Below are 82,346 nucleotides of genomic sequence, written 5' to 3' on the forward strand. Positions count from 1 at the left end.
TCGTACTCGGCGGCCTCGGCGAGTTTCCGAATGTCTCCGGGGTCGGATGTCACGATGGCGGCGCCCGTCTCGATGGCGGCGATGACGACCGCGGCATCCACGATGTCGGCTTGCCCGGAGCGGCCGAGCAGCACACCGATCCGCTTGGCTGTCGGTTCTTCGAGAGGAACGATCTCACAGGCGTTGACCAGGCGGGAGAGGCCCGCCTGCCTCGGCCCGCCGCGCCATGTCTGAGCAAGGACACCGATCGGCAGTAGTGGGCGGCGCCCTTCGGAGACCCCGGCCTGGCACAGCGCCCAGACCTTCCCCCGGGGGGTCCTCTCCGCATGGCAAAGGGCTCCTGCGTCCAACACCAGGCGCCGACTCCGCAGGACCCTCACGTGTCGTCCTCCAACGCCAGGCGGTCGAGACGCTGCAGAGCCTCGCGCCGAGCGCTGACACTGTCCGCCGGTTCAGCATGTCCCACGCCTGCGGCGTCGAGCTGGTCGCGAGCCCACGCCCGGTCTTCCGCTGACGGCTCGCCGTGGTCGGAGAACTGCTTATGAAGCGCTGATTCCGCACGCTGAAGCTCGGCGGCCCGCTCGGCGGCCCGCCCCAACCAGGTGGACAGAGGGAGCCCGCACTGTGCGGCTGCCTCTCTGACCTTGTCGTAGACCTCTTTGTCCAATGAGACCGACAGCTTCTCAACACCCATGCGCCCAGCATAGCCGGGTGGTAGTACCAGCGGTAGTACTTTTGTGTTTTCTCGGATACTGAGAAATGAATATCAAAATATGATACATCGGTGTTACGGTGCGGGCATGCCGAACCAGACCTGGGACGCAGAGTTGTACGACACCCGCCATGCGTTCGTCGCCTCGCTCGGAGCCGATCTCATCGACCTGCTGGCGCTGGCCGCCAGCGAGCGTGTGCTCGACGCCGGGTGCGGGACCGGGGACCATGCCGCCGCCGTCGCCGAGCGCGGGGCCGAGGTCGTCGGCGTCGACGCCTCCCCCGAGATGGTCGAACGGGCCGCCGAGCGCTTCCCCGGCCTGGACGTGCGCGTGGGAGACCTGCGGGACCTGGGGCTGAGCGGCTTCGACGCCGTGCTCAGCAACGCCGTCCTGCACTGGGTCCCCGAGGCCGACGCGGCGGCCGCCTCGCTCGCGGCGGCGCTGCGCCCCGGCGGCCGTCTGGTCGCCGAGTTCGGGGGCCGGGGCAACATCGCCGCCATCGACTCCTCGGCCCGTGCCGTGCGCGCCGAGGCGGGGCTGCCCGACGCGGCCTCCCCCTGGTACTTCCCCGGCATCGCCGAATATGCGGGGGTTCTGGAGCGGGCCGGGTTCGAGGTGACCGCGGCCTGGTTGTTCGACCGCCCGACGCGTCTGGAGGGGGATGACGGCGTGGCGGTGTGGCTGCGGATGTTCGGCTCCCACCTGCTGGAAGGGGTCGCCGACACCGGGGCGTTCCTGGCCGACGCCCAGGAGCGCACCCGCGACCGGTTGTACCGCGACGGCGCCTGGTGGGCCGACTACCGGCGCCTGCGGGTGACGGCCGTCAAGCACTGACGCTCTCGAGGGGACGCTCCGGTTCGGCCTCGGCGGCCGGGGACGTCCGCCCCTGCCCCGCTGCCGTCCCGCCCTTCGCGCGCCTGCGGAGCACCGCGGCCCCTGCCCAGGACCCCACGACGACGGCGCCCATCACGATGCGCGATGTCATCAGGTGCTCGCGCGGGTAGAGGGTGCCGGTCAGGTAGTGGTCGATGAAGCCGTTCTCCATGACCGGGCGGCCGCCCGTGGCGCGCGCCCAGTTCTCCAGCTCGGTCAGCACGCAGGGCCAGTCGACGATGACGATCCCGAGGGCGTAGGCGGCCACGGCCAGGTGGACCCGGATGGCCCTGGGCCGCTTCCAGGCCAGGAAGCCGCCGAAGACGACGTAGCCGAGGAAGGCGAAGTGCAGGAGCGCCGCGGTGGTGCCGATGACCAGGTAACCCATGCCGTGAACCTACGGCCGCGGGCGGGGGCGCCACATCGGCTCCGCTGCTCAAGGCGGCTGAGTAGGGCTACCTAGAAGCAGGGGCGGACCCGGCCCGGGCCCGCCCCCGCACGTCGCGTCGCCGCCTCACCGGCTCTTGGAAGCCGCGTCCAGCGGGCTGCCTTCCCGTGTGCCGCCGGGTGCGGTCTGTGCGGCCGGGGCGGCCCTCCTGCGGGCCGCGCGCTGGGTCACGGCGATGCACGCCAGCACCACCAGGGCCGTCACCGGCGCCCAGGCGCTGACGGCCTCCCCCAGGACCAGGAGCGCCCACACCAGGGTCAGCAGCGGCTGGGCGAGCTGGAACTGGCTCGCGCGGGCGACCCCGATCAGCGCCATGCCCCGGTACCAGGCGGCGAACCCGCCGAACTGCGAGATCAGCGCCAGGTAGGCCAGTCCCGCGATCGGGACCGGGGCCAGGGCGACGGGCTCCAGGGCCAGCGCCACCGCCGCGGTGGGCACCATCACCGGCAGCGAGAGCACCAGCGCCCAGGCGATCACCTGCCAGCCGGGCATGTGGGCCGAAAGACGGCCGCCCGCCGCGTACCCGGCGGCGCACAGCACCAGGGCGGCGAACAGGTAGAGGTCGCCCGGGCCCGGGGCGCCGCCCGTCCGGACGGCGGTGAAGCCCGCGACGGCCGCGGCCCCGACCGCCGCCGCGGCCCAGAACACCCCCGGCGGCCAGGAGCGCGACCACAGCGAGGAGACGACGGCGGTGCTCATCGGCAGCAGCCCGATGATCACGGCGGCGTTGCCGGTGGAGGTGGTCTGCAGCGCCAGCGACGTCAGCAGCGGGAACGCCACGACGCAGCCCAGGGCCACCACGAGCAGCCCCGGGATGTGCCTTTTGCCGGGGAGGTGGGCCCCGGTGCCCTTGAGCACCGCGGCGGCGACCAGCCCGGCCAGGGCGCACCGCAGTGCGGTGGTCGTCCAGGGGCCGAAGCCCTCCAGCGCCCAGGAGGTCGCGGGGAAGGTGAAGGAGAACGAGGCGACGCCCAGGGCCGCCAGTACGGCGCCGCGCCGGGCCGCTACCCGCTCCGGGGCGATAGCGCTATCATCAGCTCTCATGAAAGAGAGTAGCAGTGTGGGGGAACTGGCCGCATCCCTGCGGCAGGAGGTCAACCGCTACTCACCCGGTGAGAAGCTCCCGCCGAGCAGGCGGCTGGTGGAGCGCTACGGCGTGAGCCCGGTGACCGTCTCGCGCGCGGTCGCGGTGCTGGCCGCCGAGGGGCTGGTCGTCACCCGTCCGGGCGCGGGCGCCTTCCGCGCCCCCACCGCCGCGGGCGCCCGCGCCCGGGGCGACACCTCCTGGCAGGAGGTGTCGCTGAGCACCGAGCCGACCCTCGGCGGCGCCGAGCCGGTGCCGCGCACCGTCGACGACGCCGGGATCCTGGCCACCCTGTCCTCCCCTCCCCCGGGCACGATCGCCTTCAACGGCGGCTACCTGCACCCGGGGCTGCAGCCGGAGCGGGCGCTGGCCACCGCCCTGGCCCGGGCCGGGCGCCGCCCGGAGGCCTGGGAGCGCCCGCCGGTGGAGGGGGTACCGGAGCTGCGCGGCTGGTTCGCCCGCGAGATCGGCGGGCACGACGGCGTACTCGACCTCTCGGACGTGCTGGTGACCGCGGGCGGGCAGAGCGCGCTCACCGCGGGGCTGCGCGCCCTGGCCCCGCCCGGCGCGCCGGTGCTGGTGGAGTCGCCGACCTACCCGGGCATGCTGGCGGCGGCCCGCGCCTCGGGCGTGCGGCCGCTGCCCGTCCCGCTGGACCGGGACGGGATCCGCCCCGAGCTGCTGGAGGAGGCGCTGCGCTCCTCGGGGGCGCGGGTGGTGGTGTGCCAGCCGCTGTTCCAGAACCCGACGGGGGCGGTGCTCTCCTCCGAGCGGCGCCGCGCGGTCCTGGAGATCGCCCGCGCGGCGGGGGCGTTCGTGCTGGAGGACGACTTCGCCCGGCACCTGGGGCACGCCGACGCGCCGCTGCAGCCGCCGCCGCTGGCGGCCGAGGACGAGCACGGCTGCGTGGTGCACGTGCGGTCGCTGACCAAGGTGACCTCCCCCAACCTGCGGGTGGGGGCGCTGGCGGCGCGGGGGCCGGTGATGCGCAGGCTGCGGGCCATCCAGGTGGTGGACAGCTTCTTCGTGCCGCGCCCGCTGCAGGAGGCGGCGCTGGAGCTGGTGGGCTCGCCGGTGTGGGGGCGCCACCTGCGCGCGGTCGCCGGGGGCCTGTCCGAGCGCCGGCGGGAGATGGCCGCCGCGCTGATGCACGAGCTGCCGGGCCTGCCCCCGCTGGAGCCGCCCCTGGGGGGACTGCACCTGTGGCTGCGCCTGCCGGAGGGGACCGACGAGCAGGCGCTGGAGGCCTCGGCCCTGCGGGCGGGTGTGGCGGTGGCCCCGGGCCACCACTACTTCCCCGCCGAACCGACCGCCCCGCACCTGCGCCTGAGCTTCGGAGGAACGGGCGGTGCCCCGGAGATCGGCGAAGGCGTGCGCCGCCTGCGCACGGCCTTCACCGAGTGCGGGGTGGCGTGACGGGCTCTCCGAGCCCGGCCGCGCCCCTGGCGGTTCAGCGATGGGGTCCGCGGAACCTTCGGCGGCCGTGGCCGCCCTGGACGGCCGGTCTTCGGCCGCCCGCCGACAGGTGGGGGGCGCCGGTCACGGCACCGACACTGGGGCGGGCCGCCCCAATGCCGCGACGCCCGCGCCGACCTGGTCGGACGGAGGTGACACACTCCAGCGGACGTGACCGGTTCAGCCGGGCGCCTCGTTCGCCGGGGTGATGTGCGTGTGCACGCAGACCCAGCGGCCCCGGCGCCGGACGAAGATGTCGGTGGTCCATTCGTCGGCGTCGTGGCGGGTCCCCCGGTAGTAGGCCGTGTTGACCACTCGGGCGGTGGAGACCGCCGTGCCGCCCGCCAGCAGGATGCGCGGCTCGCCCACCGGGGCCATGGCCGAGTGGGTCAGGTCCCCGGAGGCGACGTGCGCGAGGAAGTCGTCCTTGGCGGTGACCCCGGTCCCGGACACGATGGTCCACTCGTCGGCCATGTACACCGCGATCCGCTCGGCGTCGTTGGACACGATCGCCTCCGCCCAGGCCTCGGCGGTGCGCAGGACACCGGCGCGGGCCGCGGCCTCTTCGGCGGGGGTCGGCGGCGCGTTCTCGTCCTCCATGCCGGACCATTCCCCCGTCCGTTGCCCGATGACACCGGCGCCGGGAAAACGGTCGACGCCTTCGCTCCGGACCGCGGACCCCGGGGCAGCGGCATCCGGCGGGCCCGACCGGGGTCAGGGGGTTCCGGTCGGCCCCGGCCGCTGTGGCGGGACGTCCACCATGGCCTCGCCCAGGGGCTTGCGCCGCAGGTCGGGGACGTGCGCATCGGGTGCCGGGTAGCCGACCGGAAAAAGGATGTAGGGCCTTTCGCTGGATGGGCGCTCGCAGATCTCGGTGAGGAAGACCATCGGGTTGGGCGTGTGCGTGAGCGTGCTCAGGCCCATGGTGTGCAGGGCGGTGATGAACATGCCGCAGGCGATGCCCACGCTCTCGTTCACGTAGTAATGCTTTTGCCGTGTACCGTCCGGCCGCACGCCGTACTTCTGGGCGAAGCACACCACCAGCCACGGCGCCGTTTCCAGGTAGGGCTTGTCGGAGCCGGTGCCCAGCGGCGCGAGCGCGGCGCGCCAGTCCGGCGGCAGTCGGCCGCCCTCGTAGTTGATCCGCTCCTCGGCCTCGGCGGCCTCGCGGATGCGCTTCTTGGTCTGCGGGTCGCCCACGACGACGAAGGTCCAGGGCTGCTGGTGGGCGCCCGAGGGGGCCGTGTTGGCGGCGCGCACGGCCAGGTCGATGCACTCGCGCGGGACCGGGTCGCCGCTGAACGCGCGCACGCTGCGCCGCTGGTCGAGCAGTTCGGCGAACTCCCGGCCGCGGCGGATCATCTCCGGCTGGGGCAGGCGCGCAGGCCTGTAGGGGACGAAGGGGTGGGCGGGCTCGGCGGCCATGGGCGCTCCGTGGGGTGCTCTGGCCCTGCGCGTCCGGGCCGACCCGGGCCGCGGGGGCGGGCGTCCGTTCCGGAAGGTCTCCTTACCGTTGGTGCGGGGCGCAAACCGTCGGCGGAGCCGCCCCAGGAACGGCCTGGGACGCTCTTCGTCCCGCGCCCGCTCCAGGGCGGGAGTCCTGCGGCCGCTGGGCGAGATGCGGCCTCGGCGCCGATCGCTCCGCCCCGTATCCGCTTGCCCCTCGACACGGGCGGCAGGGAAACTGGCGCGCATGTGCCGACGCGCCCGCAACCCCGGTTCCCATCATGTGTGCCTGTCCTGCCGATTGGACTTCAAGATTCCCAGCCTCCCCGATCAGCAGCGGGTCTGCCCCAACTGCGCAGGTGGACTGATCGATGCGGGCCATGATCTGGAGGTGCCCCGCCGCGACGACGCGGCCGGGTGGTTCGTGCTGGACGTCCTGCTCCGCGCCGGGGTCACCTTCCACTCCTCGTGCTGCGACGGGCCCGGCTGGCGGCCGCGCACCGTGCGCCAGGTCAAAGAGCGGCTCCAGGCCGCCGAGCGAACCGGAACGCCCCTCGCCCAGGCGCTGACCACCCGCGACCCCGACGAGATCGGTCGAGGCGTCACGCGTGCCCCGTCCGGCTGAGGTGGGCCAGGTACTCCGTCCGGTCCAGGGGGTTGCCGTCGGTGCGCTCCCGCCGCGGCGGCGGCCCCTCGACCAGGCGGTCCCCGCCCGGCCGCGTGGACCAGGTGGCCTCTCCGCCCGTGAGCCCCGGCAGCCGCGCCGCCAGGGCGTGCACCTGGCGTGAGGGGACCTCGCCGGTGATCTGCCAAGAGCCGCGCCCGGTGTCGGCCTCCTCGATGTGCGCGCGGGCCGCCGACAGCGCCGCCAGTACCTCCCCGAGCGCCTCGGAGGGCCCCTCCACCTCGAAGGCCTGCAACGGCTCGTACACGCGCGTGCCCGCCCGCGCCAGCGCGCGCATCAGCACCAGCGGGGTCAGGCCCCGGAAATCGGCCGCCACGCTCGCCGGGGCCAAGAAGCCGTTGCGGACCAGCGTCACCGCGCAGTCGGGCACCGGCCACCCGTACAGGCCCTGCCCGAGCGCGGAGCGCACGGTCTCCTCGATCGCCCGGTCATAGGCCGCCGGGATGGCACCGACCTCCACCTCGCGCCGGAACCGCACCCCGCTGCCCTTGGCGCCCGGCTCGACACGCAGGCCGACCGTCGCCCAGAACTCGTCCGCGCCCGGCCCCATCTCCTCCACGGCCTCGCCGGTGCCCGCGAGCCGCTCGGTGTAGACCGTCGCGCTCTCCTCGAACACCGCCTCGACGCCGAACTCCTCGGCGAGGGTGGAGGCGATGACCTCCTTCTGGACCTCCCCGAACAGCAGCACCGAGACCGCGCCGCCGGGCAGTACGCGGGTGCGGATCAGCGGGTCCTGTTCGGCCAGTGCGGACAGCGCGGCGTGCAGCCGCCCCGCCTGGGCGGGGTCCGACGGGCGGACGGCGGACTCCAGGGACGGGCGGGCGAAGCGCGGGGCGGGGGCGCCGGGCCGCGGCGGTCCGAGGCGGTCGCCGACCCGTAAGCCGGGCAGGCCCCGCATGCGCGCGATCCCGCCCGCTTCGAGCGCGCGGGGACGGCCGGCCCCGGCGGTGACCACCTCCAGAGCGGTGATGCGCCCGGCGTGCCCCTCCTCCCCCGGGTCCGCGCGGACGAAGGAGACCTGGTCGCGGGGTTCCAGGCGCCCGGCGAACAGGCGCAGGTAGCCGGACGTGTCGCCGGAGGGCGACCGGTCGACGGCGAACACGGTGCCCGCCGGGCCGTCCGGTTCGGCCCCGGGCCAAGGGCGCGGCGCGAACAGGCGGGTGAGGGCGCGGGTGAGCTCGGCGACGCCCGCCCCGGTGATCGCCGAGCCGAACAGGACCGGCTGCACCCGGCCCGCGGCCACCTGCGCGCGCAGCCGCACGTGCAGGTCGGGGCCGGGCGGCGGCGGCCGGTCGTCGACCAGGGCGGCGAGCAGTTCATCGTCGTCGTCGGCCAGCGCCTCGGCCAGCCGGGTGCGGAAAGCGGCGTCGTCCTCCTCAGCCGCCCGGGTGCGCGCCTGCCGGGTGCCCGCCCCTTCGACGCGGTTCAGGGGCAGGAGCCGGGCGGGCGAGCGGCGGCGCAGCTCGTCGAGGACGCCGTCGGGGCGGGCGCCGCGCCGGTCGGCCTTGTTCACGAAGACGAGGACGGGCAGGCCGGCCTCGCGCAGGTGGCGCATGAGCAGGCGGGTGTGCGCCTGGACGCCTTCGACGGCCGACACGACGAGGACGGCCGCGTCCAGGACGGCCAGGGCGCGCTCGACCTCGGCCACGAAGTCGGCGTGGCCGGGGGTGTCGACGATGGTCACCTGGCGGCCGTGCGCGCTGAAGCAGGTGACCGCCGTGCGGACGGTGATGCCGCGCTCGCGCTCGATCCGGCCGGTGTCGGTGACGGTGTCGCCGGTGTCGACGCCGCCCATGCGGCCGATGGCGCCGGTGTCGTAGAGCAGGCGCTCGGTCAGGCTGGTCTTACCAGCGTCGACGTGGGCGACGATGCCGATCGTCAGAGGTGTCGGAGGCGAAGGAGGGGTCATCGGTGGCGACTTCCTGAGGATCCCGTGTCCGGAAGGTGGGCTCGAAGAATCCGCAGAGTCGCCGCATTCGGTCTCTCCCTCACGCTCGGTCGTGGTCGGCCACCGCATGCTCGCGCGGGAGTACCGCGATGCGCAACGGAATTTCGGGGAGGACGGGGCCGGTCGGCGAGGGCCGACCCGGCCGGGCTATGGCGTCCGCGCTGCGAAGCCGCGTCAGGCCCACACCAGTGCCGTGACCACCGTGTCGGCCTGGTCGGGACGGGTGGCCCGCACTCCGCCTCGGCCCCTCCTGCGGTGACCACACGCGTTCACCGGCTTGTTAGCCTCCCGGCATGACAACACAGGATCTGGAGGCCATCGTCGATGACCTCCTCGCTCTTCCCTTCCCGCGGGAGCAGGAGTGGGAAGGGGACCGGCGCGGCGGACCGGGCTACCACGTGCGCGTTCTACGGACCGGCCAGGACTTCTGGGAGGACGGTGGGGAGGAGGCCGTCGGGGCGGCCGAGGAGGAGGTCGACATCGCTTTCCAGGGGCTGGTGGAGGCGCTGACGACGCGCTGGGGTGAGCCCGAACCGGTCGATCTGACGCCGTACCTGGACAGGGAACCGGTCGAGCAACCGTTCATCGATCCGTTCGGTCTGCGGACGCCCCGTGCGGAGGATCCTGTTCCCGAGCCGATCAGCCAGTTGTGCATGCTCACGAGCACGATGCTCCTGTGGCGGCCGCCGGAATCGGGGCGATGGGTCTCCCTCGCCGTGGGGCAGAACGATCGGGAGTTCCCCATCGAGCTGCTGGCCGCGGCCGGCGATGCGCCGATCCCCCAGCGCGAGGATCGGAGCCGTCCGCTGTGATGTGGTCGGGCCGCCTTGAGCGCGGGCGGGCCGAATGCGTCACCGGACTCGGCGAATGTACGCGGCCATCGCACTAGCCGGGTTCGATCGGCAGGGTCAGGCCCGACTTGACCGCGCCGGACGACGGGAAGGTCTCGTACCGCCTGACCCCGAAGTCGCTGACGAACAGGCGCCGCGACAGCTCCCTGTTCTCGGCGATGTCCCGTGTCACCAGGAGCACCGCGTAGTCCCACTGGCCGACGATGGCGTAGCACTGCTGCACGCACGCCTCCGCGCGCATGCGCGCCCGGAAGGCCGCGTGGTGCTCGGGGTCGTCGTCGGCCAGCGCCACCAGCACGAGCGAGGTGAGCTCGGCCCCCACCGCCTCGGGCGCGACCACCGCCACCTCGGCGCGGATCGCCCCTGTGCGGCGCAGCCGCGTCAATCGGCGCTGCACCGCGCTGGGCGACAGGCCCACCTCGTCGCCCAGCTCGTGCAGCGGGCGCCGGGCGTCCTGCTGCACCAAGGCGAGCAGCAGGCGGTCCAGGTCGTCGAGGGGGTGCCGGTCGCGCATGCAAAAATCTTGCACGCATCGGCGGAAACGGGCAATCGCCGCCACCGCCGCCCTGCCTAATGTTGCGGCCATCCGGCCCCGCCCATCCGATGACGAGGAGTCCGCCGTGGCCCGCACGCGCACCGCCCCCCATCCGACCGGCGCCCCGCAGGGCGCCGACGACCTGGACCTGGACCGCATCGCCGCGGCCCGCGAGTACATCGACCCCGTCTTCCTCGACACCCCCCAGTACCGGGACGCGATGCTGGACGCCGCGCTCGGCCGCCCCGCCCTGGTCAAGGTCGAGACGCTCAACCCGCTGCGCAGTTTCAAGGGGCGGGGCGCCCTGCACCTGGCGGCGCACCTGCCCGCGGCGACCGGGCTGGTGTGCGCCTCCGGCGGCGGCAACTTCGGGCAGGCGGTGGCCTATGCGGCGCGCAGCCGCGGCATCACCGCCGACGTGTTCGTGCCCGAGCACACCAGTGAGGTCAAGACCGCCCGCATGGCCTCGTTCGGGGCGCGGGTCCACCGGGTCGGCGCCCACCTGGAGGAGGCCGAGGCGTTCGCGGCCGCCGACGCGGGCCGGGTGATGGCCGTGGACGGGCGCGACGCCGCCATCGCCGAGGGGGCCGGGACCATCGGCGTCGAGCTGGCGCGGACCGGCGGCTTCGACACGGTGGTCCTGCCGCTGGGCGACGGCGCCCTGATCACCGGCGTGGCCCGGTGGCTGCGCGCGCACGCGCCGGGGGTGCGGGTGGTGGGGGCCGGTGCGGCCGCGGCCCCGGCGATGGAGCGGGCCTGGCGGACCGGGCGGGCCGAGGCGGTGGCGCCGTCGTCGTCCTTCGCGGCGGGGATCTCCATCGCCGCCCCGCACCCGGAGGCGGTGCGGCGGGTGCGGGCGCTGGTGGACGATGTGGTGCTGGTGGACGAGGAGGAGATGGCGGCGGCGATGCGCTTGGCCGCGCGCACGCTGGGGGTGCTGCCCGAACCGGCGGGCGCGGCGGGGCTGGCGGCGATCGCCCGCGGCCGGGAGGCGGTTCCGGGCGAGTCCGTGGCCACGGTGATCACCGGGGCCAACGCGGACCCGGCGGCGGACGGGGGCCTGGCCGCGCTCTGACGGCCGGGGCCGGGGGTGCTCCGCCCTCGTCGCCCCGGTGCGTCCGAGGGCGGACTTGAGGAGGGGCGGGACCGGTCCGCGCCGGGGCACCGGGTGCGGTGCGTGCACAGGCTTCTGCCCGCCGCCTCCGGATTCCGGGCGGTCACGCCGCCCGTCGGCGGTCGGCGCCCCCGTGCCCCGGCCGCCGCCGTGTCCCGCCCCTTCAGTGAGGGGGCGGGGGTCAGGAGCCGCCTCGGGGGCGCACGGGAAGCGACACCAGGTGCCGGGAGCCCGGCTGGTCGAAGCGCTCCAGGTCCTCGGGGGCCGTCGCGAGCGCCAGGTCCGGGTACCGCTCCATGAGCAGCTCCAGCGCGATCTCGCCCTCCGTGCGCGCCAGCGCCGCCCCCAGGCAGTAGTGCGGCCCGTGTCCGAAGGACACGTGCGTCTCCCGGCGCCCCTCGGGCTCGCGGGTGATGTCCAGCCGCTCCGGCTCGGCGAACGCGCCCGGGTCGCGGTTGGCCCCGGACAGTGCGCACACCACCGCGTCCCCGCGCGGGATGCGCACCCCGTGCACCTCCACGTCCTCCTTGGCGTGGGCGACGCCCGCCAGCGGCGCCGGGCCGTGCAGCCGCAGCAGCTCGTGCACGGCCCGGGGCATCAGCCCGGGGTCCTCGCGCAGCACCGCCGCCTGGTCGGGGTTCCGCTGCAGCGCCAGTACCGAGTTGGCCACGAAGTGGGCGGTGGTGTGGTGCCCGCCCTGCACGATGATGAGCACCATGGCGACCAGCTCGTCCTCGCCGAGGCGGCCGCCGTCCTCGTCGCGGGCGTGGATGAGCGCGGTGAGCAGGTCGTCGGGGGCCTGGCCGCGGGCCGCGAGCGCGCGCCGGTCGGCGATGGTGTCCAGGACCGCGTCGACCATCTGCACGAAGGAGTCGTTGTACCGCTCCGGCGCGCCCTCGGCGATGGTGTGCATCCACGCGCGCCACCGGGGGCGCTCGGACTCCTCGATGCCGACCAGCTCGCAGATGACGTTGCCGGAGACGGGGAAGCCGTAGTCCCACAGCACGTCGAACTCCTCGCGCCCCTCCAGGGCGTCCAGCGCCTGCTCGGCGATCGCGCGGATGCGGGGGCGCAGGCCGTTGACGCGCCGCACGGTGAAGGCGCGCGAGACCAGTTTGCGCAGCCGCGCGTGGTCCTCGCCGTCGGCGGTGAGCAGGCCGCGCATGTAGCGCTTGTACTCGTCTGTGACGCCGAAGGCCTGCACGAGCTGGTCGATGATGCCCGCGCCCTCCAGGCCGGGGACCCGGGTGGCGTCACGCAGGAAGCGCGGGTCGTTGAGCACGTCGCGTACGACGTCGTAGCGGGTGGCCATCCAGGTCGTGTAGTCCACGCCGGGGAAGGCGATGCGCACCAGGGGGGCGCCGTCGCGCATGCGCGCGTAGCCGCCCGGGATGTCGTCCATGAACTCGGGGGAGCCCAGGTCGAAGACGGTGTCGGATGCGGTCATGGTCGGCCTCGCTTGCCAGAGCGGTGGTGGTCCGTCGCCGCACACGCTATCCGGTCTTCAGTAATTTCTGAAGACTCGAAAAGGTGGTGATGTGTTAAGGAATCGCAGTGCCCCTTGGCCTGTGCCCGGTCCGCCTCCGGGTCGGTGTGCGGCCGGTGTCGGCCCCCTCGGCCCCGTCGGCCCCGCCGCCGGGCCGGCCGCCCCACCTGCGCGGACGCGCGGCGTCACCGCCCGGTCACCGATGAGGGGGCAACGTTCATCGCGTGATTGTTGGGACGTCCTACCTCGCATGTCCTGATAGACCTCGGTCCGGTCCGCCCCACCCCCAAGGGACGGATACCCGACGAGTCCGAGGAGACGTGCATGTCGGACACCCCCCTGAACACATCCCCCTCCTCCCCCGCCCCCCGCGCGGCCGGACGCGGCGCCACCCGTCGCGGCGTGCTGCTCGGCGCCGCCGTCGGGGCCGCGGCCTTCGGCGCCGTGGGCCCCGCGCCCGCACACGCGGCGCCCCGACGGCTGCCCGACCCCTTCGGCCTCGGCGTGGCCTCCGGCGACCCGCTGCCCGACAGCATCGTCCTGTGGACCCGCCTGGCCCCCGAGCCGCTGGCCGACAACGGCCTGGGCGGCATGCCCGAGCACATGTACAAGGTGCAGTGGCAGGTCGCCGAGGACGAGCGGTTCCGGCGCATCGTCGCCTCCGGCGAGACCCGCGCCGTCCCTGATTCGGCCCACTCGGTGCACGTCGAGGTCTCCGGGCTGCGCCCCGCGGCCGACTACTACTACCGGTTCCGGGTCCAGGGCCACCTCAGCCCGGTCGGCCGCACCCGCACCGCGCCCGCGCGCGGGGCGAGCCCCGAGGCCTTCTCCTTCGCCTTCGCGAGCTGCCAGAGCTACACCAACGGCCACTACACCGCCCAGGCCCACCTGGCCCGGGAGGACCTCGACCTGGTCGTGTTCCTCGGCGACTACATCTACGAGTACGGCGACACCGGCGCGATCGGCCGCCCGCACGTCCCCTCCTGGGAGACCGTCTCGCTCACGGACTACCGGATCCGCCACGCCCAGTACAAGACCGACCCCGACCTCCAGGCCGCCCACGCCGCCTTCCCCTGGGCGGTGGTCTTCGACGACCACGAGGTGGAGAACAACTGGGCCGACGACACCCCCGAGGACGGAGGCGACCCGGAGGAGTTCCTGCGCCGCCGCGCGCGGGCGTTCCAGGCCTACTACGAGAACATGCCGCTGCGCGCCGCCCAGCGGCCCGACGGCCCGAACGTGCAGATGTTCCGCCGCCTGGCCTTCGGCGACCTGATGGACCTGCACCTGCTGGACACCCGCCAGTACCGCAGCGACCAGGTGGGCGACGGGCAGCATGACGACCCCGACCGCACCCTGCTCGGCGACCGCCAGCGCCGCTGGCTGACCGCCGGGCTCACCGGCAGCGGGGCGCGCTGGAACGTGCTGGGCCAGCAGGTGTTCTTCAGCCAGCGCGACTTCGTCGCCGGCGAGGGCACCAACTTCAGCAACGACGCCTGGGACGGCTACCGGTACGAGCGCGACGCCGTGCGCGACGTGCTGGCCACCGGCCCGTCCAACCCTGTGGTCATCACCGGGGACGTGCACGCCAACTACGTGGTCGACGTCAAGGCCGACTTCGACGACCCCGAGTCGGCCACCGTGGCCACCGAGCTGGTCGGCACCTCCTTCACCAGCGGCGGCGACGGCGCCGACAACGGCCCCGGCGACGGGGTGCAGCTGCAGGAGAACCCGCACATCAAGATGATCAACCGGCGCCGCGGGTACGTGCGCAACAGGGTCACCCCGACCGAGTGGACCGCCGACTACCGCGTGGTCGACCGCGTCAGCGAGCCGGGCGCCCCCATCCGCGACCTGGCCCGCTACACCATCGAGGACGGCCGCCCCGGCGCGATCGGCCCCGACTCCCGAGCCTGAGGCCCGGGCGCGCGGGCCTCAGGCGCCCGCGCGCCCCGTCGGGGCCCGGTCCGCGTCCCGCCCGGGGTCGGCCCCCGGCGCGGTCCTTCGACCCGAGAACAGGTTCCACCCGGGGTGCTAGTTTCCCCTCATGCGTGTGGACGAGTACCTGGAACACGATGCCGTCGGGCTGGCCGGGCTGATCCGGGACGGCCAGGTGGGGGCCGCCGAGGCCCTGGACGCCGCGGTCGCCCGGTGTGAGCAGGTCAACCCCCTGCTCAATGCGGTCGTCCGTCCGATGTACGACGAGGCGCGGCGGCGCGCGGCGCGCCCGCTGAGCGGCCCCCTGGCCGGGGTCCCCTTCCTGCTGAAGGACCTGTTCCACGACTACGAGGGGGTCCCGACCTCGGCCGGGTGCCGTGCGCTGCGCGATGTGCCCGCGCCCCGGCACGCCGAAGTGGTGCGCCGCTGGCTGGAGGCGGGCCTGGTGCCCTTCGGCAAGACCAACCTGCCCGAGTTCGGCGCCAAGGGCGTCACCGAGCCCGAGGTGTTCGGCCCCGCCCGCAACCCGTGGAACCCGGGGCACACGCCCGGAGGGTCCTCCGGCGGGTCGGCAGCCGCGGTGGCCGCCGGGATCGTCCCGGCCGCCAGCGCCAACGACGGGGGCGGGTCGATCCGCATCCCGGCCGCCTGCTGCGGCCTGTTCGGGCTGAAGCCGGGCCGCGGCCGGGTGCCGTTCGGACCGGGCCGCAGCGAGCCCATGCACGGGGCGGCGGTCAACGGCACCGTCACCCGCACCGTGCGCGACAGCGCCGCACTGCTCGACGCGGTCGCCGGTCCCGAGCCCGTCTCGCCGTTCCCCATCGCCCCGCCCGAGCGGCCCTACGCCGAGGAGGTCGGCCGGGGGCCGGGCCGGCTGCGCATCGGCTTCACCGAGCGGTCGCCGCTGGGCACGCCGGTGCACCCGGAGGCCGTGGCGGCGGTGCGGTCGGCGGCGGCGCTGCTGGAGGAGCTGGGCCACGACGTGGCCGAGGCCGAGCCGGAGCTGGACGGCCGCCGCCTCACCGAGGACTTCCTGACGCTGTGGTACGGGTCGATGGCGGCCCTGGTGGACGGCATCAAGGCCGAGACCGGGTGCGGCGACGCGGGCTTCGAGGCGGACACGCTGATGCTGGCCGCCATGGGCCGGGCGATGAGCGCCGCCGACTACGTGCGCGGCGCCGACCGGTGGAACACGCACACCGCGGCGCTGGCCGACTTCCACTCCCGCTACGACCTGCTGCTGACGCCGACCATCGCCGGCCCCCCGGTGGCCATCGGGCGGCTGGACCCGCCGCGGTGGCTGCGCGCGGCCGAGCGGCTGCTGGTGCGCACCGGCACCGAGCGCGTGGTGGCGGCGACCGGGCTGGTGACCGAGGAGGCGGTGACCAACCTGACGGCGACCCCCTTCACTCTGACCGCCAACCTGACCGGGACCCCGGCGATGTCGGTCCCCCTCCACTGGACGCACAAGGGGCTGCCGCTCGGGGTGCAGTTCATCGCCGCGGCCGGGGGCGAGTCGATGCTGTTCCGGCTGGCCGCCCAACTGGAGGAGGCCCGCCCGTGGTCCCACCGCCGCCCGGGGGCGGTGCCCTTCCCCGAGCACGAGAAGGCGCAGGAGCCCCAGGCCGCGGGGTGACCGGGGGCGGTCGGCGGTGGGACCAGGGGGCGGCCCGTACGGCAGTACCGTCGGCCACCCGGCCGGGCCCATGAGCGGGGCACCGGATCGAGCCGAGCTCCCGGGCCGCGAGGGGCCCGGCGGACGGTGGGCGCGGGCGGGGAACCGCCCGGCCGTAGCCGTCGCCGCCCCCTCCGGTGACCGCGCACACTCCGTGCAACCGTCAGCGCCGCGGGAAGGGCCGCCGACTGTCCCGTTTCGGGTTCATCGGAGCCCCGGAAGCAGCGCCCCAGTCTCGGCTGAGGCCTGTTTCCGCTGGTAGAAGTCTGGGTCGACCTCGGTCCTGGTGACCGGTCGCGCGGCGTTCCGGGGTGGCGCCCAGCCGGGACCCGGCCGCGTGGCCCGGGATGCGATCGCGCGGCTCATCGGGGCACTTCCTCGGCGTCGGCATGCTCCCCTTCCCAAGGGGGGAGAGCCTCCGCCACACCCGGCACGAAACAGACCTTCGTCGTCACCGCCGTCCCCTCGTGCCCCGGTGGCCCGCCGCCCGGCCGGGACCCGTCAGCTCGTACCCGCCTTGCCTGCCGCGCCCGAGGTGGACGGCAGGGCAGCCGCAGGGTCGGCACCGGACAGGTGCAGGGCGGCGGCGAAGCCCGCGACCTCCTCCAACTGGCGGGAACGGGACAGCGGCCCGAGGACGGCGGGCACACCGCCCGCATCGCGGACCAGGACTCCGGCGGTGTCCAGTGCCCCGGGATCGTCGCCGCACATGGCGACCACCGGAGGCGCCGACGGGGAAGGGCGCTCCCACAGCGCGGCCGGGAAGAGGTGGAAGGCCTTCACCACGTGCGCGCCGGGCGCGAGCTCGGCGATCCGCTGGGCCGCCGACCCCCCGCCGTCCACCTGCACCACCCCGACGCCGTGGTCGACGGCGTTGACGGGGTCGACCACCACGCGGCCGCGCATCGACCCGGCTCCCGCCCCCGCCCTGGCCAGGACGTCTTCGACGGCTTCCCAGGGCACGGCCAAAAACACCGCGTCCCGCCCTTCGGAGATCTCCTCCGGGGCGACCGACCCGGCCCCGCCGCCCAACCGGTCGGCCAGCGCGCGTGCCCTGTCCGGCGAGCGCCCCGCCACATTGACCTCGTGGCCGGCCCGTACCCAGGCGGCTCCCAGCACGCGGGCCATGCTTCCTGTTCCGAGCACACCGATCTTCATCGTCACCGCTCCCATCAGCGCTTGTGCAGTGCGACCGGAACACTAGGCGCCCCGTCGCGCACCGATCGGTGCGCGACGGGGCTGCGAGGATGGGGCCATGGCGGAGGAGACCGGCCGGTGCTATGACTACGTCGCCGACTGCCGCCTGCGCGCGGCGTTCGACCTGTTCGGCCACACATGGGACCCGATCGTGCTGGCGGCGTTGCACGAGGGGCCGCTACGGCGCGGGCGGCTGCGCTCGTCGATCGGAGGCGTCAGCGACAAGGCCCTCACCGAGGCTCTGACACGCCTGCTGGGCAGCGGCCTCGTCGAGCGGCACCGCTTCCGTGAGGCGCCGCCGCGTGTGGAGTACGGGTTGACTCCCCTCGGCGCGAGCCTGGTCGAGGGCCCTATACGCGCCCTGGCCGCGTGGACCGACGAGCATGCCGACGAGCTCGCCGCCGTCGACGACACGGAGGGGCCGTCCCCGTGACGCAGCCGTGCGCCGGTCAGCGCGGCCGCCCCGGAGCGTTCGCCCGCCCATTCAGACGTCGATGCTCAAAGGGTCCCCTTGGAGGAAAAGGACTTCGAGGCGGACATGCGTGAACCGCCACCCGTCCCCGGTCCGCAGGGCGTCGGCGTAGATTTTTCCGCCGCCGTCCTCGTGCCTCTCCGGCTCCGCCGTTTTCGGGATGTGGTAGGCGACGACATAGGAAACGAGATTCGCCTCGTCCCCGTCGATGCCGATGTGGGTCTGCCCCATGTGGTGGTAGGTCGCCTCGGAGTTGGCTTCGAGGAAACGCCTGGGGGCCTCGATGACCTCCTGTCGGCCGCGGTGAACCGTCCCGCCGAGCTCGATCGCGCCGTCCTCGGTGTACAGCGCGGGCAGGGAATCGAAATCCCTTTCATCGAGCGCCCGCGTGAGCGCCTTGACGAGGTTCTGCAATTCCGACTCGTCGATCAGGCGCTGCAATGCCGCTTCATTCATCGTGTCCCCCCGGGGCGCGGTTCCCGTTTCTTGGCGTGACACTACTCCTGATCTCGCGAGAACGGGCGTGTAGCGTTGATCATGAAAATCGGCCTTGACGGCGGCGGGACGCCTGTGTGCAAACCGGGCCCCCGCGCCCCGGTTCCCGAGGGGCGGCTCAGTCCTCGCCCGTCAGCGCGGTGCCCAGCGGTGTCCTGGCATAGAGCACCTTCCGGCCGACCCTCCACGACTCCAGTAGCCCCACCGCCCGCAGCGCCGTGAGGTGCCCCGAGACGCTGCCCGTGCTCATCCCCATGCGCGCGGCCAGGCCGGTGGTCGTGTCGGGCTCGGCCAACGCCAGCAGCAGCGCCGCCCGGGTCCGGCCCAGCGCTCCCGCCAGCGCCTCGGGCGGCCGCCGCGCGGGCGGGGACCACAGGCCGCCCACCCCACGCGCTGGGTAGACCAGAGTGGGCTGCCACGGCTCGTCGCTGATGAGGATCAGCTCCGGCCAGATGAAGACGCTGGGCATCAGCACCAGCCCGCGCCCCTCCAGGTGCAGCTCCTCAGGGGCCGACGGCCCGTGGACCGCCAGCGCGCGCCCGTCCCACCGCAGACGCGCGTCGAGACCGCCCATCAGCCGCTCCAGTCCGCCCTCCGACAACCGGCGCGCCCGCTCGGCGATGTCCGCGTCCAGCAGCGCGCGCATCCGGGGCCAGTGCGGCCGCACCAGGTGGCGCCAGAAGACCTCCAGCAGGTCGGCCAGAGCGTCGCGGGTGGCCGCCGGGTCGCGCAGCAGGCCGTCGACGGCCTCGCGGGGCAGTCGGCGGCGCGGGTCGAGCAGGCACTGGCGCAGCTCGGCCTCCACCCGGCCGGGCGGGGTGGCGCGCACCCGCGCCAGCTCGTCCTCGATCGAGGTCAGCGGCCCCTCGGGGGCGGGCGTCAGAAAGTCGGGCACGTAGCCGGGCCGGGGCACCAGCAGGCGGAACCCCGCCAGGTCGGTGCCCTCGGGCAGGCGGGCCCGGCGCACCCAGGGCAGGTGGTGCCCGTGGCGGTCCGGTTCGAGCAGCGTGTGCGCGGCCGCGAAGGACTCCCACAGCGGCGAGACCGCGAACCGGCAGCGCATGAGGTCCTCGTGCGCGAAGTACACCCGCCCGCCCACGGGCGCCCCCCCCGATGGCGTGCGCCGGGGCGGCGCGGCTCCTCGGCGCCCCCGGCGGCGCCGCGCCGACGGCCGCTCCCCGCCCGCCCCTTCTTCGATTCGACCATAGCCGAATCCATTGAGGAGGCGGGGCGGCGGGCGGCACGGTCGGGGCATGCCGACCGCCTCCCCCGCGGCCCCCGAAGGCCGCGCCACCTACCTGCGCGTTCTCGCCGTCGGCGAGTTCCGCGCCCTGCTCGCCGCCGAGGTGCTGTCCGTCCTCGCGCTGGTCGCCGTCCAGATCACCCTGTCGGTGCTGGTGTTCGACCGGACCGGGTCGCCGCTGCTGTCCGCGCTGGCGTTCGCCCTGGGGTTCGCTCCGCAGCTGGTGGGCGCGGCGCTGCTGTCGGCGGTGACCGACCGCTACCCGGCGTGCTCGCTGATGAGCGGCGCACAGGCCGTTAACGCGCTGCTGGTCGCCGCCATGGCGCTGCCCGGCGCCCCCGTCCCGGTGATGCTGGGGCTGCTGGCGGTGACCGGCCTGGTCGCGCCGGTGTACCAGGGGTGCCGCTCGGCCGCGGTCGCCGACGTGCTGGCGGGCGACGGCTTCCCGCTGGGGCGGTCGCTGCTGCGGATGGCCGCCCAGACCGCGCAGATCGCCGGGTTCGCGTTCGGCGGGACCCTGCTCCTGGTGCTGCGGCCGCAGGCGGTGCTGGCGGTGGCGGCGGCGATGATGGCGGCCGCGGGGCTGCTGGTCCTGGTGGGCACGGCGGCCCGCCCCGCCCGGCAGGGCCCCGGCGGCCGCGTGGTGGGGGCCTCGCTGGCGGGGGTCGGCAGGGCCCTGCGGGTCCCGCGCCTGCGCGCGGTCCTGCTGCTGATGTGGCTGCCCCCGGCGCTGATGGTCTGGCCCGAGGCGCTGGCCGCCCCGCTGGCCGACGGCATGGGCGGCGGGCCGGTCCTGGTGGGGCTGCTGCTGTCGGCCGGTCCGGTGGGCACGGTCGCGGGCGAGCTGCTGGCCGGGACGGTGCTCGACGCCGGACGGCGGCGGCGCTGGATGGTGCCGCTGGCGGTGGCGGCGTTCCTGCCGTTCCCGGTGTTCGCGGCGGGGCCGGGCCCGGCGGTGGCCGTCGTGCTGCTGGGGGCGGGGGCGCTGGGGTTCGGGTACACGCTGGCCTTGGACGCCCTGTTGCTGGAGGAGGCGCCGGAGGAGATGCGCGGACGCGTGTTCACCCTGGCCTCGGCGGGCCTGATGATCACCCAGGGCGTGGGGTTCGCGGCGGCGGGGGCGGTGGCCGAGGCGGTCCCGCCGCACACGGCGGTCGCCGTGGCGGGCGTGTGCGGGATCGCGGTGGTCCTGGTGGCCGGGCGGCCCTTCTATCGGCCCGCGTGAGGGCACATGGCCGAAGGCCCAGGACGGCGCGCCCCACGGGCCCTCCTCCGCAGTCGCCGCTCTCCGGGGGCATCGTGCAGCCCCGAGGACCGATCCGCCACCCACGCCCTCTCAGATCGTTGATGGGATATGTGTGCCCCGACCAGTGGTCGCAGGCCACCGGCGGCCGCTCGACCGGGGCGCCGACCAGCCGGACGTGCCGGATCGGGGCGCAGAGCGCGCGGCCCCTCCGGCACGCCCCGGCCCCAACGGCCCCTTCAATGCCCGGACCACCGGCCCGGTCCTCTGGCGCACCCGGCCCGCACACACCGGCCGCGGGTGCCCCTCGCCGTGCCCTCAGCAGGTTCAGAGATCTCCCATCAACGATCTCAGCCCCTCACCCGACGGCCACCGACACCGCCAGGCACGCCGCCCCCGCCGCCGACAGGACCGTCCGCACCGCGTTCCACCGGACCCAGGGGGCCTCGAAGGCCCTCCGGGCCGCCTCCGCCTCGGTGCCCTCCACCGGTCCCGCCGCCTCCAGCGCGTCGTTCAGCGGAATGTTCAGCGCGACCGTCACCACGAATACCGCCGCCACCAGCGCGAACGCCGCCCATGCGGCCACGGCCGCCACGCCGCCCGCCCCGGTGGCCGACACGGCCGTGACCAGCGCCAGCACGGGCGCCCCCAGGAACACGACCAGGAACACCGGATTCACGATCGCCCGGTTGATGCTCTGCATCGCCCCCACGAACACCTGGGCCCCCACGCCCCGCAGCCCCGGCATCACCCCCACCGTGAACGCGAAGAACAGGCCCGCGTACACCCCTGTGGCGAGCAGCGCCGCCACCGCAACCGCGAGCTGCCAGAACTCCGCCATCGCAGGCCTCCCCGTCCCTCTGGACCCCGCCCGGCCCTGTGCGGCCGGTGCACCCCAGTCAACAGCCCCGCCCCGACCCCCGCCATCGCTCAGACGCTCGCGCGCATAAGCGCGCGTCCCCGCGGTGCGACACTCCTGTCATGGACGAACTGGCCGGGCTGCTGGACGGCCCCCGCGCGCGTGGCGCCTTCCTCCTGCGCGTGCTGCTCGCCTCGCCCTGGTCGCTGCGCATCGAGGACGAGGCCCCGCTGACCCTCGTCCTCGCCGTTCGGGGCGCCGCGCACGTGCTCTCCGAGGGGGCCAAGCCCGTGCGCCTGTCGGCCGGGGATGCCGCCGTGGTGCTCGGCCCCGCCCGCTACACCGTCGCGGACCCGCCCGACACCCCCGCCCGCATCGTCATCGGGCCCGACCAGCGGTGCACCACCCTCCACGGCCGCCCCCTGCGCGAGACCCTCGCCCGGGGCGTGCGCACCTGGGGCGACGAGGCCGAGCTCAGCACCACCGAGATGCTCGTGGGCACCTACCGCGGCGGCGGCGAGGTCGGGCGGCGCCTGCTGGGCGCCCTGCCCGCCGTCGCCGCCCTGCGCGCACCCGGCGGAGGCCCCGACCACGGCCCGGACGGTTCGGCGGAGCCCGTCGCCGCCCTCACCGCCCTGCTGCGCACCGAGATCGACCGCGACGCCCCGGGCCAGGAGGTCGTCCTCGACCGCCTGCTCGACCTGCTGCTCATCGCGGTGCTGCGCGCCTGGATGGCCCGCCGGGGCGCCGACGCCCCCGGCTGGTTCCGCGCCCGCGCCGACCCCGTGGCCGGCCGGGCGCTGAGCCTGCTGCACGGCGGCCCGGGACGTCCGTGGACGGTGGCCGCCCTGGCCGCCGAGTGCGGCTGTTCCCGGTCGGTGCTGGCGCGCCGCTTCACCGACCTGGTGGGCGAGCCGCCGATGGCCTACCTGACCGGGCTGCGCCTGGCCATGGCCGCCGACCTGCTGCGCGAGGGCGGCGCGACGCTGGAGGCCGTCGCCCGCACGGTCGGCTACGGCTCCCCGTTCGCGCTGAGCACCGCCTTCAAGCGGGCCTACGGCCTCAGCCCGGCCGAGTACCGGCGGGGGGGGGGGGCGGCCCNAGCACCGTCGTGCCGCCGCAGTCCAGCCCCCAGGAGGAGGCGAACGCGGGCCGCCGGGCGGCGTCCACGACCTCGATGCGCGCCCCGACCGAGTCCAGGCGGTGGTAGGCGAACGGGCGCCCGTAGGGGCACCCGGAGAAGTCCAGGGGCGCCCCCGCCGCCACCAGCCGTTCGCTCTCCCGCCCAAGGTCGGCGGCCCAGTACCCGAGGTGGTCGAAGCGCGCCCGGCCCCCGCAGTCCCACGGGCTGCCGGGCGGCCCCTCGATGAGCTCGATGAAGGGCGCCTCCCCGCGGGAGAACACGATGCGGAACCCCCAGTCCCCCATCGTCTCGGTGCGGGGCGCACCCCAGGCCGCCCCGGCGGCCGCCGTCAGGTCCCCCATGGCCCGCTCGATGTCGGGCACGGCGAAGCACACGTGGTAGAAATCCGCCATCGGCCGCCTTCCGTCGCCGTTCGGCCGCGCCGCGGACCGGCGCGGACCGGGCGACCCTACGGCCGCGCGCCCCCGCGCACCAATCACGGGCCCGATGGCCGCCATCGGCGCGCCGATGGCGGCCGGGCGCCGGGACCGGCGGCGCGGGCCCGGGTCACAGGCGGCTCAGCGGGTCCGCGGCCTCCTCCTCCAGGTCGGCGGCGAGCATCTGCGAGTAGGTGGCGGTCAGGTGGTGGCTGTCCCGGTACACCAGGACGTTGCCCACCACGGCCGGGCAGCTGTCCTCGGTGCACAGGCGGTCGTTGAGGTCGACCACCTCGGCCCCGGCGCCGTCCATGTCGGCCGCCATGAGCTGCGGGTCCTCCTCCCCCAGCGCCTCGTCGCGCTCCTTGGCGCACACCGACGGGTCGCCGGGGTTGAGTTCCACGCACTCGGGGACCCGCGCCCGCTGGGTGGGGGTGTCGGCGATGGCGACCACCGAGCCGCCGACCTCCTCCACGGCCTCCCACTGCTCGGCCATGCCCTCGGCGATGCGGCGCTTGCCCTCCTCGCCGCCGCCCGCCCGCGCGCTCTCGGCGCTGCTGCGCGCGCTGGTGAAGACCAGGTCGGGGGCGAGGCCGCCGGTCAGCTGGTCCACCACGTCGTCGTTCCAGTCCGCGCACTCCTCGTAGGGCCGGTCGTCGTCGCCGGCGCGCGTCACCGTCTCGGTGGTGAAGGGGCAGGAGGACTTGGTGAAGGTGGAGACCCGCCACCCGTGCTCCTCGGCGACCTCGCGCACGGCCGGCACCCAGTGCGCGGCGTGCGAGTCGCCCACCACGGCCACCTGCACGTCGGCGTCCTCGGGCCCGTAGACGCACGGGTCGGCGCTGCGGTCGGCGGGCATCGCCTGGCAGTCGTCGTCGTAGACGCTGGGCAGGTCGTCCAGGGCGTCCAGGGGCGAGGGGTAGATGTCGGCGGCGGTGTCGCCCTCGGGGGCGGGGCCGGACAGCGCCTGGGGGCCGACGTGCACCGCGGGGTCGAAGGGCACGTTGCGCTTGGCCTGCACGTGCCCGTACTGCACCGCGCTGACGGTGGCGGCGGCGAGCACCGCCGCCACCGCGAAGGCCAGGGCGGAGCGGCCGGTCTTCAGCAGCCCGCCGGTGCGCACCGGGTCCTCCACGGCGATCTTGGTGGCCCAGGCGAGCAGGACCGACCCTGCGGCCACCGCGAGCCCCCCGGCCGGGCCGAGCGAGTGGGAGTCGGTGGCGGCCAGGGTGAACACGATGAGCGGCCAGTGCCACAGGTAGAGGGCGTAGGAGATGTCGCCGACGAAGCGGGCGGGCGCCGCGCTCAGCAGGCGGTAGGTCGACAGCGGCCCTGTGGTGTGCCCTGCGGCGATGACGGCGGCCGTGCCCAGCACGGGCAGCGCCGCCGCCCAGCCGGGGAAGGCGACCGCGTCGTCGTAGGCGGCGGCCGAGGCGACGATGGCCAGCAGGCCCGCCCAGCCCAGCCCGGCGCGCACCCGCTCGGGGAGGCGGCGGTAGGTGAGCACGATCGCCAGCACACCGCCCACGGCCAGCTCCCACATGCGGGTCTGCGGCAGGAAGTAGGCGGGGCTGGGGTCGGTCGAGGTGATCCACACCGACAGGGCGAAGGACACCGCGATGACGCCGCCCCCGCCCAGCAGCAGCGCGCGGGCGCGGCGCAGGTGCGCGGGCAGGGCCGTCCAGCCGATGAACAGCAGCGGCCACACCAGGTAGAACTGCTCCTCCACGGCCAGCGACCAGAAGTGCTGCACGGGGCTCTCGGCCGAGCCCGCGGCCAGGTAGTCCACCGACTCCCGGGCCAGCAGGAGGTTCTGCACGTAGGCGGCCGAGGCGAGGATCTGCTTGGCGGTGTCGAGCAGCTGCGCCGAGGGCAGCAGCAGGACGGCCGCGGCGCCGGTGACGGCCAGCACGGCGGTGGCGGCGGGCAGGATGCGCCTCACCCGCCGGATGTAGAAGCCAGACAGGGAGACCCGCCCCTGCTCCCGCGCCTCGCGCAGGAGCAGCGTGGTGATGAGGAACCCGGAGATGACGAAGAAGACGTCGACGCCGATGTAGCCGCCGGGCAGCAGGTCCTTGTCGATGTGGTAGGCGACCACGAGCCCGACGGCCAGCGCGCGCAGGCCTTGCACTTCGGGGAAGAAGCGGCGCGGCGCGGGGGCGGTCGGTGCGGTGGTCGGGGGCGCGGGCTGGGATTGCGTCGTCACGGAGGTCCTTGCCTGCGTATCGGGGCCGTCACCTGACGGCGGGCGCGGCGCCCGGTACCGCTGCCGCGCGTCGCGCTCCGCCGACTTTCCTGGGAATTCTCTCAGGGATGTGGATTCTCTCAGGAAAGTGCAACCGTGTGTAGCCGGACAGGCGGATCGGGCGACGATCGAACCGATTGTTCGCCCCGACGTGGTCGTCGGGCCATCGGATCGTTGCGCCGGTCCCCGGGGAGGGACCGGATCGCTTCGTGCCGCGACCGTGTCCCCCCCGCCGGGCGCGGGCGGGGCGCGCACCGAAGTGATCGCTATGCTTCCGGGTAAACGGTCAAACGAACATCGGGGGTGGGCATGCGCGAGCCGGTGGGCGAGCGGCGCCGGAGGATCCTGGCCGCCGTCCGGGCGCGGGGCGAGGTGCGGGTGGCGGACCTGGCCTCCGAACTGGAGGTCTCGGTGGTCACGGTCCGCCGCGATGTGGAGGTGCTGGCCCAGGAGGGCAGGCTGCGGCGGGGCCACGGCAGCGCCCGCTCCCTGGTCCCCGCCGAGCGCCCCTCCGCGCCGCCGCCGGGTGGGCCCGGCGCCGTGGCCCTGGTCGTGCCCGAGCGGCACGCCTACCTCAACGAGGTCATGTACGGCGCGCGAACCGCGCTGGAGGCGGCCGGGATGCGCGTGGTGCTGCACATCGCCCCCCAGGTGGAGGGCGCCGAGCGCCCCATCGTCGAGCGCATCCCCCAGGAGGGCGCGCGGGGCCTGCTCATCGCGCCGCGCTGGCGCTCGGCCGCCGAGGAGGAGGCCGACCAGGGGTGGCTGGCCCGGGTGGAGCGGCCCACCGTGCTGATGGAGCGCAGGCCCCGGCCGGGCGGCCCGCTGCACACCATGGACGCGGTGTGCAGCGACCACGGGTATGGGGTCCGGCTCGCCGTGGACCACCTGGTCGGCCTGGGGCACCGGCGGATCGTGCTGGCCGCCCGTGCCGACAGCCCGACCGCGCGCGCGGTCCGCGCCGCCTTCGGCGAGGTCGCTTCGGCAGACCCGCGCGTGGAGGACTGGGCGGCCGTGCTCAGCGCCGAGGGCGCCGACGCCGACGGTGACGCCGGCCCGGAGCCGGACTTCGACGATCCCGGCTGGCTCGCGGCGCTGCTGCGCCGCCGCGGGGCCACGGCCGCGCTGCTGCACGGCGACGTCGACGCCCTGATGCTGGTCCAGCGGCTCGCCGAGGCGGGGGTGCGGGTGCCGGAGGACTGCTCGGTGGTGGCCTACGACGACGTGGTCGCGGCGCTGGGCGCGATCCCGCTGACCGCGGTGGCCCCGCCCAAGGCCGAGGTCGGCAGGGTTGCGGCGGAGCTGATGCGGGACCGCCTGGCCGCCGAGGCGGCGGGGACGCCGTGGAGCCCGCGCCGGGTGGAGGTGCTCCCGCGCCTGGAGGTACGCGAGTCGACCCGGGGCGCGCCCACCCCCTGACCGCGGCGGAGGGGCGGGCGGAGCGCACGTGCCGCGCCGTCCCGGCCCCGTTGCCCCGGCCGAACGGCGATGCCGCTGCTCCGAGGGGCGGCCGTGTCCATGCCCGACAGCCGCCCGCTTGCGCCTGTTCGGTTCTGTTCACGAGTCCTGGCGGCGTTCGTCGATCCCGCCTCGACGGCACCTGCCGCGGCGGTAGGACCGTGTCGGTGGGTCACGTCCGGTTCAGTGGTGTCGTCTTCATCTGGCCGGTGCAGCGCGGCCGGTACGGCTCCAGGGCGGGTCCGGCCCACCCTGAAGGCCCTGACCGGCGCCCCGCCCGTCGACAGACGGCCGAGGACCGTGCGCTGACTGCGGCCACGGCCGCCGGGAATGACACCGCTCCAGCGGATGTCATCGAGGCGCGGCAATCGGCGGCCGCACTCGGCGACGAGGAAGGCCATGGAGCCGTCGGCCCCCCTCGACATCGCGTCGCACCGAGGCTCGCGTCTGCTGGAGTGGTGCAACTTCCGCCGACCAGGCCGGTTCGGTCGTCGCGGTGTCGGCGCGGCCCTTCCCCAGTGTCGGCGCCCCGATCGGCGTCCTGCATTTCGGCGGGTCGCCTGCCGTTTCCCGCCCATGGCGGCCGCAACCGCCGAAGGCTTCGCCGTCCCGGCCGCCGCCGAGGCAGGGGCGCTCGGCCCGCCTACCCACCGGGCGCGCGTGATCATTTGATCGAATTTTACTTTTGAATGAACTATTGACCGCTATCCGTTCATATGGCGAGAATCACGGTGTCCCCCCTGGACTACAGGAGCAGGAGGCACTGATGAGCGGTGCTCCGAGCCGCCGCGGCGTCCTGGCCGCGGGGCTGGCCCTGCCCGCGATCGGCGCACTCGCCGGGTGCGCCCCCGACCGCCCCCGCCCCTCCGGAGGGCGCGGCCCCACCCGCATCACCTTCTGGTCCGCCATCCGCGGAAGCCAGGAGGTGGTCGACGCCTTCAACGCCGCCCACGACCGCATCCAGGTCGACTTCGAGCAGATCCCCTCCGGCACCCAGGGCGGCTACGCCAAGCTCAGCAACGCCGCCCGCGCCGGGAACGCCCCCGACGTCGCCACCCTCGAATACCCCCAGCTCCCCGGCTTCGCCATCGACGGCGTGGCCACCGACCTGACCGGCCTGGTCAGCGACCGCACCCGGGACCTGCTGCTCCCCCAGGCCCTGGAGCGCGCCACCTTCGACGGCCGCATCTACGCCCTGCCCCTCGACATCGAGCCCATGGTCATGCACTACCGCCGGGACGTGTTCGACGAGCACGGCTTCGAGGTCCCCCGCACCTGGGAGGACTTCGCCGACCTGGGCCGCGCCGTGCGCGACCGGCTCCCCGGCAGCCGCATCACCGTCTTCCCCACCGACGGCGGCACCCAGTTCGCCTCCTACGCCTGCCAGGCCGGGGCCCAATGGTTCGACACCGACGGCGACACCTGGACCGTCTCCCTGACCGACGCCCCGACCCGCCGGGTGGCCGAGTACTGGCAGGGCCTCATCGACGACGACATCGTCTTCGCCAACTCCGTGGGCGGGCCGCGGTACCCCGCCCAAGTGGGCGACGGAACCGTCCTCGTCCGGCTCAGCGGCGCCTGGGACGCCGGTGCGCAGATGTCCTCCCACCCCGGCCAGAAGGGCCTGTGGACCGTCGCCCCGCTCCCCGAGTGGGAGCCCGGCGCCGGGGTGCTCGGCGACCACGGCGGCTCGACCTTCACCGTCACCCGCGACAGCCGCCACCCCGAGGCCGCCATGCAGTTCATCGAATGGCAGGTCTCCCACCCCGACGCCATGCGCGCCCGGCTGTCGGCGGGCACCAGCTCGGCCTTCCCCGTGGTCGATGAGCTCGTGGAGGCGGGCCGCCAGGCCCTGGACCCCGAGTACTACGGCGGCCAGGACATCTACGGCCTCTTCGCCCGGGAGGCGGTCAAGGTCCGCGACGACTGGGTCTGGGGGCCGCGGATGACCTCGACCCTCAACCTCATGCACGACAACTTCGCCCGCGCCGGCGCCGGACGGGGCACGCTCCTGGACGCGATGCGCGCGGCCCAGGACGGCACCACCCCGGACCTGAGGGCGCTGGGCCTGTCCATCAGTGAGCAGGGCGGCTGACCCCGGCCCGCCCCCGCACAGAGGAGGCCACCCCCATGGGCACGGGCGCACCCCCGCCAGCCGGCCCGACGACCCCGGACACCGCCACCGCCCCCACCCCCTCCCCCGAACCCGGTTCCGTGCGGCGCGCACGGCCCGCCCCCTCCGGCCGCCGATCGGCCCGGCGGCGCGAGCTCTTCGCCTGCGGCGTGCTCATGACGCCGTTCTTCGCCCTGCTCACCGCCGTGTTCCTGGTGCCCGTCGGCACCGCCGTGTGGCTGAGCCTGTTCGCCGACGACCGCACGGGGCTGGGCTTCGGCCCGCCGAACCCGTCCTTCGTCGGACTGCGCAGCTATCTCGCCGTGCTCGCCGACCCCACCTTCACCGCCGGGCTGGGCCGCATGCTGCTGTTCTGCCTGATCTACATCCCGCTGCTGGTGGCGGGCTCGCTGCTGCTGGCCCTGCTGCTGGACTCGGGGGCGGTGCGGCTGCGCGCCTGGGCGCAGCTGGGGCTGTACCTGCCGCACACGGTGCCCGGCCTCATCGCCGCGGTCATCTGGCTCTACCTGTACACCCCCGGCATCAGCCCGGTCCTCGACCTGCTGGCCCGGGGCGGCCTGGGCGTCGACCTCCTCGGGGTGGACACCGTCCTGCCCTCGCTGGTCAACGTCGTGCTGTGGAGCAACCTGGGCTACAACACGGTCATCCTGTTCACCGCCCTGCGGGCCCTGCCCCGCGAGGTCGTCGAGGCGTCGGTGGTCGACGGGGCGGGCCCGGTCCGCACCGCGCTGCTGGTCAAGACGCCCCAGATCCGCTCGGCGGTGGTCACCGTGGCGCTGTTCAGCCTGATCTTCACGCTCCAGCTGTTCACCGAGCCCATGCTGCTCAGCCAGTCCACGTCGATGATCGACTCGCGCTTCTCGCCGAGCATGTACATCTTCGACGCCGCCTTCAACCGCAACAGCTACGGGCTCGCCGCGGCCGCCTCCGTGGTCCTGCTGGCCTGCACCATCGCCCTGTCGTACGCCATCACGCGGTGGACGAACCGCGCCACAGGCCCCGAGGAGGAGCGATGAGCGCTTCCGCCGCCACCCGGCTCACCGGCAGGGCGGCCACCAACACCGTGGTCGCCGTGTTCGTCCTGTACACCCTGCTCCCGGTGGCCTGGCTGGTGCTGGCCGCCGCCAAGGACGCCGACGCCCTGTTCTCCAGCCGGCTGCTCTCCCTGGAGGGCTTCACCCCGGTGTCCAACATCGGCGACCTGTTCGCCACCGACGGCGGCATCTACGGCCGCTGGTACCTCAACACCCTGGTCTACGCCGTGGGCGGCGCCGCACTCAGCGCGCTGGTCAGCACCGCCTGCGGCTACGCCTTCTCCACCTACCGCTTCCGGCACAAGGAGAAGCTGTTCGGCCTGGTCCTGGCCGCGGTCATGGTGCCGCAGACGGTCCTGGCCCTGCCCCTGTACCTGCTCGCCTCCAGCCTCGGAGTCGTCAACACGTTCTGGGCGGTGTTCATCCCCTTGCTGTTCAACCCCTTCGGCGTCTACCTGGGCCGGATCTTCAGCGACGGCTACGTCCCGCGGGAGGTCCTGGAGGCCGCCCGGATGGACGGCACCGGTGAGCTGTCCCTGTACTTCCGGGTGGCGTTCGGCATGCTGCTGCCCGGCGCCGTCACCGTGTTCCTGTTCCAGCTCACCGCGATCTGGAACAACTTCTTCCTGCCCATGGTGATGCTGTCCGACCAGGAGCTCTACCCGGTGACGCTGGGCCTGTACAACTGGAACAGCGCCGCCACCACCTCGCCCGAGTACTACCCGGTGGTGATCACCGGGTCGCTGCTGGCGGTGCTGCCCCTGATCGTCGCGTTCCTGATGCTGCAGCGGTTCTGGAGGTCGGGCCTGACCGCGGGGGCGGTCAAGTGACCCGGCGCCCGAAGGCCGCCCTGGCGATGTCCCCCCAGGCGGCCGAGGCCGTTCTGGACGGGCGCGCCATGGCGGCCCTGGACAAGGTGTGCGACCTGGCTCCCGGCCCGGTGCTGGACGACTTCGCCGAACCCCGGGCGCGCGCGGTCCTGGCCGGGGCCGAGGTGCTGGTGACCGGCTGGGGCTGCCCCCTGCTCGACGAGGACGCACTGGCCGCCGCGCCGCGGCTGCGCGCCGTCGTGCACACCGCCGGGTCGGTGCGCGGCCACCTCTCCCCGGCCTGCTGGGAGCGGGGCATCGCCGTCTCGTCGGCGGCCGCGGCCAACGCCGTCCCGGTGGCCGAGTACACCGTGGGGATGATCCTGCTCACCGGCAAGCGGGTGCTGGAGCGCGCCCGCGACTACCGGGCCGGGCGCCGCCGCGAGGACATGCTGTGCACGCCGCGCGGCGTGGGCAACCACGAGCGCACCGTCGGCATCCTGTCGGCGTCGCTGGTGGGGCGGCGGGTGATCGAGCTGCTGCGCCCGCACGACCTGAGGATCCTGCTGCACGACCCCTACGTCACCGCCGGGGAGGCGCACGCCCTGGGCGCCGAGCCGGTCGCCCTGGACGAGCTGTTCGCCCGCAGCGACACCGTCAGCGTGCACACCCCGCTCCTGCCCACCACCCGCAACCTGGTCGACCGGAAGCTGATCGGGGCGATGCGCCCCGACGCCGTGCTGATCAACACCGCGCGCGGCGCCGTGGTCGACCAGGACGCCCTGGCCGAGGCGGCCCTGGCCGGGCGGGTGCGCGCGGTGCTCGATGTCACCGACCCCGAGGTGCTGCCCGCCGACCATCCCCTGTGGAGCTGCGAGGACGTGCTGATCACCCCGCACCTGGCCGGTTCCCAGGGCAACGAGTGGACGCGCCTGGCCGAGCACGCCGCGGCCGAGCTCGCCCGCTGGGCCTCCGGCGCCGGGTTCGCCCACCCCGTCCACCGCGAACACCTGGAGCGCAGCGCATGAACGCACCGGCACCCCCCGCCCTGGCCCTGCCCGAAGAGGACCGTGAACGCAGCCCCCGCACCGGCTACACCCGCGCCCATTGGGAGGGGGGCGCCNCGGCCTGCTGGCCGCCGCCTGGCGGCACGCGAGCCCGGCCGGGGCGCGCCTGGACCTGCCCGGGCGGCCCTCCCGGTCCGGGGCGCGCTCGGACGGGCTGGAGGGCTACGCCCGCACCTTCCTCGCCGCGGCGTTCCGCACCGCCGGGGCCGACGGCGCCGACCCACACGGGTGGCTGGAACGCTACGCCGACGGGCTCGCCGCGGGCACCCGCGCCCCGGGCGCCGCCGACCACGAGTCCTGGCCGCTCGTCCTCGACTACGACGTGCAGGGCCAGCCCATGGTGGAGGCCGCCTCGGTCGCCCTGGGGCTGCGCCTGACCCGGCCCTGGCTGTGGGACCGGCTCGACGCCGGCGTCCGGGACCGGGCCGAGGAGTGGCTGCGCGGAGCCCTGCGCTCCCTGCCCGCGCCGTGCAACTGGTACCTGTTCCCCTACAGCGTGGCCGGGTTCCTGGAATCGGTGGGGCGCGGCGACGCCGAGACCGCGCGCGCCCGGGCGCGCGCTCTGGAGCTGCTGGAGGAGTGGTACCGCGGGCAGGGGTGGTACGCCGACGGCGACGGCCGGGCCTTCGACCACTACAACGGGTGGGCGATGCACCTGTACCCGGTCCTCGACGACCACCTGTCCGGCGCCTCCACCGGGTTCGGGGACCGCCTGCGCGAGCACCTGGAGGGCTATGCCCTGTTCTTCGGCGGCGACGGCGCTCCGCTGCACATGGGCCGTTCGCTGACCTACCGGTTCGCCGCGGCGGCGCCGGTGGCGCTCGGAGCGGTCACCGGGAACACGCCGCTGTCCCCGGGGACGTCGCGGCGGCTGATGAGCGGCTGCCTGCGCTACTTCCTCGACCGCGGGGCCGTGGGCGGCGACGGGCTGCTCACCCTGGGCTGGCACGGCCCGCACGCGGCGACGCTGCAGCCCTATTCCGGGCCCGCCTCGCCCTACTGGGCCTCCAAGGCCTTCGCGGGGCTGCTCGCCCCCGCGGACCACCCGCTGTGGACCGAGACCGAGCAGGCCGCTCCGAGCGAGGGCGCCGACCGGGCGCTGGCCCTTCCGGCGCCCGGCCTGCTGGTGCAGGCGACCGGCGCCGACGGGATCGTGCGCGTGCACAACCACGGCAGTTCCCACCTGCGGCCCTTCGAGGAGGAGAGGGCGCCCGAGGACCCGCATTACGACCGGCTGGCCTACTCCACCCGCACCGGCCCCACCTCGGGCGCGGATCCCGCGGACAACCGTTTCACCGTGCTGTGGCGGGGCCTTCCGGGCGCGCGCCGCCGCATCCGGCCCTTGGGCGCGGGCCAGGGGCCGGGGTGGTCGTGGGCGGTCTCCTGGCACCGGCCGGTGTTCGAGGGCGGCGTCCCGGCCCTGCCCGCGCTGCGGGTGCAGGCCGCCACGGTGGTGCGGGGCGCCTACGAGCTGCGGGTGCACCGGGTGGTGGGTGCGCCGGAGGGGTGCGCCGCCGAGCTGACCGGGTGGGCGGTCGGCGCGGACGAGCCGGTGGAGTCGGTGCTGGTCCCCCTGCACGGGTGGGCCGGGCGGGACCGCGTCGCCGCCCCGTCGGGGACCGCCTTCACGCCTTCGGCGCGGCTGCCCCGGCTCAGCGGGACCGTGTCGGGCACGGCCCTGTTCGCGGCGCTGGCCCTGCTGGAGGGCGCGCCTCCGGCCCGGGGCGGCGGGGAGGCGGCCGAGAGGGTGGAGGGGGCCGTCGCCTCCGCCGCCGAGGACGGCGGCGCCCTGGTGGTCGACTGGGCCGACGGGGCGCGCACCCGGGTGGGGTTCGCGCCGGTGCGGGTCGAGCACGAGGAGGAGCGGTGAGCTGGAGGTTCGCGTTCAGCACGCTGGGCATGCCCGGCGCGGAGGTCGCCGAGGCCGTCCGCACCGCCGAGGCCCACGGCTGCGACGGCATCGAGCTGCGGGCCCACCCGGACGAGGCGGTGCACCCGGGGATGCCGCAGCGGCGGGAGGGCGAGGTGCGCGCGCGAATCGGCGGCGCCGGGCTGGAGGTGTCCTGCCTGGCGGGCTACGCGCGGGTGTGCGCGCCCGGTCCGGACGGCCCGGTGGTGGAGGAGCTGCGCGCGCTGATCGGCCTGGCCGCGCGCCTGGGGGCGCCGTCGGTGCGGGTCTTTCCGGGCGGGCCGGAGGACGGCGCGGCCCATGAGCGGATCGGCGCCGTCCTGCCCGACCTGCGCGACCACGGGGTGCGCCTGCTCGTGGAGACGCACGACTCCCATCCGACGGGGGTGTCCGCGCTGCGCCTGGTGGAGCCGTTCGACCCCGGCGAGCCGGTCGCCGTGCTGTGGGACGCGCTGCACCCGTGGCGCAAGGGGGAGGCACCGTCGCACACGCGCCTGGCCCTGGGCGAGCGGCTGGGGTACTTCCAGGTCAAGGATGCCGTGGCGGCGGACGGCGGCTGGAAGCCGGTGCCCCCGGGACAGGGCGCGGTCCCGATCGAGTGGTGCGCCAGCGTCCTGCGGGGCTGGTCGGGGTGGGTGTCCCTGGAGTGGGAACGCGCCTGGCACCCGGAGATCCCCCCGCTCCCGGTGGCCTTGGAGGGCGCCACGGAGTGGTTCGCCCGCTGGCGCCCCGTCGGGGTCTGATCCTCTGTCCCGGCCCCACGTGCGCCCGTACGGCGAGGTGGACCTCGACATGGGCGCCCGCCTGAACCTCACCGCGGCCTCCGTTCCCGGTCCTCGTCCCCCGGAGGACCGGGAACGGTCCGGAGCGCGCGCGGGTGCGTGGGCCCGGCCGAGGAGCGCCCGACTGGTCAGGGACTCCGGTCGGGGGCCTCAAGGGAGTCCAGCCAGTGGAGGAGGCGGGCGCCCTCGCGGGTCATGATGTCGGGGTCGCGCAGGGCGCTGGCCAGAAGCGACATGCCCTGGTAAGCGGAGACGAGGGTGACGGCGAGGTCGTCCGGGTCGGGCAGACCCAATGCGCGGAACTGCTGTCCGGCCCAGTCGAGCAGCCGCCGGATCACGACGGCGGCCTCCGCGTCGAGGGTGCCGTCGGCGCGCTTGTCCAGTTCGACGGCCAGGGTGCCGGTGGGGCAGCCGTAGCGGGCGGCGGTGTCGCGCTGCCCGACCCAGGCTTCGACCAGCGCCTTGAGGCGTTCGCGCGGGTCGGGCAACCGGTCCAGGGAACCGGTGAGTTCGTCCAAGTGCGTGCCGTGCTCGGATAATGCGGCGCTGACCAGCTCGTCTTTGGTCTTGAAGTAGTAGTAGACGTTTCCGACGGGGACGTCGGCCGCGTGTGCGATGTCGGCGAGGGTGGTGCGCTCGACGCCCTGTTTGTGCAGGACCTGCGCTGCCGCGGCGGAGAGCCGTCGGCGCTTGTCGGCCGCCCGCGTCCTGGGCTTCGCTGAGTCGGTCACCTGACCGATTGTAGATCTCCACCAGGGCGTGCTACCGTCCAACTTAGTCAGTCAACTAACTTACATAGGGGCCTCATGATTGTCGTGACGGGAGCCACCGGGAACGTCGGCCGCGAACTGGTCCGCATCCTCGACGAGGCGGGCGAGGCGGTGACCGCGGTCTCGCGCGGCGAGGCGCGCGGCCTTCCCGACGGCGTGCGCCATGTGCGGGCCGACCTCGCCGACGCCGATGGTCTGCGCCCTGCGTTCGACGGCGCCGACGCGCTGTTCCTGTTGGCGGCCGGGGACGATCCGCAGGGCGTCCTCACCGCCGCGAAGGCGGGCGGCGTCCGCCGGGTCGTGCTGGTCTCCTCCCTCGGCGTCGTCACCCGCCCGGACGCCTACCGCCACCCCGCCGCCTTCGAGGCCGCGCTTCTCGGCTCCGGCCTCGACTGGACCGTGCTGCGCTGCGGCGGGTTGGACTCCAACGCTTTCGCCTGGGCCGAGTCGATCCGCGCCGAGCGGGTGGCCGCCGCCCCGTTCGGCGACGTCGGCCTGCCGATGGTCGACCCGGCGGACGTCGCCGAGGTCGCCGCCGCCGCGCTGCTGCAGCCCGGCCACGCCGGCTCCGTGTACGAGCTCACCGGACCCGCCCCGACCACCCCGCGCCAGCGGGCTGCGGCGATCGGCGCCGCGCTCGGCGAGCCGGTCCGATTCGTCGAGCAGGCCCGCCAGGAGGCCCGAGACCAGATGCTCGCGTTCATGCCTGAGCCGGTGGTGGAAGGCACCCTCGCCATCCTCGGAGAACCGCTTCCCGCCGAGCGCCGGGTGAGCCCCGACGTCGAACGGGTCCTGGGCCGTGCGCCGCGCCCCTTCACCGACTGGGCCGCCCGCAGCGCCGCCGCCTTCCGCTGATCCGGTGGGGCGCCGCGCCCCTCGACGCACTTTTGGGAGAACCCGTATGCCGACCACCCCCGTCCTCGACTCGACGATCGTCCACCGCGAGCGCGGCACAGGCGCCCCGATCGTATTCCTGCACGGCAACCCCACCTCCTCGTATCTATGGAGGAACGTCCTGCCGGCCGTCGGTCGGGGGCGCCTGCTCGCTCCCGACCTGATCGGCATGGGCGACTCCGGCAAACCCGACATCGACTACGCCTTCGATGACCACGCCCGCTACCTCGACGCCTGGTTCGACGCGCTCGACCTCGACGGCGCCGTCCTGGTCGGCCACGACTGGGGCGGCGCGCTCGCCTTCGACTTCGCCGCCCGCCACCCTGGCCGGGTCCGCGGCATCGCCTTCACCGAGACCATCGTCAAACCGATGGCCTGGGAGGAGTTCCCCGAGGGCGGCCGCGAGCTGTTCCGCGCCATCAAGACCGAGGGGGTGGGGGAGGCCATGATCCTCGACGACAACATCATGCTCGAGAAAGGGCTGCCCGACACCGTCGTCACCCCCCTCGACAGCGCGGCCCGGGAGGCGTACCTCCGTCCCTACCCGACCCGCGCGAGCCGCCGACCGCTGCTGAAGTGGCCACGCTCCATGCCTCTAGGGGGCGGGCCCGCCGACGTCGTGGCCCGCGTCGAGGCCTACGACGCATGGCTCGCGAACAGCGTGGACGTCCCCAAGCTCCTGATCGACTTCGCGCCCGGGCCGGGCGCCATGATGGGGCCCGGTCTCGTCGCTTGGTGCGTGGAGCACATGGCGGCCCTGGAGGTCGAGCGCCATGAAGTCCCCGCCGGGCACCACACCCCGGAGGATCGCCCTGCCGAGATCGCCGCGGCGGTCGCCTCTTGGGCGGACCGGCACGGGTTGCGCTACCGCGGGTGGTCTCGCTCGCCCTCCACCCGCTCGGCGAGCACCTCCACCCCCTCACGGATCCGGTCCTCCTCTTCAGGGAACAGCGCCCGGATCGCGTTCAGATCCGGGAGTCGTTCCAACGTCAATATCTCAAGACCGACGACCCGCCCGTCCTCGTCGTAGTCGGCGATGAACTCGCCGTGGTCGCGGGTGTGCGCTACGGCGGCCTGCCTCAGGGCCGCGTAGGCCGCACCGGCCTCGTGATCGATGGAGACGTCCGGCATCTGGGCCATACTCCTCACGGTACTTCCATGGCCGTCTTGACAACGGATCTTCTGTCTCCCCGGAGTCGTCCCGGACGGCGACGCAGATCTTGCGCCCGTCCACGGTCCATCCGAAGAGCCTGTAGGAGCGGTTCACGGGGTCGTGGACCAGGCAGGCGGCGCGGGCCTTGTCCGGCGAACCGGCGAAGTGGGGCTGTCAGTTACGCGCGAGCACCCTGCCCTGGCCGCATGCGGCCAACGGGCGGGCGCCCCCTGCGCGGGTGTGACGGCGTCTAGTACTACTGGATGTCGTACTACTCGACGTAGAGAGTGGGGTCATGCGCGTTCTCATCACCGGTGCCGGGATCTCCGGGCTGGCCGCCGCCCGGGCGCTGCTCGCCGCCGGGCACGATGTCACCGTCCTCGAACGCTCCCCCGAGCTGCGCGACGGCGGCTGCGCGGTCGTCCTGTGGCCCAACGGCACCGCGATCCTGCGCGGGCTGGGCGCCGACACCTCAGGGGCGGAAGCGCCCCTGACCGGCGTCGCCGTGCGCAGCTCCACCGGAAGGCCCGCGATGACGGTCTCCACCGGCGGCCTGGAGGCCGCCTACGGCGCGCCGACGATCACCATCACCCGCCGCGACCTGGTGACCCGCCTGGCCGACGGCGTCCCCGGGGACCGCATCCGCTTGGGCGCCCGCGCGGTGCGGGTCCTCGACGGCGACGGCGATGTGCGGGTGGTCACCGAGGACGGCCGCGAATTCACCGGCGACCTGCTCATCGGCGCCGACGGAGTGAACTCGGCGGTGCGCGCCCACGTCGCCGGATCCGAGGCGAAGGCGCGCGCCCGCCCCACCGGCGCCGCCACCTGGCAGGGGCTCATCCCCGCCCCCTTCGCCCTCGACGACCGGTTCACCATGTACATGGGGCGCGAGGGCAGTGTCGGCATGGCCCCGGTGGCCGACGGCCTCGTGCAGTGGCTCATCGACATCGAACAGCCCACCGGGCAGGGCCACGACGATCCGGCGCGCGCGCTGCCGCTCCTGCGCCGCGGCTACGCCGGGTGGGCGCCCCAGGTGCGCGGCCTGCTGGACGCCCTCACCGAGGACGACCTCGCCCTGTACCCGCACCGGCGCCACTACCCCCCGCTGCACTGGTGGAGGGGCCGGTGCGTGCTGATCGGCGACGCCGCCCACGCGATGCCGCCGATCCTGGCCCAAGGGGTCAGCCAGGCCATGGAGGACGTCGCGGCCCTGGCGAACGCGCTCGCCGACGCCGCGCAGGCGGCGGGGTCGGGCGGTGAACCGGACCTGGGATCCGCACTCGCCGCCTACGCGCGCGCCAGGAACAAGCAGGCGGTCAAGGCCGGTGACGGGGCGACCGGCAGTATCGCCACCTCGGGCCCGCGGGCGCTGCTCCAGACCGACACGATGATGCGCCTGGCCCGGCTGATCCCCGGACGCGCCCCCACAGCGATGTTCGAGAGGATCATCGCCGGGATCGCCCACGACCCCCGCGGGCCCAAGGCCTACGCCCTCGGAGGCACGGAGGCCGCCGGAGGCGACCCCTTCTAGCGGTCGGCCCGGCGTCGGCGCGGACACACCTGCGTGGACACAAGGGGAAGGCCCGTTCCGGAGCGTGCTCCGGAACGGGCCGGGAGTCGGGCGGCCCGCCGTGTTCTACAGCGCCTCGAAGGCCCAGCGGTAGTCCGGGTCGAAGCTGTGGCGGTACCCGAGCTTGAGGAACGACCCCGTCCACGCGGGGTTCTCCAGGGTCACGCCCAGGCGCGTGTTGCGCACCGGCACGATCTGGTGCGCGTTGTCGACGTTCGGGAGCAGCCATTCCTGGCGGTCCCGCCCCGTGCAGTCCACCTGCTCGACCCGCTGGCCGACCGTGCTCCGGCCGTCCTTGGGCTCAAGGCACAGGTTGCTGTACAGGTTGCGGATCTCGTAGGTGGGGGCGCCATCGGTGAACCCGGCATGGCTCACCTCCCAGTCCATGCCGCGGTAGTCGGCCGGCCAGACCCGCACGTCGACCCTGAAGGGCGCTCCGGCGTAGGGGACCATCCGGGCGTCGTTCGCCTCGAAGCGGATCTGGTAGTCGGTGCCCTGGGCGAGCTGCGGGGACTCGGCCGAGGCGGGCAGCGCGGTGCCGAGCGTTGCGGCGGTGGCGGTGGAGAGGAGGACGGCGGCGGTCGCGGCCATCTGCTTCTTCAACGCAGAAATCATGGAATTCCCGTCGCTTTGCTGTCATGGGGGAGTCGGATGGGCATTGCGGGGACTTCGGCCGGTCCGACGGAAAGAAGCCTCGCATGGCCGCGGAAGCGGCGGCAAGAAAACAATTCCCGTTCGCGTCGACGGTGACGGTCGAGCGGCAGTCCATAAAACGTCCTCATAACGCTCGCGCTGCCGCCAAGCGTGGATCGCCCCACCTTTCGACCTGCTGGTCTCCATTGGTGGTCGGTGTGCGCGAATGTGCCTCGGGATCCGGATTACGGGTCTCCGCAAGGCCTGTCGCCGACGTCGGCGGGCGGGAATCCATAAGCCATTCAATGGGAGTATTGCTTCACGAGCAGGTCATATCGGGCATGTAGATGGATTCGCCTTTATGGATGCTTTTTGGGGGCGTGTGGGCACCCCCGTCCGCTTCTCCCGACCCCGAGGCCCCGGCCCGAGGGGGTGACGACCGGTGTCCCGGGCCGCCCCGGGCGGGCGTGGACCGCCACTCGTCTGGCAAACTTCTCATTCCAGGCATATAGGAATGACCGGGCGGAGTCCGTCGGGCGGTCCGGCCCCGGGAGGCGGGTATGAGCGGTGACGTCGGAGCACGGCTCGGCGCGCGCATCTCCCGCCACTCCACACGCAACCCCAACGGCGCTCTTCCGTCGGCGGGCGCCGTCGTGCTCGGCCTGGCCGCCCTGCCTTTCGGGATCGCCGAGTGGAACGATGCCGTCGAGGCCGCCGGGAACCGCGCCGCACCGGTCCTGGTCGGCGTGCCCGCGGTCCTGGTGATCACCGGGACGATCGCCTTCGTGCTGGCCCTGCTCCACAAGGACGAGGAGTTCGTCCTCCATGAGCGCGGCCTCCTCCGCCGCCGGGGAGAGACCACCACGACGGTCGCCTGGGAGGAGATCACCGGCGTCGTCGACAGTCGTCCGCTCACGCTCAGCCGCTGGCAGCGCCGCCTGGGCTACGAGGTGTGGTGCATCGTGTGGTCACGCAACGGGACACTGCTGATCACCGGGCACACCGAGGGCGCGGCGGAGCTGGCCCTGACGATCAGGGCCGAATACGAGGCCCGAAGACGTGCGTCCCGGGGCCCCGCGCCCCCGCGCCGCCCCGTCCGCGGGACGTTTCTGGCCGTTCCCGGGCTCGCCCTGGTCTTCATGGGATCGCTCGTCACGGACGATCCGGAGACGGCCTCCATCGGGACGGTGTGCCTGCTGTCCGGCGCGTGGTGCTTCGGCCGCGGACTGCGCAGGCTGAATCCTTGGCGGAACCCGCGTCCCGGGGCCGGCCGGGGGTGGACCCGCAACGCGTGGGCCGCCGCCCTGCTGAGCGTGTGGGCGCTCGTCCTCGATGCTCTGGGCCTGGGGGCCGCCGTGAGTACGGGCCTGTGGGCGGGTGCCGCGCTCGGCCTGCTCGCGTGGGCGTTCCACGCCTCCTGGAAGGCCGGGCACGTCGGCTACTGGAGGTCGGTCGTGCGCGGCCTGCCGTTCCTGCACCGGCCCTGACCGGCGGCTCTCGGCGCCGGGGCCGAGGCCGACCGGAACGCCGGATCCCCCGCGTCCCCGCTCAGCCGGTCGGCTCCGGAACCCGGAGCCGACCGTCGAACACCTCCGCCACCCGGTCGGCCGCGCCCAGGTGCGCCCGGTCGTGGGTGACGAGCACCGTGGCGGTGCCCTGCTCGCGGGTCAGGCGGGCGATCAGGTCGATCACCGCCGAGCCCCGCTCGTGGTCCAAGGCGCTGGTGGGCTCGTCCACCAGGAGCACGGCCGGGTCGTTCATCAACGCGCGCGCGATGTTCACCCGCTGGCGCTGGCCGCCGGAGAGCTGGTGCGGGCGCCGGTCCGCAAGGTCCGCGAGGCCGACCGCCTCCAGCAGCTCCAGCGCACGCGGCCGCGCCTTGCGCGGCGACCGGCCGTCGATCTGCGCCATCACCTGCAGCTGCTCGGCCGCCGTCAGCGACGCCAGGAGGTTGGGCTGTTGGAACACGATGCCGATCCGGCGCCTGCGCAGCTCGGCCAGCCTTCCCGGCGCCAGCCCCTCCACGCGCACGCCGTCCACGGCCACGGTGCCCGAGTCCGGCCGGATCAGCGTGGCGGCCACCGCCAGCAGGCTGGACTTGCCCGACCCCGAGGGGCCCACGACCGCGGTCAGCCCGCCGCCGGGCACCGCCAGCGACACCCGGTCCAGGGCGGTCAGCCGCCCGTCGCCGTCGGGGTAGGTCAGGGTGACGTCGTTCAGTTCCAGTCTCATCGTGCGCTCCCCAGGGCGGTCAGCGGGTCGACGGAGGTGATGCGGCGGACGGACATGGCGGCCCCCAGCGCCCCCAGGGCGACCATCACGGCCGCCGGGGCGAGCACGGTCCCCGGTGTCAGCACGAACGGCACGTCGGAGCCGGACACCGCCGCGCCCAGCGCCGCAGCGGCCGCCGTCCCGGCCGCGGTCCCGCCGACCAGCAGGACCAGCGCCTGCCCGAGAGCGTCGCGCAGCAGCGTCCCGGTGGAGGCGCCCAGCGCCTTGAGCACCGCGACGTCGGGGCCGCGCTGGATGGTCCACACGGTGAAGAACGCGCCGATGACCAGGGCCGAGATGGCGAACAGGAACCCGCGCATGAGCTGCAGGGATCCGTTCTCGGAGGTGTAGGAGCCGATCGCCGCCAGGGAGTCGGCCTTGGTGACGGTCGTGGTCCCGGCCCGCTCGTCGGTGTCCGCGGCGGCCGCGTCGGTGTCGGGACCTCCGTCGGTCGTCAGGGCGATCACGGTCGCGGTCCCGCCGCCGTCCGCGCCCCCGGAACCGTCGGAGGGGTCGGCGGGCCCACTCGGCGGGGCGATGCCCTGCCAGGCCTCAAGGCTCGTCCAGACGACGGGGGTATGGCTGAAGGAGGCGTCTCCGCGGACCTCGGTGACGGTCAGCTCCCGGCCCGCGACCGTGACGGTGTCGCCCTCGGCCGCCCCGAGGTCCTCGGCGGCGCCCTCGGACAGCACGGCGGAATCCCCGCCGAAGCCGTCCGGAACGGGGCCCAGGCCCCCGCCCGGGCGCACCCCGAACACCGAGACGGCGGCGATCGCCCCGTCTGCGTTCCCGTCCCCCGCCTCTGCCTTGGTGGTGGCGACGCCCAGCGGCTCGGCGCTCTCCACGCCGGGTTCCTGCGCCCACCGCCTCCACTGCCGCTCGGTGACGGCCGAGTCCGAGAAGGACGGGCCGCCGTCCCCGCCGCTTCCGGAGAAGGCGATCATGTCGGCGGGCAGCCCGGTGACCGCCGAGACGTTCTCACGGGCCAAGCCGGCCGTGAGCCCGGACAGCATCCCCACCAGGAGCGTGATCAGGACGATCACCGCCCCGATCAGCGCGAAGCGCCCCTTGGCGAACCTCAGGTCCCTCCAGGCGACGAACATCTGCGGCCGTCCCTTCCGATGACGTGTGACAACCCCTCCACTGTCGTCACGCGCCCCCGGCCGGGGCATCGGGAAGGAGTGGGCTCTCACGCGGCCGAAGGGCGCAGGCCGGTCTCCAACTTTCGGCAGATGACGGCGCCTTCGGCCCTCGGGAAGACTCGCGGGGTCCCGTGTCGGCGGGGGGCCCCCCGNCCGGGGCCCGCGGCCGGTCAGTCGAACGGCGGCCCGGAGGAGGAGACCACGTGCTTGAGGACCTCGTCCCTGGTGATCTCGACGCCGGTCGACGGCTCCGGAGCGACGGCGCGCCAGGCCTCCAGCGTGTCCTGCGACTCCCAGCGCTCGAAGATGTTCACCCGCCCGGGGTCGGTCGGGTCCGGCGATATCGACAGGTCAAGGCACCCCTGGGCCTGTCGCCCCGCGCGCACGATTCCGTCGACGCCTTCGAGGAACCGGTCCCGCTCCCCCGGGTCCACGTACACCCTGCCTGCGACGATGACCGTCACGACGCACGTCCCTTCGCTCGCGCCCCCGGGAGCGGCGGACCGGTCCGGGGGCAATGCCCACACATTGCACCCGGTACCGACTCCCCTGAAGCGCCGATCTCATCGCTCCGCCGCTGCCGGAAGGACGCCGACGAACGCCCCGGAACGCCCGACCGGTACGGCGTCCCAGGTCACAGCCGTCAGGAGCGCTAGGGTGAGGTGCTCGTGAATCGCTTGACTCCCACGCTCCGCGTGCTCGCCTGGTGCCTGCACCTGCTGGTGGCCGGGCTGCTGGCGCTGGTCGCGGGCAGGGCCGTGCTCGACGGGCGCCCCGACGCCGGGGCCGTCGCCGCCGCGGCGGCCGCCACCGGGGCGGTGTACGCGGCCGGGCCGCTCATCCCCCGCGTCGCCGCCTCGCGCCGTGCGTCGGCGGTGTGGCTCGCGGTGCTGGGCGCGGTCTGGGCGGTGCTGCTGGTCCTGTCCGCCGAGGCGGTGTGGCTGGCCTTCCCCCTCTACCTGGTGCAGCTGCACCTGCTCCCCCGCTGGGGCGGACTGGCGGCGGTCGCCGCCACCGCCGTCGCGGCGATCACCGCGTTCGCCGCGCACCAGGGCGGGCTGGCCCCCGCCGTCGCCATCGGCCCTGCGCTGGGCGCGGCCGTCGCCGTGGCGGTGGTGTGGAGTTACCAGGCGATGTACAGGGAGAGCGAGAAGCGGCGCCGGCTCATCGAGGAGCTGACCGAGACACGCGCCGACCTGGCGCGCGCCCAGCACACCGCCGGGGTGCTCGCCGAGCGCGAGCGCCTGGCCCGGGAGATCCACGACACGCTCGCCCAGGGCTTCTCCAGCATCCAACTGCTCCTCAGGGCCGCCCAGCGTGCCCTGCCGGACCGGCCTGAGGCGGCCTCCGACCACGTGGACCGCGCGCGCGAGGCGGCGGCCGACAACCTCGCCGAGGCGCGGCGCCTCGTTGCGGCCCTCACGCCCCCGGCCCTGGAAGGGCGGAGCCTGCCCGACGCCCTGGAGCGCCTGTGCGCCACGGTCTCGGAGCGGCACCCGCTCACCGCGCGCTTCCACCTTGAGGGCACGCCGGTGCCGCTGCCCACTGCGCACGAGGTGGAGCTGCTGCGCATCGCGCAGTCGGCGCTGGGCAACACCGTCCGGCACGCCCGGGCCGCCCGCGCCGACCTCGCCCTGCGCTTCACCGGCGCCGGGCCCGACCCGGAGGCCGTGCTGGAGGTCGCCGACGACGGCACCGGGTTCGACGCCGCCCTGCCGCCCGCGACCGATCCCGAGGGCGGGGGGTTCGGCCTGGCGGCCATGCGCGCCCGCATGCGCGCGCTGGGCGGGTCGTTCACCGTCGACACCGCGCCCGGCCGGGGGACGACCGTCACCGCCCGCCTCCCGGTCGCCCCGGCCGCGGACCCCGCCGCGCTCGAACACGGACCCGACCGCCGCGAGGACGGCGGCACAGCAACGGAGAGGCGCCCATGACCCAGGACCCGACCACCCCCGCCCCCGTCCGCCTGCTGCTCGCCGACGACCACCCGGTGGTGCGCGCCGGGCTGCGCGCGGTCCTGGAGACCGAACCCGGCATCGAGGTCGCCGCCGAGGCCGGGACCGCCGAGGAGGCCGTCGCCCGGGCCGCCGAGGGCGGCATCGACGTCGTCCTGATGGACCTGCGATTCGGCGGCGGCATGGGCGGGGCCGAGGCCACCGCCGCCATCACCGCGCGCGCGGGCGGGCCGCGGGTCCTGGTCGTCACCACCTACGACTCCGACGCCGACACCCTGCCCGCGATCGAGGCCGGGGCCACCGGCTACCTCCTCAAGGACGCCCCGCCCGAGGAGCTGGCGGCCGCCGTGCGCGGGGCCGCCGCCGGGCGCACCACCCTGGCCCCCTCGGTCGCCGACCGGCTGGTGACCCGCCTGCGCACGCCGGGCGGCGCGCTCACACAGCGCGAGATCGAGGTGCTGGGGCTGGTCGCCGAGGGCCTGTCCAACCTGGCGGTCGGCGAGCGCCTGCACCTGACCGAGGGGACCGTCAAATCCCACCTGGCGCACATCTACACCAAGCTCGGCGTGGACTCGCGCACGGCCGCCGTGGCCGCCGCGGCCGAAATCGGCTACATCCGCCGGGGGGGNGCCCCGACGGGTAGGTAGGGCACGACGGCGGCCCCGCGAGGAAGGGGCCGCGGCCCGACGATCGGAGGCGCCATGGACGAAGCGGCCGGTAGGCGCGAGACGACGACGTGTGCGGTGATCGGCGGAGGCCCGGCCGGGATGTTCCTGGGCCTGCTGCTGGCCCGGGCGGGCGTGGACGTGACGGTGCTGGAGAAGCACGGGGACTTCCTGCGCGACTTCCGCGGCGACACGGTGCACCCCTCCACCCTCACCCTGCTGGACGAACTGGGGCTGTGGGGGCGGTTCTCCGCGATCCCGCAGAGCCGCCTCGAACAGGCGGTGATTCCGTTCGGCGACGGCGAGCAGGTGACCGTCGGCGACATCCGGCGGCTGAAGGTCCCCCACCCCTACATCGCGATGGTGCCGCAGTGGGACCTGCTGAACCTGCTGGCGGAGACGGCATCGGAGGAGCCGTCCTTCGCGCTGCGGATGAAGACCGAGGCCACCGGCCTGATCCGGGAGCGCGGAGCGGTCCGCGGGGTGTACCTGAGGGGCCCCGAGGGCGACGGCGAGCTGCGCGCCGACCTGGTGGTGGCCTGCGACGGCCGGGACTCGGTGCTGCGCCGCTCGGCAGGGCTGGCCGCCCGCGAGCTGCCGGTGGACATCGACGCCTGGTGGTTCCGGCTGCCGGGGGACTCCCCGATCGGGGAGGCGCTGACCCCGCGGCTGGAGAAGGGCCGGATGCTGGTGGTGATCCCCCGCGAGGGGTACATGCAGATCGCCTACCTGGGCCCCAAGGGCACCGACGCGCAGTTGCGGCAGCGCGGCATCGAGGCCTTCCGCGAGGACGTGGCGCGACTGCTGCCGGACGCGGCCGACCGGGTGGGCGAGCTGCGCTCGATGGACGACGTCAAGCACTTGAACGTGCAGGTGAACCGCCTGCCGGTGTGGTACCGGCGGGGGCTGCTGTGCATCGGGGACGCCGCGCACGCGATGTCGCCGGTGGGCGGTGTGGGCATCAACCTGGCGGTGCAGGACGCGGTGGCGGCGGCCACACGCCTGGCCGAGCCGCTCAAGGAGCGGCGGGTGTCGGTGGGCGACCTGCTGGCGGTGCAGCGGCGCCGGTCGCTGCCGACGCTGGTGACGCAGGGGCTGCAGCTCGCGATGCACCGCAGGGTGGTCGATCCGGTCCTGCGCGGCGAACGCGAGGGGCCGCCGACGCTCCCGTTGAGCGTGCTGAGGAACTTCGCCCCGGCGTCGCTGCCGCTGGCCTACGCCATCGGCGTCGGTGTCCGCCCCGAGCATGCCCCGGACTTCGCCCGAAGGGACGAGTGAGGACTTCGACGGGGCTTCCTCGGAGAGCGGGCCGGAACGGCGGGTCCCCCCGCCCCGGCCCGCTCTCCGGGAGACGGCGAGGGCGAGGGCGAGGGCGCGAGCCGGGGGGTTCCCGGGGCGCGGGGTCAGAACTCGCCGCTGTCGGCCAGGCCGGCCAGCACCCCGGTCAGGGTGGCGGTGAACGAGGCCTTGGTGCGGTGGGCCTGCGGGGTGTCGGCGTAGATCGTGTTGACGTGCATGCCGGTCTCGTTGCGGTGGAACCAGAAGCAGATGCCGTTGCTGTGCGAGGCCCAGATGTGCTTGCGGGCCTTCAGGGCGTGCTGCCGCTCGCCGCCGGGGCTGCGGCGGAAGTCCAGGTAGGAGAAGAAGTTCACCGCGTACGGCCAGGAGCGCAGGTCGGCGTATTCGGGGGCGAGCAGCCGCCAGGCCTTGACGAAGGGCACGTCCAGGTGGTCGCGCATGTCGGCGGCGGCGTCCCTGACCCCGGCCACCACCTGCGCGAAGTCGGCCCCGGCCGGGACCGGGAACGCGATGGGCATGGTGTTGACGAACCAGCCCATCGCCTCGGCGTAGCGGCCGCGGCCCCGGTCGCTGACCGGCATCAGTCCGCGGTAGACCTCGGGGCCGCCCTCGCGGCGCAGCGCCTCCCCCACCGCGGCGAGCACCCCCATGAACACCTTGCCGTCGGCCTTGCGGCAGTGCGCCTCGAAGGCCTCGGCCCCCGCTCCGGTGAGGAGGGTGTCGGTGTCGTTGACGGTGCCGTACATCTCCCCGGGCGCCACGCCCAGATCGAGCGGGAAGGGCGGGAAGAACCCGCCGTTGTCGCGCATGAACGCCTTCCAGCGGTCCAGGCGGGCGTCGTCGGCGCCGAGCGAGGCGTGGCGGAGGCGCTGCTCGTGGCCGAAGTCGAGGTAGCTGCCGACCCCGGGCCGCCCGGGGGCCCGGCCGCGGGCGGCGGCGGTGTAGGCGGTGGCGATGTCGTTGACCGCGATCGGCGTGGACAGCCCGTCGGAGACCAGGTGGTCGAAGCCGAGGAAGACGGTGGTGGACTCGGGCCGGAGGACGGCACCCATCGCCAGCAGTGGCCAGGACAGCGTGTCGATGCGGCGGAACCGGTCGTCGACGTGGTCGCGGACGCCTTGGCGGGTGGTGATCGGGCCGATGTCGACGGGATCCAGGACGGTGTCCCCGGCCGCCATCGGCCGACAGGTCAGGTCGCCGCCGAGGTGGCGGAACTCGCAGCGCAGCACCTCGTGGCGGCGCACGAAGTACAGCAGCGCGGCCTCCAGGGCCGCGCGGTCCGGCGGGCCGGGCAGTTCGAAGGTGCAGGCCACATAGGAGGCCAGCGGTTCGTCGTCGGTGCGGGCGTCCAAGGCCACGCTGAAGTGCTTCTCCTGGTTGTAGGAGCCGTTCCTGTCGTCCTTCGCGGACGCACCGGAGGTCTGCGGCGGGCGCAGCCTCCACTCGATGACGTGTCCGGGAGCGATGTCGAGCTCGGTGATCGGGGCCTGAAGCACCGGTGAAAACCCTTCGGTTGTCGGCGGCCCTCCCGTGGCGCACGGCCGTGCGGGAGATCGGGCGATGCGGGCGCGGGACCCGTGCGCCGCTGGACCCGGCGGGCGTTTCGGCCTTCCCGAACGGCGAAAACTCCGCACCGTTTCCATTCGGTCGCTCAACGCTACAAGTCCGGCCCGGGCGCGGTCCGGCGGATTGGCCAAATTGGTGGGCCGTTGCCGCTTTGCACCTTCAGGGCCCCGGGGACCGGCCCCGGCCGGAGCCCGATCCGATGGGGCGGCGGCCGAGGCCGGTCCCGTGCCGTTTCGATCCCGATGACGCGGACCGCCCGCGCGGCGCCCACTCCCCGCACCCCGGAGGTCTCTCGGCCGGTCGGGGCCCGGCGGGGACCGGCCGTTCCGCTGCCGTGGGCAGGGTGGGTTCCGTCGGTCATCGCGCCCCCTGCCGCCAAGGGGCGCCATGGACCCCTCCGGGGCCCGCGACGACCTCCGCCCCTGAGGCCGACGCCCACTCGAACGCGAACGGGCCGCTGCGCCGGTAATCCCCAAGGGCACCGACCGCTCGGTGCACACGGCCGGCCCCGCCCACGGGGAAGGAATGGCGCCCCGGGGCCTCTCAGACTCACCGCCCCCAGGTCACGACGGGCGCGCCCTGCGGGCGCGGTGGTTGGCCACGTTCACCCGGTTGCCGCACAGGCCCGGCATGCAGTAGCGGCGGCGACCGGGCCTGGTCGTGTCGATGAACGCACCCCGGCACGTCGGTGCCCCGCAGGGGCGGAACCGCTCCTCGCCCAGCGCGCGGACGGTGCCCAGGATGCCGACCCCGCAGACCAGCGACAGCGCCTCGGCGATACCCGCTCCCCCGCCGAGCCCGACCGCCCAGCCCGCCCTGCCCGGGTGTGCGGGGTCGTCGACCAGGAAGGCGCCCCTGCCGTGCCCGGTGAGCGCGGCGGCTCCGGCGGTGAGGCGGCCGCGGTCGGGGTGGTCGATCAGTTCGCGCACGGGTCCGCGCAGCGCCCGTACCGCGTCCAGGTCGGCGCCGTCCGCGCGGCGCGCCAGCTCGGACAGCGCCGCTCCGGTCCCGGGGCGGGCCGACCGGCCGCCGTACAGGTCGGCGAAGTCGACGAGGGCCGCGGTGTCGGGGAGCCGGTCGGCGCCGCGCCACACCTCGGCGGTGGTGTTGACCAGCTCGGTGGCGACCCCCGCCGCCCACGCGTAGTCGTCCAGTGCCACTTGCATCCCCTGCGGACCTCCGACTAGCTTCGATTAAAAGCCAGTTTACCCCTTACATCGGCGGGCGGCGCCCTCCGATCGACCGAGGAGGCCCGCCCATGCCCGTCCCGCAGCCCGACGCCCTCGTGTTCGACGTCCTGGGCACGCTCGTCGACGAGCCCGCCGGAATCCGCTCCGGCATCCGCGCGTTCGCCCCCGCCCTCGACGACGCGGCCACCGAACGCCTCCTGGCCCTCTGGCAGCGCCATATCGGACGGGAGCAGGGCCGCATCGCCGAAGGCGGCCCGTACCGGGACTCGGCGGCCCTCGACCGGGAGGCCGCCCGGCAGGTCGCCGACGCCGTCGGCGCCGGGGGCGACGGTTCCGGGGGCGCGGCCGCCGTCGAGGCGCTGGCCCGGTCCGCACGGCGACTCCCGCCCTGGCCCGACACCCGCGACGGGCTCGCCCGCCTCGCCGAGCGCTTCCCCCTGGTCGGGCTGTCCAACGCGAGCCGGTCGGCGCTGCTGGAGCTCAACGCCTACGCCGGGCTGCGCTGGCACCTGGCCCTCTCCGCCGAGGACGCCCGCGCCTACAAGCCGTCGCCGGAGGTGTACCGCCTGGCCGTGGAGGCCTCGGGCCGCCCGCCGGAGCGGCTGCTCATGGTCGCCGCCCACGCCTGGGACCTGCGCGGCGCGCAGAGCCTCGGCATGCGCACCGCCTACGTCCGCCGCCCCGTCGGCGACCCGCCCGCCCCCTCGGACCGGTTCGACCTGTACGCCGAAGGGCTCGCCGACCTCGCCGACCAGCTGGACCGGGCCTGACCGCCGCCCTGCGCCCCGCCGGGGCCGAATACGGTCGAAATCCGCGAACGGCTCTGCGACACTCCCTGCCATGGCTCTCCGATTCGTTCAGGTGAACATCAATGCGTCTGATCCGTCGCGTTTGGGGCGATTCTGGGCGGACGCCCTCGGCTGGGAGGTCACCAACGACACCTCCTACGAGGTCAACCTCGAACCGGCCGGGTTCACCTACCCGGAGCCCAGCGCGCTCGTGGTCGACCTCGTCCCCGTGGACGACCCGAAGGTCGGCAAGAACCGCGTCCACCTGGACCTGGCCTCCCACTCCGCGGAGCACTACGCCCAGACGGTGCGGCGGCTGGAGGGGCTGGGCGCGACGCGGACCGACATCGGCCAGGGCGAGCAGTCCTGGACCGTCCTCGCCGACCCCGAGGGCAACGAGTTCTGCGTGCTCGAACCGCGTGAGTCCTACCAGGGCACCGGCCCCATCGCGGCGGTGGCGGTGGACTGCGCCGACCCGGCGGCACAGGCGCGCTTCTGGAGCCGGGCCACCGACTGGGAGGTCCACGACGTGGACGAGGACGGGGCGAGGCTGCGCTCGGCCGCGGGCACCGGCCCCTACGTGGAGTTCATCCCCACCCCGGACGCGAAGACCGTCAAGAACCGCGTCCACTTCGACCTGCGCCCCTATCCGGGCGACGACCAGGCCGCCGAGGCCGACCGCCTGCGCGCGCTGGGCGCGACCGACGTCGACGTCGGGCAGAGGGACGAGCCGTGGATCGTGCTGGCCGACCCCGAGGGCAACGAGTTCTGCATCCTCACGGCCAAGTAGTCACCGCTTCTCAGAGGCGGGCCGCCGCCCGGCGGCGCGGCGGCCCGCAGGCGCCCGTCAGGCGGCGGGCCCGGTCGCGTATCGGCTCATCGCCTCGATGTTGGCCTCCGGAGTCAGCGGGCGGCCGTCGGCCATCGCTTCCTGCAGGTCCCGGAAGTACTGCACATAGAAGTCGGGCGTGAACGTGCTGAGCATGCGGGCGGGCCGGTCGGTCACGTTGGCGAAGGTGTGCGGGGTGCCCGGCGGCACCACCACCAGCGTGCCCTCCGCGGCGTCGTGGTCCTCCTCCCCCACCGTGAACCGCACCGTCCCCGAGAGGATGTAGAAGCCCTCGTCGTGTTCGGCGTGGCGGTGCTGCGGCGGCCCCTGCGTGTGCGGCGGCAGCACGGATTCGGCGATCGCCAGCCGGTGCCCGGTGGTGCCGCCGTCCTCAAGGACGCGCATGCGCGTGGCGCCCAGGACGATCGTCTCGCCTTCGCCGGGCCCCACCACGGAGACGCCGGTGGCGGCCTGGGGCACGCCGGTGTTGGATTCGTCGGTCATGCCCACGAGTGCACCGCCCCGGCCCACCGGTGTCCAAGACCCGATCCGCAGCGCCGATACCCCGCGGATATCGTCGCACCATGGAGCTACGGGCCTTGCACTACTTCGTCGCGGTCGCCGAGGAGCTCCACTTCGGCCGCGCCGCCACCCGCCTGCACATGAGCCAGCCACCGCTGAGCCGTGCCATCAGGCGGCTGGAGGCCGACGTCGGGGCGCCCCTGTTCACCCGCTCGCCCTCCGGTGTCGCGCTCACCCCTGTGGGGGCGGTGCTCCTGGACGAAGCGCGGGCGCTGCTCGACCACGCCGACCGCGTCCGCGCGCGTGTGGGGGCGGCCGCCGGGGCCCGTGCCCTCACCGTCGGCATCCTGGGCGGCGCCGCGGACCCGGGGACGGCCCGCCTGGCCGCCGCCTTCCGGCGCCGCCACCCCGGCATCGACGTCCGCGTCCGCGACACCGACCTGACGGACCCGACGTGCGGATTGCACGCCGGGCTGGTCGACGTCGCCGTGACCCGGGCCCCGTTCGACGAGACCGCCCTTGCGGTGCGCATCCTGCGGACCGACCCGGTAGGGGCGGTCCTGCGTACCGACGACCCGCTGGCGGGCCGTGACCGGCTGCGGCTGGNTTCCCGCAGGGGACCGACCCCCTATGGCGGTCGTACTGGAACGGCGGCAGGGAACGCGAGGGCCCGGTGGTGCGCGCCGTCCAGGAGTGCCTGCAGGCCGTGCTGTGGAACGGCACGGTCGGCCTGGCGCCGCTGGGGCACGACCTGCCCGAGGGGCTGGCCGCCGTGCCGGTGTCCGACATGGCGCCGAGCCGGGCGGTGGCGGCGTGGAACGAGGGCGACACGAACCCCCTGGTGCGATCCTTCGTCGAGGCCGCGGCCGCCGCCTACGGCCGCCGCGGCCCCTGAACGCCTCAGCGGCGCGCGGCCGCGCCGGACAGGTCCCGCGCCCGCGCCCAGACGAGCAGCGCGAGCAGGGCGTAGGCGGCCCCGGCCAGGCAGGAGGCCCACCAGCCCCACGCAGTGTAGGCCCAGGCCGAGGTGACCGCCCCGAGGGCCGACCCCAGGGAGTAGAAGGCCATGTAGGCCCCGATCACGCTGCTCGCGCGGTCGGGGTGCGCCGTGGTCAGCTGGTGCTGGTTGCCGACGTGCACGGCCTGGACCGCGAAGTCCAGCAGGACGATCCCCGCGATGAGGGGCCACAGGCCGGTCCCGGTCTGGACGATGAGCCCCCACGAGGCGACCAGCCCCGCGAGTGACCATCCGCTGATCCTCCGGGCGTGCCCGCCGTCGGCCCACCGTCCCGCGCGGGCGGCCCCGAGCGCTCCGGCGAGGCCCACCAGCCCGAACAGGCCGATCTCGGTCGTGCCGAACGACCACGGCGCGGCTCCGAGCGGGAGGGCCAGGCCGCTCCAGAGCGTTCCGAAGGAGGCGAAGAGGAAGAATGCGATGGCGCCCCGGTCGAGGAACATCCGGTCGGTGGCCACGAGCCGCGCCATCGCGGCGACCACCTGCGTGTACCGCTCCCGGGACGGCCGGGGGTCCGGGCGCAGCCCGAGGCGCACGGCCGCGGCGAGCACCAGGCACAGCAGCGCGAGCGCCAGGTAGACGGCCCGCCAGCCCGCCGTGTCGCCCAGGACGCCCGCCAGGACGCGCACCCCCAGGATGCCGGTCACCACCCCCGAGGTCACAGCGCCGATGGTGCGCCCGCGCTCGCCCGGCGTTGAGACGGCGGCGGCATAGGCCACCGCGACCTGCACCACCACCGCGAACAACCCGGCGGCCGCCAGCCCGACGGCGGCGACGGGCCCATCGGGCGCCAGGGCCGCGGTCCCGGCTCCGGCGGCGACGAGCACCAGGTGCACGGTGATGAGCCGCCGCCGGTCCACCACGTCGCCGAGGGGCACCAGCAGGACGAGCCCCGCGACGTAGCCGAACTGCCCCGACGCGGCCAGCCACCCCAGCGCCCCGGGGGCCACGCCCAGCTCGGCCCCCGCGGCCTCCAGGACCGGCTGGATCGCGTACACCGTGGACACCGCCGCGGCGCACACCGCGGCCAGGACGATGCGCTGCGCACCCGTCACCCCTGGCACCACGACACCTCCAATTGGTTTCATTTTGAAACCATCGAAGGCTAAGGCAGAATGGTTTCAAAGCGCAACCGGCAAGGAGGGGTTCGATGGCGGACACCGGAACCGACCGGGACTGGACCGACCCCGCGTGCCCGGTCGCCCGGACCGTCGACCTGGTCGGCGAGCGCTGGAGCCTGCTCATCGTGCGCGACGCCATGGAGGGCCCGGCGTCCTTCACCGACTTCCGGCGGCGCCTCGGGATCGCCCGCAACATCCTCAGCGACCGGCTCCGCAGGCTGGCCGACGCCGGGATCCTGAGCACCAGCCCCAGCGGCAGGCGGCACGTCTACGAACTGACCGCGGCCGGGAAGGACCTGTTCACCGCCATCGTGGCGCTGCGGCAGTGGGGCGAGCGCCACGCCTTCGCCGACGGCGAGCCCCGTTCGCGCCTGGTCGACGCCGAGGGGCGGCCGGTCGCCGAACTCCGCCCCCAGGGGCGGGGCGGTGCCCCGGTCAGCAGCGATACGACCCGGGTGGAGAGGGCCGGGTAGGTCTCACCTCCCCGGCCCTGATTATGTCGACGGGAAGTGGGAGCGCCTGTCCGCCGGTTCCGACAGCGCTCAGATGACTCGGCGCGGCGCGGCGCGGTGCCGACGGGTTCCGACAGCACCAGGACCTTCCTCGTCGCCGGGCGTGGCCGCCGCTCGCCGCACCTCAGGGCCGCTCGCCCCCGCTTCGCTGCGGGCGCTCCACCTCGGCCAGCGGCTTCCCAGGTGGCGATGGGGGCGGCCGTCGGGGAGGAGGTGGGTACGCCCCGTCGCACGTGGCGCCGTCAGGGCTCATCGACACGGCCTTGAGACGAGCGCAGGCGCTGTCGAATCCCGTCGGCAGACGCTGCCCACACCCACGAACAGAACCACCCGCCCCCGGCTCCTCCGGCATCCAAGGGCCCCGGCGTGCCCCGCGGGGACGGCGGGTGGAGCGGGGCGGGCGGGCCACCGCTCGGAGCCGAGTCCGCCCGCGGCGGTGGTGGCGGTCGCCACCGCTCCGGCTCCACCGCCACCGCTGACTAGGGGCGGCGCCCCATGTAGGCGGCCAGGCGGGTGTAGATGTCGGCCTCGTCGGACACCGGTACGGCCGGCTTGAATGGGCCTTCCTCGCCGCGGGCCTCCGGCGGCGCGAACGCCGAGAACCCTGCGAGGGCCCGCTCGGCGAGTTCGGGGTCGAGATCGGCCAGCCGCCCGGTGGCCTGGGCGATGTCCCACGAATGGACCGTGAACTCGTGGGTGTAGGCCTCGACGGCGGTCCGGCCGGGAAGGGTGGCCCACGGCACCGTGACCGTGCGGTCGAGCTTCTCGTCGTCGGCCCACACCCGTTCGAGCTCGCTGCGGCCGTGGGCGAACGCATCCGCCCAGCCGTCGTCGGCGACACCGTCGATGACGTCGGGGACGTCACGCGCGTCGCCTCCCCTGCCCGCGCGGGCGAGTTTGTGCAGTACCGCCACCACATGCCCGAGCAGCGCGCGGACGTCGTAGTCGGCGCAGGGGGTGCGGTCGGCCAGCTCTTCGGGTCTCACCGCTGCGACCTGCCGCTCGGCCTGATCGAGTGCCCTGGCGAAGGTCGGTCGGGGGTCTTCGGCCGTGTTCTGCTCTGTCGTCATGGCCGGACTTTACGAGGCCGCGCCGACAGCCGATACCGCCATTCGTCGGTCACTGTCGGTCACCCCGCCGCGCGTCTCCCGGGCCCATGTGCCGGAGCCAACCGGCCGGTGCCCTCTGCCGCCCTCCACCGGCCATGACGTCCCGTCGCCACCGACACGGCTCGTTGGGACTCCGTATCGGTGTCATCGGGGCGCCGGTGCCGGGGCGGGACGGAGCCCCCGCCACCGTCATTCCGTCGGCGGCGTGCTCACGCCAGCGGTCGCCAGTCGAGGGCGGCCTTCCAACGCTCGTGGCCCTCGGCGTAGCCCTGGAAGGCGTGCACCACCTCGTCGATGTCGGAGACCAGGACGCGGAAATGCCGATCGGCCTCCCCCTCCCGGTACTCCAGCCCGAAGACGCCGTCGGGGAGCCCTCCGGCCCGCTCGCCGATTCCGACCTGCATGAACCAGCCGGGGCGGCGCTCCAGGCAGGCGAACCAGTTCCGGTGGGTGATCTGGCCCAGCAGCTCGGGGAGGTCGTCGGGGCGGGGGGCGCCGACGATGCCGCCGTCGCAGAAGTCCAGCCTCGGGCCGTCGGTGTCGGCGGTCTCCGGCGGGTTGTGAACCCGCATCGCCTGCGGGTCGAAGCAGACCAGGCCGTGCATCTTGGCCAGTTCGACGACCACCGGGGCGACGTCCCGGGCGGCGGAGAACCCCATCGTCGTGATCACGTAGAGGCCGGGAAGGTGGCTCGGGGTCATGCTCCAGGGCGAGGCCTCCGCTTCGGCCGCGGCCAGCCCCTCCAGCGGGGGGGACTCCCCCAGGAGATCGGCGTGGAAGTCGTCGACCCGCTGGTCCGCCGCGACCCCGAACTCCGCCTCGTCGGCGTCGGCGACCCTCTCGTCTCCACACAGCCACCAATAGGTGCGTAGGGCCTGCGGGCATGTGATGGGGCGGTTCTCGCGCCACACGCCAAGGTCGAAGCTCATCGTCCGCACTCCCGGGTCGTTTCCGTGATCGAGCGCACATCAGACGTGCCCAGGGGCGGAGATGTTCCCTGTCCGACCAGCGGTCCTGGAGCGGGGACCCGAGAAGACGGCGGGGGCGCGGTGGCGGGGCTCGCAAGGAGCCCCGCCACCGTCATCACGTGTCGACGGCGATCCGGGCGAGGCAGGCGTCCCAGGGGACCGGCCCTACACCTCGGCGGAGACCACCACGCGCCGGTTCTTCTGTTTGCCCTCGTCGTCGTCATTGGAGGCCACCGGCTTGGCCTCGCCGTAGCCCGTCACCGTGAACCGGTCGGCCTCCAGCCCCTCCTCGTCGACGAGCCAGTCCACCACCGACTGGGCGCGCCGCTCGGACAGGTCCTGGTTGTGGTCCTCGCCGCCGTCGGCGTCGGTGTGCCCGTCGACCTTGATCGGGGCGTCCGCGGGAAGCTCCTGCTCGATCTGCCCGGCGAGTTCGCCGAGCGTCTCCTCCGCGTCGGGGCGGACCTCGTCGGAGTCGGTCTCGAAGAGCACGTCGGCGTCGATGGTGAAGGCGATGTCCCCTTCGCCCTCCAGGACGTCGACCTCGCCGACCCGCCGGAGCCGCCGCCGATGGAGCATCCGGCGGCCAGGAGCGTGGCGGCGAGGGGCAGCGCGAGCAGGGGATGGCGTCGTTTCACAGGGGTCCTCCGTCGGTCGGTCATGGGGGCGGCCGGTAGGACGTGAGAATCGGGACGCCAGTTCCGGATTCGACGGCCGCATCCGGCCGGGGCGGCCGGGACAGGGCAGGCGGGCTCGGCCGCCCGTGCCACGGGTCGCCCGGCGGGACGATCCGTGGCACGGGGGAAGGCGGGGCGATGGCGCCCGGAGCCGATCGCCGTGTCGTCGACCGCGCCCTCAGCCCATGTCGTCGAGGATCTGTTCGAGGTCGCGCAGCCCGGCCTCCACCCGTCCGGGAACCGCCTGGAAGTAGGGGTCGTCGGGGACCGGCAGGGACGAGGCCAGGCCCCACCCGCGTCCGCGCGCCCACATGGCGTCGTCGATGTCCAGCGCCTCCCGGAACACGCCCCGCGCCTCGGCGGGGAGGAACTTCCACGCCGGGAGGAGGTCGACGGCCGGGTCGCCCACGCCCATCGTGCCGAAGTCGATGACCGCGCTGAGATTCCCGTCGACGGAGAGCAGGTTGCCGGTGGCCAGGTCGCCGTGGAACCAGACCGGGGGCCCCTCCCAGGGCGGCGCGGCCAGCGCGTCCTCCCAGACGGCGGTGACCCTGTCGGTGTCGGCCAGGCCCTTGAGCCCTTCGATCTTGGGGCGCACCCGCGCCTCGACCGCGATGGAGTCGCGCTCGTCGCCCATGGGAACGCCCCGGAAGGCGTTGCTCGCACGTGGGCCGGGTCCGCCGGTGGCGTCGACCTTCCGAAGGGCGGTGATGAAGGCGGCCAGGTCGAGCGCCGCCCGTTCCGGGTCGGCGAGCCCGCCGCCCTGTGCGGTCTCCCCGTCCAGCCAGCGGTAGACCGACCAGTCGAACGGGTACCCGGCGCCGGGCCCGCCCTTGGCGAGCGGCTCCGAGACGGTCATGGGGAGCTGCGGCGCCAGGAAGGGCAGCCAGCGGTGTTCGCGCTCGACCTGTTCGGCCCAACGCCTGAAGCGGGGCATACGCACCGACATGTCGTCGCCGAGGCGGAAGGTCGCGTTGTCCATCCCGGAGACCGGGACAGGGGTGACGGGCAGGTCCGCCCACTGGGGGAACTGCTCGGCGATGAGGCGATGTGCCAGATCGGCATCGATGGGGACCTCTAGGTCATCGTCGGTGGGCATGCGCGTATCGGCTCCTTAGAGCAGAGTGGCGGTGGACGGCCGAGCGATTCGGGAACGGTTCAGGCGCGTTCTTTCTAAGTCGCCCCGGGCAGGCCTCGCAACGGATTTTCAGTCCGGTGGCGGACGCCGGTGAGGGCCCACGAGGGTGGGTGTCATGGGATCGGGTGCGCGTAGCGCTCCCAGGCGCCGGTGCGCAGGTAGCGGCGGAGTGACCAGCCGAAGCGGTGCCCGGCCAGGGCGGCGGTGCGCATGAGGTGGCCGGAGGCGGCGTCGACCTCCCAGACGTCGAGCACCCCTCCCCCGGTGCGCAGCCGGTAGACGAGGATGGCGGAGCCGTCGAGCGAGTCGATCCGGCCGCGCGGAGGCAGGGCGCCGGGGTGGTCGACCGGTATCGGTTCGGGCTTGCGCGTGGGGGTCCGGGCGGGCTGGTCTGGGTGCGCGGTCGGGCGGGAACCGGTGACGGCGGCGGCGAGGAGCCGCGTCGCGTCGGCGTGCCCGAGCCCGCCGAGGCGGAGCGTGTCGGCGGCGACGCCGTAGGAGACACGGGTGAGGCGGAAGGCGTCCCCGCAGGCGAGGCTGAAGGGGCGCTCGGGGTGGGCGTGGTCGCATTCGACGGTCCAGCCGTCGGAGGTGACGGTGGTGCGGTAGCCGGAGATGTCGACCAGGACTTTTCGGCGGTCGGGCGGCTGGGGCGGAGGGCGGAGCGTCATATCACCCTCACCCACCACATAATACGGATGTAGGGACGAATCCGGCGTTTTCTGGTTCGCGCCATGACCATCGACCTTTCGGTTGGGTGATGGCCTTCATGGTGGCGCTACCGGCTTCGACCTGCCATAAGGGCTACATAGACGTCACTATTCGTCGCATCGGTAGCGATCGGGCGCGCTATGGGCGCACCATTGAACCATGGTGGAGCGAATACACGAGGAGTGGCGTCAGTGGGGGAACGAGCTCAAGCGGATGCGCCTTCAAGCTGGGGAAACAATGGATTCTCTGGCTCGGAAGGCTCGGGTGTCACGACAGATCATCGGTAAGTACGAGGCTGCGACGCGGGTGCCACAGCGGGACAAAGCGGCCGCCATGGATGAAGCTCTCGCTACCGGCGACGCCCTTACTCTGCTCTGGGAGCAGATCATGGACGACGCCCATGTACCCCCTGAATTCCGAAATGCCTTGATGATGGAGCGGCGCAGCAAGCACATCCGGGAGTACCATGCGATCCTTGTGCCCGGACTCCTGCAGACGCCCGACTATGCCATCACGCTCGTTCGGGCTCGAAGAGTCAACGGACCCCCGGAGAGTATCGATCAGGTCGTCCAGACTCGGGTCGAGCGGCTTCAGAAGCTGTCTGACATGCGCCCACTTCTCTGGTTTGTTGTTGAATGGGTTGCCCTGACTCGTGTCGTCGGAGATGAGAAGATAATGAGGGAACAGCGTAGGCACCTCATCGACCTCATGGAAGGCGGTACCATCCAGCTTCAAGTCATCGAAGACAGTCGGCACAACCCCGGACTCTGCGGTGCGTACCGGGTGATGTCACTCCATGACGGGCGCACGGTCGGCTTCGTTGAGGACCCCCTGGGCGGGCGGTCGGTGACGAAGCGGGAGGAGATCGACTACCTTTCGACCCTGTTCGGAATGCTCCAGAGTGAAGCCCTCTCGCCGCGCTCCACGCTAGAACGATTGAAAGAGTTGGACCATGCGTAACTGGATCAAGAGCAGCTACAGCGACGGTGGGGGCGGGAACTGCGTAGAGGTTTCGCTCCCTACCTGGAACAAGTCCAGCTACAGCAAGGGGGCGAACACCTCGTGCGTGGAGGTCGCCCTTCCTTGGCAGAAGAGTAGCTACAGCGGCGCAGACACAAACGCCTGCGTCGAGGTCGCCAAGGGAACGAAGACCCTGGTCAGAGACACACAGAACCGCCCCCTCGGACACCTCGCCTTCCCCTCCTCCGAGTGGCAGGCGTTCCTCAGGGCCGCCTCCGCCGAAGCCCTGTAGCGCGTAGCGGCCCCGCTCCCCCCAGCGCGCGGGGCCGCCCGCCCTCTACACCCTCAGCCGCCGAAGGGCCACGTCTCCTTCTTCCACGCGGCGTCCCAGAACATCCACTCGTACGTCGTCGCCTTCACGAACGCCTCGCGCATGCGCTCCACCGTCGCCTCGTCCGACCGCTCGGCGATTCCGTCGGTGATCTCGCGCGCCTGCCGCGTCGACTCGGCGAACGCCTCGTCCGCGTACGTCTTGATCCACTCCCCGTAGGGGTGCTCTTCAAGGTCGCCGGCCTTCTCCATCAGCCGCGACCCCACGTCCATGTACACCCAGAAGCACGGCAGCACACCGGCGGCCAGCTCCGCATATCCCCCGGTCTGCGCCAGCGACATCAGGTAGGAGACGTACGCCGTCCCGGTCGGCGAGGGCTCGGCCCCCTCGACGCTGCCCACGTTCCCCTCGTGCAGCGCGCTCTCCACCACGATGCACTCGTGCGCCGATTTGGCGTAGAACGCGATCTCCGCCGACCGGTCGGCCCGCGCGGCGGTGGCCGCCAGCGCCCGCGCGTACCCGTGCAGGTACAGGGCGTCCTGGACCATGTAGTAGTCGAACCGGTCCCGATCCAGGGAGCCGTCGGCCAGCCCCTTCACGAACGGCAGTTCGTCGATGGCCGCGCGCGTCTCGGCGGTCGCGTCCCACGCCTCATTGCAGAATCCGCCCACAGCAGGCGTCCCTTCGCTAGTACGAGCTAGTGCAGGTTCGACGGGTGTGATCTCAGCACCGACGGCGGCTCCGCCGAGCGGAACCCCCACCGGCGCACCCCGCGCCGTGCCCCAGACCCTACAATCCGCCCTCTCCCGCGCGGTTCCGGGGCTCCGCGTTCACAGGGGCACGCTGAAGCGGCGGCACACATGCACCCGGGCGAACTCCCTCCGGAGCCGCTGCTCCTCGTGCAGGTCGGCGTGGAAGAACGACGCCATTGGCCGCATCGCAGCGTCAGGTGTCGGAGCCCTTCTCCGGAGCGGGGTTCGTGGCGGCGCCCACCAGGGCCTTGAGCTGTGGGCCGACGGCGTCCAGGGCGGCGGTGCTGCGCTGGGCCCTGCACACGGCCACCGCCCCTTCGACGGCGGAGACGATGAGCACGGCGAGCTGTCCGGCCTGCTCGGGAGGCGTTCCGTACTCGCGGAGCGAGGACGCCAGCAGGCTCTGCCAGGTGTCGAACGCCTCGGCCGCCGCCTCCAGGGCCGCAGGCCGCTCCCCGGCCCCCTCCGCGCCCCCGTCCCCGCCCGGGGCCTCGGGCTCCTCCACGGCCACGGCCAGGACAGGGCACCCCACCCGGAAGCCGCCGTCCAGGATGACCGTGCGCCGCAGGTCGAGGTAGGCGCCCAGCCCGGCCTCCGGCCCCTGGCGCAGCGCCCGCCGCAGCCCCGCGGCGACCCTGTCCCCCGCGTAGCGCACGGCCTCGGCGGCCAACTGGCCCCTGCCGCCCGGGAACGAACGTTATAACAGAGTGCGGGCGGTCCCGACGGCCAGAGGCGAACGGCGCCGCGCCATCGACGGGGCCCGCCGGGCGTGCGGGGGCCGCCGGGGGATGCGGTCACGCCGCAGAGGGCCCCACCACTCCGGCGGACGCTGTCCCCTGTGCGGCACCGGCCGCAGGGAGGCGGACCACGGGCGGCGTGCGGCGCACGCGGGGAACGCCGTCGGCCGGGAACCTCCGCCGCGGCCCTCGCGTCCGACCGTCGTCACCACCCCGCCCCTTGGAGGCGGGCCCCCTGCCTCCCCGCCGTGAACTCAAACCGAACCGGAGTACCTCGTGCCCGTCTTCGCCGCGATCCGCCTCATCCCCATCGTGATCCTCGCGTCGATCGCATCCGCCTTCGGCCTGTACTCCCTCGCCACCGGCGAGGTCGAGCGCGGGCTGCAGTCGCTCGGCGGCGGCGTCTTCCTCTTCCTGCTCGGCGCCGCCTACTTCTTCGTCACCCGGGCCAGGTCTAAGCAGATCAACGACCGCCTGAACCGCAGGCGAGAGGCCAAGGCGGCCCAGCAGGCCGCCCACCAGCAGCACCACTACCAGCAGCAGTACCACCCGCAACAGCACCCTCAGCAGTGGCCGGGCCAGACGCACGGCTACCCGCAGCAGCCCCAGCAGCAGTGGCACGGCCAGCCCCAGCACGGCGGGTGGCACGGCGCCCCGCAGGGACACCCGCAGCAGCAGTACCACCCGCCCTACCCGCCGCACCGCTGAGCGAGGGGCCGGGGGGCGGGCACGGCGGAGCCGCTCAGACCGTCGGCGACTCCACCCGCACCCGGCGGCTGCCGCCCTCCGAAAGGAAGGACGCCGCCTCCTCCCCTTCCGCCCCGACGGATTCCCGCTCGGCGCGGCTCAGGGCGCGCAGCGGGGTGACCACGACGGTGTCCTCCTCGACGGTCCAGGTCGCCGATACCCGCCCGTCCACCAGGACGACGCGCTCCCCGGCCACCGACACCCAGCGGTGGGCGTCGTCGATGATCCGGCTGCGGTCCTGGTAGCCCAGGACCGCGTTGTCGAAGGCCGGGAGGAACCGCACCGGCGCGGGGACGTCGGGGTCGGGGCGCGGGGCGTCGGGCAGGTCGAGCAGCTCCCGGCCCTGCTCGTCGCGGAAGGAGACCAGTTCGCCGCGGACCGCCTTGACGGCGGCCGGAAGCCCGGCCAGGCCGCACCAGGCCCGCAGGTCGGCGGTCGCGGCGGGCCCGAACGCCGCCAGGTAGCGCCGCACCAGCTCCCGCCCGACCGGGTCGGATCCGTCCGCGTCCTGCGGCACGGCGAGGTCGACCTCCTGCCCGGCCCAGGCCGCCAACGGGATGTTGCGCACCCCTGCCCGCTCCCGCCACAGCCCGCGCGGCGGGAGCTGCACGATCGGGATGAGCCCCATCAGCAGCTCCCCCAGCGCCCGCGTGCCCGCCTGCCCGACGGCCTCCGGACACCGCTCGGCGACCGCCCGCGCCAGGTCGGCCGACGAGCGCCCCTGGCCGTCGGCCAGCACTTGTCGGCCCGCCGCCGCGATCTCCTCCGGGTCGGCCCCCTCCAGTTCCCTCCGGTAGGCGGTCGCGCCGCGCTGGAGCAGCATGGCCTGGTGGCGCGGCCGCCAGGCGACCGCGTCGTCGGTGGTGACCAGGTGGACGGTGCGGCGCATCAGGTGAGTGCGCGCCACCTTGCGGTCGCTCAGCAGCCCCGACAGCTCCCCCGGCGTGAAGGCGCGCAGCCGCGACCACAGCCCGACGAACGGCTCCTGCGGCTCCTGGGCCTGCAGGCCGCACAGGTGGGCCACGGCTTCCAGCGCCGTGGCGTCGGCGCGTTCCAGGAGCATCTGCCGGGCGAGCGTCGCGCGGTTGAGGTCCCGGGCGGTCAGAACGGTCATCGGGGCGTGCTCCCTCTGGGGCGTCGGCAGCCGGTGCACCGCATCGGGGCGGTGCGGCCGCGGCGGGTGAGCGGGTGGGGTGTCCCTCCTGCTCAATTCCCACCTTCGCACGCAATGAGGACAACGCCTGTCCTCAAGTAGAGCCCGTCCTCATACCCCGAGGGCGATGATCCACCGGACCGAAGCGAGCCGACCGGCCAGCCCGCCCGAGCGGGGCGGGGACAGACGAGGGACACGGGCCGGACCTCGCCGAGGCGCGCCACTGTGCCTTCCCGGCCATGAGACCGCCGTGGCTGCAGCACAAAGGGGAGTCGGGGTCGGACACCGTCGACGGTCGCCTCTTCGGCGTGCTCGGCCCAGACGCGCCATCTGTGCACATCGGGGTGCTCTCCTCTCCTGCCCCACCTGCGCGGCCTCCCGCTACCGGACCGCTCGGGCGACGGCGGGCCTCCACCGCAGGGGCGGGCGGACGGTGAGCGGCCCCTGCCGCGCCCGTCGGAACGGGTGCGGCAGGGGCCGCCGCACGCTCAGCGCGCCCGGTCGTAGACCAGGGCGATTTCGCCCGTGGCGCCGGTCTCCTGTTCGGCGAGGGTCCACTTCGTGGCGGGGAGCCCGTCCTCGAACAGCCGCTGCCCGCCCCCGGCGATCTCCGGGACGAGCAGCAGGTACAGCCGGTCGACGAGGTCGGCCTCCAACAGCGGCTTGATGATGCTGGAGCTGTTGTTGGCGAGGATGTCGCCCTCCCCCTCGGCCTTCAGTTCGGCGACCACCTCCGCGGCGGGGGCGTTCACCACGCGCGTTCGCTCCCACGGCGCTTCGGCCAGCGTCGTGGAGAAGACCACCTTCTCGGTGTCGACCAGCCACTTCGCATACCCGCGGTCGTGGGGGTCGGCGTCGTCGTCCTCGGCCAGCGGGGGCCAGTACGCCATGAACCCCTCGGCGTTGAGGCGGCCGAGCAGGGCCGTCGTGGCCTCCGGCCAGATGCGCGACATCTGCCTGCGGGAGACCTCGGAGCCGACGTAGGGCGCGAACGCGGCGAAGTCGCCGGGCCCGCCGGGGCCGTTGTAGCGGCCGTCGAGGCTCAGGACCAGGTTGGCGGCCACTCTGCGGCCGGTGGTGCGGGTCATGGCGTCCTCCGTGAGTCGTGCGGTGTGTCCTGCGGTTCCGGTCCGCCGGGTTCGGGGGCGGGGTCGGGCTCTGCGGCGAGCGCCGCCGCGAGGGTGTCGAGGCTCTGGCCGAAGCCGATCTCCACACCCGCGATGAAGTCGGCGGACTCCACGGTGCTGTCGGCGACGCGGAAGCGGACGTCCAGGTCGGTCCCGGCCGGGGTCGGGGCCAGGGCCAGCTCGACGTGCGCGGTGAAGGCCGGGGCGCCGCCGGGTGTCAGCGGCGAGAGCCGGTAGGCGAGGCGCTCGCCGGGGCGGACCTCCTCGACCGCGCCCTCCGCGTACCCGGCGACCGGGTCGGAGCCGTCGGTGTCCTCGGCCTCGCGGTAGGCGTGGACGATGCGCCCGCCCGGCCGCGCCTCGAAGACGAGCTCGCTGACGCGCAGGTCGTCCGGCGTCCACCAGCGGGCGAGCAGGTGGGCCTCGGTCAGGTGCCGCCAGACCCGGGCGGGCGGGGCGGGGAGCAAGCGATGGAAGGTGAACGTGCGCCCGTCGGCCCATCCCGGCCCGTCGGCGGCGGCGCGCTCGGCACGCAGATTGCCCTCGTAGCGGCCGAAGGCCTCATAGGCGCCTCCGGCCTGTTCGGCGGTGTCGGCCAGCCGGTCCAGAGCGGCGGGCCGGCCCCGCCGGNNNCAGCTCCCGCAGCGGGGCCGAGTCCAGTGCGTAGATGCGGCGCGTGCCGCTGCGTTGGGAGGTGACGACGCCCGCCCGCTCCAAGGCCTGCAGGTGCTTGGTGGTCTGCGGTTGGCGCGCCCCGGCGAGCCGCGCGAGGACGCCGACCGGGCGGGGGCGCTCGGCCAGCAGCCCCACGAGCCGCCACCGGGCCGGGTCGGCCAGTGCGGAGAGGAGTGCGTCCATGGACCGAAGTATTCTCCACCAAGAATATTCGTGTCAAGGAATATGTCGCGGCCTCCGGCGAGACGTGTGCCGCCGTTGAGTACGCGTACTCATCCCCCCGGCCCGGGCGTGGGGCATCCTGGCGGCATGACGACACCCCCCGTGAACACCAAGGTCACCCCCGCCTTCTACCTGCAGTCGATCATCGCCTTCGGCGTCTCCAGCGTCGGGTTGTGCGCCGGTGTGGCACTGCTGCCCGTCGACGTCTGGATCCGCGCCTATTTGGGGATGGCGCTGCTCTTCGTGATCACCTCGACGTTCACCCTCGCCAAGTGCATCCGCGACCGGCAGGAGGAGGCCGCCATCGCGGCCTGGACCGAACAGGTCCAGGCCTACTCCTCCGGCAACCAGCACGCCTTCGCCAAGAACTGACGGCGCGGCCGGAGGGCCGCCCGGCCCTCCTCACCGGCTCTTTCGGCGATCCGGGCGCGGCCGGTCGGCGGGCTCGCCGAACCAGTGGGCCAGGTGCGCTTCCAGGTCCCCCTGGTCGCCGCCGATCCACGCCACGTGCCCGTCGGGGCGCAGCAGGACACCCGGCGCATCCAGCGCGGCGGGGTCCACAGTGGAGTCCACGACATGGTCGACCCGGTCCACCCAGCCGTCGGCGCCGAGGGGCTCGACGTCGGGAATGTGACGCCCGACCAGGCCAGGGCTCGCACCGGAGCCGTAGCGCACGCCGGTCGCGGTGATCTTCTCGAACAAGTGGCGGTTCACAGGTCCTCCCGGAGGTAGCCCTGTCCTTCGGGACGGGAAGGAATCCGGGGCTCTCCGCGTAGCGGGACAGTGGGCACCGGCATCCCGCCGATCCCGCGAATGTCGTACCTCCCCGATAGCTTGATGGTCATGGAAGAGCAGGCGAAGGCGGAGGAAGGTGCCGGTCATGCCCGGTACACCTACCGTCTGCGCTTGTCGGCCACCGCGCGGCGCTCCCTGCAGAAGGAGTGGGGGCGGTGCCGGTGGGTGTGGAACCAGTGCGTGGCCGCTTCCAAGGCCGCGCACAGGGCCCGCGAGAAGTGCGGTCCGGCGCGGCTGGGCAGGATGCTGACCGGGTGGCGCTCGGCCAGGCGGTGGATGCGTAAGGGCACCTCGGTGCCGCAGCAGCAGACCGTCCGTGACTTCGCCAAGTCGCGGGCCAAGGCCCTGAAGGACATCAAGGCCCGGCTGCCCGTGCATCGGCGTGCGGGCATGCCCCGGTTCAAAAAGCGCGACCAGGCCGATCCGAGCCTGAACTACACCCGTCGGGGCTTCCGGCTCAAGGACGGCGTGTTGCACCTGGCCGGGGGGATCGCGGTCCGGGTGGTGTGGTCGCGGAACCTGCTCGCCGACCCGTCATCGGTCCGGATCTACCGCGACGCGCTGGGGCACTGGTACGCCTCGTTCGTCGTGCCCGCGGCCGTGGAGCCGCTCCCGGAGACCGGGCGTGCGGGCGGCGTCGACTGGGGGGTGAAAGAGGTCGCGACCACCACCTCCGACGACCACGACCTTCCCCACCCCCGGCACGGAAGGAAAACCGCGGCCAAGCTCGCCAAGTACCAGCGAATGATGGCCCGACGGCGCAGCCCCAAAGGCAAAGCCCAGTCCAGGGGCTACCGCAAGGCCGCCCGCCGGGCCGCGAAGCTGCACAGGAAGGTCGCGCGCCAACGCCAAGACACCGGCCGCACGTGGGCCAAGCGCCTGGTGCGCGACCACGACCGCATCGCGGTGGAGGACTTCAAACCGAAGTTTCTGGCCACGACCACCATGGCCCGCAAGGCGGCCGACGCCGCGATCAGCGCCACCAAGGCGGCGCTGGTCGAGATGGGCCGCAAGCACGGGCGCGAGGTGCGGCTGGTGCACCCCGGGCACACCACGATGGACTGTGCGGCGTGCGGAGCGAGAACCAAGCACGCACTGCCGCTTTCCGAGAGGACCTATGCCTGCACCGCGTGCGGAGTCATATCCCCCAGGGACAAGAACTCCGCGCGCGTGATGCTGGTCCGGGCCGGTTGGACCCCGGACGGTGTCGAGGGCCTAAGACCGCCCGGGCCGCAGGCCCGGACGGCTGCCTGAGCCGTGAATCCCCACACACGCCATGGAGGCAAGAGTTCCGCGCCTTCAGACGGGGGAGCCTTCAACTCCCGGGGTGGAGTCGCGATCGCCCCCGGATCCGCCGCTTTTCCGTCCGGCACTTCCGGGTGGTCAAATGTCCCGGTAGCGCTTGGAGCGGGCCAGGGCCTCCCGCACCGTCTCTGCCGAAGCCGGGGCGCCGGGGCCAGCGTCGAACTCCTTGTTCGGGCCGGGGGTGTCGTACCCCTCCCCGATGTACAGGGCCGTGTAGGCGGCCGTGTCCCGCTGGAAGCGCCACCCCTCCGCCAGCGGCCCCGCGTCCACGGTGTCGTAGCCGAGCGAGTCGATCAGCTCGGACACGGCCCGCTTGGCCCCGTCGTCGTCCCCGGCGATCGGCAGCGCCGTCCGCTCCGGGTGCCCGGCCGGCACGTCCGGCCGGGCCAGGTTGCGCAGGTGCACGAAGTAGATGTTGTTGAAGCCCTTGACCACCTTCGACTCCGGCAGGTGGGCCTGCAGCATCTCGCTGGTGGTCGTGGTCTCGGCGTCCAGCTCGGGGATCCGCCCGTCGCGCCCCGGGTAGTAGTTGTTGGTGTCGATGACGGCCTTGCCGCGCAGTTCGGCCACCGGGACCGAGGCGGAGGCCTCCAAGGGGATGGAGACCACCACGATGTCCCCGGCGGCGGCCGCCTCGGCCGGTGTGGCCGCCGTGGCCGACGGCCCCAGCTCGGCCACCAGGTCCTTCAGGGTGTGGGGGCCGCGCCGGTTGCTCAGCACGACCTCGTGCCCGGCCTGGACCGCCAGGCGGGCGACGGTGCCCCCGATGTTGCCGCTTCCGATCAGTCCGATGGTGCTCACAGCAGAGTCTCCTTCGACGCGTGTGTCCGGGCGCCGACCCGCCCGCCCTGCCGGGGCGGCGTCGGCCTCGCATCCACACTCGCGCCCTGCCGGGGCCCTCGGGCGGCGTAGACGGGCCCGGCCGAACCTGGGTCCGACTGGGCCACCCTCGCCGGGCGGGGGCCCACGGCGCGCGGTGATACTGGGCTGCATGGACGGTGATTCCGAACTCGGCGGTTTCCTGCGCTCGCGCCGCGCACGGCTCAGCCCCCACGAGGCGGGCGCGCTCCCCGGCGGCGGCGTGCGCCGCGTGCCCGGCCTGCGGCGCGAGGAGGTCGCCCACCTGGCGGGGGTCAGCACGGACTACTACACCCGGCTCGAACAGGGGCGGCACCCGCACGTGTCGGAGTCGGTCCTGTCGGCCGTCGCCCGCGCGCTGCGCCTGGACGGCGTCGAGCGCGACCACCTGTTCGAGCTGGCGCGCCCGCGCAGGGACGTGCAGGGCCCAGGCGGCCGGAGCGGGGGCGTGCAGCGGGTGCGGCCGGAGGTCCACCGGATGCTGGAGGTCTTCAACGGGGTCACCCCCGCACTCGTGGTCAACCACCGCAAGGACGTGCTGGCGGCCAACCGGCTGGCGCGGGCGCTGATCGCCGACTTCGAGGCGCTCCCCTACCGGGAGCGGAACCTGGCCCGGCACGTCCTGCTCGAACCCGACGCCCGGGAGCTGTACGAGGACTGGGAGGAGGTCGCCCAGGAGGTGGTCGCCAACCTGCGCCTGTCCGCCGGCCGCCACCCCGACGACCGGCTGCTCAACGAGCTGGTGGGCGAGTTCATGGCCAAGGTGCCCGAGTTCGGCGGGTGGTGGGACCGGCACCGCGTGGGCCAGTGCTCCTACGGCCCCCAGCGGTTCCGGCACCCGGTCGTGGGGCCGCTGACCCTGCAGCACGAGACGCTCGCGCTCCCGGCCGACGAGGGGCAGACCGTGTGCGTGTACACCGCCGATCCGGGCTCGGAGTCCGAGCGGACCCTCGGCCTGCTGGCGAGCTGGAGCATGGCGGACGGCGCGGCCGACCAGGCCCGGGACCACGGCTGAGCGTCCGGGAGCGGAGGGCCGGGCGGCGCTCGAACGCGTTCTGAAGGACGGCCCGGTGTAGGCGCCGTGCGACCGGGCCCCGGCCGCACGGCGGGACGCCCGCGCGGGCGCGATGGGGCCGGTCCGCCCAGGACGGTGTGGTCAGTCGGCCTGCGTCCACACGGCCAGCACGTTCCCGGAGGGGTCGGCGAAGTGGAACCGGCGGCCCCCGGGGAAGTCGAACGGCTCGGTGGTGACGGTGCCCCCGGCGGCCTCGACGGCCACGCGCGAGGCGTCCAGGTCGTCGCTGTAGACGACCACGAGCGGACCTCCCGCCTCGACCCTGTCGACGCGGGCGAGGCCGCCGGCCTCGGGGCCGCCGGGGGCACCGGCGATACCGGCGTAGGAGTCGCCGTAGTCGGTGAACTCCCAGCCGAAGGCGGCCTCGTAGAAGCGCTTGGCGGCGGGCAGGTCGGTCACGCCGAACTCGATGTAGTCGATGCGGTGGTGGCGGTTCATGCGGCGATGCTAGCCCCCCGGCGGCGACAGGCGCCGGGGCGCGGGCCGGACGGCGGGGCGCGCGATCGGCCTGCGGATGTGCGGATCCACCTGGGGCGTCGGAGGATCCGCGCACTGACACGTGACATGACGCTAGATAAAGGCTAGTATCAGATGCCATGAAGGATCGAGTTCCACAGGAGTTCGTCGACGCCGCCATCGCCGCCGCCCGTGAGCGCGGGACCGACGTCGCGTCGGTGCCGGTGAACGCCATCGCGTCCGCCGCCGGGGTGTCCCGCAGCACGCTGCTGCGGCGCCTGGGCGGCACCCGGGCCGCACTCGACGAGGCCGTGCGCGCGGCGGGCGTCGACCCGGGCGCCCGCCCCCCCGTGCGCGAACGGGCCATCGCCGCCGCCGCGCGGATCATCGACGAGCACGGGCTGGGCGCGCTGACCATGGACGCCGTCGCCGACGCGGCCGAGTGCTCGCTGCCCGGCCTGCACGCCGTCGTCGACGGCCGCGACGGCCTCCTGGCCGCGGTCTTCGACCGCTACGGGCCGGTGCGCGAGCTGGAGCGGCTGGCCGCCGCGCCGCCCGCGGACCTGGAGGGCACCGTGCGGGCGCTGCACACCGCGCTGGTCGAGGCGTTCCAGCGGCGCCCCCGGGTCATGCCCGCGCTGCTCGCCGACACCGCGAGCCGCCCTGACGGCCCCGGCAGCGCGATGTTCCGTGCGGGATTCCCCCGCCTGGTCGCCGCCATGGGCGGCCTGCTCCTCCCCCACGTCCGCGCCGGGCGCGTGGTGCCGATGCCCCTGCCGCTGCTGATCCAACAGATCCTCGGCCCGGTGGCGGTGCACCTGATGCTGCGCCCGGTCCTGGAGATCCGCGAGGAGGCCGCCCTGCCTCCGCTGGAGGAGGCGTGCGAGGTGCTCGCCGACGCCTGCCTGCGCGCGATAGCGGTGCCCGGGACCGGCGGTGCCGACGACGCGGGAGGCGCAGGCGGCGCGGGCTGAGGAGCCGTGCGGCGGACGCGGCGGCGGCAGCAGGGCGACAAGCGAGACGGACACGACGGATACGACAGAACGGAGAAAGCGCCATGCGTTCCATCAAGGCGGCTGCCGCCGGCAGCACACTGTTCTTCATCGCCGCCCCGGGCACGGTGGTCGGCGTCATCCCCTGGCTCATCACCCGCTGGCGGCTGCCCGAGACGTCGGCGGCCTGGATCCCGGCCCAGGCGGTGGGGGTGATTCTGATCTGCGTGGGCCTGGCCGTCCTGGTCCACGCCTTCGTCGAGTTCACCCGGGCCCGGGGCGTGCCCATCCCCGCGGCGCCCACCGAGCACCTGGTGGTCGACGGCTTCAACCGGTTCGTGCGCAACCCGATGTACGTGGCGATCGTCGGGGCCCTCATCGGCCAGGCGCTGCTGTTCGCCTCCGTGGGGGTGCTGGTGTACACGGCGGTGGCGTGGGCGATCGCCGCGACGTTCGTCCGGTTCTACGAGGAGCCGACGCTGGTCCGGCTCTTCGGCGAGGAGTACGCGGACTACCGCAGGAACGTGCGGGCGTGGCTGCCCCGCTTCACCCCCTGGTCCCCGGCCTCCTGAAGGCCGCAGGAGGTGCCGGGCGCGGGGGCGCCCGTCGGCCCGGAGCCGGTCGCGAAGGGCCCGCCTCTGCGAGGGGCGGGCCCTTCGGCGTGGGCGGCCGGGGCCGGGCGGGCGGCTGTTCAGGCGAGGACGAACGGCAGGCGCGCGGCCAGGGGGCCCAGGGCCGAACGCTCCTCCTCTGTCGGTGCGCGGCGGCCGGTGCCCACGAGGAGGGCGTCGGTGTCGGAGAGCGAGGCGGGGAAGGCCTGCCCGGCGATCTTCTCCAGCATCGCGCGGGACCGCGCGAGGCTCTCCTCCGGCGGCCCGGCCGCCTCCGGCACCCCGGCGGCAAGGTCGAGGTGGTGCAGCGTCCACTCCATCACGTAGGCGGTCAGGTAGTCGGCGACGGTGATGACCTGGCCCTTGGTGCTCACGGTCCGGCCCGGGTCGGCGAGGCGCGCGGCGCGCCCGGCCGCCGAGCCGACGTCGTCGAGGTGGAACGTGAGAAGGGCGGGGTCCTGATAGGCGGCGGCCATCCGCACGGTCAGCGCGTCGAGCGGGTCGTCGCCGGAGGGCGGTTCGGAGGAGACGTGCCAGTAGGCCGCCTCGTCGTGCGTGGGCTCGGCGTCGACCGGGGTGGCCAGGGTGATCAGGACGTCTTGGGAGTCGATCACCAGGTGGCACACGAGATCCCGCACGAGCCACCCGGAACAGCCGGAGGGGCGGGCGAAGTCCTCGTCGGACAGGTCGGCGACGGCGGCGAGAAGGGCGTCCCACGAGCGCGAGAAGAGGTCCACGGCGGCACGCTAGTGGGGCCGCCCACCGCTGGACAACCGAATTGCCGCGGGAGCTCTCGCCGCCCCGGCGACCGCCCCGAGTCGCGTCCGTGGAATCTCCTTCGACCAGGCGAGTGCGCCCGTCGCGGCTCTGGGACCGGCCCGCCCCGGCTCCGAAGCCCTCGGGCGCTGCCCGAACCGGTCCGAGCCGCTGACAGCGGCGACCCTCGCCGCGCTCGGGGGCGGCCCCTAGATCGTTGATGGGAAATGTGTGCCCCGATCAGTGGCCGACGACCACCGGCAACCGCTTGACCGGGGCGCCGACCAGCCGGGCGCGCCGGACCGCGGCGCAGAGCGCGCGGCCCCTCCGGCACACACCGGCCCCAGCCGGCCCTTCAGCGTCCGGACCACCGCCCCGACGCCCCGATCCTCCGGCGCACCCGGCCCGCACACACCGACCGCGGGCGCCCTTCGCCGTGTCCGCAGCCGGTTCAGCGATCTCCCACCAATGATCGAGGGTCCATCGCGCAACCTGGCGAAGCCGACACGGAAGGCGGCGACGGCCGCTCGCTGATCGAAGAGCCTCCGAGAAACACGCCCCAGAGACGTTCGTGCACGGGCCCCTGGCGTCGCCCCGCCCCCGACCGGTCAGCTCACGGCCTTCTCGACCAGGTCCCGGATGGCCGCCTCGCCCTCCTCGGTCAGGTCCTCCGTCAGGGCGTAGGCGGTCGGCCACATGCCTCCCGCCTCGTCCAGCGCGGCCTCGGGGGTGAAGCCGAAGGCCGAGTACCGCTCCTTGTCCGCCTGACCGCTGCGGAAGAAGCACACCACCTTGCCGTCCCTGGCGTAGGCGGGCTGGCCGTACCACAGCTTGGGGGCCAGGTCGGGGGCCGCGGAGGTGACGGCCTCGTGGACGCGCGCCGCAAGCGCCCCGTCGGGCGCGGGCATGTCGGCGATCTTCTTCAGGACCGCCGCCGCGTCGGCGGCCGCCTTCTTCGCCCCCCGGCCCCCGCGCGCCTCCGCCTTGAGCTCCTCGGCGCGTGCCTTCAGTGAGGCGCGCTCCTCCTCGGAGAAGCCCGGGGTGCCCGTCGATTCGTCGCTCATCGTGCGTCGCTCCTGGTCAGCCGCGTGAACAAGGTGTTCCCACGCTAGTCGCGGCCACACGGCGGGCACTTCTCGATTCCTGACCGCCTGAGGGGGCGGTGCAGGGCGCCGTCAGGGATCGCCGGTGCGTCCCTCCCCGGGCGTCGGCTCCTCGCCACCTGGCTCGTCGTGCCGCGTGTAGATCGCCGACATCGTCCCCGACGGGTCGAGTCTGGCCAGCAGCGCTTCGCAGATGTCGGCGAGCTGGTCGACCTGCTCGTCGGTGAGCGCGTCGATGACGTGGTGCCGGACGGTGGCCACGTGCCCGGGCGCGGCCCGGCGCAGCGTGTCCCACCCGGCCCGCGCCATCCGGGCGTTGGTGGCCCGCCGGTCCTCGGGGCAGGGGAAGCGCTCCACCAGCTCCCGGCGCTCCATGCGGGCCACCACGTGCGACAGCCGGGGCAGGGTGGCGTTGGTGCGCGCCGCCAGTTCGGTCATGCGCAGCGTCCGCTCCGGGGCCTCGGAGAGGACCGCGAGCACGAAGTACTCGAACTCGGTGATGTCGGAGTCGTGCCGGAGCTGCGCGTCCAGGACGCCGGGGAGCAGTTCCAGTACCGCCCGCAGCCGGATCCACGCGCGCAGCTGGCGCCGGTCGAGCCAGGGAGTGTCCACGGTCACATCCTCACCAGGAATGGTTGTAGCAACAAGTTCGCTGGGCATAATGAAAGTTGTCGCGACAACCGATTCTCCCAGACGGACACCCCGCCCCGGCGGCCTCGGACTTCCCAGGCGCGTCGGCGGCGGGACAGCCAAACGCCGCCCTGCCGCGAGCGGCCGCACCTTCGAGGAGTCCCCATGACCGCGCCCCGCACCACCTCGACCGCCGCCGCCGACGCCCGGATCCCGGCCGAGCACCCGTTCGCCGCCCACCTGCGCCGCGCGGCCGCCCTCCAGGCCGCCGAACCGCACCGGCCCTGGACCCCCGAGGACGGCCCGCTGCCCAGCCTCTACCTGTCCCACGGCGGCGGGCCGCTGCCCTTCCAGAGCCCCGAGTGGCTCGCCCCCCTGCACGAGTGGGCCCGCGCCCTGCCCAGGCCCAAGGCGATCCTGGTCGTCTCCGCACACTGGGAGTCCGCGCCGCTGTCGCTCAGCGCCGACCGCCCCGACGAGCTGGTCTACGACTTCTCCGGGTTCGACCCGCTCTACCACGGCTTCCGCTACGACACCCCCGACGCCGGAGACCTCGCGCAGCAGGTCGCCGGGCTCATGCCCGACACCGAGCAGGTCCACCGGCACGCCCGGCGCGGCCTGGACCACGGGGCGTGGGTCCCGCTGAAGATCATGTACCCGGAGGCCGACGTCCCGGTCCTGCAGCTCAGCCTGCCCACCGAGGTCCCGGACCGGCTGCTGGACATCGGCGGGCGGCTGCGCCCGCTGCGCGAGCAGGGCGTGCTGGTGGTCGGCTCGGGCCACATGACCCACGGCCTGCCCTACCTGACCCGGGAGATGTTCCAGGAGAACCGGGTGCCCGGCTGGTCGGCCGACTTCGACGCCTGGGCCGCCGACGCGCTGGCCCGCGGCGACGTCGCCGAGCTCGCCCGATTCCGCACCGCCGCCCCGGGCATGCCCTACGCCCACCCCACGGTCGAGCACTTCACCCCGCTGTTCGTGACCCTCGGCGCGGCCACCGACCCCACCGCGCCGGTGACCACGACGCTCGACGGGTACGGCGTGGGCCTGTCCCGGCGCTCGTTCCAGGCCGCCTGAGCCCGGCGGGCGGCCAAAGGCCGCCCGCCGACGGCGGGGCGCCGGTCGACACCCCACAAGCGCGCGTGCCTCCGTGGAGGCGCGCGGTCAGGTGTGGACAGGGGCGCCCTCGGAGGGCAGCCCCGGCAGCCCGTGCCGCCGCTCCCCCAGGACGAGTGCGCAGACCCGGGCCTCGCTCTCCGGAGAGAACACGTCGGCGAGTACCGAGGCGCCACGCAGGACCGGCGCCGACTCCTCCGGCCCGCTCGCGTCGTCCATCTCTTCGCCTCCGAAGGTGTCGCGGGCCCTGGGGCCCTGGGTGTGCATCGGAGGCGATCGTGCACCGTCCCGCCCGTGCGGGCCACGTTCGTTGCCGACCCGGCAACCTACTCGGCCGCGGCGCTCCCCGGATCGGGGGCCACGCGGTCGGGCCGGAACGCCGAGACGTCGGCCTCCGGCTCCTCGCCGACGGCCAGCGTCGCTGCCACCGCCCCCTGGTAGGGCCCGAACGTCAGGCCGTTGGCGCCCAGTCCCGTGGCCACCACCACGCCCGACAGCGCCCCGACCGGCCCGAGCAGCTGCAGGTCGTCCCGGCTGCCCGGCCGGAAGCCCACCCGCGTCTCCACCACCGTGGCCTCGCCCAGGGCCGGGACCGCCGACACCGCGTCGGACAGCCCCTGCAGGACGCCGTCGACGGTGGCGCGGTGGTCGAAGCCCGCCCACGGCTCGCGGGTGCCCGACAGGATCACCCGGTCGGGCGGCATGCCGAGCATGTACCGGTCGGTGCCGGGGAAGCGCAGCACCGGCCAGTCGCGGGTGTGCGCACCCGGAAGGGCCGTGTGCACGATCTGCCCGCGCACGGGGTACACGGGCACGTCCACCCCGAAGGGGCGCAGCAGCTCGGCGGTCCAAGCCCCGGCCGCGACGACCACCGCGTCGGCCGCCAGCTCCTCCCCCGCCGCGCGTACTCCGCGCACCCGGCCGCCGGCGGCCGTGAGTTCGGCCGCGCCTTTGAGGTAGCGCAGGCCGCGCTCCTCGGCGGCGGTGAACAGGGCATCGCGCATCATCCCCCCGTTGACGCGCGCCATGCCCTCCACGTGCACGCCCTCGACGTCCTCGGGCAGGGCGGGGAACAGCTCCCGGGGGCCGCCGCGCCGCAGGCGGCGCACCCGCCCCAGCCCTTCGTACCCGGGAAGGTCGACCAGATCGGTGAGGACCCGGGCGTCGCGGTCGAGGATGTGGGGGTCGGTGGCCACCGACAGCCCGCCCACCCTCCTGTAGCCGGTGGCGCGCCCCTCGGCCTCCAGGGCGTGCACGAGGGCCGGGTAGTGGTCGGCCGCCCGGAGCGCGAAGGCCTGGTGCTGCGGGGCCTCCCACGGGAACGGCCAGGGGAAGACGATCCCGGCCCCGGCCGCGGTGGCCTGGCCCGGCAGGGCCGCGTCGACCAGGGTGGTGGACACGCCGCGCCGCACCAGGTGGTAGGCGGCGCTCGCTCCGACGATGCCCCCGCCGATCACGATGACGCTCATGGGCCAAGCCTGCCAAGCGTCGGCCCCCGGCACCAGGCAGCCCGCCGAGGGGCCTCCCCGCGCCGTCGGGTGGCGGCCGGTCGGCTACCCGCCGCCACCTCCCTGGGCCGTATCGACCCCCAGGAGGGCCGCCGGGTCGGGGAACGCGTGGCGCACGGCGCCGCCCTTGCGCGCGATCCACACCTCGCCGTCGCCGCCGTCGGCGACGATGCGCTCCACCAGCGCGGCGACCTCCTCGGGCGGGATGACCGCGCCGGTCAGGCCCATCTGCTCGATGACCTGCTCCATACCGGCGATCATCGGGGTGTCGACGAAGCCGGGGCACACGGCGTTGAAGGTGATCGGGTCGTCGGCGAATGTCGCCGCCAACGAGCGGGTGAGCCCGATGAGGGCGTGCTTGGTCGCCGAGTAGACCTCCCCCTGGGGCGGAGAGATCAGCCCGGCGACGCTGGAGGTGACCACGACCGCCGCGCCCGCGCGGTGGCGCATGTGCGGTAGCGCGGCGTGCACCCCGTACACCGCGCCGTCCAGGTTGACGCCCACCGTCCTTCGGTAGGCGTCCAGGTCGTAGGGCACCCCGCGGTCCGCCAGCCCTTCGCTGGGGCCGCCGACGCCCGCGTTGAGGTGGAGGACGTCCAGCCCGCCGATCTCCAGGGCGGCGGCCACGGCCGCCTCCATGTCGGCGAACCGGGAGACGTCGGTGCGCACGAACCGCGCCCCCGTCTCGGCGGCCAGGGCGGTCCCGGCCTCTTCGGCGACGTCGGCGATCAGCACACGGCCGCCGTCGGCCGCCGCGCGGCGGACCGTGGCGGCGCCGATGCCGCTCGCGCCGCCGGTGACCAGGACGGTCTTTCCGCTGAAGGCGCCCATGCCTTCCCCTCTCCCTCGGGTGTGTCGGTCGAACGGTACGTGTCGGGCGCTCCGCGTCAGAAGACGCGCTCGGCATACGGGAGAGAGCGCATCCCCTGGGCCGCTGCCCAGCACACCGGAAGCGCGATCGCGCCCAGGACCGCGAACTTGGCCAGGGCCGGGGCCTGCCACCCGGACAGGAGCATCCCGGCGCCGACCAGCACCACGGGGTGCAGGAAGTACACGCCGTAGGCGTTGGCGGACAGGAAGCGGGCGACGGGGCCCTGGCGGTTGAAGAAGCGCTGGAACAGCCAGAGCAGCACCAGGATGGCGCCCACCGACAAGAGGCCCTCGAACACCGGGTCGGCCAGCGCCTTGGGGGACAGCGGGTCCAGGTCCTCAGGGGCGGTGGCGCTCACCGGGAGCAGCGCGGCCCCGGCGGCGGTCATGGCCAGGCCGCCCCAGCCCGCGGCGTCCTGGCCGCCCGGCTCGGTTTCCGACCGCATGGCCGAGAATCCAGCAAGAGGACGGCCGGGCCGCTCACCCGCCTGTTCCCACCTGTCTTCGGAAGTTTCTGAAGGGCGGCTATCATGGCGGGTGTCGCCCACCGGACCGGAGGTCCCATTGTCCGCCCAGAACGACCAGCGCAGGCACGCCGAAGAGCTCGCCCTGATGCTCTCCGACTTCGGCATGCAGCGCATGTCGGCGCGGGTGATGGCGGCGTTCCTGTTCACCGAGAAGCCCTCGCTCACCCTGGGCGAGCTGGCCGAGGAGCTGGACGTGAGCCAGGGCTCGGTCTCCGGAGCGCTCAAGACGCTGCACCACGTCGGCATGCTGGAGCGCGTACCCGTGCCGGGCAGCCGCCGCGACCACCACCGGCTGCGCCGCGACGCCTGGGAGCGGCTGTACAGCAGGCAGAACGAGGTCGTGCGCAAGATGATGGCCGCGGCCGAGGCGGGCATCGCGGCCACCGGCGAGGACAGCCTGGCGCGCGGGCGCCTGCAGGAGATGTACGACTTCTATGACTTCATGTTCGACGAGCTGCCGCTGCTCTTCGACCGCTGGCGCGAGAAGCGCGACGCCCGGGACTGACCCCCGCGCACCGGCCTCACAGGGCGGTGAGCACCCACGGCCCCTCGGCCGTCACCGCCACGGTGTTCTCGTGGTGCGCCGCGCGCGAGCCGTCGGCCGTGGCGATGGACCACCCGTCGGCCAGAAGGCGGCTCCCGTCCGAGCCTCCCTCGGTCAGCAGCGGCTCGATCGCCAGCACCAGCCCCTCGCGCAGGCGCGGCCCGCGCCCGGGGCGCCCGGTGTTGGCGAGGTGGGGGTCCTCGTGCATCTCGGTGCCGATGCCGTGCCCGCCCTGGTCCTCGACGATGCCGAACCCCTCGGCCCGCGCCGTGCTCTCGATGGCGTGCGAGAGATCGCTCAGGCGCGCGCCGGGCACCATGTGCTCCAGGGCGGCCTCGTAGGCCTTCTCGGTGGCGGCGATGAGGCGCTGCGCCCCGGGGTCCCCGGCGCCGACGGTGAAGGTGCGGGCGGCGTCGCCGTGGAAGCCGTCGACGATCGCCCCGCAGTCGACGGAGACGACGTCCCCCTCCTCCAGGGGGACCGTCCCGGGGATGCCGTGGACCACGGTGTCGTTGACCGACACGCACAGCACCGCCGGGTAGGGCGCGTAGGCGGGCGAGGGGCGGTAGCCGGTGAAGGAGGGGCGCGCGCCCGCGTCGGCGATGAGGCCGGCGGCGACCTCGTCCAGCTCCCGTGGGGTGGTTCCCGGGCGGGCCGCCTCCTGGGCGGCGGCCAGCGCGCGGGCGACGACACGCCCGGCCTCGCGCATCCGCCGCAGTTCCTCGGGGCCCTTGATGGTGACCATTGCGGAGTCTCCGTCCACTGCATCGTATAGATCGACTGGTATTTTTATACCAGTCGATCTATACGTGCAATGGGCTATCGTTCGAGCATGGTTCGCACTCCCCTGACCGAAGGCCAGCGCGACCGGGGCCGCGCGCTCGGCCAGATCCTGCGGGCGGCCCGGGCGCCCCGCACGGCCGCCGAGGTCGCCCACGACGCCGGGATCTCGATCGACACCCTGCGCAAGATCGAGCGCGGGGCCATCCCGAACCCGGCCTTCTTCACCATCGCCGCGCTGGCCAAGGCGCTGGGGATGGACATGAACGACCTCGCCGCCACGCTCGCCGCGGCCGAGGAGGCGCCCCCGGAGCAGGGACGGGGCCTCCGAGCCTCCTGAGGGCCCGCCCGGCGCCTGCCGCGCCCGAGGCGGTTCAGTACAGCTTCCTGGTGTACTCCTCGCCGTAGTACCGCTCCAGCTCCTCCAGGGACTCGTCGGGCCGGTCGACCATCTTGGCGATGCGCGGACGTGAGGGCACCCCGGCGTCCGCGCCCTCCCACGCCTCAGGGGACCACAGGCGCGAGCGCAAGAACGCCTTGGCGCAGTGGTGGAAGACCGTGTCGATGTCCACCACCAGCGCCAGCAGCGGCCGGTGCCCTTTGACGACCATCTCGTCGAAGAACGGGGCGTCCCGCACCAGGCGCGCCCTGCCGTTGATGCGCAGGGTGTCCCCGCGCCCCGGAATGATCGACAGCAGCCCCACACGGGGGTTGGACAGGACGTTGCGGAACCCGTCGACCCGCCGGTTGCCCGGACGCTCGGGGACCGCGACGGTGCGCTCGTCCAGTACCTTGACGAAGCCGGGCGGGTCCCCCTTGGGGGAGACGTCGCAGTTGCCCTCCGCGTCGCTGGTGGCGACCAGGCAGAAGGGCGAGGCGGCCAGCCAGGCCCGGTCGACGTCCAGCAGGGCGGCGCGCTCCTTGTCCCGCACGTGCGGCACGGGGTCGGGGACCAGTTCTCGGAGCTCGTCCAGGGATGTGATCTCGGTGAACCGCTGCGTCGGCGTGGTCATCACGGCCTTCCCGGGTCGGCGATCCGGGGGCGGGCGTCCGCCCGGCCCCACGGCGATCCTAGGACCGCGCCCTATCGCCGCCCCGGGGCGGCCCGCCGGGCCCTGATGTCCGATTCCCGCCAGCCTCGGTGGGGCGCAGACGGCAGACTCGACACCATGAGCACGATCCGAACCGACACCGGCACCGGCACGTCGCGCGCGGCGCGGGTGCACACCGTCCTCGACAGCCCGGTGGGGCCGCTGACGCTCGTCGCCCAGGAGGGCGCGCTGGTCGCCCTGCACATGGGCGACCAGACCCACAGGTCGGACCTGGGCGAGGAGGACCGCGCGGCCTTCGCCGAGGCCGAGCGGCAGCTCCGCGAGTACTTCGCCGGTGAGCGCACCGCCTTCGACCTCCCGCTGAGCCCCCAGGGCACACCGTTCCAGAAGAGCGTCTGGAAGGAGCTGGCGGCGATCCCCTACGGCGCCACCGCCACCTACGCCGAGATCGCCGAACGCATCGGCCGCGCGCCGACCTCGGCCCGCGCGGTGGGCTCGGCCAACGGCGCCAACCCGATCTCCATCGTCGTGCCCTGCCACCGCGTGGTGGGCGCCGACGGCAGCCTGACGGGGTATGCGTGGGGGACCGACCGCAAGCGCTTCCTGCTGGACTTGGAACAGGGCGCGAAGTGAGCCCGGACGAGGAGGACGCGCCCGCCGACTGGCGCGAGGACCGCGTCCGAGCGGCCCGGCTGGGCCGCAACCCCACCGTCCTGCTGCGCATGCGCACCGGGTGGGCGGTGATCGGCGACACCCAGCACCTGCCCGGGTACTGCGTCCTCCTCCACGACGGCACCGCCGACCGCCTCACCGACCTGCCGCGCGGCGAACGCGCGGCGTTCCTCTTCGACCTCGCGCTGCTCGGCGAGGCGGTCGAGCAGGTCTGCGGGGAGCGCGACCCGGCGTTCTCCCGCGCCAACTACGAGGTGCTCGGCAACTCACTGCACCACCTGCACGGACACGTCCACGCCCGGTACTCCTGGGAGCCCGGCCGGCGCAGAGCGGGGCCCGTGTGGCTCTACGGCGCCGAACGCTTCGCCGCCGAGCACGCCCTCGGGCCGCGGCATGACGGACTGCGGGCCGCGCTGAGCGCCGCCCTGGCGACGGTCACGCGGGAGGCATACGCCCCTGGTACCCCGGGCTCCGCATCACCCGAAGCACCGATTCCTTGAGGGCCCCCACGCTGTAGTGCTCCTCAAGGGCCTGGGTCGGGACCGAGTACCCGTCGTCGAGTATGGCGAGGAACAGGTGCTCGGTCCCGACCACCGGATGCCCCTCCTCGTCGGTGACGCCGTACTCGGCGGCGATCCGGCGCGCCCGCGCGACGGCCTGCTGAAGCCTCGGTGTGAAGGCGGTACCGCTCATGGCGGCCATGCTAGATGATTGATTCCAAGGGGTCAGTGGTCAT

At 74.1% G+C, this 82,346-nt stretch carries 86 protein-coding genes and 4 pseudogenes; 42 read left to right on the forward strand and 48 right to left on the reverse strand.

Translation table 11 applies throughout. The features are described from left to right. Positions 1 to 376 precede the first annotated feature (376 nt). Entirely contained in the window at positions 377 to 694 is a 318-nt protein-coding gene (locus tag D476_RS0114115; protein WP_017624587.1) for a hypothetical protein, read from the reverse strand. A gap of 106 nt (positions 695 to 800) precedes the next feature. On the opposite strand from D476_RS0114115, the gene D476_RS0114120 reads away from it, so the two are divergent. Beyond that, positions 801 to 1,547, forward strand: a complete 747-nt coding sequence (locus D476_RS0114120) for a class I SAM-dependent methyltransferase (protein ID WP_017624588.1) — start codon at positions 801 to 803, stop codon at positions 1,545 to 1,547. Here D476_RS0114120 and D476_RS0114125 read toward each other — a convergent pair. Together D476_RS0114125 and D476_RS0114130 are read right to left on the reverse strand one after the other, a co-directional pair. Then, positions 1,537 to 1,974, reverse strand: coding sequence for a DUF2784 domain-containing protein (locus D476_RS0114125; protein WP_017624589.1), 438 nt, complete (start codon positions 1,972 to 1,974; stop codon positions 1,537 to 1,539). The two genes, D476_RS0114120 and D476_RS0114125, sit on opposite strands and share 11 nt — an antisense overlap. A gap of 126 nt (positions 1,975 to 2,100) precedes the next feature. Then, positions 2,101 to 3,078, reverse strand: a complete 978-nt coding sequence (locus tag D476_RS0114130; RefSeq protein ID WP_017624590.1) for a DMT family transporter — start codon at positions 3,076 to 3,078, stop codon at positions 2,101 to 2,103. Positions 3,079 to 3,094: 16 nt separating this feature from the next. Here D476_RS0114130 and D476_RS0114135 point away from each other — a divergent pair, with 16 nt between their 5' ends. After that, the gene (locus D476_RS0114135) at positions 3,095 to 4,534 is read left to right on the forward strand and encodes an aminotransferase-like domain-containing protein (RefSeq protein ID WP_017624591.1); all 1,440 of its coding nucleotides are present in this window, start codon (positions 3,095 to 3,097) and stop codon (positions 4,532 to 4,534) included. 219 nt (positions 4,535 to 4,753) lie between these two features. Here D476_RS0114135 and D476_RS0114140 read toward each other — a convergent pair whose 3' ends face one another. Together D476_RS0114140 and D476_RS0114145 are read right to left on the reverse strand one after the other, a co-directional pair. Then, complete coding sequence (locus tag D476_RS0114140) at positions 4,754 to 5,173, reverse strand: nuclear transport factor 2 family protein (protein ID WP_017624592.1); 420 nt, start codon at positions 5,171 to 5,173, stop codon at positions 4,754 to 4,756. Positions 5,174 to 5,287: 114 nt separating this feature from the next. Next, entirely contained in the window at positions 5,288 to 5,998 is a 711-nt protein-coding gene (locus tag D476_RS0114145; protein ID WP_017624593.1) for a nitroreductase family protein, read from the reverse strand. A 268-nt stretch (positions 5,999 to 6,266) separates the two neighbouring features. On the opposite strand from D476_RS0114145, the gene D476_RS33285 reads away from it, so the two are divergent. Beyond that, on the forward strand, positions 6,267 to 6,644 hold the full coding sequence (locus tag D476_RS33285) for a hypothetical protein (protein WP_026123496.1): 378 nt from the start codon (positions 6,267 to 6,269) through the stop codon (positions 6,642 to 6,644). On the opposite strand, the gene D476_RS0114155 is transcribed toward D476_RS33285, so the two are convergent. Beyond that, the gene (locus D476_RS0114155) at positions 6,622 to 8,613 is read right to left on the reverse strand and encodes an elongation factor G (protein WP_017624595.1); all 1,992 of its coding nucleotides are present in this window, start codon (positions 8,611 to 8,613) and stop codon (positions 6,622 to 6,624) included. The genes D476_RS33285 and D476_RS0114155 overlap by 23 nt on opposite strands. A gap of 332 nt (positions 8,614 to 8,945) precedes the next feature. Between D476_RS0114155 and D476_RS0114160 the strand changes: the two genes are divergently transcribed. Then, positions 8,946 to 9,464, forward strand: coding sequence for a hypothetical protein (locus D476_RS0114160; protein ID WP_017624596.1), 519 nt, complete (start codon positions 8,946 to 8,948; stop codon positions 9,462 to 9,464). 73 nt (positions 9,465 to 9,537) lie between these two features. Here the strand turns inward: D476_RS0114160 and D476_RS0114165 are convergent, their stop codons facing one another. Next, the gene (locus D476_RS0114165) at positions 9,538 to 10,017 is read right to left on the reverse strand and encodes an Lrp/AsnC family transcriptional regulator (protein ID WP_017624597.1); all 480 of its coding nucleotides are present in this window, start codon (positions 10,015 to 10,017) and stop codon (positions 9,538 to 9,540) included. A gap of 106 nt (positions 10,018 to 10,123) precedes the next feature. Here D476_RS0114165 and D476_RS0114170 point away from each other — a divergent pair, with 106 nt between their 5' ends. Then, complete coding sequence (locus tag D476_RS0114170; RefSeq protein ID WP_017624598.1) at positions 10,124 to 11,113, forward strand: threonine ammonia-lyase; 990 nt, start codon at positions 10,124 to 10,126, stop codon at positions 11,111 to 11,113. Between the two features lie 220 nt (positions 11,114 to 11,333). Here the strand turns inward: D476_RS0114170 and D476_RS0114175 are convergent, their stop codons facing one another. Continuing rightward, positions 11,334 to 12,599: a cytochrome P450 family protein gene (locus D476_RS0114175; protein ID WP_017624599.1), complete on the reverse strand. Its 1,266-nt coding sequence runs from the start codon at positions 12,597 to 12,599 to the stop codon at positions 11,334 to 11,336. Between the two features lie 363 nt (positions 12,600 to 12,962). Here D476_RS0114175 and D476_RS0114180 point away from each other — a divergent pair, with 363 nt between their 5' ends. Together D476_RS0114180 and D476_RS0114185 are read left to right on the forward strand one after the other, a co-directional pair. Next, positions 12,963 to 14,555: an alkaline phosphatase D family protein gene (locus D476_RS0114180; protein WP_017624600.1), complete on the forward strand. Its 1,593-nt coding sequence runs from the start codon at positions 12,963 to 12,965 to the stop codon at positions 14,553 to 14,555. Positions 14,556 to 14,685: 130 nt separating this feature from the next. Next, the gene (locus D476_RS0114185) at positions 14,686 to 16,212 is read left to right on the forward strand and encodes an amidase (protein WP_017624601.1); all 1,527 of its coding nucleotides are present in this window, start codon (positions 14,686 to 14,688) and stop codon (positions 16,210 to 16,212) included. A gap of 540 nt (positions 16,213 to 16,752) precedes the next feature. On the opposite strand, the gene D476_RS33290 is transcribed toward D476_RS0114185, so the two are convergent. After that, complete coding sequence (locus tag D476_RS33290) at positions 16,753 to 17,409, reverse strand: NADPH-dependent F420 reductase (protein WP_051061741.1); 657 nt, start codon at positions 17,407 to 17,409, stop codon at positions 16,753 to 16,755. A gap of 97 nt (positions 17,410 to 17,506) precedes the next feature. Here D476_RS33290 and D476_RS0114195 point away from each other — a divergent pair, with 97 nt between their 5' ends. Beyond that, positions 17,507 to 17,881, forward strand: coding sequence for a winged helix-turn-helix transcriptional regulator (locus D476_RS0114195; protein WP_017624603.1), 375 nt, complete (start codon positions 17,507 to 17,509; stop codon positions 17,879 to 17,881). A 51-nt stretch (positions 17,882 to 17,932) separates the two neighbouring features. On the opposite strand, the gene D476_RS0114200 is transcribed toward D476_RS0114195, so the two are convergent. Both D476_RS0114200 and D476_RS0114205 read right to left on the reverse strand, forming a co-directional pair. Next, positions 17,933 to 18,376, reverse strand: coding sequence for a nuclear transport factor 2 family protein (locus D476_RS0114200; protein ID WP_083939519.1), 444 nt, complete (start codon positions 18,374 to 18,376; stop codon positions 17,933 to 17,935). A 157-nt stretch (positions 18,377 to 18,533) separates the two neighbouring features. Then, positions 18,534 to 19,502: an ArsR/SmtB family transcription factor gene (locus D476_RS0114205; RefSeq protein ID WP_017624605.1), complete on the reverse strand. Its 969-nt coding sequence runs from the start codon at positions 19,500 to 19,502 to the stop codon at positions 18,534 to 18,536. A gap of 166 nt (positions 19,503 to 19,668) precedes the next feature. On the opposite strand from D476_RS0114205, the gene D476_RS0114210 reads away from it, so the two are divergent. After that, positions 19,669 to 20,883, forward strand: a complete 1,215-nt coding sequence (locus tag D476_RS0114210) for an MFS transporter (protein WP_017624606.1) — start codon at positions 19,669 to 19,671, stop codon at positions 20,881 to 20,883. Between the two features lie 376 nt (positions 20,884 to 21,259). On the opposite strand, the gene D476_RS0114215 is transcribed toward D476_RS0114210, so the two are convergent. Next, positions 21,260 to 21,742, reverse strand: a complete 483-nt coding sequence (locus D476_RS0114215; protein WP_017624607.1) for an anthrone oxygenase family protein — start codon at positions 21,740 to 21,742, stop codon at positions 21,260 to 21,262. A 140-nt stretch (positions 21,743 to 21,882) separates the two neighbouring features. On the opposite strand from D476_RS0114215, the pseudogene D476_RS36375 reads away from it, so the two are divergent. Continuing rightward, positions 21,883 to 22,845, forward strand: a pseudogene (locus D476_RS36375) (AraC family transcriptional regulator); the annotation flags it as partial. Here D476_RS36375 and D476_RS40245 read toward each other — a convergent pair. Both D476_RS40245 and D476_RS0114230 read right to left on the reverse strand, forming a co-directional pair. Beyond that, complete coding sequence (locus D476_RS40245) at positions 22,823 to 23,401, reverse strand: VOC family protein (protein ID WP_083939521.1); 579 nt, start codon at positions 23,399 to 23,401, stop codon at positions 22,823 to 22,825. The pseudogene D476_RS36375 and the gene D476_RS40245 sit on opposite strands and share 23 nt — an antisense overlap. A 49-nt stretch (positions 23,402 to 23,450) precedes the next feature. Then, positions 23,451 to 25,526, reverse strand: coding sequence for an acyltransferase family protein (locus D476_RS0114230; protein ID WP_017624609.1), 2,076 nt, complete (start codon positions 25,524 to 25,526; stop codon positions 23,451 to 23,453). Between the two features lie 348 nt (positions 25,527 to 25,874). Between D476_RS0114230 and D476_RS0114235 the strand changes: the two genes are divergently transcribed. From D476_RS0114235 to D476_RS0114265, 7 genes are all read left to right on the forward strand, one after another. Further along, positions 25,875 to 26,984 carry a substrate-binding domain-containing protein gene (locus D476_RS0114235; protein WP_026123499.1) on the forward strand — a complete coding sequence of 370 codons (1,110 nt, stop codon included), beginning with the start codon at positions 25,875 to 25,877 and terminating at the stop codon, positions 26,982 to 26,984. 805 nt (positions 26,985 to 27,789) lie between these two features. Continuing rightward, positions 27,790 to 29,118: an ABC transporter substrate-binding protein gene (locus D476_RS0114240; protein WP_017624611.1), complete on the forward strand. Its 1,329-nt coding sequence runs from the start codon at positions 27,790 to 27,792 to the stop codon at positions 29,116 to 29,118. A gap of 35 nt (positions 29,119 to 29,153) precedes the next feature. Next, complete coding sequence (locus D476_RS0114245; protein WP_017624612.1) at positions 29,154 to 30,173, forward strand: carbohydrate ABC transporter permease; 1,020 nt, start codon at positions 29,154 to 29,156, stop codon at positions 30,171 to 30,173. Further along, positions 30,170 to 31,021, forward strand: coding sequence for a carbohydrate ABC transporter permease (locus tag D476_RS39750; RefSeq protein WP_017624613.1), 852 nt, complete (start codon positions 30,170 to 30,172; stop codon positions 31,019 to 31,021). Before D476_RS0114245 ends, D476_RS39750 begins: the two co-directional genes overlap by 4 nt. Continuing rightward, positions 31,018 to 32,028 carry a hydroxyacid dehydrogenase gene (locus D476_RS39755; protein WP_017624614.1) on the forward strand — a complete coding sequence of 337 codons (1,011 nt, stop codon included), beginning with the start codon at positions 31,018 to 31,020 and terminating at the stop codon, positions 32,026 to 32,028. The genes D476_RS39750 and D476_RS39755 overlap by 4 nt, the downstream gene beginning before the upstream one ends. A gap of 79 nt (positions 32,029 to 32,107) precedes the next feature. After that, positions 32,108 to 33,937 (forward strand): DUF2264 domain-containing protein, encoded by a 1,830-nt coding sequence (locus D476_RS33295; protein ID WP_017624615.1) that lies wholly within the window; start codon positions 32,108 to 32,110, stop codon positions 33,935 to 33,937. Beyond that, positions 33,934 to 34,719 carry a sugar phosphate isomerase/epimerase family protein gene (locus D476_RS0114265; RefSeq protein WP_017624616.1) on the forward strand — a complete coding sequence of 262 codons (786 nt, stop codon included), beginning with the start codon at positions 33,934 to 33,936 and terminating at the stop codon, positions 34,717 to 34,719. Before D476_RS33295 ends, D476_RS0114265 begins: the two co-directional genes overlap by 4 nt. Before the next feature lie 167 nt (positions 34,720 to 34,886). Here the strand turns inward: D476_RS0114265 and D476_RS0114270 are convergent, their stop codons facing one another. Next, entirely contained in the window at positions 34,887 to 35,489 is a 603-nt protein-coding gene (locus D476_RS0114270; RefSeq protein WP_017624617.1) for a TetR/AcrR family transcriptional regulator, read from the reverse strand. Positions 35,490 to 35,564: 75 nt separating this feature from the next. Between D476_RS0114270 and D476_RS0114275 the strand changes: the two genes are divergently transcribed. After that, entirely contained in the window at positions 35,565 to 36,383 is an 819-nt protein-coding gene (locus tag D476_RS0114275; protein WP_026123500.1) for an NAD(P)H-binding protein, read from the forward strand. A gap of 46 nt (positions 36,384 to 36,429) precedes the next feature. After that, positions 36,430 to 37,452 carry a haloalkane dehalogenase gene (locus tag D476_RS0114280; RefSeq protein ID WP_017624619.1) on the forward strand — a complete coding sequence of 341 codons (1,023 nt, stop codon included), beginning with the start codon at positions 36,430 to 36,432 and terminating at the stop codon, positions 37,450 to 37,452. A gap of 20 nt (positions 37,453 to 37,472) precedes the next feature. Here D476_RS0114280 and D476_RS40110 read toward each other — a convergent pair. Further along, positions 37,473 to 37,562, reverse strand: a pseudogene (locus D476_RS40110) (hypothetical protein); the annotation flags it as partial. Positions 37,563 to 37,870: 308 nt separating this feature from the next. Between D476_RS40110 and D476_RS33300 the strand changes: the two are divergent. Further along, positions 37,871 to 39,106 carry an FAD-dependent oxidoreductase gene (locus tag D476_RS33300; RefSeq protein WP_017624620.1) on the forward strand — a complete coding sequence of 412 codons (1,236 nt, stop codon included), beginning with the start codon at positions 37,871 to 37,873 and terminating at the stop codon, positions 39,104 to 39,106. A 105-nt stretch (positions 39,107 to 39,211) separates the two neighbouring features. Here the strand turns inward: D476_RS33300 and D476_RS0114290 are convergent, their stop codons facing one another. Further along, a complete protein-coding gene (locus D476_RS0114290) occupies positions 39,212 to 39,748 on the reverse strand; it encodes an RICIN domain-containing protein (RefSeq protein ID WP_017624621.1) in 537 nt (178 codons plus the stop codon). A 590-nt stretch (positions 39,749 to 40,338) separates the two neighbouring features. On the opposite strand from D476_RS0114290, the gene D476_RS0114295 reads away from it, so the two are divergent. Then, positions 40,339 to 41,265 carry a hypothetical protein gene (locus D476_RS0114295; RefSeq protein WP_017624622.1) on the forward strand — a complete coding sequence of 309 codons (927 nt, stop codon included), beginning with the start codon at positions 40,339 to 40,341 and terminating at the stop codon, positions 41,263 to 41,265. Between the two features lie 61 nt (positions 41,266 to 41,326). Here the strand turns inward: D476_RS0114295 and D476_RS0114300 are convergent, their stop codons facing one another. From D476_RS0114300 to D476_RS0114310, 3 genes are all read right to left on the reverse strand, one after another. After that, positions 41,327 to 42,010 (reverse strand): ABC transporter ATP-binding protein, encoded by a 684-nt coding sequence (locus D476_RS0114300; RefSeq protein ID WP_017624623.1) that lies wholly within the window; start codon positions 42,008 to 42,010, stop codon positions 41,327 to 41,329. After that, positions 42,007 to 43,152 (reverse strand): ABC transporter permease, encoded by a 1,146-nt coding sequence (locus tag D476_RS0114305; protein ID WP_017624624.1) that lies wholly within the window; start codon positions 43,150 to 43,152, stop codon positions 42,007 to 42,009. The genes D476_RS0114300 and D476_RS0114305 overlap by 4 nt, the downstream gene beginning before the upstream one ends. 209 nt (positions 43,153 to 43,361) lie before the next feature. After that, a complete protein-coding gene (locus tag D476_RS0114310) occupies positions 43,362 to 43,655 on the reverse strand; it encodes a putative quinol monooxygenase (RefSeq protein WP_017624625.1) in 294 nt (97 codons plus the stop codon). Between the two features lie 213 nt (positions 43,656 to 43,868). Between D476_RS0114310 and D476_RS33305 the strand changes: the two genes are divergently transcribed. The 3 genes from D476_RS33305 to D476_RS0114325 all read left to right on the forward strand — a co-directional run bounded on the left by D476_RS33305 (position 43,869) and on the right by D476_RS0114325 (position 47,089). After that, positions 43,869 to 45,125 (forward strand): sensor histidine kinase, encoded by a 1,257-nt coding sequence (locus D476_RS33305; RefSeq protein ID WP_239648705.1) that lies wholly within the window; start codon positions 43,869 to 43,871, stop codon positions 45,123 to 45,125. Beyond that, on the forward strand, positions 45,122 to 45,793 hold the full coding sequence (locus tag D476_RS0114320; RefSeq protein ID WP_017624627.1) for a response regulator: 672 nt from the start codon (positions 45,122 to 45,124) through the stop codon (positions 45,791 to 45,793). Before D476_RS33305 ends, D476_RS0114320 begins: the two co-directional genes overlap by 4 nt. Positions 45,794 to 45,847: 54 nt before the next feature. After that, positions 45,848 to 47,089 (forward strand): FAD-dependent oxidoreductase, encoded by a 1,242-nt coding sequence (locus tag D476_RS0114325; RefSeq protein WP_051061742.1) that lies wholly within the window; start codon positions 45,848 to 45,850, stop codon positions 47,087 to 47,089. Between the two features lie 125 nt (positions 47,090 to 47,214). Here D476_RS0114325 and D476_RS0114330 read toward each other — a convergent pair whose 3' ends face one another. Both D476_RS0114330 and D476_RS0114335 read right to left on the reverse strand, forming a co-directional pair. Continuing rightward, the gene (locus D476_RS0114330) at positions 47,215 to 48,606 is read right to left on the reverse strand and encodes a condensation domain-containing protein (RefSeq protein ID WP_017624629.1); all 1,392 of its coding nucleotides are present in this window, start codon (positions 48,604 to 48,606) and stop codon (positions 47,215 to 47,217) included. Between the two features lie 633 nt (positions 48,607 to 49,239). Beyond that, positions 49,240 to 49,842, reverse strand: a complete 603-nt coding sequence (locus D476_RS0114335; protein WP_239648706.1) for a CGNR zinc finger domain-containing protein — start codon at positions 49,840 to 49,842, stop codon at positions 49,240 to 49,242. Between the two features lie 92 nt (positions 49,843 to 49,934). On the opposite strand from D476_RS0114335, the gene D476_RS0114340 reads away from it, so the two are divergent. Then, positions 49,935 to 50,636, forward strand: a complete 702-nt coding sequence (locus D476_RS0114340; RefSeq protein ID WP_017624631.1) for a haloacid dehalogenase type II — start codon at positions 49,935 to 49,937, stop codon at positions 50,634 to 50,636. Between the two features lie 70 nt (positions 50,637 to 50,706). Beyond that, a complete protein-coding gene (locus D476_RS0114345; protein WP_026123502.1) occupies positions 50,707 to 51,444 on the forward strand; it encodes a VOC family protein in 738 nt (245 codons plus the stop codon). Positions 51,445 to 51,501: 57 nt separating this feature from the next. Here the strand turns inward: D476_RS0114345 and D476_RS0114350 are convergent, their stop codons facing one another. Then, positions 51,502 to 51,987, reverse strand: coding sequence for a cupin domain-containing protein (locus D476_RS0114350; protein ID WP_017624633.1), 486 nt, complete (start codon positions 51,985 to 51,987; stop codon positions 51,502 to 51,504). Between the two features lie 80 nt (positions 51,988 to 52,067). Here D476_RS0114350 and D476_RS40115 point away from each other — a divergent pair. Both D476_RS40115 and D476_RS38505 read left to right on the forward strand, forming a co-directional pair. After that, positions 52,068 to 52,598 (forward strand): annotated as a pseudogene (locus D476_RS40115) (LysR family transcriptional regulator); the annotation flags it as partial. Between the two features lie 83 nt (positions 52,599 to 52,681). After that, the gene (locus D476_RS38505; protein WP_204366991.1) at positions 52,682 to 52,900 is read left to right on the forward strand and encodes a hypothetical protein; all 219 of its coding nucleotides are present in this window, start codon (positions 52,682 to 52,684) and stop codon (positions 52,898 to 52,900) included. A gap of 5 nt (positions 52,901 to 52,905) precedes the next feature. On the opposite strand, the gene D476_RS0114365 is transcribed toward D476_RS38505, so the two are convergent. Continuing rightward, positions 52,906 to 54,084 (reverse strand): MFS transporter, encoded by a 1,179-nt coding sequence (locus tag D476_RS0114365; protein ID WP_239648707.1) that lies wholly within the window; start codon positions 54,082 to 54,084, stop codon positions 52,906 to 52,908. A gap of 86 nt (positions 54,085 to 54,170) precedes the next feature. On the opposite strand from D476_RS0114365, the gene D476_RS0114370 reads away from it, so the two are divergent. Then, positions 54,171 to 54,614, forward strand: a complete 444-nt coding sequence (locus tag D476_RS0114370) for a winged helix-turn-helix transcriptional regulator (RefSeq protein WP_017624637.1) — start codon at positions 54,171 to 54,173, stop codon at positions 54,612 to 54,614. Between the two features lie 518 nt (positions 54,615 to 55,132). Here D476_RS0114370 and D476_RS0114375 read toward each other — a convergent pair. The 5 genes from D476_RS0114375 to D476_RS0114395 all read right to left on the reverse strand — a co-directional run bounded on the left by D476_RS0114375 (position 55,133) and on the right by D476_RS0114395 (position 59,216). Further along, positions 55,133 to 55,723, reverse strand: a complete 591-nt coding sequence (locus D476_RS0114375) for a TIGR03086 family metal-binding protein (protein WP_026123505.1) — start codon at positions 55,721 to 55,723, stop codon at positions 55,133 to 55,135. Between the two features lie 248 nt (positions 55,724 to 55,971). Continuing rightward, a complete protein-coding gene (locus tag D476_RS0114380; protein WP_017624639.1) occupies positions 55,972 to 56,691 on the reverse strand; it encodes a hypothetical protein in 720 nt (239 codons plus the stop codon). Positions 56,692 to 56,895: 204 nt separating this feature from the next. Next, the gene (locus D476_RS33315; RefSeq protein ID WP_017624640.1) at positions 56,896 to 57,309 is read right to left on the reverse strand and encodes an OmpA family protein; all 414 of its coding nucleotides are present in this window, start codon (positions 57,307 to 57,309) and stop codon (positions 56,896 to 56,898) included. 276 nt (positions 57,310 to 57,585) lie between these two features. Beyond that, positions 57,586 to 58,506 carry an aminoglycoside phosphotransferase family protein gene (locus D476_RS0114390; RefSeq protein WP_017624641.1) on the reverse strand — a complete coding sequence of 307 codons (921 nt, stop codon included), beginning with the start codon at positions 58,504 to 58,506 and terminating at the stop codon, positions 57,586 to 57,588. A gap of 152 nt (positions 58,507 to 58,658) precedes the next feature. Further along, positions 58,659 to 59,216 carry a hypothetical protein gene (locus tag D476_RS0114395; RefSeq protein WP_017624642.1) on the reverse strand — a complete coding sequence of 186 codons (558 nt, stop codon included), beginning with the start codon at positions 59,214 to 59,216 and terminating at the stop codon, positions 58,659 to 58,661. A 199-nt stretch (positions 59,217 to 59,415) separates the two neighbouring features. Between D476_RS0114395 and D476_RS0114400 the strand changes: the two genes are divergently transcribed. Both D476_RS0114400 and D476_RS0114405 read left to right on the forward strand, forming a co-directional pair. Beyond that, the gene (locus D476_RS0114400; protein WP_083939524.1) at positions 59,416 to 60,216 is read left to right on the forward strand and encodes a helix-turn-helix domain-containing protein; all 801 of its coding nucleotides are present in this window, start codon (positions 59,416 to 59,418) and stop codon (positions 60,214 to 60,216) included. Then, positions 60,209 to 60,508, forward strand: coding sequence for a DUF397 domain-containing protein (locus D476_RS0114405; RefSeq protein WP_017624644.1), 300 nt, complete (start codon positions 60,209 to 60,211; stop codon positions 60,506 to 60,508). Before D476_RS0114400 ends, D476_RS0114405 begins: the two co-directional genes overlap by 8 nt. A 53-nt stretch (positions 60,509 to 60,561) precedes the next feature. On the opposite strand, the gene tenA is transcribed toward D476_RS0114405, so the two are convergent. Both tenA and D476_RS37960 read right to left on the reverse strand, forming a co-directional pair. Next, positions 60,562 to 61,218: a thiaminase II gene (tenA, locus tag D476_RS0114410; protein ID WP_017624645.1), complete on the reverse strand. Its 657-nt coding sequence runs from the start codon at positions 61,216 to 61,218 to the stop codon at positions 60,562 to 60,564. 274 nt (positions 61,219 to 61,492) lie between these two features. Further along, positions 61,493 to 61,969 (reverse strand): LmrA/YxaF family transcription factor, encoded by a 477-nt coding sequence (locus D476_RS37960; RefSeq protein ID WP_017624647.1) that lies wholly within the window; start codon positions 61,967 to 61,969, stop codon positions 61,493 to 61,495. Between the two features lie 343 nt (positions 61,970 to 62,312). On the opposite strand from D476_RS37960, the gene D476_RS0114425 reads away from it, so the two are divergent. After that, a complete protein-coding gene (locus tag D476_RS0114425; RefSeq protein ID WP_017624648.1) occupies positions 62,313 to 62,744 on the forward strand; it encodes a hypothetical protein in 432 nt (143 codons plus the stop codon). A gap of 34 nt (positions 62,745 to 62,778) precedes the next feature. Here the strand turns inward: D476_RS0114425 and D476_RS0114430 are convergent, their stop codons facing one another. The 4 genes from D476_RS0114430 to D476_RS39060 form a co-directional block, all read right to left on the reverse strand. Beyond that, positions 62,779 to 63,897, reverse strand: coding sequence for a winged helix DNA-binding domain-containing protein (locus D476_RS0114430; protein WP_017624649.1), 1,119 nt, complete (start codon positions 63,895 to 63,897; stop codon positions 62,779 to 62,781). Positions 63,898 to 64,424: 527 nt separating this feature from the next. Continuing rightward, entirely contained in the window at positions 64,425 to 65,024 is a 600-nt protein-coding gene (locus D476_RS0114435) for a dihydrofolate reductase family protein (RefSeq protein WP_017624650.1), read from the reverse strand. Continuing rightward, positions 65,021 to 65,530 carry an SRPBCC family protein gene (locus D476_RS39055; protein ID WP_239648708.1) on the reverse strand — a complete coding sequence of 170 codons (510 nt, stop codon included), beginning with the start codon at positions 65,528 to 65,530 and terminating at the stop codon, positions 65,021 to 65,023. The genes D476_RS0114435 and D476_RS39055 overlap by 4 nt, the downstream gene beginning before the upstream one ends. A gap of 94 nt (positions 65,531 to 65,624) precedes the next feature. Beyond that, positions 65,625 to 65,921, reverse strand: a complete 297-nt coding sequence (locus D476_RS39060; protein WP_239648709.1) for an ArsR/SmtB family transcription factor — start codon at positions 65,919 to 65,921, stop codon at positions 65,625 to 65,627. 126 nt (positions 65,922 to 66,047) lie between these two features. Between D476_RS39060 and D476_RS0114445 the strand changes: the two genes are divergently transcribed. Continuing rightward, a complete protein-coding gene (locus D476_RS0114445) occupies positions 66,048 to 66,332 on the forward strand; it encodes a YiaA/YiaB family inner membrane protein (protein ID WP_026123507.1) in 285 nt (94 codons plus the stop codon). A 30-nt stretch (positions 66,333 to 66,362) separates the two neighbouring features. On the opposite strand, the gene D476_RS0114450 is transcribed toward D476_RS0114445, so the two are convergent. After that, positions 66,363 to 66,674: an aromatic-ring hydroxylase C-terminal domain-containing protein gene (locus tag D476_RS0114450; RefSeq protein ID WP_017624652.1), complete on the reverse strand. Its 312-nt coding sequence runs from the start codon at positions 66,672 to 66,674 to the stop codon at positions 66,363 to 66,365. 129 nt (positions 66,675 to 66,803) lie between these two features. On the opposite strand from D476_RS0114450, the gene D476_RS0114455 reads away from it, so the two are divergent. Further along, complete coding sequence (locus D476_RS0114455) at positions 66,804 to 68,009, forward strand: RNA-guided endonuclease InsQ/TnpB family protein (RefSeq protein WP_026123508.1); 1,206 nt, start codon at positions 66,804 to 66,806, stop codon at positions 68,007 to 68,009. A gap of 129 nt (positions 68,010 to 68,138) precedes the next feature. Here D476_RS0114455 and D476_RS0114460 read toward each other — a convergent pair. Further along, positions 68,139 to 68,891 (reverse strand): annotated as a pseudogene (locus D476_RS0114460) (NADPH-dependent F420 reductase); the annotation flags it as partial. Between the two features lie 160 nt (positions 68,892 to 69,051). On the opposite strand from D476_RS0114460, the gene D476_RS33330 reads away from it, so the two are divergent. After that, positions 69,052 to 69,933, forward strand: coding sequence for a helix-turn-helix transcriptional regulator (locus D476_RS33330; protein WP_017624655.1), 882 nt, complete (start codon positions 69,052 to 69,054; stop codon positions 69,931 to 69,933). Positions 69,934 to 70,074: 141 nt separating this feature from the next. Here the strand turns inward: D476_RS33330 and D476_RS0114470 are convergent, their stop codons facing one another. Next, the gene (locus D476_RS0114470; RefSeq protein ID WP_017624656.1) at positions 70,075 to 70,431 is read right to left on the reverse strand and encodes a VOC family protein; all 357 of its coding nucleotides are present in this window, start codon (positions 70,429 to 70,431) and stop codon (positions 70,075 to 70,077) included. Between the two features lie 158 nt (positions 70,432 to 70,589). Between D476_RS0114470 and D476_RS33335 the strand changes: the two genes are divergently transcribed. Next, positions 70,590 to 71,423 carry a TetR/AcrR family transcriptional regulator gene (locus tag D476_RS33335; protein WP_017624657.1) on the forward strand — a complete coding sequence of 278 codons (834 nt, stop codon included), beginning with the start codon at positions 70,590 to 70,592 and terminating at the stop codon, positions 71,421 to 71,423. An 83-nt stretch (positions 71,424 to 71,506) separates the two neighbouring features. After that, complete coding sequence (locus D476_RS0114480) at positions 71,507 to 72,013, forward strand: methyltransferase family protein (protein ID WP_017624658.1); 507 nt, start codon at positions 71,507 to 71,509, stop codon at positions 72,011 to 72,013. 119 nt (positions 72,014 to 72,132) lie between these two features. Here D476_RS0114480 and D476_RS0114485 read toward each other — a convergent pair whose 3' ends face one another. The 3 genes from D476_RS0114485 to D476_RS0114495 form a co-directional block, all read right to left on the reverse strand. Continuing rightward, positions 72,133 to 72,789, reverse strand: coding sequence for a maleylpyruvate isomerase N-terminal domain-containing protein (locus D476_RS0114485; RefSeq protein WP_017624659.1), 657 nt, complete (start codon positions 72,787 to 72,789; stop codon positions 72,133 to 72,135). 627 nt (positions 72,790 to 73,416) lie between these two features. Continuing rightward, positions 73,417 to 73,872: a DUF1801 domain-containing protein gene (locus D476_RS0114490; protein WP_017624660.1), complete on the reverse strand. Its 456-nt coding sequence runs from the start codon at positions 73,870 to 73,872 to the stop codon at positions 73,417 to 73,419. Positions 73,873 to 73,983: 111 nt separating this feature from the next. Next, positions 73,984 to 74,523, reverse strand: a complete 540-nt coding sequence (locus D476_RS0114495; RefSeq protein ID WP_017624661.1) for a MarR family winged helix-turn-helix transcriptional regulator — start codon at positions 74,521 to 74,523, stop codon at positions 73,984 to 73,986. Between the two features lie 183 nt (positions 74,524 to 74,706). Between D476_RS0114495 and D476_RS0114500 the strand changes: the two genes are divergently transcribed. After that, the gene (locus D476_RS0114500; protein ID WP_017624662.1) at positions 74,707 to 75,618 is read left to right on the forward strand and encodes a dioxygenase family protein; all 912 of its coding nucleotides are present in this window, start codon (positions 74,707 to 74,709) and stop codon (positions 75,616 to 75,618) included. Between the two features lie 87 nt (positions 75,619 to 75,705). Here the strand turns inward: D476_RS0114500 and D476_RS0114505 are convergent, their stop codons facing one another. The 4 genes from D476_RS0114505 to D476_RS0114520 form a co-directional block, all read right to left on the reverse strand. Next, positions 75,706 to 75,924 carry a hypothetical protein gene (locus tag D476_RS0114505; RefSeq protein ID WP_017624663.1) on the reverse strand — a complete coding sequence of 73 codons (219 nt, stop codon included), beginning with the start codon at positions 75,922 to 75,924 and terminating at the stop codon, positions 75,706 to 75,708. A gap of 59 nt (positions 75,925 to 75,983) precedes the next feature. Beyond that, positions 75,984 to 77,126 (reverse strand): NAD(P)/FAD-dependent oxidoreductase, encoded by a 1,143-nt coding sequence (locus D476_RS0114510; RefSeq protein ID WP_017624664.1) that lies wholly within the window; start codon positions 77,124 to 77,126, stop codon positions 75,984 to 75,986. Between the two features lie 84 nt (positions 77,127 to 77,210). After that, entirely contained in the window at positions 77,211 to 77,996 is a 786-nt protein-coding gene (locus D476_RS0114515) for an SDR family NAD(P)-dependent oxidoreductase (RefSeq protein WP_017624665.1), read from the reverse strand. Positions 77,997 to 78,052: 56 nt separating this feature from the next. Continuing rightward, a complete protein-coding gene (locus tag D476_RS0114520) occupies positions 78,053 to 78,481 on the reverse strand; it encodes an acyltransferase family protein (RefSeq protein WP_017624666.1) in 429 nt (142 codons plus the stop codon). Between the two features lie 118 nt (positions 78,482 to 78,599). On the opposite strand from D476_RS0114520, the gene D476_RS0114525 reads away from it, so the two are divergent. Further along, complete coding sequence (locus D476_RS0114525; RefSeq protein ID WP_017624667.1) at positions 78,600 to 79,067, forward strand: GbsR/MarR family transcriptional regulator; 468 nt, start codon at positions 78,600 to 78,602, stop codon at positions 79,065 to 79,067. A gap of 16 nt (positions 79,068 to 79,083) precedes the next feature. Here D476_RS0114525 and map read toward each other — a convergent pair whose 3' ends face one another. Further along, on the reverse strand, positions 79,084 to 79,851 hold the full coding sequence (gene map, locus D476_RS0114530; RefSeq protein WP_017624668.1) for a type I methionyl aminopeptidase: 768 nt from the start codon (positions 79,849 to 79,851) through the stop codon (positions 79,084 to 79,086). A gap of 87 nt (positions 79,852 to 79,938) precedes the next feature. Here map and D476_RS0114535 point away from each other — a divergent pair, with 87 nt between their 5' ends. Beyond that, positions 79,939 to 80,226, forward strand: coding sequence for a helix-turn-helix domain-containing protein (locus D476_RS0114535; protein ID WP_017624669.1), 288 nt, complete (start codon positions 79,939 to 79,941; stop codon positions 80,224 to 80,226). A 34-nt stretch (positions 80,227 to 80,260) separates the two neighbouring features. On the opposite strand, the gene D476_RS0114540 is transcribed toward D476_RS0114535, so the two are convergent. Beyond that, positions 80,261 to 80,899 (reverse strand): pyridoxamine 5'-phosphate oxidase family protein, encoded by a 639-nt coding sequence (locus tag D476_RS0114540; protein ID WP_017624670.1) that lies wholly within the window; start codon positions 80,897 to 80,899, stop codon positions 80,261 to 80,263. 156 nt (positions 80,900 to 81,055) lie between these two features. On the opposite strand from D476_RS0114540, the gene D476_RS0114545 reads away from it, so the two are divergent. Then, positions 81,056 to 81,571: a methylated-DNA--[protein]-cysteine S-methyltransferase gene (locus D476_RS0114545; protein ID WP_017624671.1), complete on the forward strand. Its 516-nt coding sequence runs from the start codon at positions 81,056 to 81,058 to the stop codon at positions 81,569 to 81,571. Continuing rightward, positions 81,568 to 82,110, forward strand: a complete 543-nt coding sequence (locus tag D476_RS0114550) for an HIT family protein (protein WP_017624672.1) — start codon at positions 81,568 to 81,570, stop codon at positions 82,108 to 82,110. Before D476_RS0114545 ends, D476_RS0114550 begins: the two co-directional genes overlap by 4 nt. Here the strand turns inward: D476_RS0114550 and D476_RS0114555 are convergent. Further along, the gene (locus D476_RS0114555) at positions 82,046 to 82,303 is read right to left on the reverse strand and encodes a Clp protease N-terminal domain-containing protein (RefSeq protein ID WP_239648710.1); all 258 of its coding nucleotides are present in this window, start codon (positions 82,301 to 82,303) and stop codon (positions 82,046 to 82,048) included. The genes D476_RS0114550 and D476_RS0114555 overlap by 65 nt on opposite strands. Positions 82,304 to 82,346 lie beyond the last annotated feature (43 nt).

Source organism: Nocardiopsis chromatogenes YIM 90109 (genome assembly GCF_000341185.1).
GTDB classification, from domain to species: domain Bacteria; phylum Actinomycetota; class Actinomycetes; order Streptosporangiales; family Streptosporangiaceae; genus Nocardiopsis_A; species Nocardiopsis_A chromatogenes.

What these genes read in the sequence shown, in the direction of transcription:
- D476_RS0114115 (WP_017624587.1), bottom strand. Translation starts at nt 694, where the DNA reads ATGGGTGTTGAGAAGCTGTCGGTCTCATTGGACAAAGAGGTCTACGAC.
- D476_RS0114120 (WP_017624588.1), top strand. Translation starts at nt 801, where the DNA reads ATGCCGAACCAGACCTGGGACGCAGAGTTGTACGACACCCGCCATGCG.
- D476_RS0114125 (WP_017624589.1), bottom strand. Translation starts at nt 1,974, where the DNA reads ATGGGTTACCTGGTCATCGGCACCACCGCGGCGCTCCTGCACTTCGCC.
- D476_RS0114130 (WP_017624590.1), bottom strand. Translation starts at nt 3,078, where the DNA reads ATGAGAGCTGATGATAGCGCTATCGCCCCGGAGCGGGTAGCGGCCCGG.
- D476_RS0114140 (WP_017624592.1), bottom strand. Translation starts at nt 5,173, where the DNA reads ATGGAGGACGAGAACGCGCCGCCGACCCCCGCCGAAGAGGCCGCGGCC.
- D476_RS0114145 (WP_017624593.1), bottom strand. Translation starts at nt 5,998, where the DNA reads ATGGCCGCCGAGCCCGCCCACCCCTTCGTCCCCTACAGGCCTGCGCGC.
- D476_RS33285 (WP_026123496.1), top strand. Translation starts at nt 6,267, where the DNA reads ATGTGCCGACGCGCCCGCAACCCCGGTTCCCATCATGTGTGCCTGTCC.
- D476_RS0114155 (WP_017624595.1), bottom strand. Translation starts at nt 8,613, where the DNA reads ATGACCCCTCCTTCGCCTCCGACACCTCTGACGATCGGCATCGTCGCC.
- D476_RS0114160 (WP_017624596.1), top strand. Translation starts at nt 8,946, where the DNA reads ATGACAACACAGGATCTGGAGGCCATCGTCGATGACCTCCTCGCTCTT.
- D476_RS0114165 (WP_017624597.1), bottom strand. Translation starts at nt 10,017, where the DNA reads ATGCGCGACCGGCACCCCCTCGACGACCTGGACCGCCTGCTGCTCGCC.
- D476_RS0114175 (WP_017624599.1), bottom strand. Translation starts at nt 12,599, where the DNA reads ATGACCGCATCCGACACCGTCTTCGACCTGGGCTCCCCCGAGTTCATG.
- D476_RS0114180 (WP_017624600.1), top strand. Translation starts at nt 12,963, where the DNA reads ATGTCGGACACCCCCCTGAACACATCCCCCTCCTCCCCCGCCCCCCGC.
- D476_RS0114185 (WP_017624601.1), top strand. Translation starts at nt 14,686, where the DNA reads ATGCGTGTGGACGAGTACCTGGAACACGATGCCGTCGGGCTGGCCGGG.
- D476_RS33290 (WP_051061741.1), bottom strand. Translation starts at nt 17,409, where the DNA reads ATGAAGATCGGTGTGCTCGGAACAGGAAGCATGGCCCGCGTGCTGGGA.
- D476_RS0114195 (WP_017624603.1), top strand. Translation starts at nt 17,507, where the DNA reads ATGGCGGAGGAGACCGGCCGGTGCTATGACTACGTCGCCGACTGCCGC.
- D476_RS0114200 (WP_083939519.1), bottom strand. Translation starts at nt 18,376, where the DNA reads ATGAATGAAGCGGCATTGCAGCGCCTGATCGACGAGTCGGAATTGCAG.
- D476_RS0114210 (WP_017624606.1), top strand. Translation starts at nt 19,669, where the DNA reads ATGCCGACCGCCTCCCCCGCGGCCCCCGAAGGCCGCGCCACCTACCTG.
- D476_RS0114215 (WP_017624607.1), bottom strand. Translation starts at nt 21,742, where the DNA reads ATGGCGGAGTTCTGGCAGCTCGCGGTTGCGGTGGCGGCGCTGCTCGCC.
- D476_RS0114235 (WP_026123499.1), top strand. Translation starts at nt 25,875, where the DNA reads ATGCGCGAGCCGGTGGGCGAGCGGCGCCGGAGGATCCTGGCCGCCGTC.
- D476_RS0114240 (WP_017624611.1), top strand. Translation starts at nt 27,790, where the DNA reads ATGAGCGGTGCTCCGAGCCGCCGCGGCGTCCTGGCCGCGGGGCTGGCC.
- D476_RS0114245 (WP_017624612.1), top strand. Translation starts at nt 29,154, where the DNA reads ATGGGCACGGGCGCACCCCCGCCAGCCGGCCCGACGACCCCGGACACC.
- D476_RS39750 (WP_017624613.1), top strand. Translation starts at nt 30,170, where the DNA reads ATGAGCGCTTCCGCCGCCACCCGGCTCACCGGCAGGGCGGCCACCAAC.
- D476_RS0114275 (WP_026123500.1), top strand. Translation starts at nt 35,565, where the DNA reads ATGATTGTCGTGACGGGAGCCACCGGGAACGTCGGCCGCGAACTGGTC.
- D476_RS0114280 (WP_017624619.1), top strand. Translation starts at nt 36,430, where the DNA reads ATGCCGACCACCCCCGTCCTCGACTCGACGATCGTCCACCGCGAGCGC.
- D476_RS33300 (WP_017624620.1), top strand. Translation starts at nt 37,871, where the DNA reads ATGCGCGTTCTCATCACCGGTGCCGGGATCTCCGGGCTGGCCGCCGCC.
- D476_RS0114295 (WP_017624622.1), top strand. Translation starts at nt 40,339, where the DNA reads ATGAGCGGTGACGTCGGAGCACGGCTCGGCGCGCGCATCTCCCGCCAC.
- D476_RS0114300 (WP_017624623.1), bottom strand. Translation starts at nt 42,010, where the DNA reads ATGAGACTGGAACTGAACGACGTCACCCTGACCTACCCCGACGGCGAC.
- D476_RS0114305 (WP_017624624.1), bottom strand. Translation starts at nt 43,152, where the DNA reads ATGTTCGTCGCCTGGAGGGACCTGAGGTTCGCCAAGGGGCGCTTCGCG.
- D476_RS0114325 (WP_051061742.1), top strand. Translation starts at nt 45,848, where the DNA reads ATGGACGAAGCGGCCGGTAGGCGCGAGACGACGACGTGTGCGGTGATC.
- D476_RS0114335 (WP_239648706.1), bottom strand. Translation starts at nt 49,842, where the DNA reads ATGCAAGTGGCACTGGACGACTACGCGTGGGCGGCGGGGGTCGCCACC.
- D476_RS0114340 (WP_017624631.1), top strand. Translation starts at nt 49,935, where the DNA reads ATGCCCGTCCCGCAGCCCGACGCCCTCGTGTTCGACGTCCTGGGCACG.
- D476_RS0114345 (WP_026123502.1), top strand. Translation starts at nt 50,707, where the DNA reads ATGGCTCTCCGATTCGTTCAGGTGAACATCAATGCGTCTGATCCGTCG.
- D476_RS0114350 (WP_017624633.1), bottom strand. Translation starts at nt 51,987, where the DNA reads ATGACCGACGAATCCAACACCGGCGTGCCCCAGGCCGCCACCGGCGTC.
- D476_RS0114370 (WP_017624637.1), top strand. Translation starts at nt 54,171, where the DNA reads ATGGCGGACACCGGAACCGACCGGGACTGGACCGACCCCGCGTGCCCG.
- D476_RS0114375 (WP_026123505.1), bottom strand. Translation starts at nt 55,723, where the DNA reads ATGACGACAGAGCAGAACACGGCCGAAGACCCCCGACCGACCTTCGCC.
- D476_RS0114380 (WP_017624639.1), bottom strand. Translation starts at nt 56,691, where the DNA reads ATGAGCTTCGACCTTGGCGTGTGGCGCGAGAACCGCCCCATCACATGC.
- D476_RS33315 (WP_017624640.1), bottom strand. Translation starts at nt 57,309, where the DNA reads ATGCTCCATCGGCGGCGGCTCCGGCGGGTCGGCGAGGTCGACGTCCTG.
- D476_RS0114390 (WP_017624641.1), bottom strand. Translation starts at nt 58,506, where the DNA reads ATGCCCACCGACGATGACCTAGAGGTCCCCATCGATGCCGATCTGGCA.
- D476_RS0114395 (WP_017624642.1), bottom strand. Translation starts at nt 59,216, where the DNA reads ATGACGCTCCGCCCTCCGCCCCAGCCGCCCGACCGCCGAAAAGTCCTG.
- D476_RS0114400 (WP_083939524.1), top strand. Translation starts at nt 59,416, where the DNA reads ATGGTGGAGCGAATACACGAGGAGTGGCGTCAGTGGGGGAACGAGCTC.
- D476_RS0114405 (WP_017624644.1), top strand. Translation starts at nt 60,209, where the DNA reads ATGCGTAACTGGATCAAGAGCAGCTACAGCGACGGTGGGGGCGGGAAC.
- D476_RS0114430 (WP_017624649.1), bottom strand. Translation starts at nt 63,897, where the DNA reads ATGACCGTTCTGACCGCCCGGGACCTCAACCGCGCGACGCTCGCCCGG.
- D476_RS0114435 (WP_017624650.1), bottom strand. Translation starts at nt 65,024, where the DNA reads ATGACCCGCACCACCGGCCGCAGAGTGGCCGCCAACCTGGTCCTGAGC.
- D476_RS0114445 (WP_026123507.1), top strand. Translation starts at nt 66,048, where the DNA reads ATGACGACACCCCCCGTGAACACCAAGGTCACCCCCGCCTTCTACCTG.
- D476_RS0114455 (WP_026123508.1), top strand. Translation starts at nt 66,804, where the DNA reads ATGGAAGAGCAGGCGAAGGCGGAGGAAGGTGCCGGTCATGCCCGGTAC.
- D476_RS33330 (WP_017624655.1), top strand. Translation starts at nt 69,052, where the DNA reads ATGGACGGTGATTCCGAACTCGGCGGTTTCCTGCGCTCGCGCCGCGCA.
- D476_RS0114470 (WP_017624656.1), bottom strand. Translation starts at nt 70,431, where the DNA reads ATGAACCGCCACCACCGCATCGACTACATCGAGTTCGGCGTGACCGAC.
- D476_RS33335 (WP_017624657.1), top strand. Translation starts at nt 70,590, where the DNA reads ATGAAGGATCGAGTTCCACAGGAGTTCGTCGACGCCGCCATCGCCGCC.
- D476_RS0114480 (WP_017624658.1), top strand. Translation starts at nt 71,507, where the DNA reads ATGCGTTCCATCAAGGCGGCTGCCGCCGGCAGCACACTGTTCTTCATC.
- D476_RS0114490 (WP_017624660.1), bottom strand. Translation starts at nt 73,872, where the DNA reads ATGAGCGACGAATCGACGGGCACCCCGGGCTTCTCCGAGGAGGAGCGC.
- D476_RS0114500 (WP_017624662.1), top strand. Translation starts at nt 74,707, where the DNA reads ATGACCGCGCCCCGCACCACCTCGACCGCCGCCGCCGACGCCCGGATC.
- D476_RS0114505 (WP_017624663.1), bottom strand. Translation starts at nt 75,924, where the DNA reads ATGCACACCCAGGGCCCCAGGGCCCGCGACACCTTCGGAGGCGAAGAG.
- D476_RS0114510 (WP_017624664.1), bottom strand. Translation starts at nt 77,126, where the DNA reads ATGAGCGTCATCGTGATCGGCGGGGGCATCGTCGGAGCGAGCGCCGCC.
- D476_RS0114515 (WP_017624665.1), bottom strand. Translation starts at nt 77,996, where the DNA reads ATGGGCGCCTTCAGCGGAAAGACCGTCCTGGTCACCGGCGGCGCGAGC.
- D476_RS0114520 (WP_017624666.1), bottom strand. Translation starts at nt 78,481, where the DNA reads ATGCGGTCGGAAACCGAGCCGGGCGGCCAGGACGCCGCGGGCTGGGGC.
- map (WP_017624668.1), bottom strand. Translation starts at nt 79,851, where the DNA reads ATGGTCACCATCAAGGGCCCCGAGGAACTGCGGCGGATGCGCGAGGCC.
- D476_RS0114535 (WP_017624669.1), top strand. Translation starts at nt 79,939, where the DNA reads ATGGTTCGCACTCCCCTGACCGAAGGCCAGCGCGACCGGGGCCGCGCG.
- D476_RS0114540 (WP_017624670.1), bottom strand. Translation starts at nt 80,899, where the DNA reads ATGACCACGCCGACGCAGCGGTTCACCGAGATCACATCCCTGGACGAG.
- D476_RS0114545 (WP_017624671.1), top strand. Translation starts at nt 81,056, where the DNA reads ATGAGCACGATCCGAACCGACACCGGCACCGGCACGTCGCGCGCGGCG.
- D476_RS0114555 (WP_239648710.1), bottom strand. Translation starts at nt 82,303, where the DNA reads ATGAGCGGTACCGCCTTCACACCGAGGCTTCAGCAGGCCGTCGCGCGG.